The sequence below is a fragment of the Streptomyces sp. NPDC028419 genome, assembly GCF_055565515.1.
Genome location: NZ_JBVHUE010000012.1, coordinates 42,924 through 157,658, shown reverse-complemented (window position 1 = coordinate 157,658; position 114,735 = coordinate 42,924). Strand labels below are relative to the sequence as shown.

Annotated in this window: 92 protein-coding genes and 5 pseudogenes (1 of these 97 cut by a window edge); 51 read left to right on the top strand and 46 right to left on the bottom strand. The window is 72.0% G+C overall.

The features are described 5' to 3' along the window. Together ACZ4UB_RS16675 and ACZ4UB_RS16670 are read right to left on the bottom strand one after the other, a co-directional pair. Positions 1-287: pseudogene (locus ACZ4UB_RS16675) on the bottom strand (diaminopimelate decarboxylase) (its annotated part extends 1 nt beyond the left edge of the window); the annotation flags it as partial. Between the two features lie 70 nt (positions 288-357). Then, positions 358-1,029, bottom strand: coding sequence for a CBS domain-containing protein (locus ACZ4UB_RS16670; protein WP_468070766.1), 672 nt, complete (start codon positions 1,027-1,029; stop codon positions 358-360). Positions 1,030-1,275: 246 nt separating this feature from the next. Here ACZ4UB_RS16670 and ACZ4UB_RS16665 point away from each other — a divergent pair, with 246 nt between their 5' ends. Beyond that, entirely contained in the window at positions 1,276-2,364 is a 1,089-nt protein-coding gene (locus tag ACZ4UB_RS16665) for a zinc-dependent alcohol dehydrogenase family protein (RefSeq protein WP_468070764.1), read from the top strand. Between the two features lie 41 nt (positions 2,365-2,405). On the opposite strand, the gene ACZ4UB_RS16660 is transcribed toward ACZ4UB_RS16665, so the two are convergent. Further along, positions 2,406-3,029, bottom strand: a complete 624-nt coding sequence (locus ACZ4UB_RS16660; RefSeq protein WP_468070762.1) for a CBS domain-containing protein — start codon at positions 3,027-3,029, stop codon at positions 2,406-2,408. 106 nt (positions 3,030-3,135) lie between these two features. On the opposite strand from ACZ4UB_RS16660, the gene ACZ4UB_RS16655 reads away from it, so the two are divergent. The 3 genes from ACZ4UB_RS16655 (at position 3,136) to ACZ4UB_RS16645 (ending at position 6,315) form a co-directional block, all read left to right on the top strand. Beyond that, positions 3,136-3,573 carry a hypothetical protein gene (locus ACZ4UB_RS16655; protein WP_468070760.1) on the top strand — a complete coding sequence of 146 codons (438 nt, stop codon included), beginning with the start codon at positions 3,136-3,138 and terminating at the stop codon, positions 3,571-3,573. Then, complete coding sequence (locus tag ACZ4UB_RS16650) at positions 3,570-4,433, top strand: universal stress protein (protein WP_468070758.1); 864 nt, start codon at positions 3,570-3,572, stop codon at positions 4,431-4,433. Before ACZ4UB_RS16655 ends, ACZ4UB_RS16650 begins: the two co-directional genes overlap by 4 nt. 166 nt (positions 4,434-4,599) lie before the next feature. Then, entirely contained in the window at positions 4,600-6,315 is a 1,716-nt protein-coding gene (locus tag ACZ4UB_RS16645; RefSeq protein ID WP_468070756.1) for a sensor histidine kinase, read from the top strand. 9 nt (positions 6,316-6,324) lie between these two features. Here ACZ4UB_RS16645 and ACZ4UB_RS16640 read toward each other — a convergent pair whose 3' ends face one another. From ACZ4UB_RS16640 to ACZ4UB_RS16630, 3 genes are all read right to left on the bottom strand, one after another. Continuing rightward, positions 6,325-7,014 carry a response regulator gene (locus ACZ4UB_RS16640; RefSeq protein ID WP_468070754.1) on the bottom strand — a complete coding sequence of 230 codons (690 nt, stop codon included), beginning with the start codon at positions 7,012-7,014 and terminating at the stop codon, positions 6,325-6,327. A gap of 67 nt (positions 7,015-7,081) precedes the next feature. Then, complete coding sequence (locus ACZ4UB_RS16635; protein WP_468070752.1) at positions 7,082-7,567, bottom strand: Crp/Fnr family transcriptional regulator; 486 nt, start codon at positions 7,565-7,567, stop codon at positions 7,082-7,084. A 280-nt stretch (positions 7,568-7,847) separates the two neighbouring features. After that, positions 7,848-8,714, bottom strand: a complete 867-nt coding sequence (locus ACZ4UB_RS16630; RefSeq protein ID WP_468070750.1) for a slipin family protein — start codon at positions 8,712-8,714, stop codon at positions 7,848-7,850. Positions 8,715-9,146: 432 nt separating this feature from the next. Between ACZ4UB_RS16630 and ACZ4UB_RS16625 the strand changes: the two genes are divergently transcribed. From ACZ4UB_RS16625 to ACZ4UB_RS16610, 4 genes are all read left to right on the top strand, one after another. Continuing rightward, entirely contained in the window at positions 9,147-9,584 is a 438-nt protein-coding gene (locus tag ACZ4UB_RS16625) for a DUF1003 domain-containing protein (RefSeq protein ID WP_468070748.1), read from the top strand. A gap of 153 nt (positions 9,585-9,737) precedes the next feature. Then, entirely contained in the window at positions 9,738-10,418 is a 681-nt protein-coding gene (locus ACZ4UB_RS16620) for a helix-turn-helix domain-containing protein (protein WP_468070746.1), read from the top strand. 479 nt (positions 10,419-10,897) lie between these two features. Next, positions 10,898-11,419 (top strand): Rv1733c family protein, encoded by a 522-nt coding sequence (locus ACZ4UB_RS16615; protein WP_468070744.1) that lies wholly within the window; start codon positions 10,898-10,900, stop codon positions 11,417-11,419. Then, on the top strand, positions 11,412-14,102 hold the full coding sequence (locus ACZ4UB_RS16610; RefSeq protein WP_468070742.1) for a cation-translocating P-type ATPase: 2,691 nt from the start codon (positions 11,412-11,414) through the stop codon (positions 14,100-14,102). The genes ACZ4UB_RS16615 and ACZ4UB_RS16610 overlap by 8 nt, the downstream gene beginning before the upstream one ends. A gap of 21 nt (positions 14,103-14,123) precedes the next feature. Here ACZ4UB_RS16610 and ACZ4UB_RS16605 read toward each other — a convergent pair whose 3' ends face one another. After that, the gene (locus ACZ4UB_RS16605; RefSeq protein ID WP_468070859.1) at positions 14,124-15,011 is read right to left on the bottom strand and encodes a universal stress protein; all 888 of its coding nucleotides are present in this window, start codon (positions 15,009-15,011) and stop codon (positions 14,124-14,126) included. Positions 15,012-15,173: 162 nt separating this feature from the next. Next, positions 15,174-15,380, bottom strand: a pseudogene (locus tag ACZ4UB_RS16600) (CBS domain-containing protein); the annotation flags it as partial. A 95-nt stretch (positions 15,381-15,475) separates the two neighbouring features. On the opposite strand from ACZ4UB_RS16600, the gene ACZ4UB_RS16595 reads away from it, so the two are divergent. From ACZ4UB_RS16595 to ACZ4UB_RS16565, 7 genes are all read left to right on the top strand, one after another. Continuing rightward, on the top strand, positions 15,476-16,378 hold the full coding sequence (locus tag ACZ4UB_RS16595) for a universal stress protein (RefSeq protein WP_468070740.1): 903 nt from the start codon (positions 15,476-15,478) through the stop codon (positions 16,376-16,378). A gap of 8 nt (positions 16,379-16,386) precedes the next feature. Next, the gene (locus ACZ4UB_RS16590; protein ID WP_468070738.1) at positions 16,387-17,244 is read left to right on the top strand and encodes a universal stress protein; all 858 of its coding nucleotides are present in this window, start codon (positions 16,387-16,389) and stop codon (positions 17,242-17,244) included. Beyond that, complete coding sequence (locus ACZ4UB_RS16585; protein WP_468070736.1) at positions 17,244-19,841, top strand: cation-translocating P-type ATPase; 2,598 nt, start codon at positions 17,244-17,246, stop codon at positions 19,839-19,841. Before ACZ4UB_RS16590 ends, ACZ4UB_RS16585 begins: the two co-directional genes overlap by 1 nt. Before the next feature lie 145 nt (positions 19,842-19,986). Continuing rightward, complete coding sequence (locus tag ACZ4UB_RS16580) at positions 19,987-20,475, top strand: Asp23/Gls24 family envelope stress response protein (protein WP_468070734.1); 489 nt, start codon at positions 19,987-19,989, stop codon at positions 20,473-20,475. Beyond that, positions 20,472-20,729: a hypothetical protein gene (locus ACZ4UB_RS16575; RefSeq protein ID WP_468070863.1), complete on the top strand. Its 258-nt coding sequence runs from the start codon at positions 20,472-20,474 to the stop codon at positions 20,727-20,729. Before ACZ4UB_RS16580 ends, ACZ4UB_RS16575 begins: the two co-directional genes overlap by 4 nt. Positions 20,730-20,740: 11 nt before the next feature. Next, positions 20,741-21,763: a DUF6286 domain-containing Asp23/Gls24 family envelope stress response protein gene (locus ACZ4UB_RS16570; RefSeq protein WP_468070732.1), complete on the top strand. Its 1,023-nt coding sequence runs from the start codon at positions 20,741-20,743 to the stop codon at positions 21,761-21,763. A gap of 243 nt (positions 21,764-22,006) precedes the next feature. After that, entirely contained in the window at positions 22,007-22,393 is a 387-nt protein-coding gene (locus ACZ4UB_RS16565) for an Asp23/Gls24 family envelope stress response protein (RefSeq protein WP_468070730.1), read from the top strand. Between the two features lie 236 nt (positions 22,394-22,629). Here the strand turns inward: ACZ4UB_RS16565 and ACZ4UB_RS16560 are convergent, their stop codons facing one another. After that, on the bottom strand, positions 22,630-23,313 hold the full coding sequence (locus ACZ4UB_RS16560) for an Lsr2 family DNA-binding protein (RefSeq protein ID WP_468070728.1): 684 nt from the start codon (positions 23,311-23,313) through the stop codon (positions 22,630-22,632). 315 nt (positions 23,314-23,628) lie between these two features. Here ACZ4UB_RS16560 and ACZ4UB_RS16555 point away from each other — a divergent pair, with 315 nt between their 5' ends. Further along, entirely contained in the window at positions 23,629-25,962 is a 2,334-nt protein-coding gene (locus tag ACZ4UB_RS16555; protein WP_468070726.1) for an Orn/Lys/Arg family decarboxylase, read from the top strand. 524 nt (positions 25,963-26,486) lie between these two features. On the opposite strand, the gene ACZ4UB_RS16550 is transcribed toward ACZ4UB_RS16555, so the two are convergent. Both ACZ4UB_RS16550 and ACZ4UB_RS16545 read right to left on the bottom strand, forming a co-directional pair. Then, entirely contained in the window at positions 26,487-27,752 is a 1,266-nt protein-coding gene (locus tag ACZ4UB_RS16550) for a hypothetical protein (protein WP_468070724.1), read from the bottom strand. Between the two features lie 210 nt (positions 27,753-27,962). Beyond that, the gene (locus ACZ4UB_RS16545; protein ID WP_468070722.1) at positions 27,963-28,871 is read right to left on the bottom strand and encodes a LysR family transcriptional regulator; all 909 of its coding nucleotides are present in this window, start codon (positions 28,869-28,871) and stop codon (positions 27,963-27,965) included. A gap of 281 nt (positions 28,872-29,152) precedes the next feature. Here ACZ4UB_RS16545 and ACZ4UB_RS16540 point away from each other — a divergent pair, with 281 nt between their 5' ends. The 5 genes from ACZ4UB_RS16540 to aspA all read left to right on the top strand — a co-directional run bounded on the left by ACZ4UB_RS16540 (position 29,153) and on the right by aspA (position 34,718). Continuing rightward, entirely contained in the window at positions 29,153-29,947 is a 795-nt protein-coding gene (locus ACZ4UB_RS16540; RefSeq protein WP_468070720.1) for a gamma-glutamyl-gamma-aminobutyrate hydrolase family protein, read from the top strand. 31 nt (positions 29,948-29,978) lie between these two features. After that, entirely contained in the window at positions 29,979-30,710 is a 732-nt protein-coding gene (locus ACZ4UB_RS16535) for a FadR/GntR family transcriptional regulator (protein ID WP_468070718.1), read from the top strand. Further along, the gene (locus ACZ4UB_RS16530; protein WP_468070716.1) at positions 30,707-32,146 is read left to right on the top strand and encodes an amino acid permease; all 1,440 of its coding nucleotides are present in this window, start codon (positions 30,707-30,709) and stop codon (positions 32,144-32,146) included. The genes ACZ4UB_RS16535 and ACZ4UB_RS16530 overlap by 4 nt, the downstream gene beginning before the upstream one ends. 90 nt (positions 32,147-32,236) lie before the next feature. Further along, positions 32,237-33,253 carry an asparaginase gene (locus tag ACZ4UB_RS16525; RefSeq protein WP_468070714.1) on the top strand — a complete coding sequence of 339 codons (1,017 nt, stop codon included), beginning with the start codon at positions 32,237-32,239 and terminating at the stop codon, positions 33,251-33,253. 55 nt (positions 33,254-33,308) lie between these two features. Next, complete coding sequence (gene aspA, locus ACZ4UB_RS16520; protein WP_468070712.1) at positions 33,309-34,718, top strand: aspartate ammonia-lyase; 1,410 nt, start codon at positions 33,309-33,311, stop codon at positions 34,716-34,718. Between the two features lie 361 nt (positions 34,719-35,079). Here the strand turns inward: aspA and ACZ4UB_RS16515 are convergent, their stop codons facing one another. Further along, a complete protein-coding gene (locus ACZ4UB_RS16515) occupies positions 35,080-35,874 on the bottom strand; it encodes an MBL fold metallo-hydrolase (protein ID WP_468070710.1) in 795 nt (264 codons plus the stop codon). A gap of 90 nt (positions 35,875-35,964) precedes the next feature. On the opposite strand from ACZ4UB_RS16515, the gene ACZ4UB_RS16510 reads away from it, so the two are divergent. After that, positions 35,965-36,360 carry a winged helix-turn-helix transcriptional regulator gene (locus tag ACZ4UB_RS16510; RefSeq protein ID WP_468070708.1) on the top strand — a complete coding sequence of 132 codons (396 nt, stop codon included), beginning with the start codon at positions 35,965-35,967 and terminating at the stop codon, positions 36,358-36,360. 205 nt (positions 36,361-36,565) lie between these two features. Here the strand turns inward: ACZ4UB_RS16510 and ACZ4UB_RS16505 are convergent. Further along, positions 36,566-36,979: pseudogene (locus ACZ4UB_RS16505) on the bottom strand (TetR/AcrR family transcriptional regulator); the annotation flags it as partial. Between the two features lie 44 nt (positions 36,980-37,023). On the opposite strand from ACZ4UB_RS16505, the gene ACZ4UB_RS16500 reads away from it, so the two are divergent. Next, positions 37,024-37,293 (top strand): YdhR family protein, encoded by a 270-nt coding sequence (locus tag ACZ4UB_RS16500; RefSeq protein WP_468070706.1) that lies wholly within the window; start codon positions 37,024-37,026, stop codon positions 37,291-37,293. Between the two features lie 31 nt (positions 37,294-37,324). After that, on the top strand, positions 37,325-37,846 hold the full coding sequence (locus tag ACZ4UB_RS16495; RefSeq protein ID WP_468070704.1) for a VOC family protein: 522 nt from the start codon (positions 37,325-37,327) through the stop codon (positions 37,844-37,846). Positions 37,847-38,500: 654 nt separating this feature from the next. On the opposite strand, the gene ACZ4UB_RS16490 is transcribed toward ACZ4UB_RS16495, so the two are convergent. After that, a complete protein-coding gene (locus ACZ4UB_RS16490; RefSeq protein WP_468070702.1) occupies positions 38,501-39,424 on the bottom strand; it encodes a LysR family transcriptional regulator in 924 nt (307 codons plus the stop codon). An 83-nt stretch (positions 39,425-39,507) separates the two neighbouring features. Here ACZ4UB_RS16490 and ACZ4UB_RS16485 point away from each other — a divergent pair, with 83 nt between their 5' ends. Then, on the top strand, positions 39,508-40,434 hold the full coding sequence (locus ACZ4UB_RS16485) for an EamA family transporter (protein ID WP_468070700.1): 927 nt from the start codon (positions 39,508-39,510) through the stop codon (positions 40,432-40,434). A 471-nt stretch (positions 40,435-40,905) separates the two neighbouring features. On the opposite strand, the gene ACZ4UB_RS16480 is transcribed toward ACZ4UB_RS16485, so the two are convergent. Beyond that, positions 40,906-42,627 (bottom strand): hypothetical protein, encoded by a 1,722-nt coding sequence (locus tag ACZ4UB_RS16480; protein ID WP_468070698.1) that lies wholly within the window; start codon positions 42,625-42,627, stop codon positions 40,906-40,908. Positions 42,628-43,671: 1,044 nt separating this feature from the next. On the opposite strand from ACZ4UB_RS16480, the pseudogene ACZ4UB_RS16475 reads away from it, so the two are divergent. Both ACZ4UB_RS16475 and ACZ4UB_RS16470 read left to right on the top strand, forming a co-directional pair. Beyond that, positions 43,672-43,836, top strand: a pseudogene (locus tag ACZ4UB_RS16475) (pirin); the annotation flags it as partial. A gap of 392 nt (positions 43,837-44,228) precedes the next feature. Continuing rightward, the gene (locus ACZ4UB_RS16470) at positions 44,229-44,477 is read left to right on the top strand and encodes a hypothetical protein (RefSeq protein ID WP_468070696.1); all 249 of its coding nucleotides are present in this window, start codon (positions 44,229-44,231) and stop codon (positions 44,475-44,477) included. A 171-nt stretch (positions 44,478-44,648) separates the two neighbouring features. Here the strand turns inward: ACZ4UB_RS16470 and ACZ4UB_RS16465 are convergent, their stop codons facing one another. From ACZ4UB_RS16465 to ACZ4UB_RS16415, 11 genes are all read right to left on the bottom strand, one after another. Next, a complete protein-coding gene (locus ACZ4UB_RS16465; protein ID WP_468070694.1) occupies positions 44,649-44,786 on the bottom strand; it encodes a hypothetical protein in 138 nt (45 codons plus the stop codon). A gap of 98 nt (positions 44,787-44,884) precedes the next feature. Further along, on the bottom strand, positions 44,885-47,254 hold the full coding sequence (locus ACZ4UB_RS16460) for an alpha/beta hydrolase fold domain-containing protein (RefSeq protein ID WP_468070692.1): 2,370 nt from the start codon (positions 47,252-47,254) through the stop codon (positions 44,885-44,887). Positions 47,255-47,294: 40 nt separating this feature from the next. Further along, positions 47,295-48,374, bottom strand: a complete 1,080-nt coding sequence (locus ACZ4UB_RS16455) for an SDR family oxidoreductase (protein WP_468070691.1) — start codon at positions 48,372-48,374, stop codon at positions 47,295-47,297. Further along, positions 48,371-48,634: a phosphopantetheine-binding protein gene (locus ACZ4UB_RS16450; RefSeq protein WP_327360108.1), complete on the bottom strand. Its 264-nt coding sequence runs from the start codon at positions 48,632-48,634 to the stop codon at positions 48,371-48,373. The genes ACZ4UB_RS16455 and ACZ4UB_RS16450 overlap by 4 nt, the downstream gene beginning before the upstream one ends. Beyond that, entirely contained in the window at positions 48,631-49,659 is a 1,029-nt protein-coding gene (locus tag ACZ4UB_RS16445; RefSeq protein WP_468070690.1) for a 3-oxoacyl-[acyl-carrier-protein] synthase III C-terminal domain-containing protein, read from the bottom strand. Before ACZ4UB_RS16445 ends, ACZ4UB_RS16450 begins: the two co-directional genes overlap by 4 nt. Further along, complete coding sequence (locus tag ACZ4UB_RS16440) at positions 49,656-57,476, bottom strand: SDR family NAD(P)-dependent oxidoreductase (RefSeq protein WP_468070689.1); 7,821 nt, start codon at positions 57,474-57,476, stop codon at positions 49,656-49,658. The genes ACZ4UB_RS16445 and ACZ4UB_RS16440 overlap by 4 nt, the downstream gene beginning before the upstream one ends. Before the next feature lie 26 nt (positions 57,477-57,502). Next, positions 57,503-58,153, bottom strand: coding sequence for a hypothetical protein (locus ACZ4UB_RS16435; RefSeq protein WP_468070688.1), 651 nt, complete (start codon positions 58,151-58,153; stop codon positions 57,503-57,505). A gap of 526 nt (positions 58,154-58,679) precedes the next feature. Continuing rightward, on the bottom strand, positions 58,680-60,203 hold the full coding sequence (exaC, locus tag ACZ4UB_RS16430) for an acetaldehyde dehydrogenase ExaC (RefSeq protein WP_468070687.1): 1,524 nt from the start codon (positions 60,201-60,203) through the stop codon (positions 58,680-58,682). A 56-nt stretch (positions 60,204-60,259) separates the two neighbouring features. After that, positions 60,260-61,702, bottom strand: coding sequence for a GAF domain-containing protein (locus ACZ4UB_RS16425; protein ID WP_468070686.1), 1,443 nt, complete (start codon positions 61,700-61,702; stop codon positions 60,260-60,262). A 104-nt stretch (positions 61,703-61,806) separates the two neighbouring features. Further along, complete coding sequence (locus tag ACZ4UB_RS16420; RefSeq protein WP_468070685.1) at positions 61,807-63,159, bottom strand: SWF or SNF family helicase; 1,353 nt, start codon at positions 63,157-63,159, stop codon at positions 61,807-61,809. Next, complete coding sequence (locus ACZ4UB_RS16415; protein ID WP_468070684.1) at positions 63,156-66,158, bottom strand: DEAD/DEAH box helicase; 3,003 nt, start codon at positions 66,156-66,158, stop codon at positions 63,156-63,158. The genes ACZ4UB_RS16420 and ACZ4UB_RS16415 overlap by 4 nt, the downstream gene beginning before the upstream one ends. 201 nt (positions 66,159-66,359) lie before the next feature. Between ACZ4UB_RS16415 and ACZ4UB_RS16410 the strand changes: the two genes are divergently transcribed. Further along, complete coding sequence (locus ACZ4UB_RS16410; protein WP_399258623.1) at positions 66,360-66,548, top strand: hypothetical protein; 189 nt, start codon at positions 66,360-66,362, stop codon at positions 66,546-66,548. A 24-nt stretch (positions 66,549-66,572) separates the two neighbouring features. Then, positions 66,573-67,130, top strand: a complete 558-nt coding sequence (locus tag ACZ4UB_RS16405) for an MOSC domain-containing protein (RefSeq protein WP_468070683.1) — start codon at positions 66,573-66,575, stop codon at positions 67,128-67,130. Positions 67,131-67,161: 31 nt separating this feature from the next. Here ACZ4UB_RS16405 and ACZ4UB_RS16400 read toward each other — a convergent pair whose 3' ends face one another. Next, entirely contained in the window at positions 67,162-67,941 is a 780-nt protein-coding gene (locus ACZ4UB_RS16400; RefSeq protein ID WP_468070682.1) for a hypothetical protein, read from the bottom strand. 135 nt (positions 67,942-68,076) lie between these two features. Between ACZ4UB_RS16400 and ACZ4UB_RS16395 the strand changes: the two genes are divergently transcribed. Further along, positions 68,077-68,991, top strand: a complete 915-nt coding sequence (locus ACZ4UB_RS16395; RefSeq protein ID WP_468070681.1) for an oxygenase MpaB family protein — start codon at positions 68,077-68,079, stop codon at positions 68,989-68,991. A gap of 41 nt (positions 68,992-69,032) precedes the next feature. On the opposite strand, the gene ACZ4UB_RS16390 is transcribed toward ACZ4UB_RS16395, so the two are convergent. Further along, the gene (locus ACZ4UB_RS16390; protein ID WP_468070680.1) at positions 69,033-69,632 is read right to left on the bottom strand and encodes a class I SAM-dependent methyltransferase; all 600 of its coding nucleotides are present in this window, start codon (positions 69,630-69,632) and stop codon (positions 69,033-69,035) included. A gap of 160 nt (positions 69,633-69,792) precedes the next feature. Here ACZ4UB_RS16390 and ACZ4UB_RS16385 point away from each other — a divergent pair, with 160 nt between their 5' ends. The 5 genes from ACZ4UB_RS16385 (at position 69,793) to ACZ4UB_RS16365 (ending at position 75,143) form a co-directional block, all read left to right on the top strand. Then, on the top strand, positions 69,793-70,569 hold the full coding sequence (locus tag ACZ4UB_RS16385) for an MHYT domain-containing protein (RefSeq protein ID WP_468070679.1): 777 nt from the start codon (positions 69,793-69,795) through the stop codon (positions 70,567-70,569). Between the two features lie 119 nt (positions 70,570-70,688). After that, positions 70,689-73,520 carry a sensor histidine kinase gene (locus tag ACZ4UB_RS16380; RefSeq protein WP_468070678.1) on the top strand — a complete coding sequence of 944 codons (2,832 nt, stop codon included), beginning with the start codon at positions 70,689-70,691 and terminating at the stop codon, positions 73,518-73,520. After that, positions 73,520-73,963 carry a roadblock/LC7 domain-containing protein gene (locus ACZ4UB_RS16375; RefSeq protein WP_468070677.1) on the top strand — a complete coding sequence of 148 codons (444 nt, stop codon included), beginning with the start codon at positions 73,520-73,522 and terminating at the stop codon, positions 73,961-73,963. The genes ACZ4UB_RS16380 and ACZ4UB_RS16375 overlap by 1 nt, the downstream gene beginning before the upstream one ends. A gap of 17 nt (positions 73,964-73,980) precedes the next feature. Beyond that, a complete protein-coding gene (locus ACZ4UB_RS16370; RefSeq protein ID WP_468070676.1) occupies positions 73,981-74,361 on the top strand; it encodes a DUF742 domain-containing protein in 381 nt (126 codons plus the stop codon). Between the two features lie 149 nt (positions 74,362-74,510). Beyond that, a complete protein-coding gene (locus tag ACZ4UB_RS16365; protein WP_468070675.1) occupies positions 74,511-75,143 on the top strand; it encodes a GTP-binding protein in 633 nt (210 codons plus the stop codon). A gap of 24 nt (positions 75,144-75,167) precedes the next feature. Here ACZ4UB_RS16365 and ACZ4UB_RS16360 read toward each other — a convergent pair whose 3' ends face one another. Next, positions 75,168-75,596 carry a PPOX class F420-dependent oxidoreductase gene (locus tag ACZ4UB_RS16360; protein WP_468070674.1) on the bottom strand — a complete coding sequence of 143 codons (429 nt, stop codon included), beginning with the start codon at positions 75,594-75,596 and terminating at the stop codon, positions 75,168-75,170. A 106-nt stretch (positions 75,597-75,702) separates the two neighbouring features. On the opposite strand from ACZ4UB_RS16360, the gene ACZ4UB_RS16355 reads away from it, so the two are divergent. Together ACZ4UB_RS16355 and ACZ4UB_RS16350 are read left to right on the top strand one after the other, a co-directional pair. Next, positions 75,703-76,101, top strand: coding sequence for a roadblock/LC7 domain-containing protein (locus ACZ4UB_RS16355; RefSeq protein ID WP_354379350.1), 399 nt, complete (start codon positions 75,703-75,705; stop codon positions 76,099-76,101). Between the two features lie 135 nt (positions 76,102-76,236). Next, the gene (locus ACZ4UB_RS16350) at positions 76,237-77,025 is read left to right on the top strand and encodes a DUF6397 family protein (protein ID WP_468070673.1); all 789 of its coding nucleotides are present in this window, start codon (positions 76,237-76,239) and stop codon (positions 77,023-77,025) included. Here ACZ4UB_RS16350 and ACZ4UB_RS16345 read toward each other — a convergent pair. The 3 genes from ACZ4UB_RS16345 to ACZ4UB_RS16335 are packed head-to-tail and all read right to left on the bottom strand — an operon-like array spanning position 76,989 to position 80,861. After that, positions 76,989-77,390 (bottom strand): YchJ family protein, encoded by a 402-nt coding sequence (locus ACZ4UB_RS16345; RefSeq protein WP_354379352.1) that lies wholly within the window; start codon positions 77,388-77,390, stop codon positions 76,989-76,991. The two genes, ACZ4UB_RS16350 and ACZ4UB_RS16345, sit on opposite strands and share 37 nt — an antisense overlap. 8 nt (positions 77,391-77,398) lie before the next feature. Then, positions 77,399-78,313 carry an acyl-CoA thioesterase gene (locus ACZ4UB_RS16340; RefSeq protein ID WP_468070672.1) on the bottom strand — a complete coding sequence of 305 codons (915 nt, stop codon included), beginning with the start codon at positions 78,311-78,313 and terminating at the stop codon, positions 77,399-77,401. Positions 78,314-78,347: 34 nt separating this feature from the next. Then, the gene (locus ACZ4UB_RS16335; protein WP_468070671.1) at positions 78,348-80,861 is read right to left on the bottom strand and encodes a DEAD/DEAH box helicase; all 2,514 of its coding nucleotides are present in this window, start codon (positions 80,859-80,861) and stop codon (positions 78,348-78,350) included. 143 nt (positions 80,862-81,004) lie between these two features. On the opposite strand from ACZ4UB_RS16335, the gene ACZ4UB_RS16330 reads away from it, so the two are divergent. From ACZ4UB_RS16330 to ACZ4UB_RS16305, 6 genes are all read left to right on the top strand, one after another. Further along, the gene (locus ACZ4UB_RS16330; RefSeq protein ID WP_354379574.1) at positions 81,005-81,796 is read left to right on the top strand and encodes a metal-dependent hydrolase; all 792 of its coding nucleotides are present in this window, start codon (positions 81,005-81,007) and stop codon (positions 81,794-81,796) included. A gap of 271 nt (positions 81,797-82,067) precedes the next feature. Further along, positions 82,068-82,892, top strand: coding sequence for a serine/threonine protein kinase (locus ACZ4UB_RS16325; RefSeq protein WP_468070670.1), 825 nt, complete (start codon positions 82,068-82,070; stop codon positions 82,890-82,892). Positions 82,893-82,940: 48 nt separating this feature from the next. Beyond that, positions 82,941-84,521: a serine/threonine-protein kinase gene (locus tag ACZ4UB_RS16320; protein WP_468070669.1), complete on the top strand. Its 1,581-nt coding sequence runs from the start codon at positions 82,941-82,943 to the stop codon at positions 84,519-84,521. 207 nt (positions 84,522-84,728) lie between these two features. Then, positions 84,729-85,700 carry an LGFP repeat-containing protein gene (locus ACZ4UB_RS16315; RefSeq protein WP_468070857.1) on the top strand — a complete coding sequence of 324 codons (972 nt, stop codon included), beginning with the start codon at positions 84,729-84,731 and terminating at the stop codon, positions 85,698-85,700. 13 nt (positions 85,701-85,713) lie between these two features. Beyond that, entirely contained in the window at positions 85,714-86,721 is a 1,008-nt protein-coding gene (locus ACZ4UB_RS16310) for a hypothetical protein (protein WP_468070668.1), read from the top strand. 32 nt (positions 86,722-86,753) lie between these two features. After that, a complete protein-coding gene (locus ACZ4UB_RS16305) occupies positions 86,754-87,746 on the top strand; it encodes an alpha/beta hydrolase (RefSeq protein WP_354379357.1) in 993 nt (330 codons plus the stop codon). A gap of 72 nt (positions 87,747-87,818) precedes the next feature. Here ACZ4UB_RS16305 and ACZ4UB_RS16300 read toward each other — a convergent pair whose 3' ends face one another. The 4 genes from ACZ4UB_RS16300 to ACZ4UB_RS16285 form a co-directional block, all read right to left on the bottom strand. Continuing rightward, positions 87,819-89,600, bottom strand: coding sequence for an ABC transporter ATP-binding protein (locus ACZ4UB_RS16300; RefSeq protein WP_467959969.1), 1,782 nt, complete (start codon positions 89,598-89,600; stop codon positions 87,819-87,821). Then, positions 89,597-91,507, bottom strand: coding sequence for an ABC transporter transmembrane domain-containing protein (locus ACZ4UB_RS16295; protein ID WP_468070667.1), 1,911 nt, complete (start codon positions 91,505-91,507; stop codon positions 89,597-89,599). Before ACZ4UB_RS16295 ends, ACZ4UB_RS16300 begins: the two co-directional genes overlap by 4 nt. 181 nt (positions 91,508-91,688) lie before the next feature. Next, a complete protein-coding gene (locus ACZ4UB_RS16290) occupies positions 91,689-94,652 on the bottom strand; it encodes an FAD-binding and (Fe-S)-binding domain-containing protein (RefSeq protein ID WP_468070666.1) in 2,964 nt (987 codons plus the stop codon). Positions 94,653-94,680: 28 nt separating this feature from the next. Continuing rightward, entirely contained in the window at positions 94,681-95,178 is a 498-nt protein-coding gene (locus tag ACZ4UB_RS16285; RefSeq protein ID WP_468070665.1) for a MarR family winged helix-turn-helix transcriptional regulator, read from the bottom strand. Positions 95,179-95,286: 108 nt separating this feature from the next. On the opposite strand from ACZ4UB_RS16285, the gene ACZ4UB_RS16280 reads away from it, so the two are divergent. Next, the gene (locus ACZ4UB_RS16280) at positions 95,287-97,152 is read left to right on the top strand and encodes an ABC transporter ATP-binding protein (protein ID WP_468070664.1); all 1,866 of its coding nucleotides are present in this window, start codon (positions 95,287-95,289) and stop codon (positions 97,150-97,152) included. Between the two features lie 63 nt (positions 97,153-97,215). Continuing rightward, positions 97,216-98,061, top strand: coding sequence for an endolytic transglycosylase MltG (mltG, locus tag ACZ4UB_RS16275; protein ID WP_468070663.1), 846 nt, complete (start codon positions 97,216-97,218; stop codon positions 98,059-98,061). A gap of 6 nt (positions 98,062-98,067) precedes the next feature. On the opposite strand, the gene ACZ4UB_RS16270 is transcribed toward mltG, so the two are convergent. The 8 genes from ACZ4UB_RS16270 to ACZ4UB_RS16235 form a co-directional block, all read right to left on the bottom strand. Further along, a complete protein-coding gene (locus tag ACZ4UB_RS16270; protein WP_468070662.1) occupies positions 98,068-99,144 on the bottom strand; it encodes an NAD(P)-binding domain-containing protein in 1,077 nt (358 codons plus the stop codon). Between the two features lie 53 nt (positions 99,145-99,197). Continuing rightward, positions 99,198-100,559, bottom strand: coding sequence for a cytochrome P450 (locus ACZ4UB_RS16265; RefSeq protein ID WP_468070661.1), 1,362 nt, complete (start codon positions 100,557-100,559; stop codon positions 99,198-99,200). 53 nt (positions 100,560-100,612) lie between these two features. Continuing rightward, positions 100,613-101,290 carry an HAD family hydrolase gene (locus tag ACZ4UB_RS16260; protein ID WP_468070660.1) on the bottom strand — a complete coding sequence of 226 codons (678 nt, stop codon included), beginning with the start codon at positions 101,288-101,290 and terminating at the stop codon, positions 100,613-100,615. A gap of 46 nt (positions 101,291-101,336) precedes the next feature. Next, the gene (locus tag ACZ4UB_RS16255) at positions 101,337-101,816 is read right to left on the bottom strand and encodes an Lrp/AsnC family transcriptional regulator (protein WP_354379367.1); all 480 of its coding nucleotides are present in this window, start codon (positions 101,814-101,816) and stop codon (positions 101,337-101,339) included. 137 nt (positions 101,817-101,953) lie between these two features. Further along, positions 101,954-102,763: a DUF1295 domain-containing protein gene (locus ACZ4UB_RS16250; RefSeq protein ID WP_468070659.1), complete on the bottom strand. Its 810-nt coding sequence runs from the start codon at positions 102,761-102,763 to the stop codon at positions 101,954-101,956. Next, a complete protein-coding gene (locus tag ACZ4UB_RS16245; RefSeq protein ID WP_468070658.1) occupies positions 102,763-104,064 on the bottom strand; it encodes a class I SAM-dependent methyltransferase in 1,302 nt (433 codons plus the stop codon). The genes ACZ4UB_RS16250 and ACZ4UB_RS16245 overlap by 1 nt, the downstream gene beginning before the upstream one ends. Then, a complete protein-coding gene (locus tag ACZ4UB_RS16240; protein WP_468070657.1) occupies positions 104,061-104,843 on the bottom strand; it encodes a DUF1365 domain-containing protein in 783 nt (260 codons plus the stop codon). The genes ACZ4UB_RS16245 and ACZ4UB_RS16240 overlap by 4 nt, the downstream gene beginning before the upstream one ends. Next, the gene (locus ACZ4UB_RS16235; RefSeq protein WP_468070656.1) at positions 104,840-106,123 is read right to left on the bottom strand and encodes an NAD(P)/FAD-dependent oxidoreductase; all 1,284 of its coding nucleotides are present in this window, start codon (positions 106,121-106,123) and stop codon (positions 104,840-104,842) included. The genes ACZ4UB_RS16240 and ACZ4UB_RS16235 overlap by 4 nt, the downstream gene beginning before the upstream one ends. A gap of 213 nt (positions 106,124-106,336) precedes the next feature. Between ACZ4UB_RS16235 and ACZ4UB_RS16230 the strand changes: the two genes are divergently transcribed. From ACZ4UB_RS16230 to ACZ4UB_RS16220, 3 genes are read left to right on the top strand one after another with little or no spacing between them, the layout of a single operon-like run. After that, positions 106,337-107,935, top strand: a complete 1,599-nt coding sequence (locus tag ACZ4UB_RS16230) for an SDR family oxidoreductase (RefSeq protein ID WP_468070655.1) — start codon at positions 106,337-106,339, stop codon at positions 107,933-107,935. 14 nt (positions 107,936-107,949) lie between these two features. Next, positions 107,950-109,323, top strand: a complete 1,374-nt coding sequence (locus tag ACZ4UB_RS16225; RefSeq protein WP_468070654.1) for a cryptochrome/photolyase family protein — start codon at positions 107,950-107,952, stop codon at positions 109,321-109,323. Between the two features lie 50 nt (positions 109,324-109,373). Further along, the gene (locus ACZ4UB_RS16220) at positions 109,374-110,441 is read left to right on the top strand and encodes a MerR family transcriptional regulator (RefSeq protein WP_468070653.1); all 1,068 of its coding nucleotides are present in this window, start codon (positions 109,374-109,376) and stop codon (positions 110,439-110,441) included. Here ACZ4UB_RS16220 and ACZ4UB_RS16215 read toward each other — a convergent pair. Continuing rightward, positions 110,365-110,991, bottom strand: a complete 627-nt coding sequence (locus tag ACZ4UB_RS16215; RefSeq protein ID WP_468070652.1) for an RNA polymerase sigma factor — start codon at positions 110,989-110,991, stop codon at positions 110,365-110,367. The genes ACZ4UB_RS16220 and ACZ4UB_RS16215 overlap by 77 nt on opposite strands. A gap of 354 nt (positions 110,992-111,345) precedes the next feature. Between ACZ4UB_RS16215 and ACZ4UB_RS16210 the strand changes: the two genes are divergently transcribed. Further along, complete coding sequence (locus ACZ4UB_RS16210; protein ID WP_468070651.1) at positions 111,346-112,542, top strand: sensor histidine kinase; 1,197 nt, start codon at positions 111,346-111,348, stop codon at positions 112,540-112,542. A gap of 95 nt (positions 112,543-112,637) precedes the next feature. Next, entirely contained in the window at positions 112,638-113,306 is a 669-nt protein-coding gene (locus tag ACZ4UB_RS16205) for a response regulator (RefSeq protein WP_468070650.1), read from the top strand. On the opposite strand, the pseudogene ACZ4UB_RS16200 reads toward ACZ4UB_RS16205, so the two are convergent. After that, positions 113,271-114,029 (bottom strand): annotated as a pseudogene (locus tag ACZ4UB_RS16200) (phosphatase PAP2 family protein); the annotation flags it as partial. The gene ACZ4UB_RS16205 and the pseudogene ACZ4UB_RS16200 overlap by 36 nt on opposite strands. Before the next feature lie 145 nt (positions 114,030-114,174). On the opposite strand from ACZ4UB_RS16200, the gene ACZ4UB_RS16195 reads away from it, so the two are divergent. After that, positions 114,175-114,714 carry a TetR/AcrR family transcriptional regulator gene (locus ACZ4UB_RS16195; protein WP_468070649.1) on the top strand — a complete coding sequence of 180 codons (540 nt, stop codon included), beginning with the start codon at positions 114,175-114,177 and terminating at the stop codon, positions 114,712-114,714. The last annotated feature ends 21 nt before the right edge of the window (positions 114,715-114,735 follow it).

Genomic DNA, 114,735 nt, shown 5'->3' with positions numbered 1-114,735 from the left:
CAGACGCCGATGTCCCGGCTCCGGTAGTCCTCCAGGGTCTCGCGCCGGACGAGGAGCCGCGCCGTGCCTTCGTGGACGGCTACGACGGCGGGGCGGCCGACCAGGTTGTAGCCGCAGGACACGGACAGTTGGTAGGCGCCGGCCACAGGTACGGCGAGCAGGTCGCCGGGGTGGAGGTCGCCCGGCAGCGGGACATCGGAGGCGAGGACGTCGCCCGCCTCGCAGTGCCGCCCGACGACCGCGGCCGTACGGAGCCCCGCAGTCGAGCGGCGGCCGACGAGCCGGGGCACGGGCAGTCCCGCGGCGGCGCAGCCGTCGACGGGGGTTCTGACCAGCGATTTCTGCTGAGGCGGAGGTTCATGCTCCGGCCGTCTGCGCGGCTGACGTGGTCAGGGCGCAGTTGACGTCCACCACGCCTTCCACGGCGCGCGCGAGACGCGCCGCCACCGGAATGAGCGACGCGTCGAGGACGCCGCCGGAGAGGGTGACCACGCCGTGGCGGACGTCGACCCGCACCCGGTGCTGCGCGAGCGGGAACAGTCGGGCGACCACCTCGCGCCGTATCTCGTCGGCGAGTTCCCTGTCCGGGCGCAGGAACACCTTGAGCAGATCGGCGCGGCTGAGGATGCCCTTGAGGGTCCCTGCGGAGTCGACGACCGGCAGTCGCCTGTAGCGCTGCTCCGCCATGAGCCGGGCGGCCTGGGCCAGGGTGGCGTCGGGTCGAATGGTGACGGCGGGCGCCGTCATCAGATCCTTGGCCAGGGTCGAGCCGGCCTTCAAGGTGTCGCCCAGCCGCCGCATCTGCTCGATGAGTCCGGGGTCGTGATCGCGGAACTCCTCCTTCGGGAGCAGGTCGGCTTCCGAGACCACACCGATGACCCGGCCCGCGCCCTCGCCTTCGATGACCGGTACCGCGCCGACCCGCCACTGCTTCAGGACGGCGACGATCTCCTTGAACTCGGCGAGGGGCGTGACGCTGACGACGATTCTCGTCATCACGTCGCTGACGAGATGTGGACTGGAGGTCATGGCGTGCGGTCCTCAATGAGAAGGCGAAAAGATCCCTGGCTGTCCCGGAGACCCGCGGCCGTCCCCGGTGAAGGAGACCCCGCCATCCACCATCACACGTCCACGGCACGGGGCGGACGGGCCTCTCGGGCCCCGGTGCGGGACCGTCCGGCCCTGTCCGGGAACCGGGCGGCGGGCACAGCATGAGCTGACCTTTGCCGGAGTACGCGACGCAAGAGAAACAAGAGAAACAAGAGAGGTGGCGTCATGAAGGCACTCGTCTTCCAGGGGCCGGAGCGCACCGCGTGGCAGGACGTGCCGGACCCGGCGATCAAGGACCCCGCCGACGTGATCGTGCGCGTCGACGCCGCGACCATATGCGGTACGGACCTGCACATCGTCAAGGGGGACCTGCCGGAAGTGGTCCCCGGCCGGGTGCTCGGGCACGAGGCCGTGGGCACGGTGGTGGAGTGCGGCGGTGACGTCCGCTCTGTGCGACCCGGCGACCGGGTACTGGTCTCGTGCATCTCCTCGTGCGGCCGGTGCCGGTTCTGCCGCGAGAGACGCTACGGCCAGTGCCGCGGGGGCGGCGGCTGGGTGCTCGGACACACCATCGACGGTACGCAGGCGGAATACGTCCGGGTACCGTTCGCCGACCTCTCCGTGTACCCGCTGCCGAGCACGGTCGACAGCGCCGAAGCCGTCCTGCTGGCCGACATCTTCCCCACCTCCTACGAAGTGGGAGTGCTGAACGGCGAGGTGCGGCCCGGGGACACCGTCGTCGTGGTCGGCGCCGGACCCGTCGGACTCGCGGCCATCGCCACGGCCCGGCTCTACTCCCCGGCCCGTGTCATCGCCGTCGACCTGGCGTCGTCCCGGCTGGAGAAGGCCCGCGAGCTGGGCGCGGACGCGATCGTGAACGCGGCCGAGGATCCGGAGCGGCTCGTGGACGACCTGACCGACGGCCTCGGCGCCGACGTCGTCATGGAGGCCGTCGGCACGCCCGGGACCTTCGAGATGTGCACCCGGATGGTCCGCCCGGGCGGCCGGGTCGCGAACATCGGCGTCCACGGCAGACCCGCGACCCTGCACCTCGAAGACCTGTGGATCAAGGACATCACCATCACCACCGGACTCGTGGACACCCGCTCCACACCGATGTTGCTGCGCATGCTCGCGGCCGGACGGCTGCCGACCTCGTCGCTGATCACCCATCGGTTCGAGCTGGGACAGATGGAAGAGGCGTACGAGGTGTTCTCGCACGCCGGTGAGACGGGTGCGCTGAAGATCGTGCTGGGCGGGCCCCGCCATGACGACCTGGCCGTATCGAACCCGTCGCGCGTCCAGAGGGCGTGACTCCCCGTGCGCCAGTGGGTCAGCGGGGAAGGCCTTCTGGATCAGCGGGGAAGGTCTTCGGCGCTGCCTTCCAGCGGATTGGCGCGGGTGTCGTTGAAGCGGGCCGTGAGCCGGTCGATGACCGCGACCACACCGTCCAACTGGCCGGCGAGCAGGAGCGCGACGGGAATCTGACTGCTCTGGGGCAGTCGCCCGTCCAAGGTGACGACCCCGTCCACGACGCGCACGCTCACGGCACCGGCACTGATGCCCATCGTGTCCGCCAGCACGTCCTCGACCAGCACCCGGCGTATCTCGTGGTCCGGGCGCAGGAAGACGCGCAGCAGGTCCCGGCGCGTGACGATGCCGACCAGACGGTCCTCGTCGTCCACGACGGGCAGCCGCGCCACGCCGTACCGGGCCATGAGGCGTGCGGCCTCGGTGACCGTCTGTTCGCCGTGGACCGTGATGGCGGGTGCGGACATCAGGTGCTGGGCGGTGGGGCGGCCGTGGGCGAGCAGGTCGGTCCGCGAGACGATCCCGAGGACGCGCTCGTCCGCGTCCACGACCGGCACTCCGCTGAAGTCGTGTGCGACGAGCAGCGAGGCCACGGCGGCGAACGGAGTCGCCTCCAGGACCGAGACGACGTCGTCGGTCATCAGGAAGCCGACCTTGGCGTGCTTCATGCGGGGCCCTCCTGTTCGGCGTCGGCTCGCGGACCCGCCTCGCGGCGAACCCTCACCCGTCACCATCCGCCGGTACGGGCCCAGGCGGCGAGGGCCGAACGGGCCCGTGCCGGGACTGACCGGTCCCGCCCACCGCCCGGACCTCGGCTCCGTCGTCGTGGGCGTCGACGGATCGAGCACCGCGCCGGCCTCGGCGTTCTGGGCCGCGGCCGAGGCAGCCCGACGCGACAGCACGGCCGCTGCGGTCTGCGAGCGGTTCCCGACGCTTCACGTCACCACGGAGCACAGCCGTCGGGACCCCGTCTACGGGCTGCACCGCGTGGCGGCGCAGTACGGCACCGCCGTGGTCGGTCACCGCGGGACGGGTGGCTTCGAGGCACTGCGGCTGCTGACCGCGTGGAACATGCTCCAGTACGCCGGAGGCGCCGTCGGGGGGACGGCGATCACCCGGGTACTTCGGGCCCACCTTGGGGCACACCACGCGCACTGCCCCGCGGAGCGCATCGCGCGGCACGACGAGGAGCAGGGGAGCGACGCGTCATGACGGACATCGCCGAAGGACGGGACATCGCGGTGGGTATCGATCCGGTCGGGGGGTGGCTCCTGCCCCTGGCCTGGGCAGCCGACGAGGCACACCGTCGCCGGGTCCGCCTCCGTCTCGTCCTGGCCGTGCCCTCGCCGCACGACACCGAGCAGGTCGTCGACGACACCGCGCTGCACAACGCCGTACGCCAGGCCAGCTCGGAAGCCCTCGAGGAAGCCGCGGTCTGGGCACGAGAACGCCACCCCGGGACAGAGCTGGCGACCATCCTGCGCGACGGTTACCCGGCACCGGTGCTCTGCGCGACGTCCCGGCACACCCGCATGGTCGTCCTCGGCTCCCGGCACCTGACCCGGCCCGGGGAGATCTTCAGCGGCTGCTCCGTCGTGTTGCCCGTCGCGGCGCAGGCACACTGCCCGGTCGTCGTGGTAGCAGGCTCCGAGGGGACTGCCGAAGGCCCGGCCCATCTCGTCGTCGGCGTCGACGGCAGCGAGCCGTCGAAGACGGCCATGGGCCTGGCCTTCCAGGAGGCCGCGCTCCGGGGCTGCGAGCTGCACGCGATCTCGGTGTGGCAGCCACCGGTCTTCTCCTTCCGGAACGAGACGGCGGCCGTGGGGGCCCGGCGCCGCATGCTGGCCGAGACGGCGGCGGGCTGGGCCCATGAGTACTCCGACGTGAAGTTCACCCACGAGGTGCTGACCGGACACCCGGTGGAGCGCCTCGCCGAGGCGGCGGAGCACGCCCTGGCCCTGGTCGTGGGCCGACGGGGGAGGGGCGGCTACACGGGCATCCGGATCGGATCGGTCGCCCACGGGCTGCTGCACCGTGCGCACTGCCCCGTCATCACCGTCCCTGGCGGGTGAACGGACACCACACCCGTGCATCGGGGCATCAGCCGGACCGGAGTCGCTCCGGTCCGGCCCCTCGGGCCCGTGGCCCATGGCTGGGACCGTGACCGGCCGACGGGCGGGGGACTACGCTGAAGGCCGGGCGAGTGCGCAGCGCCCCTTGACGCCGCTGGAGGTGTCCATGGTCGGGGACGACCGCGATGCGGCGGCGAACCGGATTCCGCAACCGAGGCTGGACGCGCTCGAGGCGCAGATCACGGACGCGCGGGACACCCGGGACCGGCTGACGGGCCTGCTGGAGGCGGTCATGTCGCTGGGGCAGGAGCTGGACCTGGCCCAAGTGCTGCGGGGGATCGTGGAGGCCGCGGTGGTCCTCGTGGACGCGGAGTACGGCGCGCTGGGCGTGGTGGGGGAGGACGAGCGGCTCGCCGAGTTCCTCCCGGTGGGCTTCAGCGACCGGCTGCGGGCGCGGATCGGGGCCCTGCCCACCGGGCACGGGCTGCTGGGCGAGCTGATCCGGCATCCGCGGCCGCTGCGTCTGGGAGACCTCTCGCAGCACCCGGCCTCCGCCGGTTTTCCCGAGCACCATCCGCCGATGCACTCCTTCCTCGGCGTACCGATCCGGGTCCGGGACGAGGTGTTCGGCAACCTCTACCTGACGGAGAAGCGGGGCGGGAGGCCCTTCGACGCCGAGGACGAAGGGGTCCTGTCCACCCTCGCGGTGGCCGCCGGGGTCGCCGTGGACAACGCCCGTCTCTACGAGGAGGTGCGGCTGCGGGAGCGCTGGTCGGCGGCGAGCTCGGAGTTCACGAGCGCGCTGCTGTCGGGCTCCTCCGAGATCGAGGTGCTGGAGGGGATGCTGGAGCGGGCCCGGGACATCATCTCCGCCGAGATGTGCGTCTTCTACCAGGTGGGGCCCAGAGGCGAGCTGCGCGGCTCGCTGGCCCTGGGCATCGGTGCCGAAGCACACCGCGGGATCGTGCTGCCCGGCAGCGAGGGGATCCTGGCCGCGCTGGTCCAGGCGCAGAACGGGCTCATCACCTCGGCCGATGTCGCCACCGATGCCCGGGTCGCGGCGCAGCCGGACACCTGGACCGGCTTCGGGCCGGCCGTGGCGGTCACCGTGGGCACGAAGGCGAAGCTGCGGGGCGTGCTGATGCTGGCGCGGCGCACCGGGCGGCCGCCGTTCGTCGCGGCCGAGGTCGCGCCCCTGCCCGGCTTCGCCGGTCAAGCGGCCCTGGCGCTGGAGCTGGCCGACCGGCGGCGGGACGGCGAGCAGGTGAGTCTGCTCGAGGACCGGGACCGGATCGCCCGTGACCTGCACGATCTCGCGATCCAGCGGCTCTTCGCGACGGGGATGACCCTGCAGAGCGCCCAGCGCTTCGTGGAGCACCCCGAGGCGTCCGAGCGGCTGAGCCGGTCGATCGACGACCTGGACGAGACGATCAAGATCATCCGTACGACCATCTTCGGACTCCGTGACCACGAGACGGCGGGGAGTGCCCCGAGGCTCCGGGTCCGCGCGGTGAGCGCCGTGGGCGCGGCGGCGGCGGTACTGGGCTTCGCGCCCGCCCTGCGGATGGAGGGACTGATCGACACGGATGTGCCGGTCCCGGTGGCCGACGACGTGGTGGCCGTGCTGGGGGAGGCCCTGACCAACGTGGCCCGGCACGCGCGGGCGGTGCGGGCGGAGGTCGGGATCGTCCTGGCGGACGGCGTGCTGATCGTGACGGTGAGTGACGACGGCGTGGGCTTCGCGGAGGGTGGCCGCCGCAGTGGTCTGGGCAACCTGGCGGAGCGCGCCGAGGTCCGCGGGGGAGGACTGTCCCTCTCGCGGCGTCCGGATGGCGGCGGAACCCGGCTGGAGTGGCGGATCCCGATCGAACCCATTCCGTGAGTGCGGGCCTCAGCGGCCGGTTTCGTCGTGCTCGCGCACTTCGGCGGCGATGACGGCGGCCTGGACGCGGCGCTCGACGCCCAGCTTGGCGAGCAGCCGTGAGATGTGGTTCTTGACCGTCTTCTCGGAGAGGAAGAGCCGTTTGCCGATCTGCCGGTTGGTGAGCCCCTCGCCGATGAGCTCCAGAACGGCGCGCTCACGCTCGGAGAGCACCGTCAGCCGCTGGTCCCCGGGCGGCTTCCCGGCGGTCGGGTCCCGCAGCGAACTCATCAGCCGCGCGGTCGTCGCCGGGTCGAGCATCGACTGTCCCGTCGCCACCGTCCGGATGGCGGCGATCAGGTCGGAGCCTTTGATCTGCTTCAGGACGTACCCGGCGGCCCCAGCCATGATCGCGTCGAGCAGGGCGTCCTCGTCGTCGAAGGACGTCAGCATCAGGCAGGCGAGGTCCGGCATGCGCGAGCGCAGTTCCCGGCAGACGGTGATGCCGTCGCTGTCGGGCAGCCGTACGTCGAGCACGGCCACGTCCGGCCTGAGCGCCGGGCCCCGTGCCAGGGCCTGGGCGGCCGTGGCCGCCTCGCCCACCACCTCGATGTCGGGCTCGGAGTCCAGCAGGTCGTGCAGACCGCGGCGGACCACCTCGTGATCATCGAGGAGGAACACCCTGATGGGCATCGGGGCGGCAGCTGGTGCATCGGACATCCACGCCACACCCTCGGGTCGGGACACGTCGGAATACGTCGGGTCGGGCTGCTCGGGGACAATTGTCTCAGATGCCGCTTCCGCTGCCGTAGGGCGCGTACAGGTCGAGCAGCCGGACCTGGGCGGAGACGAGCCGGTGCGCGAGGACCTGCCCCACCCACTGCCACATCGCGGAGGTGAGCGCGGGATCCGCGTCCATCAGCGCCCGCACGGCGGCGGCGTCGAACTCGTCGGTACGCACCGGTGTCATGGCCTCGGCACCGAAGTGCCAGGTGTAGGGACGGAACAGCCAGGACCAGCCGACGAGCTCGCCGGGGCCGACCGTCTCGACCACCGCGGCCTGCCTGCCGGGCACGTGGACGTCCATGCCGACCCGGCCCGACCGGACCACCCAGAACCGGTCGGTGTGCCCGCCCTGGTTGAACAGGCGTGCTCCGGCGGGGAAGTTCACCTCGTGGGCCAGGGCCAGCAGGCTGTCGCGGTGCGCCGGGGACAGTGCGCGGGTGAAGCGGTCGGGGGAGGAGGTGAGCCGTTGGAAGGAACCTGTGCTCATGGCGTTCTCCTTTCGGGTCCGCCCCCACCTTGCGCCGCGGGCGGCCGGCCGGAAAGGGCCGTTCGGTACCCTTTCCCGACCCGGACGGCCGTCGGGCCCCGCACGGCCCTCGCAGCGGCCCTCTCGACCCCTTATCCGTCGTCTCTCCGTCGTCTTCACCGTGCGAAGACTGGTCGCCCTCAGCGGCCCCGAGATCGACGCCCTGGACGACGTACAGCTGCCACGGTGGGACCGGTCACCGCACGTGCCGGGAGCCGAGCGGCTGGCTGGCATGCGGCTCTCACACCATTTCGGGCTTCCCGTTCACGGAACCCGCGGTGATGCCGGCGACCGCTGAGGGCAGGGCCGCGGGACTGGCGGGGGCCGTGGCTCCCGCTGCCGTCGTTTCCCGGGCGAGGAAGGCGCCGAGTTCGCCGATCGTGCTCATCAGGGGGGCGGGGAAGACGACGGTGGTGTTCTTGTCCACGCCGATCTCGACGAGGCTCTGCAGGTTGCGCAGTTGCAGGGCGAGGGGGTGGGCCATCATCGTGTCCGACGCATCGCCCAGGGCCGCGGCGGCCATGGACTCGCCCTCGGCGTTGATGATCTTCGCCCTCTTCTCCCGCTCCGCCTCGGCCTGGCGGGCCATCGCCCGCTTCATGCTGTCCGGGAGCTGGATGTCCTTCAGTTCGACGAGCGTCACCTCGACGCCCCAGTCGGCGGTGGTGATGTCGAGGATCTCGCGGATGTCGATGTTGATCCGGTCGGTTTCCGAGAGGGTCTCGTCGAGGGTGTGCTGGCCGACGACCTTGCGCAGGGTGGTCTGGGCGATCTGGTTGATGGCCGCGCCCACGTTCTCAATGGCGATGACCGACTTCGTCGCGTCCACGATCCGGAAGTAGGCGACCGCGGAGACGTCGACGCTGACGTTGTCCCGGGTGATGATGCCCTGGGACTGGATGGGCATGGTGACGATCCGCAGCGACACCCGGTGCAGGACGTCCACGAACGGCACGATCAGCCGCAGGCCCGGCTCCCGGGTTCCCGTCAGCCGACCGAACCGGAACAGCACGCCCTTCTCGTACTGCCTGACGATCTTGAGCGCCATCGCCAGCCCCATCAGGGCGAAAGCGGCGAGGACGATCAGAACGAAGATCAAAGCGCCCATGGTGCTCCTCCTCAGGATCGAGGACCACGTCACGCCCGCGCGAGGTCCCTCGAAGAGAGCGAAGCGGAGAACCTTCTCCTGCTTCACCCAGAGGGCTGCGCGGGTCCGGCTGAAAGCGACGAGCTCCTCTAGCTCCAGCATCACGTAGGCCATCGGGACCCGGCAGGGACCGAGTGGGCCACACCTCGCTCGGCCGGGCGGTCCGGGCCCGCTGCGCACCGGCCGCAGGGGTGTGCCACGCCCCTGGATGGGGGCCGGTCGGCCCCTTCTGCGTCGACGGCGGGGGGGTGGAGCGTGGGCGACCCGGTCGCTGCCGGGTCGTGCCGCCCCGGCTGACGGCGGGCTCTCGCGGTATGCCGGCAACGGTGGATGGTTTGAGACGATGCGGGACGCAGGCCCGTGTCAAGGTGTTCGTCCCGAGGAGGCAGGCAGGTGGAGGGAACCGAGACCGAGGCCGAGACCGAGGCCGGGGCGCGGCATCATCCGGTGGTCATCGCACACCGTACGAGCCGTGCGGCCGACGTCCAGCTGCGCGTGGCCGACGCGATCACGAAGTTCGCCGGCTCCATGCCGTTCGTCTATCTCCACGCGATCGCCTTCACGCTCTGGATGCTGTTCGTGGAGGCCGATCCCTGGCCGATGCTGACGCTCGTCGTCTCCCTGGAGGCGATCTTCCTGTCGACGTTCGTGATGATCGGCCAGAACCGGCAGGCGGAGTTCCAACAGGCGAAGGCCGACCACGATTTCGTGGAGCAGGAGCTGGAACTCAAGACCAATACCGAACTGACCCGCGCCATCCACACGATGACCACGGAACTGCACCGACGATTGATGTCCGGCACGGAAGAGGACAGTGGGCCCTCCCGGTGAAGCCGCTCTCGGTGACGCCACTCCCGGGAAGGGGCCGCAGGGGCCCGGCAGGACCCGGTCGGGGCCCGTTCGGCCCTGTGCACGCGCCCGCGGCAGGTCCAGTCTGAGCTCGACGGCCACCATTGGGCCACTGACCGCAAGGGTGTGACGATCATGGGAAAGACCCCCACGAATACGTCCCCGATCAAGGTTCCCGCTGCCCGCGGCGACCTCGGGCGACGCGTGAGCGCGCGTCGCGAAGAGCTGGGACTCACGCGCGAGGAGCTCGCGGAGCGCTGCGGGGCGGCCGCGTCGTACATCGCCTACCTGGAGGAGCGGGCGGCCGCACCCGGCATGGGCATGCTCGTGTGTCTCGCGGACGGGCTGGGGACCACCGTCGCCGAGCTGACCGGGAGAACGACCGAGAGTCCCCCCGGCATGGGGACCGCGATGCGCGATTCCGAGCTGACGGGGCTGGGCGAGGCCGAGTGCCACCGCCTGCTCTCCACCCACGGCGTCGGCCGGGTCGGGTTCTCCGATCTGGAAGGACTTGCCGTCTTTCCCGTCAACTACGTCGTCGTGGGAGGCGAGATCGCGTTCCGCACGGCGGCCCACTCGCGGCTCGCCGAGGCGGCCGGGACCGAGGTCGCCTTCGAAGTGGACCACATCGACGACGCGATGCGAGAGGGCTGGAGCGTCATGGCCGTGGGCGACGTGTCCGGCGTCTCGGACGCGGCGCGAGTCAGCCACCTGCACGCGGTCGCCCGCTCCCTCCCCTGGGCCGGCGGACCCCGCACGCACTGGATGACCATGACACCCACCCGGATCACCGGCCGCCGTGTGCACTCCGGGTGACGCGCCGCATCCCGTCGGGTTCGACGCGGACCGTGAGTACCGCCAGTGGGTCGACGGCGAGCCCCGCCTCGACGGGGCGAGATCCTTCCTGAACTCCCGTGGCTGAAGCCCTGTCCCGTCTGGCTGTTCGGCAGCGGGCCCGTTGACCCCTGCGCCGAGCGGCACGACGTCCCGCCGGTCCGGGCGGTCGCCCGGCAGACGCGCCGGATCGGCGCCCGCGACCACCTCACCTTCGGCGGCGGCATCACGGCCGCAACACCCGGCCTGCTCGCCCGCACCCTCGTACGCGAAGGGAAGGGCGCAGACTTCCGCGACCCGGAGCGCGTCCAGGCCGGGCGCACCACATCGGCGCCGCACTCGCCGCCGCCGGCTCACCCGCTCGATGAGAAGACTTCCGGTGCCGGAGGCCCGCCATGCCGCATGGAACGTCGCCCAATCCGCTGCGCCGGAGCGCTGACCGGACACGCACCCGGTGGCGCGTGGCCTTCGCACTGGCGACTCTCGTCGGCGCTCTCTGCGCAGTGGCCGTCGGGCTGGCCGTGTGGAGCGTCGACAGCCGCACCGCGCGGGAACAGGCCGAGCACGTGCACCGGATCACCGCCACGACGGTCGGGGCCGCCGAACGGGCCCCCGACGCTCGGAGCGGAGGTGTCGCCGAGTCCGTCGCACAGGCCACCTGGCAATTCCCGTCGGCCACCCCGCATACGGGCCTCGTAGAGGTCCGGCCCCAGACCCCCGCGGGCCGTCCCGTCGCGATCTGGGTGGACGACACGGGCCGTACGGTCCAGCCACCACCGTCAGCGGGCGAGCGGGCCTTCGCCGCGATGACCGTCGGCGCCACCGCCGCCGCCTTGATCGCGCTGACAGCCGCAGGCGTCGTCCACCTGAGGCTTCGGACCGTCGAGGCGCGCAGCCTGTCCGCGTGGGGGCGGGACTGGAAACGAGTGGAACCCGGCTGGTCCGGCCGGCTGCCCACCGAATCAGGAGTCGACGATGACTGAAGCACGCACCGGCCGCCTCCCCGCCCAGGGAGGAGCGCCGCCCGCACCGCGGGATCCGAGCGAACCGCTGCCGTTGCTGCGCCGGGAGCTCGACACCGGAGCGGAAGGGCTGTCGACGCGGGAGGCCGAGCGGCGGCTCGCCGTGTACGGGCCCAACGAGGTCCGGCGCAAGGGCCACACCTCCCTGGGGCGGGAGCTGGTACGTCAATTGGTGCATCCACTCGCTCTGTTGCTGTGGGCCGCGGCGGCCATGGCGTTCGTCGCCGACATCCGCGTGCTCGGGATCGCGATCGTCGCCATCGTCCTCGTCAACGCCGCCTTCGCCTTGCTCCAGGAGCGGCAGGCCGAGCAGGCGGTGGAAACCCTCGCCAGATACCTCCCCGAACACGCGATGGTCATCCGCGACGGGGAGTCCCGGCAGGCGGAAGCGCGCACCCTGGTGCCGGGCGACGTCATCGTCCTCGACGAGGGCGACAAAGTGCCCGCGGACGTCCGGCTCGTCGACGGTGGCCTCGAAGTCGACCTGTCCATGCTGACGGGGGAGTCCACCCCGGCCCAGCGCATCGCCGGGCCGGGGACCCCGGGCTCCACGCCGCTACAGGAGCCCAACCTCGTCTTCAGCGGCACGACCTGCACCGCGGGCCAGGCCCGGGCGATGGTCTTCGCCACCGGCGACCACACCGAACTCGGCCGCATCGCCGCCCTCAGCCAGCGCACGCGGCGGGACCCGAGCCCACTGGAACAGCAGGTCAAGAAGGTCGCCTGGCTGATCGCCGCCGTCGCGGTCGCGATGGGCGCGCTGTTCCTGGTCCTGGGCGTCGCCGTGGGGCTGCCGCTGACCGACGCGCTGATGTTCGCCATCGGACTGCTCGTCGCCAACGTGCCCGAAGGACTGCTGCCGACCATCACGCTCGCCCTCGCCGTCGGCGTGCGCCTCCTGGCACGGCAAGGCGCGGTCATCAAGCGACTCAGCGCCGTGGAGACCCTGGGATCCACCAACGTCATCTGCACCGACAAGACCGGCACCCTCACCCAGAACAGGATGCGGCTCCAGAGCACGTGGACGCCCGTCGACGGCGCGGACCCCGGCCCCGGGGCCGTCCGATTGACGGACGCCGCTGCCCTGTGCACCACCGTCACCAAGGACGCCGACGGCGAACTCCACGGCGATCCCACCGAGATCGCGCTGGTGACCGGCGCCGCCGACCGCGGCGCCCCGCTCGACATCGGCGCGCGCGACACGGGCCGTCACGCCGTCTTCCGCTTCGACCCCCGGCTGCGCCTGATGTCCGTCGTCCAGCGTGATCCGGCGGGCGGCGGCCTGCGGCTGATCGTCAAAGGGGCCCCGGAGTCGGTCCTGGCCCGCACCCCGGACGCCGCCCAGGACGCCACGGCGCGTGCCGCGGCGGAAGAGCTCTCCGGCCGGGGCATGCGCGTACTCGCCGTCGCCACCCGCGCACTGGGCGGCGACGCGCCGGTGACCCGCCGCGAGGACGCGGAGACGCAGCTGACCCTGCTGGGTCTCGTCGGTCTCTACGATCCCCCGCGGCCCGAAGTCGCCGCCGCGGTACGGCGTTGCCATGAAGCGGGGCTCCTCGTGCACATCGTGACCGGGGACAACGGAGCGACCGCCGCCGCCGTGGCCCGTGAGGTCGGTATCGGGGCGCCGCGTCTGGTCGTGGTCGCGGAGTCCGAGTCGATCGGCGACGACGAACTCGACCGGCTCCTCGCGGACGGCGACGCCGAGGTCGTCTTCGCCCGCTCCTCACCGGAGACGAAACTGAAGGTGGCCGACGCCCTGCGCGCGCACGGGCAGATCGTCGCGATGACCGGCGACGGCGTCAACGACGCCCCCGCACTCCACCGCGCCCACATCGGCGTGGCGATGGGACTCTCCGGCACCGACGTCGCCCGTGAGGCGTCGACCATGGTGCTGACCGACGACAACTTCGCCACCATCGTCACCGCGATCGAATCCGGCCGCCAAGTCTATGACAACGTACGGAAGTTCATCGTCTACATCTTCGCCCACCTCACCCCCGAGGTGGTCCCCTTCCTGATCTTCGCCCTGTCGGCCGGCTCGATCCCCCTTCCCCTCACCGTCCTGCAGATCCTCGCCATCGACCTCGGAACCGAGACCCTTCCGGCGCTCGCCCTGGGACGGGAACGCGCGGAGCCGGGCAGCATGAGCCGCCCACCCAGGCCGAGCTCCCAGGGCGTCATCTCCAAGGACATGCTCATCCGCAGCTGGGGCTACCTCGGTACCGTCTCCGCGGTCCTGGTCATGACCGCGTTCTTCTACGTGCTGTGGCGGGCCGGCTGGCACCCCGGGGACCCCACCGGCCCGGGAACCCCGCTGCACCACGCCTACGTCACCGCGACGACGGCGACCTTCGCGGGTATCGTCACCTGCCAGGTCGGCACGGCGATCGCCGCCCGCACCGACCACGCGTCACTGCGCGCCATCGGGTTCTTCACCAACCCGCTGCTCCTGGCCGGCATCGCCTTCGAACTCGCCTTCACGGCGGCCCTCGTCTACGTGCCGCTCCTGCAAGGAGTCTTCGGCACCGCCGCCCTGCCCCTCGACGTGGTCGTCCTCATCGTGGTCTTCCCCGTCCTGGTCTGGGGCACCGACGAACTGCGCCGCCTGAGGCGCCGTACCCGCAAGCCCGCGCGGGCCTGACGCGCCCCGGTCCAGGGGGATTCACTCGTGGGCGATGACGGCGACGGGCGCGGAGCTGTGGTGCAGGACCGCGTGCGCGACCGAGCCGATGTGGGTGCCGTAGGCGGAGTGCCGGATCCGGCGTCCGACCACGACGAGTGCGGCGCCCTTGGAGGCGTCCACGAGCTGGACCGCGGACTGGCCGATGCGCACCTCGGGGTCGACGGTCACCGCGGGGTACTTCTCGGACCAGGGGCGGATCATCTCGTCCACCGCGGTGGCGATGCTTCGACCGATCTCCTGTTGGGCGGAGGGGTCGAGATCGTAACCGTAGCCATATCCGTAGCCGAGGACCGGCGGCGGTGTCCAGCTGTGGAGCACCCGCAGGACGCAGCCGCGCCGTGATGCCTCGTCGAAGGCGAAGGAGAGGAGCGCGTCACAGGGGCGATCCGTGTCCACGCCCGCCACGATCGCGGCGTCGGAACGCCAGACCCCCGGGTCCGTGTCCGGGCCGTGCGGGCCCCTGACGAGGACGACCGGCTGATCGGCCGCGGCGATGGTGCCGGCGCCGACGGATCCTAGGACGAATCCCGCGATGCTGCCGAGTCCCCGGGAACCCAGGACCAGCATGTCCGAGGAGGAGGCCGCATCGGCCAGGACCGTGGCGGGAACTCCCGTCAGCCGGCGGGAGGAGACCTCCAGGCGCGGATAGAGGCGGTTGGCCTCTTCGAGGGCCTCGCGCAGCAGCGCATTCGCCCAGTGTTCCTGAACCTCGCCGCTCGCGACGCCGTGGAGGGGCCGCTCAAGGCGTTCCTCCACGTGGACGAGGAGCAGTGGCACACCCCGGAGGTCCGCCTCGCGGGCCGCCCATCGGGCGGCTTCGGCGCTTTCCGCCGAGCCGTCGAGGCCGACGGTCACAAGGTTGGCCATGGCGTCCATCTCCTTCGGTTGACGTGTGAGTTCCAGACTCCGCGCAGGGCACGGGTTCCGGGAGGGGCCGAGGGGCCCGCTGTGGAGCCGACCGGCCCCTACCGGGCGACGTCCGCTCACGTGCCGCCGTGGCTCGGCATCGGGGCGCAGGAAGACGCGCAGGAGGTCACGCCGGGTGACGACGCCGACCACCCGGTCGTCCTCGTCCACGACGGGCAGTCCGGTGATGTCGTGGTCGGGCCACCCTCCGTACCGGCCACCATCGCGCCCGGCCGACCTCCGGATCGAGTGCCGACCGGGCCCGCGAGAGGGCCGACCGGGTCCGACGACGCGGGCTCGCGCCGGTCCGGTGAACCGGGGAGGGGCCATTCGGCCCTTGTACTGGCCTCTACGGCCCTCCCGCCCGTCCACCCGCGATGTCAGCGTGAGGGGGAGAGCACGATGACCCTCGATCAGGAGACACCATGGAAGGCACCACTGCCGGTCCGGAACTCGGGACGGTCATCGTCGGCATCGACGGGTCGGAGCCCGCACGCGAGGCGGCCCTGTGGGCCGCGGACGAAGCCGCACGGCGGGGGAGGACCCTGCACATCGTCCACGCCGCCGACACGGACACGAGAGCCGCTTACGCATCGGTGGAAACCATCGAACGGGCCCGCGCGGCGGGCCGTGAACTGCTCCGGGACACGGCCGCGGCAGTGAACGCGCTCCATCCCGATCTGCACGTGACCACGGAGTTCAGCCGCGGCGCGCCGGTACCCAGTCTCCACAGCGCGGCGGACGTCCACGCCACCGTCGTCGTCGGCAGCCGCGGCCTGGGCGGGTTCGCCGCGCTGATGCTCGGCTCCGTCGGGCTCACGGCCGCCGCGAGCGCCACCACCGCCTTCGTCGTGGTGCGGGGTAGCGACCCCGAGGCCGAGAGGGGCAGCGTGCTGGTCGGAGTCCGCGACGAACACGACCTCGACTGCGTCCGGTACGCCGCGTGCGAAGCCGAGCTGCGCAAGGCGTCGCTGCGGCTGTTGCACGTATGGAACCTGCTGCAGTCCGTGGGCAACGTCGTGAGCATGCTCGACGACGTCGAGGAGATCAGCGGGCAGCACGCCCACCGCCTGTCGGTCACGGCCGACCTGATCCGTGAGGAGTTCCCGGATCTGACCGTGCACGTGGACGTGGAGAAGAGCTACTCGGTGGCCGGTGTGCTGGCCGAGGCCTCGCAGCACGCGGACCTGCTGGTCGTCGGCGGGCGTCGCTCGCCGGGCCACATCGGTCGCACGCTGGGACGCGTCTCCCACAGCCTGCTGCACCATGCGCGGTGTCCCGTACTGCTGGTGCCGCGGCACGGCAACGACCACGGGAGCGAGTTGTGAGGGAGAACATGACAGGGCGTGAGATCGTCGTCGGCATCGACCCGGTCAGGGACTGGCACATGGCCCTGTCCTGGGCCGTGGACGAGGCGGACCGCCGGGCGCTCGGACTGGCTCTCGTACTGGCGGTGCCACCGCGACACGACACCCGGCACGTCGACGGGACCGCGGACCACATGGGCCTGCGCCGGTCCGGATCAAAAGCCCTCGAAGCGGCCGCCGCGTGGGCGCGCTCGCGTCGGCCGGGACTCGAACCGTCCACCCACCTGCTCGACGGGCTCCCCGCGCCGGTCCTCGGCGGGCTGTCGTCGAAGGCCCCCATGCTGGTGCTCGGTTCGCGACACCTCAGCCGCACCGAGGAGTTCCTCAGTGCCGGGTCCCTCGTCGTGCCCGTCGTGGCGCAGGCGCACTGTCCGGTGGTGGTCGTCGGCGACGCGGAGCACGTCAGCCAAGAGCCGCCGTACGTGGTCGTGGCCGTCGACGGCAGCGAGTCGTCGAAGGCGGCCCTGGCCGTGGCCTTCGAGGAGGCGAGCACACGCGGATCCACCCTGCGGGCGATCTCGGTGTGGCACCAGCCCCTGCTCTCGTTCCAGGACGAGAACGCTGGTCTCCAGGCACAGCGGCGCCTGCTGTCCGAGACCGTCGCCGGCTGGTCGCAGAAGTACCCGGACGTCGCGCTCACCCACGAGGTGCTGGCAGGCCACCCGGTCGAGGAGCTGGCGGAGGCGGCCGAACACGCCCTGGCCCTGGTCCTGGGCCGCCGCGGGAACGGAGGCTACAGCGGCATGCGGCTCGGCTCCGTCGTCCACGGTCTGCTGCACCGGGCACACTGCCCGGTCATCACGGTCCCCGTCGCGCAAGGGACCTGATGTCCGCGCCCGCGGCCCGCCGAGCATCCGCGGCCCCGCAGGAGCCCAGCGGACTCACCGAACGGGAAGCCGCGCGCCGCCTCGTCGCACACGGACGCAACGAAGTGACCGCCCAGTCGACGACACCCCTGTACGCGAGGGTTCTGGCGCAGCTCCGGGACCCCCTGGTCATGGTCCTGATCGGCGCCGTCCTGCTCACGATCGCCATCGGCGACCACGCCGACTCCGTCGTCATCGGCCTGGTGATCCTCTTCAACACCACCGTCGGCGTGGCCCAGGAGATCCGCGCCGACAACGCGGTGGCCGCTCTCTCGGCCATGTCGGCACCAGGCGCACGCGTACGGAGGGAGGGCACGCCGCGCGAAGTCCCGGCCGGTGACGTCGTACCCGGTGACGTGCTCCTGCTCGGCGAGGGCGACATCGTCGCCGCCGACGCCGAACTCACCGAGGCATCCGCCCTCCTCGTCGACGAGTCCATGCTCACCGGCGAGTCCGTCGCGGTGGACAAGGACCCGGGTACGACCCTGAGCGCCGGAACGGTCGTCGTACGGGGGAGGGGCGTGGCCACCGTGGCGGCGACCGGCGCGGCCAGCGCACTCGGTCGGATCGCCGCCCTCCTCGACCGCGGGCGGGAGCCGACCCCGCTGCAGCACCGCCTCGCCTCCCTCGGGCGGATCCTGGCCGCCGCCACCCTCGGCCTCTGCCTGGTCGTCTTCGCACTGGGCCTCCTGCGCGGTGTGCCCGTCGGGATCATGGCTGTGACCGCCATCAGCCTCGCGGTCGCCGCGGTACCGGAATCCCTGCCCGCCGTCGTCACCCTCGCCCTCGCCCTCGGGGCCCGGCGCATGGCCACCCGGCACGCGCTCGTACGCCGACTTCCCGCCGTGGAGACGCTCGGTTCCGTATCGGTCCTCGCCACGGACAAGACCGGCACCCTCACCGAAGGACGCATGGTGGTCCAGCAGGTCTGGATGCCCCACGCCACGGCCGACCTCTCCGGTGTCGGTTACGAGCCGGAAGGCGACGTCCTGATCGCCGGCCGACGCCCGACGTCGGCGGAAATGGACCCTCTACGCGAACTGCTGACCGCGGCGGCGCTCTGCAACGACGCCTCGATCCGCCCGCCGACGGGACCCGCTCCGCCCGATGACCGCTGGACCCCCATGGGCGATCCCACCGAGGCGGCGCTCCTGACGGCCGCGGCCAAGGCGGGCTGCGCCGGTCAGAGCGACCTCCACGAAAGCCACCCGCGAGCGGACGAGGCCCCCTTCGACAGCCTGCGCAAACGCATGACCACCCTGCACACCACCCCGGAGGACCGGGTGCTCGTGTGCCTGAAGGGCGCGCCCGAAGCGATCCTCGACCCCGCCGTGCTGGCCGACCCCACGGAGCTTCTGCGCACAGCGGAACAGCGGGCCGCGCTGCTGGCCGCCCGAGGCTTCCGGGTCCTCGCCGTCGCCTCAGGTACACGAGAGGACCTCCCGGACCACCCCGCCGACGCCGAGTCCGGCCTCCACCTGCTCGGCCTGGTCGCCATCAGCGACCCGCCCAAAACAGAGGCCGCGGCCACGATCGCCGCCTGCCGGGCCGCGGGCATCACCCCCGTTCTCATCACCGGCGACCACCCCGCCACCGCACGCGCCGTGGCCACCCGGGTCGGACTGCTCACCGGCGGCGCCGCTCAGCAGGACGTGGTCACCGGCGCGGACATCGCCGCCGGCCGGGTCGAGGACCTCACCACCGTCCGCGTATTCGCACGGACGACCCCGCAGCAGAAGCTGGACATCGTCGAAGCCTGGCGCTCCCACGGCGCCGTCACCGCGATGACCGGCGACGGCGTCAACGACGGACCCGCCCTGCGCCAGGCCGACATCGGCGTCGCCATGGGCGCGCGCGGCACGGAGGTCGCACGGCAGGCCGCCGACCTCGTGCTCACCAACGACGAACTGTCGACCGTCGTCGCGGCGGTCGAGGAAGGCCGTCGCGTCTACGACAACATCCGGCGCTTCCTCGTCTACGGTCTGGCCGGCGGAACGGCCGAGATCCTCGTCATGCTCACCGGCCCCCTCATCGGCCTCCCCCTGCCCCTGCGGGCCGGACAGATCCTCTGGATCAACCTTCTCACCCACGGCCTGACCGGCGTCGCCATGGGCGCGGAACCCGTCTCACCGGGTGCCATGAACAGGCCTCCCCGTCCGCCCGGACAGCACATCCTGGGCGCCGGTGCCTGGCAGCGGCTCCTCCTGCTCGCCACGGTCGTCACCGCCTCCTGCCTCGCGGCCGCCCTCACCGCACGCGCCTGGGACCTGCCCTGGCAGAGCGTGCTCTTCCTCGCCCTGCTCGCCGGCCAGCTCGGAGTGGTCCTGGGTCTTCGGGCCCGCCTGCTGACCAAGGAGAACCTCTTCCTCCCCCTGGCCGTGCTCGCCTCCGCACTCCTGGCGGCAGCCGCGCTCTATCTCCCCGCACTCCGCTCGATCCTGGAGACCGAACCGCTCAACGCGACCGGCATCGCACCGGCGGCAGCCACGGCCCTGATCGGATTCATCGCAGCCCGCGTCGTACGGTCCGCGTTCCACGCGCAGCCACGGACGACGTAGAGCTGCCGGAGCAGACCCAAGTGGCCCAGCGTGCAGGGCCGTTCGGCCCTTCGGCTGTCGGCGTATCGGCGAGCACACTGTCGGTGGAAGCAGGCGGATGCGGTGCCCTTCCGGGCACCCGAGGCGCCTGCTTCGAGGAGAGACCATGACCGACACCATTACCCGGGCCCTTCCCGCCGAGAGCGTGCCCAGCGGCACGGGCAAGGACCTGCGCCATCGGACCACTGCCGCACTGCCCGCCCCGGAGTCCCGGGGCCGGACGACGATCGCGGACGGCGTGGTGGCTCGGATCGCCGGTATGGCCGCCCGTGAAGTCCCCGGCATCCACAGCATGGGCGCCGGGATGAGCCGGGCCTTCGGCGCGATGCGCGACCACGTCCCCGGCGGGGGCTCGAACCCCTCCCGCGGGGTCAAGGTCGAGGTCGGCGAGCGCCAAGCAGCCGTGGATCTGGACGTGGTGGTCGAGTACGGCGTTGCGATCCTCGACATCACCGCCGTCACCCGCGCGCACGTGATCTCCGAGGTGGAGCGGACGACCGGGCTGGAGATCGTGGAGGTCAACATCTCGGTCGTCGACGTCCACCTGCCCCAGGAGGAGGACGAGTCCGCACCCAGCGAGAGCCGGGTGCAATGACCCGTCCCCCGCTGGAGCGCACCACCTGGCGCGAGCACGCGTCGGAGCCGGAATCGGGGCGCTGCCCCGGCGGACACATCGCCGGCATCGGTCTGCTGGCCGGGATGGCCCTGGGGTTCGCCGGCTACTTCGGCGGATTCTTCGCCTTCCTGCTGGTGGCCGTCACGGGAACGGCGGGGTTGGCGACGGGGCTTGTCCTGGAAGGGCGCCTGAACCTGGGCGCCCTTCTGGGGGCACGCGGCGATCGACGATGAGCATCGCCCCGGTGCCGCGAGAGCCTCACCAGCCGCAGGCCGTGGCGGCTCCGGGTCGCGGGACGACACACATCGAGGGCAGGGTGGTGGCCCGCATCGCCGCCCGCCTGGCGGGCGACGCGCTCGATGCGGACGTCGGTCCCGGACGGCGCGGACAGGCCCCGCACGCCCGGACCACCACCGCCGGGGGTGCGGTGCGGGTCGCGTTGGAGGTCCACCTGCCCTACCCGGCCGACCTCTCAGGAGTCTGCACCCGACTGCAGGACCACGTCGCCGTGCACCTGGCCGAAATGGCGGGCCTCCATGTCGCCGAAGTGCGCGTCGGGATCCAGCACTTCATCATCGACCCCGGCGGCACACCACGGGGCCCGGCGGTGGACCTCACCAAGCCGCCGGCACGACCTGGGTCCTGCGGTCCGGCCCTCGCCGAGATCGACGGCGCGGCCGCGAACCACGCGGCGCGGGTGCCGTACCGGTGGTGGGCGGCACGCCGGATCCCCGCCGCGCTGACGGCCGTGCTGGTGATGGCCGGGTCCGGGCTGCTCCTCTACGACATCGTGGCAGCGGGACGGGGCCATCCTTCCGACGGGGCCCAGGGCCCGTTGGTACGCCAGTTGACCGATCGCTCGCTGGGCAGCGGCTGGACGCTCTTCGCAGCGGGCTTGTGCGCCGTGCTGGGCCTGTGGCTCGTCGTCCTGGCACTGACACCTGGCCGGCGCCGTCTGCTGCCCTTGCGCCCGCAGGCCCCGGGCCAGGTGTTGCGGGCCGCCCTGGACCGCGCCAGCGCCGCCGTCGCGATGCGCGATGCGGCGCTGAGCGTGCCGGGCGTCACCGGAGCGCGGGTACGCCTACGTCGCCGGATCACGGTGCGAGCCGTCAGCGGCTTCGGTGATCCACAGCAGATCGACACAGATCTGAACCAAGCCATGGACCATGCGCTGGACGGGCTCTGCCTGGCCCACCCGCCCGCCCTGACGCTCCGCATCCGGCGGCGCACGTCCTGGCCTGCGGAGCCCTCGCCCACCGCCACCTGACCACCCCCTTCGTCGCTGGGACCCGTCATGCGAGCGCAACCCGCCGTCAACCGCGTTCTTTTGGCCTTGATCGGGGCGACCCTGCTCGGCGCCGGATCCCTGGCTCTGGCCGGCGGACTTGACCTGTACCGCCGTTGGGACCTGCCCCGGCCACCCCGGTGGGTCCCCACCGGCCCGCACGAGGCCCTGCGATCCACAGCACGCGATGGCATCGCCACATGGCCGTGGGCCTGGTCGGTGACCGTGAGCGTGCTGACCCTGCTCGTCCTGTTCGGGCTGGCCTGGCTGCTGCGGCAACTTCCCGGAACCATGCCCCGCAATGCCCCCGTGGGCGGACCCGCACCACGGGGACCCATCACCGTACGCGGCTCCGCCCTGACGCAGGCCGTCCGGGACCAGGCCCTGGCCGTCCCCGGAGTTCAGCATGCCCACGTACGCCTGACCGGCTCGGGCACCACTCCTCGACTCGCCCTCAGGGTGGTCATGACCCCGACAGGCAACCTGCGCGAGGTCCTGAACACCCTGCAGACAGTGCCGATCCAGCACGCCCGGACTTCGACAGGCCGGCCACACCTGCCCATCGAGATCCGGTTGGCCATCACCCCTCACAAGGCGCGTCGCACCCGCTGAGCGCTACGCGCCGATACGGCGGCGATCGGGCAGCCCGAACGGGACCTCGTCACGGTCGAAGTCCACTCGCGCCGATTCGGTTACGGCGCCACTCACGATGAACAGTGCGCCAAGACCTACGGGTTCGACGTGACGACGTTCTCGGGATACGAGACGCTCCGTGATCTCGGGGAACTCCCATCAGGCCGTAGCCGTGGACCGAGGTCGGGGATCTTGGCACTGGGTCGGGCCGCTGCTCAAGGGAGGTTGGCAGCTTCCCAGGCTTTGATGATCTCGAGGGGAATGCGTCCGCGGTCCGGCAGGTCGTGACCGTTGGCGCGGGCCCAGGTGCGGACGGTCTGGGAGGCGACGGGGCCGCGGGACGGGGGCTGGGCGGTGGGGGCGGGGCGCGTCGACGCGGGGGTGAACGTGGGGCTGGTGGTGAGGAGGTCGGTGGGGAAGATCGGGACCTGTGTGGTGCCGGTGATGAACGCGAGGAGGAACTCGGTAAGGGTGCCGGGGTAGGTGAACCAGGGGGCGCGCAGGGCTTCGTTGACGGCGATGGCCCATGAGTCGGGTGCGTCGTCCGGCTGGGTGACCCAGAAGAGGTAGTCACCGTTGGCGGTGCTCCCCATGGCGAAGAGGTGCTGTGGGTCGTGGGGCAGTGGCCAGGGGGTGCGTGCGTTCCGGCGGACTTCTTCGATCTGTTCGCGCAGCCGTGCGGGCATGGGGCCGGTGAGGTCGGCCCATTCTCCGGCACCGTGCGGCTGGTAGAGGGAGATGAAGCCGCAGAACTGGCCTGGCCCGTATCGGTCGACCAGGTCCTTGTAGTCCTGAGGCAGCTCCGTGCCCAGTTCCCGTTCGATCTGGTTCCAGTCGGTGGCCGGGGGGACCGTCTCGGGCGGCGGGCAGAGTGCGGTGAGGGCGGTGAGGGCTGCCATGGTGACTCCTGGAACGGCTACGGACGGCGATGGGGCCGGGGGTGCGGTTGGGTCTGGGGTTGGGCCTGGGGCCGGGGTTCGTCATGGGCCGGGTTGGTGCGTAGGTCCCCTTCATCGAACAGGAGGTTTCCGTCGGCATCCTTCCGGTGCCCGAAGGCCTCGAGCTGGATGCTCCGGGGCGGCGCCGGAACCCCCGGGGCGCCCTGTCGTGCGCCCCCGCCGAACGGGTGAGGGCCGCCTGGTTTCGACCCGGTCCGTGGTGCTTGAACTCGATGCTTGGCAGGTCGGGTTGGGCTGACGCACGTGGAGAGTGTCATGGCGAACGGTAGTGTCCTGCTGGCTTTGCGCGAGGACCCCTTGGGTCGGGGTATCGACGGTGACCAACTTCGAAGGATCGCGAAGGAGTTGGAGAACCGCGGCCTGGAGGTGCGGTGGGCGCGGACCGTCGAGGCGGCCTGCGCCGCCCTGCGTACGGAGGCGGGCCTGTCGGCCGCGGTCGTCGCCTGGGACCTGCCGTCCGAGACCGGCGAGGACAGCGGCGGCCGGGGAGCGGCCGTCCTGCGCCAGATCACCCGCCGGTTCACGGCCCTGCCCGTCTTCGTCGTCATGAGCGAGGAATCGGACCACGGCCTGGACCGCCTCCCCCTGTGGGTGGCCGAGACCGCCGTCGGATACATCTGGCCCCTGGAGGACACGCCATCCTTCATCGCGGGCCGGGTCTTCAACGCCGCCCGGAAGTACGGCGACTCCGTCCTGCCGCCGTTCTTCAAAGCACTGCGACGTTTCGACGACGCCCACGAGTACTCCTGGCACACCCCGGCGCACTCGGGCGGCGTGGCCTTCTTGAAGTCGCCCGTCGGCCGAGCCTTCTTCGACTACTACGGTGAGCGGCTCTTCCGCACCGACCTGTCGATCTCGGTGGAAGAACTGGGTTCCCTCTTCGAGCACAGCGGCCCCATCGGGGAAGCCGAGCGCAACGCCGCCCGCGTCTTCGGCGCCGACCGGACGTACTTCGTGCTCCACGGCGACTCCACCGCGGACCGCATGGTCGGCCACTACTGCGTCACCGCCGACGAGATCGCCCTCGTGGACCGCAACTGCCACAAGTCGGTGCTGCACGGGCTGGTCATCTCCGGCGCGCGCCCCGTCTACCTCGTCCCGACCCGCAACGGATACGGGCTGGCCGGACCGCTCCCGGCGCGCGAGACGGCGCGCGCCGCGGTCGCCGCCAGGATCGCCGCCCACCCCCTGACTCCGGGAGCGGTGTCGCCCGAGGCCCAGTACGCGGTGATCACGAACTCGACGTACGACGGCCTGTGCTACGACACCGTGCAGACGGCGCGCACGCTGGCACCCAGTACTCCCCGTCTGCACTTCGACGAGGCCTGGTTCGCCTACGCGCGCTTCCATCCCCTGTACGCCGGCCGGTACGGCATGGCCGTGGGTCCGGACACCTTCGAGGGCGACGAACGGCCCACGGTCTTCGCGACCCAGTCGACGCACAAGCTGCTGGCCGCCCTGTCGCAGAGCGCCATGGTCCACGTGAAGTCCTCACCCCGAGCGCCGGTCGAGCACCACCGGTTCAACGAGACGTTCATGATGCACGGCACCACCTCGGCGCTGTACCCGGTGATCGCCTCGCTGGACGTGGCCGCCGCGATGATGGACGGACCGCAGGGCGAGTGGCTGGTGAACGAGGCGGTGACCGAGGCCGTGCGGTTCCGGCAGGCCCTCGTCCGCACCGGACGGCGGATCGCGGAGGCCGGGGACCGGCCGCCGTGGTTCTTCGGCGTCTGGCAGCCCGACACCGTCACCGACCCGGCCGACGGAACCACCGTCGCCTTCGCCGACGCCTCCCCGGCGCTCCTGGCCTCCGATCCCCGCTGCTGGGAACTCGTCCCGGAGGCGGACTGGCACGGCTTCGAGGGACTGAGCGAGGGCCAGTGCCTGCTGGACCCCATCAAGGTGACGCTGACCTGCCCCGGCGTCAATGCGCGCGGCGAGGCGGACTCCTGGGGCATCCCCGCCCGCATCCTCACCGCGTACCTGGCCAGCCGCGGCATCGTCGTGGAGAAGACCGACACCTACACCACCCTCGTCCTGTTCTCCATGGGCATCACCAAGGGCAAGTGGGGCACCCTGATGGACGCCCTCATGGACTTCAAGGCCCTCCACGACGCCGACACGCCGCTGCGCCACGTACTGCCGGACCTCGTCGAGCGCTACCCGCAGCGCTACAGCGGCACGACCCTGCGCGGTCTGTGCCAGGACATGCACGAACACCTCACCCGGGCGGAACTGATCGACGCCCTGGACACCGCCTTCCAGCAGCTGCCGCAACCCGTCGCCCCGCCCCAGGCGTGCTACCGGCAGCTGATCCGGGGCGGCACGGAACGGATCCCCCTCGCCCAGGCCGCCGGCAGGGTGGCCGCCGCCATGGTGACCGTGACTCCCCCGGGGATCCCCGTCCTGATGCCCGGAGAAGCACTCGGCGCGCCGGACGGCCCGGTCCTGCGCTACCTGTCAGCGCTGGAGGCGTTCGACCGGGCCTTCCCCGGATTCCACAGCGAGGCCCACGGTGTCACCATCGATGCCGACACCGGGGACTACCTCATCGAATGCGTACGCCTGGACATCCAGACGACGTAAGCCCCACCTCGCGTCGCCCGGAGCTGCCAGTAGGGCAGGGTGTCGGGGGTGAGGCGGCGGCGGTGAACCGCCATTGCGCCCGCCCCCGCCCACCCTTCCGCAACAACCCTGAGTACTGCGACGGTCCTTGATCCGATGCTTGGGCCACGGCGCTCTGCGCACGGCCGCGTCCGATCGGTCAGGCCGCGGATGAGTTCGGCATCCTCTTCGACTGGTTCGACCAGGGCAAGGACGGCCACGTGAGCATGGCCGGCCGACTGGGCGTCTCCCCGGTCAACTCCGCGGCGGGCTTCCAGAAGCTCGACCGGAACGGCGATGAGCGGCTTGGAGGCGCCGGGCCGGGTGCCGGGGAGCGTGCGCCCACCGCACCCGCGCCGCTGCCCTGCGCAAGGGTTCACGATGTCCGGTCGTAACAGCGGCCGGGTCCGGCTCCGCCTACCCCGCGCAGCGGTACTCGCAGCGGGCCGGCGGCACCAGCTCAAGGCCTCGGGCCGTCGCCTCGGTCTACGGACGGCCGTGGTGCTTCAGGTTGCGGGTGTGGCCGTCGTCTGTTCGTCGGTCAGGCGGGCCCGCCAGTCGCTGACGTAGTCGTCGGGCATGGACGCCAGGCGGGCGATTTCCCCGTCGCTGCGCCCATCGGACCAGGCCAGGATCCGTGTCACGGTGCGGTTCCGTGCCGCGCGGAAGTCCTTGACCATGTTCTTGAGGCGTTCGACTTCCCCGGCTTCGCGGACGAGCTGCTGGTCGACGGCGGAGCGTTCCTCGGCGCGCAACCGGCGCAGATGGGCGTCCAGGCCCGTCAGGACCAGACCCTCCTCGTGCGCGGAGTTCTGGAACCCTTCGGCCAAGGCCGCCAGCACGCAGTCGGGGACGTCGGCGAGGGTGGCCCCGGGGGGCTTGGCCGCCTCCCAGGTGCCCCGACCCGCCTCTGTCGTCTCCAGCCAGACGCGGGCGTCCGTCGGAACGCGGTCGCCGCACGCCTGCGCGCGGTAGGCGTACAGGGCGGCACGGTGGCCGTAGAAAGTGAAACCGTCCTCGATCTGCCGGTCGGCGGCGCGGCACATCCGCCCCGGTACACCGCCATAGCCGCTCTCGGGACTGTAGTCGGCGTAGGCATCGAGTTCCGCGTCCGCGGCCAGGCCCCAGGAGGGATCGCACAGACCGGGGTTCATGGCGAGGAACGCGCCGACCTCGACACGCCAGGCAGGGATCGGCGTCGTGCGCAGCCCGGGCCAGCGGAGATCGCCGGAGGGGTCGAAGGTGTGGGTCGCGGCCTGCTCGATGTCGTCCCAGGCGGTGGCGGCCTCGGCCGACCACTCCAGTTCGTCGTCCGGTCCGATGCGGTGGATGGAGTCCACGAGCCGCTGCACGGCGGGGAGTATGCGCAGGGCGAGCGCGTGCAGTTCCTCAGCGGTGAAGAAGCGCCAGGAGCAGCCGCGCTGTTCGTCATGGGTCAGGTGGCCGAGCAGCTGCACCATGCTTCCGGAGGCCGGGACGGCCCCGTCGCCGAGTGCCCTGCGGGGGAGGCCGGGGAGCTGGCTGCCGAGGTCTTCGGACGGTGCCCGCCAGTCGACGTCGCCGAACCATACGGCGCCGTCGCGAGCGTCCACTGCCAGCCACTGGTGGTAGCCCGCACCCGGGCCGTAGCGCTGCTCCTGCTGCTCGGCGTGCTCGTCGTGCCATACGTACTCGCCCGGAGGCGGGTCCAGCTCCACGGCCATGAAGCCGTCCTCGGGGCGGTAGCCGGTGAGGACGCGGGCCGTTCGCGGCGCACTGTCGGCGGCGGTCATGAGGGGTGTCCTCTCGCTGGAACGTCAACCGCCGCAAACGTAGGGCGCCCGCCACGCAGTAGTTTAACTTTCAGCCACTGCGTCCGGTAGTCGGACAGGCCGGGAGACCTGGCGCCCTCACCCGGTCTACGCGCGTGCGGCCGCCGTCAACTTGGCGCAATTCGCTTGGGTTCACGCGCCGTTCACCTCCCGTGGCCGCCCGCCGCGGCCTCATGCGAGCGCGGCCAGCGCTTGCGCGGCGAGCATCTGCTCCAGGTCCAGGACGGCGCGCGGGGCGTGCCGGGTGTCGATGCGGACGGCGTAGATGAAGCGCGTCAACTGCGGCTCGGCCAGGGGGCGGGCCACGACCCGGGTGTTGGCGCGGGGCAGGGCTAGTTGCGGCATGACGGCCACGCACAGGCCGGCGGCCACGAAGCCGAGCACGGTGTTGAAATCGTCCCCCTCGTACTGCAGGCGGGCCTGGAAACCGGGCGTCTTGGCCATCTGGGAAAGCAGCTCCAGGCGCAGTGCGGCCTCCGGAGCCGCGATCCAGGTCTCGGACGCGAGGCTGGCCAGGTCGATGACCTCCCTGTCGGCCAGGCGGTGGTGTGCCGGGACCACGGCCACCACCGGATCCCGTGCGACCAGCGTCCGGCGCAGCATCCGGGGTGGCGGGACGGGGATGAAGTCGTAGTCGTAGCTGAGGGCCAGGTCCATGTCCCCCCGCTTGAGCCGGTTGTGGCAGGCCTCGGGCTCCAGTTGGCCGAGACTGACCTGCACGTGGGGGTAGGCCGCGTGGAGTTGGGCCAGCGCTTGCGGAACGATGCTGGTGGCGGCCGAGGCGAAGGCGCCGAGGCGGATCCGTCCCGCCGTACCCGCGCGCATGGCGTCGAGTTCCACCGATGCCGTGGCCAACGCGTTGCGGACGCCCTCCTCGGCGTCGAGAAGGACTTCGCCCGCCGGTGTGGCGCGCACGGGCCGGCGCTCCAGCACTCTCAGGCCCGCGCGGCGTTCGAGTTCGGCGATCTGCTGGGAGACCGCGGGCGCGCTGTAGCCGAGCTCGCGTGCGGCGGCGTTGAAGGAGCCGTGCCGCACGACGGCTTCGAGGGTGGCGAGCAGGCGGGGGTCGAGTCCGTGCACGGAGTTAAGGCTCACTTATCTGTCGCGAAGATGTGTTTTCTTGTGATTGCGGATGAACGCCAGCAGGATTCTTGCTCCCGGCAAGAAAAACGCAAGCCCGCGCTCCCGGATCGTGACCGCCCCTCCACCTTGTCGCCGGGGCGCCCTCCGCCAGTGCCCCGTCCGCCCCGTCCGCCCTGTCCGCCTTTTCTGCCGCAGCCCGCCGTGGCCGGGGACGTCCGGCGGGGCGGGTGTGCACCCGGCCGTCGACGATCGCCCCGCACGCCCTGAAAGGAAGTGGTATGACCCAGCCACCACTCATCGGACTCACCACCTACCTGGCCGACGCCCGGTGGGGCGAGTGGGACCTGCCCGCCGCAGTGCTGCCCGCGGCCTACGCCGGCTGTCTCCAGGCCGCGGGCGGCCGGGCCGTCCTGCTGCCGCCGGACGCCCCGTCGGCAGCGGCCGATGTGGTCGCACGTCTGGACGCGATCGTCCTGACGGGAGGCGAGGACGTGGATCCCGCCCTGTACGGCGCCCGGCCCCACCCGCGCACGGGGCCGCCGGTCCGCGAGCGCGACCGGTGGGAGCAGGCTGTACTGGCCGCCGGTCTCGCCCGCGACCTACCCGTGCTCGGAGTGTGCCGGGGCATGCAGCTGATGAACGTACACGCCGGAGGCACCCTCATCCAGCACCTGCCCGACAGGGTGGGCCATCACGGCCACAACCCCGACCGGGGCCACTTCTGTGCCCACACCGTCACCACCACGCCGGGGACCCGGATCGGCGCCCTCCTGCCGGGGACCCGCGAGGTCGCCACGCACCATCATCAGGCCGTGGATCGCCTTGGCTCCGGCTTCATCGTGTCGGCCCGTGCGGCGGACGGCACCGTCGAGGCGATCGAGAGCACCCGGCACCGCTTCGCCGTGGGCGTCCAGTGGCATCCGGAGATGGGTGTCGACACGCCGGTGGTGCACGCCCTGGTGGATGCCGCCGGATTCGCCGCGGACACCTATCGGCCGGCTTCGGTGGCAGGACGGAACGTGCGCACGGTACGAAGCCCGCCGGGCCGGACTTTCCCGACACAGGTGTCTTGACACGCTCCGGCGCACCCATCAGGATCACACCGTGAACCTGTCAGACAGCCAGACAAGTGGCCAGGCCCCGCGGCGCGTCAGCGCGATGGAAGCGGTCTTCGGCCACCTGCGCAGAGCCATCGAGCGCGGCGAGTACGTCGTGGGCGACAAGCTCCCCTCCGAAGCCGAGTTGTGCCGGACCCTGGAGGTCAGCCGGCCCGTGCTGCGGGAGGCGCTCCGAGCCCTCCAAGCCATCGGCCTGACCGCCTCCAAGAGCGGCAAGGGCACGTTCGTCCTGGCGAACACGGTCGAGGACCCCACCTTCGGCGACTACGTCGCCAGCGACCTGCTGGAGGTGCGCCGGCACGTCGAGATCCCGGTCGCCGGGTACGCCGCGCTGCGCCGCACCCCGGAGGACCTGGACCATCTGGGCCATCTGCTCGACCGGATGGAGCAGGAGACCGACACCACCGCGTGGGTGGCGATGGACACCGTCTTCCACCTGGCGGTGGCCGAGGCATCCCGCAACCCCGTCTTCCGCCGCGTCATCGAGGAGATCCGCGACGCACTGGCGCGTCAGTCGACCTTCCTCAACGAACTGGGCGGCCGGCGCGAGCAGTCCAACTGCGAGCACCGGGCGATCCTCGAGGCGCTGGCCGACGGTTGCGAGCACGACGCGGTGGAGGCCATGTCCCACCACCTCCTGCGGGTCGAGAAGACCCTCACAGAAATCGTGCGCCCCCAGCGCGCGGCCACCTCCACGGAAGGCAGACCCGAGGCGTGAGCGAGCAGTTCCTCAAAGACGAGAAGCGCCCCACGACCCGTCACGTGGACGCCGGGGACACCGGCTACAGCAAGTCCTTGACACCCCGGCACGTCAACATGATCGCCATCGGGGGTGCGATCGGCACCGGGCTCTTCCTCGGCGCGGGCGGACGCCTCGCCGAGGCCGGTCCCTCCCTGTTCGTCGCCTACGCCGTCTGCGGGATCTTCGCGTTCCTCGTCGTGCGGGCGCTCGGCGAGCTCGTCATGTACCGGCCGTCCTCCGGCGCCTTCGTCTCGTACGCCCGGGAGTTCCTCGGGGAGAAGGGCGCGTACACCGCGGGCTGGATGTACTTCCTCAACTGGGCGACCACCGGCATCGCCGACATCACCGCCGTCGCCACCTACACCCATTACTGGCGCCTGTTCTCCGACGTCCCGCAGTGGGTGATCGCGCTCATAGCCCTGGCCGTGGTCCTCACCGTGAACCTCATCTCGGTGCGGATCTTCGGCGAACTGGAGTTCTGGTTCGCCATCGTCAAGGTCGGCGCGCTGGTCGTCTTCATGGCCATCGGGATCTTCTTCCTCGTGACCCGGCACCCCATCGACGCCGCCGTGCCCGGCCCGTCCCTGATCACCGACAACGGCGGGATCTTCCCCAACGGCCTGCTGCCCATGCTGCTGATCATCCAGGGCGTCGTCTTCGCCTACGCCTCCGTCGAGCTGGTCGGAGTCGCGGCCGGTGAGACCGAGAACCCCGAGGAGATCATGCCGAAGGCGATCAACTCGATCATGTGGCGCGTCGGCCTCTTCTACGTCGGCTCGGTCGTCCTGCTGTCGATGCTGATGCCGTGGAACAGCTACAGCGCCGGCCAGAGCCCGTTCGTGACCGTGCTCTCCCACATCGGCATCCCGGCGGCCGGCGACGTGATGAATCTGGTCGTTCTCACTGCGGCCATGTCCTCGCTCAACTCCGGCCTCTACTCCACGGGCCGCATCCTGCGCTCGATGGCCGTCAACGGCTCCGCCCCGAGCTTCACCGCCCGGCTGAGCCGCACCCAGGTGCCCTACGGCGGCATCCTGCTCACCAGCGGCATGTGCGTCCTCGGCGTCGGGCTCAACTTCGTCGTTCCGGCGGACGCGTTCGAGATCGTGCTCAACCTGGCCGCCATCGGCATCCTCGCCACCTGGGGCATGATCATGCTCTGCCACCTCCTCTTCTGGCGGAAGACCCGTGACGGCGAACTCACCCGCCCCTCCTACCGCCTGCCCGGCTCCCCGTGGACCGAACTCGTGACGCTGGCCTTCCTCGCCTCCGTCCTGGTCCTCATGTACGCCGACGGAGGAGCGGCGCGCACCACCGTGCTGTGCGTGCCACTGATCGCCGCGGCGCTGGTCGCCGGCTGGTACGCCGTCCGCGGCCGCGTGGCGCGCGCCGCCGCGAAGAGCGAGGGCTGAGCCGGGCGGCGGGCGCGGCCCGTCCTCCCCGGGCCGGGCCCGCCGCCGGCCACCCCGGTCAGCAGCAACCCACCACCGAACGAGGCAGTGATGCGCAGCAGTCTCCTCGCGGACGCGCCCGCGATGCGCGAGCCCCAGCACGCACCCGTCGCCCACGTCACCCGGGGCGGCGTGATCGAGGGAGTCCACTACGGATCCGTCGTCGTCCTCGGCGGTAACGGCGACGTCCGGTTGAGCATCGGAGACATCGAGGCCGCCTGCTACCCGCGCTCAGCCCTCAAGCCGGTCCAGGCCCTCGCCATGGTGCGGGCCGGGCTGCCGCTCGACGGCGCCCTGCTCTCCCTCTCGATGGGCAGCCACTCCGGCGAGGAGCACCACCTCGCAGGTACCCGGCTGATCCTCGAACTGGCCGGCCTCACCGAGGACGACCTGCGCAACGTCCCCGACGTGCCGTACGCCCCGGCGGTCCGGGATGCCTGGGTGCGCGAGGGCCGCGGGCCTTCCCGGCTCGCCCAGAACTGCTCCGGCAAGCACGCGGCGATGCTGTACCTGTGCAGGCTGGCCGGCTGGCCCCTGGAGAGCTACCTCGACCCGGGCCACCCGCTTCAGAGGGCGATCGCCGAGGTCGTCGAGGAACTCACCGGCCAGCACATCGCGAACGTCACCGTCGACGGCTGCGGAGCCCCGCTGTTCGCGGTGTCCCTGCACGGCCTGGCCCGCGCCGCCGCCCGCATCGCCACGGCCGGTCCGGACACCGCCGGGCGCCGGGTGGCGGACGCGCTGCGCGTCCACCCGGAGATGGCCTCCGGCACAGGGCGAGACACGGCCCGGCTGATGCGCGCGGTGCCCGGGCTGCTGGCCAAGGACGGCTTCGAGGGCGTCCAGGTGGCCGCGCTGCCCGACGGCCGGGCCGTCGCGGTGAAGATCGCCGACGGGGCGGACCGGGCGCGCATCCCGGTGACGGCCGCGGCCCTCGCCCGTGCGGGAGTCGACCCGCGGCTGCTCGCCGGGTTCGAGGGCGAGCCGATGACCGGCGGCGGCCGGCCCGTCGGCGGCATCCGGCCGGTGGCGGCGCTGAACCCGCCCAGCATCCCCGCCACCGCCTGACTCCATCCCCTTTCACCACGTTGACCACCCACCTCAGGAAGAGGGCCGCACACCCATGACCGCCGCCACCCGCAGCGAACACGACCTGCTCGGAGACCGCGAAGTCCCCGCCGACGCCTACTGGGGCGTCCACACCCTGCGCGCCACCGAGAACTTCCCCATCACCGGGACGCCCATCTCCGCCTACCCGCACCTGATCGACGCCCTCGCCGCCGTCAAGGAGGCCGCGGCCCTCGCCAACGAGGAACTCGGCCTGCTGGAGCCCGCCAAGGCAGCCGTGATCGTCGCCGCCTGCCGGGAGATACGCGGCGGCAAGCTCCACGACCAGTTCGTCGTCGATGTCATCCAGGGCGGCGCCGGCACCTCGACCAACATGAACGCCAACGAGGTCATCGCCAACCGGGCGCTGGAGCTGCTGGGCCACGCCAGGGGCGAGTACCGGCACCTGCACCCCAACGAGGACGTCAACCTCGGCCAGTCCACCAACGACGTCTACCCGACCGCCGTTCGGATCGCGACCGCCTCGGCGGTGCGCGGCCTGCTCGAAGCCATGGCCGTCCTGCAGGCCGCCTTCGCCCGCAAGGCCGCCGAGTTCCACGACGTGCTGAAGATGGGCCGCACCCAGCTGCAGGACGCCGTACCGATGACCCTCGGGCAGGAGTTCTCCGCCTTCGCCGTCATGCTCGACGAGGACCGCAGCCGGCTCGCGGAGGCCCTCGGGCTCATCCACGAGATCAACCTCGGCGCCACCGCCATCGGCACCGGCCTCAACGCCCCTGCCGGGTACGCCGAGTCGGCCCGCCGCCACCTCGCCGACATCACCGGGCTTCCCCTGGTCACCGCGGCCGACCTGGTCGAAGCCACCCAGGACTGCGGCGCCTTCGTCCAGATGTCCGGCGTCCTCAAGCGCATCGCCGTCAAGCTGTCCAAGACCTGCAACGATCTGCGCCTGCTGTCCTCCGGGCCGCGCGCCGGACTCGGCGAGCTCAACCTGCCGCCCGTGCAGGCGGGTTCGAGCATCATGCCCGGCAAGGTCAACCCGGTGATCCCGGAGGTCGTCAACCAGGTCGCCTTCGAGGTGATCGGCAACGACATCACCATCACCATGGCCGCCGAAGCCGGACAGCTCCAGCTCAACGCCTTCGAGCCGGTCATCCTGCACTCGCTGTCGAAGTCCGTGATCCACCTGCGCGCGGCCTGCCTCACCCTCGCCGAGCGCTGCGTGGCCGGCATCACCGCCAACACCGAGAAGCTGCGGGCCACCGTTGAGAACTCCATCGGCCTGGTGACCGCCCTGAACCCGCACATCGGATACACCGCCGCCACCGACATCGCCAAAGAGGCCCTTGCCACCGGCCGGGGCGTGGCCGAGCTCGTCCTGGAGCGAGGTCTGCTGCCGGCCGAGCGGCTCACCGCCCTGCTGCGGCCCGAGGTGATCGCGGGAACCAGAGCGGCCGGGGCCTGACGCGGGGCCGCGCCGCGGCTCACCGGCCGCGCACCTGGACCGTCCCGCGCCGCGGACGGCACGCTGTTGCACCGTTCGCCCTGCCGAGCGCTCACCTGTGGCGAGCTATTGGCCCCGGTCGTTCAAATCGGTGAACGTAGTCCCGGTAACGGGCGATGGTGGTCGGCTCGAGTGCGAGGGCCTTGGCGGCGAGCCAGGCGGTCAGGTAGTCGGCGACGGCTCTGGTTCTGGTCGGCGTTGAACCCGCCGGCCTCGCCCTCCAGGAACCTCCGGTTGAATCCGATTTCGGGGACACGTCGCAACCGGAACCGCCGACGGCGACCGCGGCACCGCCGAGTGCGTTCGATCGGACGGGCTGCGGTCAATGGGTGTGGCCGTGTGCGCCTGCGGCCGGCGTCCTCCAGTCGATGCCGTGTCGACGGGCCGCCGCGAGAGCTGTGGGCACGCCTTCCGCGTAGGGCTCGCCGTGGCCGGGGAGCAGCGTCGTGGCTGTGATTCCGGCCAGAGCGGTCAGGCTGTCCAATGCCTGTCCGGGGTCGTCGTTGAGGGTACCGGGCATGATTCCCAGGCCACGTCGGCCGGTGACGACGTCGAGGGTCACCAGGGCGTCTCCCGTAATCAGGACGCCTCGGTCGGCGAGCAGCAGGCAACTGCTCCCTGGACTGTGGCCGGGAGTGTGGATCGCCCGAGGCGATCCCGGTACGTCGAGGCGCTGCCCATCGGTGTAGCACTCGGCGTGCAGGATCGGCGGGACGGTAAACAGGCCCGCGCGTGCCCAGTTCAGGTTGAGTGCAAAGACGTGAGGCTTCCACAGGTTTCGCCGAATACGGCGGGGTGGGGTGTGGAGTCGGGCGCCTTTGGCCAGCGCCTCGTCGTCCGGGTGTATGTACACCGGCCGGCCGGTGGCGTCGGAGAGCCGGCGGACGATGCCCAGGTGATCGGCGTGTCCGTGGGTGAGCACGATGGCTCGAACGGAGTCCAGACCTTGCCCCCGCTTCGTCAGCCAGTCCATCAGCGCGGGCCAGTGGCTGGGCATGCCGCCGTCCACGACGGTCAGGGCGCCCTCCTGCTCGATGACGTACCAGTTGACGTGGCCGTCTCCGAAACGGAACACCCCACGGGCAACCTCGATACCGGCCTGACGAAGTCTCTGCATCCGGAAGCACCTTTCCCCAGTGGCTTCCATGATGGAAGTGACGGGAGGCTAGCAGTTCACTTCCAACATGGAAGCCGCTAGGCTGAGGACATGCGCTCGACCCTCGCCCTCGACAACTGTCCCGCCGCCCGAGCGCTGGACGTGGTCGGCGAACGATGGGCGCTCCTGGTGGTGCGTGAAGCCCTCGCCGGAGCCCGTCGGTTCGACGAATTCCGCGATCGGTTGCGCATGAGTGAGAACACGCTCGCCCGGCGACTGACGGAGCTGACTGCCTCCGGCGTCCTCAGGCGCACGCAGTACAGCCTCAAACCCGCCCGCTTCGAGTATCTTCTCACTGAACAGGGATGCGCCTTGGTACCGGTGCTCGCAGCCTTGGCCGCCTGGGGAAACGAGTGGACCGATCCCGATCCGGATCTGCCGAAGCCGCCCGCGCGACCGAGCTGGCTCGCCGAAGACGCCGCAGGCACCGCCGAGCGGAGGGTGTGATCGCCTCGCAAGCGTCCGACGACATCAGGTGTGACGGCCGCGACCCGGCCGTAACCCACTCGTCACCCTGCGTCCGAAGTGGCAGTGCGTGCCGACGTCGCCGGCAGGATGCACGACAACGGCGAAGCCGATGAGTTGACACGAAGGAGACGGTCGCCCCTGAGTCGGCCGTTCCTGCCCGAGACCTGCGCGCCCGGGTAGCCTGGGATGAGCTCATTCCGGCCTGGGTGAGTTTTCCTGTGAGCTCGCCGACCCAGCCGGCGAACGCTTCGGCGGCGACAGTGCGCAGGCTGTTCTGGTCGGCAATGGCTGCACCGCCGTCGACGGTGACCGCCGCGATCGCGCAGCCGCCGCCTCCGGCGGACGCCTGCACCACGGGGCGGACGTTGCCGAGGAACGCCTCCACAACTTCGCGGGGCGTGCGGGCCGGCAGTGCGTGCAGGTGGCCGCGGACGTCCTCCGCGTTGTGGCGAGCGGCTTCAAGCGCGAGTTGGTGTTTGCCGCCCGGGAAGTGGTGATAGATCGCCCCGCGCGCGGCTCCGCTCTCGGTCAGGACGTCGGTGAACGACATCGCGGCGAGGCCGCGGCGTTGCAGCGGTCCGATCGCTGCGCTGATCATGCGGGACTTCGTGTCTGCGTCTCTACACCGAGATCCAGGCGGCAGTGCCGTTCGAGCAGTTCGACTGGCGCCAGGTCAACGAGGCCCTGAAGACCGCGCCGGGCCTGATTCGCAAGACGTGGCTGTCCGGTATCGGAACCCACACCGTCGGTGGTTTCTACGAGTTCGACAGCGCCGAGAGTGCCCTGGCCTTCGCTCAAGGCCCCTTCGCCGAAGAAGCCCGCCGGGCCGGCGCCCCGGCAACGACGCGACTGTTCGACGGTGACATCGTCAAAGACGCCAGCATCGATCTGAACTCGCCCTACTACACCTGACACCAACAGGTCGCCGCTGAGTCAGCTCTGGATGCCGCCTCGCTCCGCTGTCGGGGCGGGGCGGCCTCAACGGAAAGTCATCTCGATCAACGTCACGCGGCATCGCGAGAACAGCGCGAGCTGGATCGACCTCGGCACCCCCGACACGGAGAGGACGGCGGCGTTCTACGCCGCGCTGTTCGGTTGGACCGTCGCCCGATCGGACCCCAACGGCTCCAGGCTCTGCACGCTGCGCGGACACCTCGTCGCCGCCCTGGGGCCGGCCGAGGACGTCGGCGCCCCCTACTGGACGGTCAACGTCACCGTGTCGGACATCCAATCCACCGTCACCCGCTTCGCGGACCTAGGCGCCCAGATCGTCGTGCCACCCACACGGGTCGGGATGGTCGGTCGGCCATGTCGCCGTCACCCTCGACCCCGTCGGCGCACCAGGCAGCGGGGCGCTGTGGGCGGCCTGGGCGCCGGCTGGAGGTTCGATGACCTGCACCGCACGCGACCCGCCGACAACGAGGGCCGGGATGACTTGCCCGAATCGTCACGGCTTCGCCTGTGACTCCGACGACTATCGCGTCACGGCTGTCAAGGGCAGCACAGCGCTCCGCACCTCGTCCTGGGACGTCAGGGGAGCCCTGCCCGCCATCCGCGCCGAGTGCGACGCCAGTGGCCTTGAGTATCGCCACCTGGGGCAGCGTCATCAGAGGAAGGGCGCAGTCATGAACCCCGCCCAGCACGGAGCGGCCTTCGCAGCCGAGACCGCCGCATGCGTCGCCACGGTCACGGGAGCCGACCCTCCACCCCGCGGGTTCAGTGAGCTGCTTCGCCGGCGCATCCAGCGGCCGCCGACCAGGTTCGCCCACTCGGCGCGTACGGCTGCCGTTTGATTACCTTCTGCGCTTGGAGGCATTGTTGCCTGGAGAGGCAATGCCCGCTCCAGGCAACGGATTTCTGTTCTCCAGAAGAATCCGAGCTTCTTGGGGAGTAACTGCCCGTCCCCAGGCTCCTGGTCAGTGGCGCGGTCCGGGAGCGGCTCGGATCTTGGTTCTCGGGAAGGTGCTCCGCGCCCGCCGACGGCGTTCGCCCCCGGACCGGGCCCTGCGGCACAGGGCTCTCCTCGAGTGGTTCGCCATGGGGACATGCGGTCAGCGAGGTCTACGCCCAGCTCAAGAAGCGACTCTACTGACCCGCAGCCCGGCCGCCTCGTCGGGGCTCACGCCGTGTGCTCGGTGATGAGGGAGGTCACGGCTGCGACGGGAGGCCAGGACCATTGGCCGGCGCGCACCAGGAGCGAGGTGCGGCGGGTGCCGGCCAGGGGGTCGAGAGGCCGGAAGGCGACATCGGTGCGGTCCCGTTCGATTCCCGACTCGGCGAGCAGGGCCACTCCGAGGCCCGCCCCGACGAAGCTGTTCACCAGGTGCAGGCTGTCCATGCGATGCGCGATGCGCGGCGCGAAACCGGCGATCGCGCACACCCGCTGGACGAGTTCGTCGTCATCGGTGCCGCGCGAATTGGCGATCCATCCCGCTCCGGCGAAGTCCCGCAGTTCGGTCAGCGCGACGGGCCGTCCGGTGTCCGCGTGATGGGCGGGGACCGCGAGGAAGAGCGGCTGCTCCTCGACCTGCCGGACGCTGAGTTCCGGCGGGACCGTACGCGGCACCAGGCTGTAGTGGTAGACCAAACCGAGGTCGATGCTGCCCGAGCGCACGAGATCGATGGTGTGATCCGGCTCGTGCTCGTAGGTCTCGACCTCGATCCGCGGATACACCGTCCCCAGCCGCGCGAGCATGGGCAGCACCACCGGCTCGACCGCGGTGAAGAAGCTCGCGAGCCGCACGCGCCCCGCTGGCTCGGCCCCGCCGCTCAGCTCGGCCCGCGCCTCCTCCACCGCGGCGAGGATGGCGACCGCGTGCTCCGCCAGGCGTTCGCCCGCAGGCGTCAGCCGGACCCGCCGCCCCACCGGCCTCAGCAGCTGTGCACCGACCTCCGTCTCCAGCACGGCCAGGTGCTTGGAGACGGCCGAGGTCCCGTATCCGGTGGCCGTCGCGACCGCGGCCATGGTGCCCAGGCGGCCCAGCTCTACGAGCAGCCGAAGTCGGCCGAGATCCGGAAGCGGGCGCATGTCCTGGGGTGCCATACGGGAATCATCCACTAATGGTGGTCATTGACGCCACTATTAGCCCGTGGACAGCAGGGAACAGTGCCCGCTCCAATGGCGGGATGAACGCCTCTGCCGCCCCCGTCGTGGCACCCCACCAGGTTGCCGCCACCCCCCACGGCCCGATGCGGCCCGTCGACCGGCCGCGCGGTCTGCCCGGGGCGGTGCTCCTCCTCGTCGCCATGGCGGTGCTGCACACCGGCGGTGCCCTGGCGACCGAGCTGTTCGACTCCCTCGGTCCGGCCGGCACGACCTGGCTGCGCCTCTCCTTCGCTGCCGTGTTCCTGCTCGCCTTCACCGGCCGGTCCCTGTGGCGAGTGGTACGTGCGGCCTCCCGGGCCGATCTGCTCGTCACCGTGGCCCTGGGAGCAGTCAGCGCCGGCATGATGCTGCTGTTCTCGGAGTCCGCCGCCCGGCTGCCGCTGGGTACGGCGACGGCGCTGGAGTTCCTCGGACCGATGGCCGTGGCCGTCGCCGGGTCCCGGCGCCCCAGGGAACTGGCGTGGCTGGCGCTGGCCGCGGCAGGCGTCCTGCTCCTCACCTCGCCCTGGACCGGCGTCACCGACTTCGCAGGAGTCCTCTTCGGGCTGGGGTCGGCCGTCTGCTGGGCGTTGTACGTCATCGGCACCGCGCACGTCGGCAGCAGGTTCTCGGCGCAGCACGGTCTGGCCCTCTCCCTCGCGGTGGCCGCAGTCGTCGCCGCGCCGTTCGGGGCGCCGGAGGCGGTCGTGAACCTCGACTGGAAGGTGGCCGCCGCGGCGGCGGGCATCGCCGTACTGATGCCGCTGGTCCCCTTCCTGCTGGAGATGAAAGCGCTCCAGCGCATGACCAAGACCACCTACGGCACCCTGGCCGGCCTCGAGCCCGCCGTAAGCCTGCTGGCCGGCGTGCTCCTCATCGCCCAGACCCCGACCGTCGTGCAGGCGGCGGGCACCGTACTCGTCGTCATGGCAGGGATCGGAGCGGCACGCCGGGAAACGGGCCGTTGACGGGCTCTGCCTGCTGCACCCGCTGATCGCGGAACATGCAAGCTCGACGCCCGGAGGCTCAACTGGTCTCTGAAACACTGCTGTTGGGAGAAAAGGCAGGCGTTCCATTGGGGGGCAAGGGTCGATCCCCCCTCGAGGGGTGGGAACCCTCTAATTAGAAGTACGCCGGTCGCGGGGGCGCGTGGCCGAGGCGGGGTGTGGGTGCGGGCGGCTGCCGGCGATCAGCTGGTGGCGCGGGTTCGGGCCATACTGACCAGCAAGAACGTCGGCATCGGATGCCTCTTGGACGGGGTCACGACCAGCGGCGGCTTTCTGCGTCGCCACACCTCCTGACCAGGCGCAGTGCTGCGGTGGATCCCCGGTCACCGCAACCAAGGCCACCGCGGACCGGTAGGCGCGTGATGCCGCCCCGTGGTCAATCTCCGGTGTCAACCGGTGACTTGCGCGCGTCCACGGACAGAACTGCGCACTTCAGTCACGCGACTTGGCCGTAGGCCGCACCAGTAGGCCGGTTGGGTGTTGCGGGCTCGCTGCGGGTATGCGCAGAGGGTCGGTCGGACCTGAGACTGTGGGAAGGTCTCGGAACGCCTTGGACAAGATTGCCGCCTCTCGCAGTCTCCTGTTGAAGCGGTCGGTCAGGTTCGCATAGCCGCCGAAAACATCGTTGACGCGCTGATACTCCTCACGTGCTGCCTTTGCTAGGCCGGCGTCGCGAGTCGCTATGGCGTAGAGAAGCTTGATGTCCTGGGCGGTGAGCATTCGGTTCACCGACGGGCGCCCGTTGGCCAACTTACTGAACTGCGCAAAATGATTCTCCACAAAGGATTCAGCGCGGCGCGTCAGGGGCGCCAGAGTCAAGCTTTCGCTCCGAACCCCGAAGCTTATGGCGACCTCCAGGATCCGCCTTGCCCTTGTGAACTGAACCTCGATCACATCGCTTTGTTGATCAGCGAGCTGATTCACATGCCGGAGCGCATTCATGGCATGAGATTGGTTCCCCCTCCGTAATGCCTCCGTATACGCGATCTGTGCGTATGCATCGTGCAAGTCTTCCAGTTGGCCATGATCGACAGGCGGAAAGTAGACGGCATGGCGGACGGATTGGTGATAGCAGTGCAGAGCTGCGTCATAGTGGCCGAACATTTGCAGGACGTGTCCTCGGCCAGCGATTCCCTTGCGAACTCGCGGATCTGCGACTCCTGCCGGACTGAATCGAGCTGCGTTTGCTTGGAGTGCGCGAGCGTACCGCAAGGCAGTGATGTGTTCGGACTCCATGGCCACATGGAACCGCAGCTGAAGATAGTCGAGCCACGCGTCGACGCCAGCGGTGTCCACATCGGAAACCAGGCTCCCAGCATGGGCAATGAGTAGAGGCAGGACCTCGCGCTGCTTGGTCGCGATAGCGTTCCTGACCTGCTGCAACGCCGCCTGTGGGTCAGTCGATAATTCGACGTCTCGGCACGCTGCCAGGGTTGCCCTATCGGAAGGGGTGGTTGATGGCACCGGCGGGTTATGGGCGACAGTGTGGATCCACGCTGATACTCGTTTGGCGTCCCTATACCGATCGTCTTTATTCCCGGCCAGGTATGTCGGCCTGCCTTTGAGGGTATTGGTTGTTCGTTGATTGCGTGCGTACATTCGTACAGCGTCGAGAGCCCGCCTCGTGTCCGGTATGGAGAAACACTCCGCGTACACGGCTGCGAGCATCTCGGCATCGTCGATTTGGCATTGTGGCCCCTTGGGGCGACGCGCCCTGCTGTAAAAGCTGCCCGGTGGTAGGTCGCTCAGTAAGCCGGCCACCACGCAGTCGACTTGGCGAATGCGCCGGTGCGCCTGTCGGGCTGAGATCTGTAGGTCGCGAGCCATGTCAGTGACACTGATCCGAACGCCCCGTAGGCCCGACGTCTCGATCCACAACAGCACGTCTCCTGAGGAAAGCCCCGCATCCGCTCTGCCGTCCACGACTGTCCAGGCGAGCGCGGTCCGGGCCTCGGCCGGGCTGAGAGATCCGATGATCTCCGTCATTGAGGGCGAGCCGATGGAAGCCGGCGCGGTCGGGTCTTGGTGTTTCTGACGTAGATCATCGAGGAGCCAGATGCGGAGCAGGTAGACATCGGCCGCTGTGACCACGGCGATCGTTCGGGACTCCTTGGAGGTGCTCTCGGAGGGCTGACGCTCATGTCCGGATGTCACTCTCCGAGTGTGCTCCTGCTGCGTGGGGCGAACAAGTGAACTTCTCGACGTGATGGCGCACTTTCGCGAAGTTGATGGCGCCAGGTGTCCCACCGGCTGCCGGCCCTGGTGACGTGGAGCCCAACGAACAACGTTGGTTCGAGCGCGACGTCGCAGGACGTCGACTCGGCCAGGATGTGAGGGGGCGTTCCCAATGCCGGTGTGGGTTGTCGTGTCAACAGTCTCGTCCGCGAGTGCGATCATCAGCCTGTGGTTGATCTTGCGCTTCCTCTGGAGGATCTACGAGCGTGGCGGGATCAGCGACCTGCGAGACGCAGCACGCGCTGTGCAGGTTGTCCGACCTTCGTGGCGGCACGTGGGCTCGGAGGTCCGTCGCCGACGCGGCAAGATCACGCGATGAGGTCTACGGCAACACCGTTGCGTTCGGGTTCTGAGCTGTCCGTCGATCCCACCCGGTGAGCCCGGTTTGGTCCGTGACTGGTCCGGAACAGTCGGTCTGGAGTGGGAGACGGGCGGGAGGAACTAGGAGGAACAGGGAAAACCGATGTCCGCGTGGAGCGGGTCGAGCCAACGGCGCCTGACGGGCAAAAGCCCAGGCCAGGCGCCGTCTCCCGTGCTCCTAGAAGAAGCCGAGCTTCTTCGGCGAGTACGACACGAGGAGATTCTTCGTCTGCTGGTGGTACACACGCCACACCCCTCCTGAACAGGCAAAATGCAGCCACGGGGCTTCGGTGGGCCGGTGCTGGCCCGCAACTGGCCCGGATCCTGGCCGTGGGGGAGCGAGGGGGGATTATTTCGTGGGATAGCTGTCGGCGGAGGCGCGCGTACCTATGGCAACACCACTCGCGCGGTCCTGCACCTGGCTCTCGGCGGTGGACCCCAGGGGGTGGGCCACTGTGGCGTCCATGGCTCAGTCGGCGTGGGGATGCAGGATGATGGCGACCGGCAGGTCGAGGACCGCCGCGGCTACAGATCTTCCCTGATCCGGGTCCGATCTCGGGGTCCAGGCCAGCGCTGTGTTCGACCTAGCCGGCGGCCTGCGGGTTGTTCTGGAACTGGATCGACCGGAACAACGAGGAGATCGTACAGGCGCGCTAGGAGTGGATGGAAAGCACCCGCTACGGCGAAGTGAAGGGCTACGACGGCGCTCCGATCCCTGCTCCCGGGCTCCCGCCGGTGCCGCTGAAAGCACGCGGACGGGTGCGCTGACCTGTGTGTTTGTGGAGAAGGTCGATCCGTCGAGCTCAGCCGCAGCGCGGCTGGCCTTCGCGCGAACTCCGTTCGGGAGGAGCGAGCGGCAGGGGCTCCTGGATCCTCTCGCGGGGCTTCCGACGGTTCCCATCCATGACCAGCTGGGGTCAGCTTTGCCAGGACCAATGCTGACCCAATGCTGACCTATGTGATGGACCGTCAAGTCACCTGGTGACTTCCGGGGGGCGAAGGAGTACGCGTTGGGGTCCTCGGGCTGGGCGCGACAAGTTGTGCGGAGCGTGGTCGTCCGAGCGGCTGCCCTCCCACTTCATCGACGGCGTTGCCGTAACGGAGTCCGATACCCGCATGACCTCGCAGAGTTGTGGGCGAAACTCGGCTCCATCCACGGAATGCCGTTCCTGCCCTTCGGGACCGGCGACCCGATCCTGTGGCTCGCGGGGCAGGACATGCTGCTGGTCCTCACCGGCAGCGACCACCTCTCCGCCGACGCCGCGAACTGGCTCCAGCGGCTCCTGGTGGCGGCGCCGGGAGAGCGACTGCTCACGGCGGCCGTCCCCCGAGAGGCGTCGAGGATACGAATGGGGGCCTTCCGAGTCCCAACGTGGACACGGAACTCGCAGCGTACGGATGACACCTGAGACCCGGGACTGCGATGGCTTGCCTCTACCTCTACCTCTGCCTCGCTCCGTCACCGCTCGGCAGACCGTGACATGCGCCAAAATGCGGCAGGTCCACTTCAAGGCATCGCCAGGGACGGCCGTACGCCTCCGGCGCTGATCACGATCAGCCAGTTTCGGGCGGCCGGACGTTCAACAGGAGCCGGTGGGCGGGCTGATGAGGGCATCAGTGAGGTGGGCGTAGACGACGACGTCGGCCGGGTAGCTGGTCTTCTTCGTGTACGTGCCCCCGTAGACCTGTTGGTCGGGGAAGCCCTCGCGGACGTACACCTCGATTGCGTCGGCCGGGGCAGTCGAGGCATTGGGTCTCGTTGGTGGTGGGGGTGCAGGTCGGTGCGGAGGGAGGGGGCCGACGGTGGGGCTTGGGGTCAGGGTCCCTTGTCCGAGTCGGGGTGGTTCATCCTCAGCACGAAGTCGCCGCGGGCGGGTTCATGCAGCATCTTTCGATGTTTGCTCGGCGGCCATGGCCAGAGTTCGGGCAGGTCGTTCGTGTCGAGGTAGTAGCTGTGGCATCCACTGGTCCACACCGTGTTGCCGGAGTTCAGGGCGTTCCGCAGATCGTGGTTGAACCCCGCGGTGGCCGCCTCGGTCGGAGCGAGACTCGCTACGCGCTCTTCCTGGAGGATCTCGATCCAGCGGACGATGTAGGCGGCTTGGGTCTCGGCGATGCGTGGCACGACCTGGCTGCCGATCGGGCTGTGCGGCCCGCAGAGCATGAAGAAGTTCGGGAAGCCGGGCAGAGCGATGGTGCGGTAGGCATACGGTCCCTGCGACCATGCCCGGTCGAGTGTGCGGCCGCCTTCCCCCGTGAGCTTCATGGGACGCATGTAGGTGTGTGCATCGAAGCCCGTGGCCAACACGATCACGTCCGCCTCGTGGAGGGTCCCGTCGCTCGTGACGATCCCACGAGGCTCCACGTGGTCGATTCCGGAGCTGACCAGAGACACGTCCTCGCGTCCGAGCGCTTGGTAGAACGTGCTGGAGGTGACCAGTCGTTTGCACATGGGGGCGTCGTCAGGAGTGAGCTGCCGACGGAGCTCAGGGTCCTTGACCGCGAACCGCAGGTGCAGCCGACAGATCTCGGTGATCGTCCGGCGTTGCCATCCCGGCCGGACCAGAGCGGCCGCGAAGAACCTCTCCATGATCGCTCCGTAGAACCGGAACGGGATCTTCTGGAGCTTCGGCCAGCGCCGGTACATGCTCTTGGTCCACCTGCGGTAGGGGAGGTCGGGCATGGGCAAGAGCCATTGCGGGGTGCGCTGGAACACCAGGAGGCGCCCCGCCACACCGGCCAGTGCGGAGGTGATCTGCACTCCGCTCGCACCGGTTCCCACGACTGCGACCCGCCGGCCCTCGACCGGCACGGTGTGGTCCCACTCGGAGGAGTGAAACGTGGCACCACCGAATGTCTCCAGCCCGGCGATGGTGGGGGCGGACGGCTGGCGCAGGTATCCGCTCGCCGCGATGAGTACGTCCGCATGGTGCTCGATCGGGTCGCCGGCGGCCCGGAGGCACCACTGGCGACCATCCCAGACCGTCTCGGTGATCTCGGTGTTGAACCGGATGTGCGGGCGCAGGCCCGCATCACCAGCCACTCGCCTGAGGTATTCGAGGATCTCCTCCTGCGGTGAATAGAGCTTGCTCCAGGAGGGATTGGGGGCGAAGGAGTAGCAGTAGACGCGGGACTGGATGTCGCACCGCAAGCCGGGATAGGTGTTGTCCCGCCACACTCCCCCCAGGTCGGCTGCCTTCTCGTACACCGTGAAGGTGTCGATTCCCGCCCGTCGCAGCGTCGCGGCCATGCACAGGCCCGAGATCCCGGCACCCACGATCGCGATTTGGGGCTGCGGGAGGAGGGCGGCTCGTAGTCGTGTCCCCAGCTCGTCCACGGCCCGGGCTGCCTCGCGCATCACGGGGGCGAAGACGTGGAAGGCGTGCCACAGTCCCGGGTGGCGGATGTGGTCCAGGCGCGCGCCCTGCTCGCGGGCCGCCTGTTCAAGGCGGTCGGCGTCGGCGGCCAGCGGATCGTCACCGGCCGAGTGCAGGATGATCTGTGGCAAGTCACCGAGGCGGCCGTACAGCGGTGAGGCAGCGGGGTCATCGGCATGGCCCCGCGCGTAGAGGGCTGCCCAGTGTTCCAGCTTCGCCGGACTGATGAGCGGTTCCGCGGGGGAGGGCGGGCGGTGCGCCGGGCCGTCGGCCGTCAGGTCGAGCCAGGGGCACACCATCGCGATGACGGCCGGCAGCGGCTCCGCACCGTCTCTGAGCCGTGATGCCAGGGCCAGGGCCAGGGCCGCGCCGGCCGAATCGCCGACCACGGCGATCCGGTCGGCGGCGACTCCCTGTGCCAGCAGACCTCGGTAAGCGGCGACCGCGTCGTTCACGGCCGCGGGGAACGGATGCTCGGGAGCCCGCCGGTAGTGGGGAACGAAGGCGCGGACCTTCGCACTCCGGGCGAGGTGACCGACCAGGCCCCGATACGCACGGGGCGAGCCGAGGACGTACCCGCCGCCGTGCAGATAGAGAATCGTCGCGGAACCGGTTCCCGCCGTCGTGGGTTTGACCCATTCGCCCGGGACTCCGCCGATGGCTTCGGGCCTGACTGTGATGCCGCGCGGTGGTCGCAGCAGATATCCGGCCAGTTCGGCAGACAGCCGCTGGATCCGCAGCGGTGTCCTGGGGTCGAGCGGACCCCGGCCGAGCACCCGCGCGGCGCCGCGGATCAGCTTGGTGGGCAAGGAGACGCTCCTGGTCAATTCGGCACTCCTTGGGTCGTGTTCAGACTGCTTGGAGGGTCGCCTTGTAGCAGTCGAGGTAGGCCAGCAGATCGGCGGCCGCCAGGGGGGCCGCCATGGCACTGGATCCGGTCACGCGTCGGGTGTGGTCCAGGTCCAGTTGGTTCACCCCGAAGAAGGGCAGGTACCGCTGTAGCGCGCCGGCCGGACCGGGAAGCCGCGCTTCCCCCAGGGGGACGAACTCGGGACGTGGCAGATCGGTCCAGGCGAAGAGTGCTTCGAGGACGCTGCGGGACGTCGGGGGCTCGGCGTTGGCGAGGTGGTAGACCGTTCCGGTCTCTCCGAGCGTGCCGACCGCGACCGCGGCGCGGGCGACGGTGTCGACGGGAACGAGGTTGATGGTGGCGTCCGGCGGTACGGGGAGGATCGCCCGGGCGTCTTCGGGAACGAGGTGCCGGCGGGCTGCGATGGTCAGGCGGCGGGCCATGGCGTAGTAGCCGGCGTGATGCGTTGCGGCGTGAGTGCGGGCGTGACCGACGACGAACGAGGGCCGCAGGATCCGCCAGACGATCTCGCTTTCCACCACCGCTCGTTCGGCGCGGATCTTGGCGTGGTGGTACGGGGTTGCCGGCGCCGCGGTCTGGTCGACGGCGGGCTGCTCCACGAGCACACCGTCGTCGCGGCTGGGTGCGATGTAGGCGGTGCTCATGTGGTTGAGCTGGGCGCCGAGCCTGCGGGCCAGGTCGATCGCATGGCGGGTCCCGTGGTGGTTGACGGAGTCGATCCGTTCGGCGCGGTGCAGCTCGTAGTGCAGGGTGGCCGCGCAGTGCCAGATGTAGCGGACGCCTCCTGGCAGTGCTCTGGGGAGATCGAGGCCCCACAGAGCGGCCTCGACATCGCCGTGCACCGGGTGGACGCGGTGTTCACCGCTCTTCCACAGGGGGGTTGCGTCGTAGGCCGTGGCGGCCGCGGTCAGTGCGTTGTACAGGCGGCGCCGGGCGTGTGCCGGATCCTGGCCCCGCACGAGCACGTACACCTCGCTCTCCGGATCTCGAAGGAGTTCCAGAACCACCGCGCCGCCTATGAACCCTGTGGCGCCCGACAGCAGATGGATGACTGTCATGATCGGGCTCCCCTTTCCCGGAGCCATTCGGCGAGCTGCCCGAGCGTCATGCCTCGCTCCGGAATCTCGTCGGTCGTGATGCCGAAGACATCCGGCATGATGAACAGGAGCTCTTCGACTGCGAGAGAGTCGAGCCCCAGGTCGGCGAAGGTGGCGTCGGGGGTGAGCTGCGCCGTCTCCAGGTGGTACCGCCGGCCGAGTAGCCGGATCAGCCGGCCGTAGAGACCGTCGGCGTTGTGGCTGGACTGCTGGTCCGTCATGGCAGGCTCCGTTCGATGCGCACGACAGAGCAGGTCGTCGACGTGGGGCCGGAGAATCCGAGGAGCAGCACATGGTCGCCCGGGTGCACCTGATCCGTCACCAAGAGGTGTTCCAGCCCGATGACTTGTTCGTTGACCGTCAGGTGCCCGACGCTCCTTCCGTAGTCGAGCACGCCCTGCCGGACGGAGAGACCGATGGGGGCGAGCACGGACTTGAGGTAGCGCTCGTGGCCGATGAAGTTGTGGGCGACCCGGGAGATGTCACCGGGGGCAAGATTGGCCTCGGCCAGGGTGCGCAGCACCGTCTCCGTACGGATCTCGCTGAACTGGAGTGCCAGGGAAGACGATTCGCCCGCTGTGCGGTGCTGATCCAGTCGTCGGCGCAAGCCGGAGGCGGGCTCCGTGTCGACGGTCGGCGGGAAGATCGGCGCATCGCCACGGGCTACTCGCTCTGCTTCCGGCAGCGAAGCCGACCCCACGGCGAGGAGGCGGGCCAGACCCGGGCCGCGGGACAGCACGACGGCGCTGCCGGAGTCACCTACCGGGCCGTACTGGAAGCCGAGCGACCAGCGGTTGATGCCTGGGACTCCGACGTTGTCGGATCCTGTGAGGAGTGCTGCGGCACGTGCCGGTGCGGTCGCCAGGTAGGCGGCGGCGAGTTCGAGTCCAGCCAGCAGGCCAGTGCAGCCCTGGCTTATCCGGATCGAAGGCGCCGCGCAGTCACCGAGGGCGTTGAGTACGTAGTGCTGGCTGGACCAGGCGGACGGCCCCTGGGTGAATGCGCCGGCGTGCAGGTGCATCACCACATCCGCCAGGTGCCCGCCCGGCCAGCGCTCCAGGGCCTGCCGAGCCGCGGCGATCGCCAGATCGGGTGCCGGGGTGTCGCCGGCGACCGCCGCGCCCGTCCACCCGTGCCAGTCATGCGATTCCGGATCGTACAGTCCTTCGTCCACGGCCTGTCGAGTGCTCATGGAGGGCGGCACTTGTGTGCCGATGGACGCGATCCAGATGTCCTCGGTCTTCACCGGTGCCCACCTTTCCCTTCCCCGTCGGTACGGCTTTCGGACGTGGCAGTGGCGCGGACGGTGTCTGCGAGTGATCGCAGCGTGGCGCCGCGGAGGATGTCCACGACCCGTATGGAGGCCGAGAACTCGAGCTCGATCAGGGTTCGGAGCTCCACTGCCATGAGTGAATCGATACCCAAGTCCGTCAGCGGCCGGTCGCGCTTGACCCGACTGGCGCGCGTGCCGAGCACACGGGCAACCTGTTGGGCCAGCACCTCCTCCACGGCGTCGGCAGGGGCACCGTCCCGTTGGGCGACCGGGCCCGCCGCGCTTGAAGGAGCAGGCTTCGCCGTGGAGGGGGTCGAGTGTGCCGGGGTGTGTTCCGCCGCCGGCTCCGGGCGGGCCGCCGCGTGCGTGGGAAGGGCCGCGGGGGGCGCGAGATCAGGAGCGGGTCGGGCTTCCGCGGCGTCCGGGTGCCGCGGACTCCGCGGCGAACGCCCCGTATCGCTGTCCGTTGGTTCAGCGCTTCCCGGCGCGGCCACGCCGTTGACCAGGTCTCGTAGGAGCGGAACACCGGCCGCCGCCTGGTACGTCGCGGACCACAGGGGCCAGTCGACCCGGAGGACGACCGCTTCCGGGACGTCTCGCTCGAGCAGCGTGTCGAGCAGGGCGAGGCCTTCCTCAGGGGTGAAGAAGGACATGCCGCGAGGACGCAGGTCCCGGCCCGTATCCCGCTCCCGGGCCACCATGCCCACGTCGCCCCAGTACCCCCAGTTGACCAAGGTGGCCGGCCACCCGCGGGCGCGCCGATGACGAGCCAGTGCGTCCAGGAAGGCATTGCCGGCCGCGTAGGCACCCCCCATGGGTGAGCTGAGGACGGATGACCCGGACGAGAAGAGAACGAACCGCTCGACGGGTTCGCCCGCCAGCGCCTGGTGCAGCGCGAGCGCGCCGTTCACCTTGGGGCGCAGCACCTCGCCGAGCCGGTGTGGCGTCAGGTCGGTGACGGCACCGTGCTCGAAGACCCCGGCCAGGTGGTACACCGCACGGACGGGTGGTGAGCCCGCACGGCGCCGGGCGGCGAGGAGGGTGGTGAGGGCAGAGGTGTCGGCCACGTCCAGGGCGTGGTACTCGGCCTTGACGCCTCGGGCGTGCAGGTCACGCAGGAGTTGCCGGCCCGGCGCGGCAGGGTTCTCGGGCAGGGGAGTGCGGCCCAGGAGGAGCAGGTGGCTGGGTCCGCGGCCGGCCAGATGTTCGACCAGGCGGCTTCCGATGCCTCCGAGCCCGCCGGTCACCAGGCAGGTGGCTTGCGCACCGTCCACGGAGGGCACGGGCCGGGTTGTCTTCGTGGGCACTGTCTTGGGCAGTTCGATGACGACTTTGCCGATGTGGCGGGCGCGCGCCACGTGGCGGAAGGCGTCGACGACCTGGTCGGCGGCGAAGACCTTGCACGGCAGGGGCTTGAAGATTCCTTGTTCGTACAGGTCGAAGGTCTGCCGCAGCGCTTCGACGAGCGCGGGGTGGTGATCCCGGATGAGGGGGATGAGGTCCACGCCGTGGATGCTTCGGTTCTCGGCGAGGGCGGACATGGCTATCGGGGTGCCGTCGGTGATGTCTCGTTTGGCGAGTTCGACGTACCGTCCGCCAGGAGCCAGCAGGCTGAGGTTGGCCTGTACGGCTTCGCCGGTGAGGGTGTTGAGGATGACGTCGAAGCCTTGTCCGCCCGTCGCCTCGCGGAACTGTTCGACGTAGCTCAGCGATCGGGAGTCACCGATCTCCTCGGGCCGGAGGCCGAGGCCGGCGAGTGCGTCGCGTTTGGCCTCGCTGCACGTGCCGTAGACGTGGGCGCCCAGCCGGCGGGCCACCTGGAGCGCGGCCATTCCGGTGCCGCCGGATGCCGTGTGCACCAGTACGCGATCGCCCGCGGAGACCCCGCAAAGGGTGTGCAGGGCGTGGTACGCGGTGGCGAAGACCAGCGGTATGGCCGCCGCCTCGGCCGGGGTGAGCCCGGAGGGCCGTTTCACGACCAGCTGCGCCGCGGCCAGCACATGGGTGGCCAAGGAGCTTTCCGCGATGGCCACGACCTCGTCCCCCACCTTGACGTGGTGGACGTCCGGGCCGACCGCGGCCACCGTTCCCGAGCACTCTCCGCCCAGGGCATGGGCACGGCTCTCCATGCCGGGGTACGCGTTGGTCGCCAGCAGGACGTCCCGGAAGGCCAGACCGGCGTGGGTGGCATGGACCAGGACCTGCCCGGGTCCCGGGGAGGTCGGCGGTTCCGCGGGCCCGAAGGTGAGATGGTCCAGGACTCCCGCTCGTTCCTGGCTGAGCCGCTGGGGCCCGGAGACCGTCGGCGATGTCATGGCCGGGGGTGCTGCCTCGGGCAGTTCGATGACGACTTTGCCGATGTGGCGGGCGCGCGCCACGTGGCGGAAGGCGTCGACGACCTGGTCGGCGGCGAAGACCTTGCACGGCAGGGGCTTGAAGATTCCTTGTTCGTACAGGTCGAAGGTCTGCCGCAGCGCTTCGACGAGCGCGGGGTGATGATCACGACCGAGAGGGACCAGGTCCACGCCGTGGATGCTTCGGTTCTCGGCGAGGGCGGACATGGCTATCGGGGTGCCGTCGGTGATGTCTCGTTTGGCCAGTTCGACGTACCGTCCGCCAGGAGCCAGCAGGCTGAGGTTGGCCTGTACGGCTTCGCCGGTGAGGGTGTTGAGGATGACGTCGAAACCCTGCCCGCCCGTCGCCTCGCGGAACTGTCCGACGAAGCTCAGCGATCGGGAGTCCCCGATCTCCTCGGGCAGAAGACCGAGCTTGCCGAGCGCGTCGCGCTTCTCGCCGCTGCACGTGCCGTACACGTGGGCGCCCAGCCAGCGCGCCACCTGGAGCGCGGCCGTCCCGGTGCCGCCGGATGCCGTGTGGACCAGTACGCGATCGCCCGCGGTCACCCCGCAAAGGGTGTGCAGGGCGTGGTACGCGGTGGCGAAGGAAACCGGCATGGCCGCCGCCTCGGCCGGGGTGAGCCCGGAGGGCCGTTTCACGACCAGCTGCGCCGCGGCCAGCACATGGGTGGCCAGCGCTCCCTCCGCGAAGGCCACGACATCGTCCCCCACCTTGACGTGGTGGACGTCCGGGCCGACCGCGGCCACTGTTCCCGAGCACTCTCCGCCCAACGCGCCCGCCCGTCGGTCGGTGCCGGCGTAGGCATTGGTCGCCAGCAGGACCTCCCGGAAGGTCACGCCGGCGTGCGTGGCACGAATGAGAACCTGGCCCGGCCCCGGCGCCGGCGCCGTCGTGGGGATGAACGCCAGCTCGTCCAGGACTCCCGCTCGCTTCTGGCTGAGCCGCAAGGCCTCACGGACCGTGGGAGGCGGCAGCTCCAACGGTCGCAGCCTGGCTGCGTAGCGGGCGCCGGCGCGTAGGGCGATGCGGTCCTCGTCATCGGAACCGAGGAGTTCACGGGCGAGTTCGACTCCGCCGAAGTCGAACTCGCCGAGATCGATCGCGGTGGTGCGAAGCCGCGGGGATTCGCCGGCAAGGGCAGGGCCCAAGCCCCACAGGGGGGCCTGTGAGAAGGCGCGCACGGTATCGGTCGCAACCGCCTGCTGTGCACCGCGGGTGACGAGCCACAGCCGGGGCGGCTCGGTTGTCCGTACTTTCTCCAGGCCAGTCACCAGGTTCGCGACGCTCGTGCAGCAGAGGTTCGCCGCGCGCTCCAGCTCCTTGTCGGTGGGAGTGTCGGTTCGTGTGGCGTCCAGGCTCCACAGATGCACGATGCCGTGCAGCCGGCTGCCCTTCTGGCACACATCGGACACGACCGTGGCCAGGTCCTGCGCGCTCGTCGGATCGACCTGGAAGTGCTGCTGATCGCTCTTCTGGTACGCAGCCGCGACCGTGACCACGGCCACCTCATCGCCGTGCCGTCGCAGCTCCGCAATCAGGCCACGGCCGACAGACCCACTGTCCCGAAGGATCAGCCATCGGCGGGCGGTGTGCTCGGTCGGGCGGGGAGCGGGGGTGGGTGTGCTGCGGACCCAGTCGACGGTGTACAGCCAGCTTTCGGCATCGGGTTCGAGCGCACCGGCGGGAGGCCGATCGATGGACACGGCGGTCTCCTTCTCCGCGAAGGCGGTACGGGGGCTGCTGTGCGGCTGGGGGGTGACGGAACCTGGAGCGACATCCTCTTGCCCGGCCGGCCCTTCGATGCCTGCGGGGCTCGAGCTGGTCCGGGGGAGCGCGAAGGGAGCCGGTGCCCGCCCCATGAGATAGCGCAGCCTCAGCCCGTCGAGCTCGGCGACCAGGCCGTCGGAGTCGTAGATGCGGACACTGCCCGATCCTGAATCGTCCAGTTGCTCGGAGAGTAGCCGGGCATGGCTCCAGAGAGTGCCTTTGGGCTGCCTGTAGAGCCGGTACGCACCGATGCTGCTGAGCACGAACGCCCCGTCCTGGCTCTCCTCGGTGTCCGGCAGCAGGGCGACGATGGTCTGCGCGCAGGCGTCGAGCAACGCGGGATGAAATCGGTGCGCCGACTGGGATGCGCGCACGGGCTCGGGCAGCCGCGACCGGCCGACCGCCTCTCCTGCACCGCGCCACACCTCCTCCATGGCCTTGAAGGCCCCGAGCCACTGGTTGCCGCGCGCCGCACGGTAGGTGTAGAACTCCTCGCCGGCCATCCGGTCCGGGCACCGGGACAGGGCCTGGTCCACCGCGTGTTGTTCCCTCTCGTCCGGGCCCGCGATCCCCCGGACGCGCGCCTCGGCGTGGAACGTCCACGAGACGGTGGGCGCGGTACGGCCGTGAACTTCGAAGCGCAGCGCGTCACCGTCGGGTTGGGCGCTCACCCGCACGTCGACCACGTCGGCCACGTCCGAGAGGAACAGTGCCCTGTGCACGCGGAGGGAGTCGATCTCGACCGGCGTGGCGGGCCCGAGGATTCGGCCCGCTGCGACGGCCATCAGTTCCAGATAGGCGGTCCCGGGCACGATCGCGGCACCTTGCACCTGATGGTCAATCAGATAGGCGTTGGCGGTCAGGTCCAGTCGCCCTTCCCACCGCCGCAGGCCGGCCTGGGGACGGGACACCTCGTTTCCCAGGAGCGGATGGCGAGGCGCGGGAATCTGGTCCGGCTCGGTTTGATCGGCCGGCGGTAGCCAGAAGTTCTCGTGCTGCCACGGGTAGTGCGGCAGCGGAGTGTAGGTACCGCCGTCGGTGACCGCGTCCCAGTCGGCGTCCACACCGGCGACATACAGTGCGCCGAGGGTCTCCAGCAGCGCAGCACGCGCGTCCCCGTGCCGCCGTAGCGAACCGTAGGCCTGGGCGCCGCCGTGTTCACGGATGGCCGTGGTCAGCACCGGGTGGGCGCTGATCTCGACAAAGATCGTGTGGGCGCTGGCCAGTTGGTCGCGGACCGCTCCGCTGAACTCGACCGGTTCTCGGATGTTGCGGGCCCAGTAGGCGGCGTCCATCCGAGTGCCGTCGATGACCTCGCCCAGCAGAGTCGAGCGGATGGGAACGGCGGCGGCGCGCGGGGAGATGCCTTCGATGGCCTTCAGCAGGTCACCGGTGATCTCGTCGATCTGCGGGCAGTGGGAGGCGTAGGCCACGTTGACCGGGCGGGCAGCCACGCCGCGTTCCTCCAGCGAGGCCACGATGGTCCTGATGGCCTGCGTCTCGCCGGACAACAGGGTCGAGCGCGGACCGTTGGAGGCGGCGACGGCCACGGACCCGTTGAACGGGGCGATCTCCTGCCGCGCGACGTCGACCGCCAGTTCCGTCCAGGCCATACTGCCGTGCCCGCCCAGCCGGGTCGCCAGTCGGCTGCGGCGGCAGATCACAGCCGCCGCGTCCGCCGTGCTCAGCGCGCCCGCCACGCAGGCGGCGGCGATTTCTCCCATGCTGTGGCCGATCACCACGTCGGGCTCGACACCCCAGGCCCGCCACAGCGCGGAAAGCGCTACCTGGACGGCCCAGAGAGCCGGCTGCACGATCTCGGTCCGCGACAGCCAACTCTCATCGTCTTCCTCGATCAATGAGCGCAGGGATACGCCGCTCTCGGCCTGAACCGCCCGGTCGCAGGTGTCGAATGCCTCGGCGAAGGCGGACTCGGTAGCGAGGAGATCTCGCCCCATGCCCGCCCACTGGGAGCCGTGCCCGGGGAAGACGAACGCCACCTGTGGCACGTCCCTGGCCTCCCCACGCATGAGGGAGGTGGCCGGACCGTCCTCGGCAAGATGCTCCCGGAGCGCCGCGGCGGCTTCCTCTCCCGATTCGGCAACCAGCGCGAGCCGGTAGGGGTGAGTGGTACGCCGACGGGCGGCGCTATGGCAGATGTCGATGAAACGCGGCGGACGCGAGGGGCGGTCTTCGCCTGCCCCCGGGTGATCGGCGGGTCCGAGGAAGGCGGCCCAGGTCTTGGCCAGGTCGGGCAGCGCCTCTTCCACGGCGGCGGAAAGGGTGAGCAGTTGTGCGCGGGCGGGCGGCCCGGGGCGAGCCGTGGGCTGAGGGGCACCGGCCAGGACGACGTGCACGTTGGTGCCGGAGATGCCGAAACTGCTGACTCCGCCGAGCGAGGGCCCGAGCCGGTGCGGCAGGGAGGTGGCGGTCCGCGGGATCCTCAACGGTAATTCGTCCCAAGGGATCGCCGGATTGGGATCGTTGAGGTGGAGGCTCCCGGGAACGATGTTGTGCTCGAGGCACAGCACCGTCTTGATGAGACCGACGAGTCCTGCCGCCGCCTCGCTGTGGCCGAGGTTGGTCTTGGCCGAGGTCACCAGGAGGCGCCGTTCCTGCGTACGCCCCGGTCCCAGAACGGCAGCGAGCGCCTCCAGCTCGACCGGATCGCCGATTTGCGTACCGGTTCCGTGGGCCTCCACGAAGTCGACTTCGCTGGGCGAGATGTCCGCGTCCTGGTAAGCCCGCTCCAGTACCCGGCTCTGCCCGCTGACCGTCGGCCTCACCAGCAGCCCGCCGTCGTGCCCGTCGGAGCCGATCGCGGAGCCCCGGATCACCGCCCTGATCCGGTCCCCGTCGGCGAGAGCGTCCGAGAGGGGCTTGAGGACGACGACGCCCACGGCGTCGCTGCGGACGAAACCATCGGCACTGGCGTCACCGAACTTGCACCGGCCCTCCCGGGAGAGCATCTTTCCGCCCGAATAGATGATGCTGGGATCCGGAAGGAGACAGAGGTTGACGCCGGCGGCCAGTGCCAGGCTCCCCCCTGAGCGCACGTGCCGGACGGCCGCGTCGACGGCGGCGAGCGCTGACGAACAGGCCGTGTCGATGGTGAGACTGGGACCTCTGAGGTCGAAGGCGTGTGACAGTCGCCCCGACAGCACCGAGAGTGCCCACGAGCCGGTCATGCCGTAGTAGCTGAACCGGCGTTCGTCCTGGCTCTGCAGCGCCCAGTAGTCACTCGCACAGGCACCCACGTACACGCCCGAGTTACTGCCCGCCACTCGTCGCAGCGGCAGCCCCGCATCCTCCAGTGCCTCGTAGCCGACTTCGAGCAGCAACCGCTGCTGCGGGTCCAGCCACACCGCCTCACGCGGCGCGATGCCGAAGAACTCGGCGTCGAAACCGGCGACGTCGTCAACGAAACCTCCCCAGCGGCTCACCGTCCGCCCCGTGACCCCCGGTTCGGGGTCGAAGACCGCGTCCATGTCCCACCGGCCGGCCGGAACCTCGCTCACGAGGTCCTTGCCCAAGAGGCAGGCACTCCAGAACTCCGCAGGTGACGAGATGCCGCCGGGAAGCCGGCACGCCATGCCGACGACGGCGACGTCCCGCTCCCCGGCCTCATCTCCGCCGCGCATGGCCGTCTGACCGATCGATGACATCGCTGCCCGCCCCACTTTTCGGTGACCTACTGGGCCGTTGATTCCGCATCCGTGCAGTAATCGGCTGGGACCGTACTGGCGTGGGTCATGGCGACCGCGGCGCAGACGTTGAACAGGACATGTACCTGGTGGCCGATGAGCCAACGAGCACTCCACACACTCTCCGACGACGCCCCCGCACCAGGCTCGGGGACGGCCACCGGCGGTACGTCGTCAGGGCCGGCGACCGCCGCTGCGCCGATGAGGTCGAGCACTGACTGCCGCATCCCGGCCACTTCCAGGGCGAGGTCGGGACCCGACAGGGGAGCGTCACACAGGTCTTCCAATCCGCGGTGGATGACCAGGGCACCGTGCAGGGCGGCCTGTTGATCTGACAGTTCCCCCTCGAGGACCCGGAAGTAGGACTGACTGGTCGACTCCGCCGGGAGTTCCTCACCGGCCACGGCCGGAGCCAGATCCGACAACGCGGCCACCAACTCGTCGGCAACCGCAGTGGCCTGCCGCAGCGCGAGGGTCTGCTCGACAGGTCCGGTATGGGTCGCCACCCCGGCCAGCACGCGCGCGGTGCGCTTCGCCTCGGCGTCGACCCGGGGGCCCAGGACCGGGACGGGCCGCCCGCCTCGGGGCTCACGGAAAACGGCGACAGCAGGATGACCGGCAACCGGTGACAAGCCCATGGTTGAAGTTCTTCGCCAAGAACACTCGATCCGAAACCCTGATCCGCGACAATCGCGGGTTCAGATCTGTCCTGCCGACTCCACTCCTCGCAGGTTGGAGGCGGCAGGCATTCCACGCCCTCGGGGAGCGGGCCGGCTCCCAGCAGCGGACGTACCGCGAAGGTGATGAGGTGCGGATGTCGCCAGGAGGTGCGTCATGGGCGCGGCCGAGGGGTTCGTGCCGTTCCGGGGATTCCGCACTTGGTACCGGGCCGTGGGCGAGCTCCCCGGGCCCGCCGGGAAGCTGCCTCTGCTGGTGATCAACGGCGGACTGGGCTGCCCCATTGGCTTGGATAAGGCTATGCGTCTGCTGGTATGCACGGTTGACCGGCGATCACGCTGGCCCGTGCACGGCCCGGATCTTCTCTATGAAGTGGGATATCGGAGGCAAATAAACTCTGGAATCACGCGACTTCGTGGCTGTCCCGCGGCCAGGGCACGGTGCCTGACGGGGCCTTTGCGCAGTTCAGGCACCGTCCTCAAGTTCTTAGAAGAAGCCCACCTTCTTCGCCGAGTACGACACGAGCAAGTTCTTCGTCTGCTGGTAGTGGTCCAGCATCATCTTGTGGGTCTCGCGGCCCACGCCGGACTGCTTGTAGCCGCCGAAGGCCGCGTGGGCGGGGTACGCGTGGTAGGAGTTCTGCCAGACGCGGCCCGCCTGGATCGCCCGGCCCGCGCGGTAGGCGGTGTTCACGTCGCGCGTCCACACGCCGGCGCCCAGGCCGTAAGGGGTGTCGTTGGCGATCCGGATCGCGTCCTCGAAGTCCTGGAAGGAGGTCACCGACACCACCGGGCCGAAGATCTCCTCCTGGAAGACCCGCATGCGGTTGTCGCCCTCGAAGATCGTCGGCTGTACGTAGTAGCCGCCGGCCAACTCTCCTCCCGGTTCAATGCGCTGACCACCCGTCAGGATCTTGGCACCCTCCTGCTGCCCGATCTCCAGGTAGGCCAGGACCTTCTTGAGCTGTTCCTCCGAGGCTTGGGCGCCGATCATCGTGTCGGTGTCCAACGGGTGCCCGGGGACGATCAGTTCGGTGCGGGCGATGGCCGCGTCCAGGAAGTCCCCGTAGCGGCCGCGCTCGATGAGGGCGCGCGACGGGCAGGTGCACACCTCGCCCTGGTTGAGGGCGAACATCGCGAAGCCCTCCAGCGCCTTGTCGCGCAGCTCGTCGTCGACGCTCCAGATGTCGTCGAAGAAGATGTTCGGGCTCTTGCCGCCCAGCTCCAGCGAGACCGGCTTCAGGTTCTCGGCCGCGTACCGCATGATCAGACGGCCCGTGGAGGTCTCGCCGGTGAAGGCGATCTTCGCCACGCGCGGACTGGAGGCGAGCGGTTTGCCGGCCTCCTCGCCGAAGCCGTTCACGATGTTGACCACGCCCGGCGGCAGCAGGTCCGCGACCAGACTCAGCCAGTAGTGCACCGAAGCCGGGGTCTGCTCAGCGGGCTTGAGGACCACCGTGTTGCCCGCGGCCAGAGCCGGCGCCAGCTTCCACACCGCCATCAGGATCGGGAAGTTCCACGGGATGATCTGGGCGACCACGCCGAGCGGCTCGTGGAAGTGGTAGGCCACCGTGTCGTCGTCGAGCTCGCTGAGCGTGCCCTCCTGGGCCCGTACCGCACCCGCGAAGTACCGGAAGTGGTCGATGGCCAGCGGAATGTCCGCCGCCAGGGTCTCGCGCACCGGCTTGCCGTTCTCCCAGGTCTCCGCGACCGCCAGCGCCTGGAGGTTCTGCTCCATCCGGTCCGCGATGCGCAGCAGGACCAGGGAGCGGTCGGCGGGGGACGTGCGGCCCCAGGCGGGCGCCGCCGCGTGCGCCGCGTCCAGTGCCCGCTCCACGTCGGCCGCCGTACCGCGCGCGACCTCGGTGAAGGGCTGCCCGTTGACCGGGGACGGGTTGGCGAAGTACTGGCCGAGCGCCGGCCCGACGTACTCGCCGCCGATGAAGTGGTCGTAGCGGGACGCGTACGACATGAGCGCCCCCTCGGTACCGGGCGCAGCGTAGCGAGCCATGGACGTCCTCCCCTTTGCCGGGCGCCGTGCCGGGCCGGACGGCGCTCGGGAGGAGGCTAGGAGCGCGCAGGTTGCGGATACGTTGCGCCCGCCCCGGTGCCGGTGCCGGTGCCGGTGCGGGACGGCCGGCCGACCAGGCGTACGTCGCCCAACTCGGCGTCGAGCGCGCGCAGTCGGGCCAGCGCCACCGGGCGCCCCTCCCGCGGCAGCGCGGCCGCCAGCGCCCGCCACACCGCCGGATCGTCCTCGCCCCACGGGCTGCACACCCAGTCGGCCAGCAGTCCCGCATCCGCGCGGGCGATCACCGCCGCCCGCGCCTGGTCCTCGATCCGGCGCCGCAGCCGCACGATGCCGGGCGCCCGTGAGCCGGGCAGCAGGGGTCCCGGGTAGCTGCCGAGCGCGGCGGAAACGGCTCCCGCGGCCAGCAGCCGGATCGCGGTGGTGAAGTCCGCCTCCACCGGCGCGGCCGTGCGGTACGGGCGTGAGAGCAGGGCGCGCGGACCCAAGAGGGAGCGCAGCCGCGACATTTCGGCGCGCAGGGTCACCGGCGCGACCCGCTCGTCCTCGTACAGGGCGATCGACAGCTCCTCGCCCGACAGTCCCTCGGGGTGATGGGCCAGCAGCGCCACGATCTCGCTGTGCCGGTGGCCCAGCCGCACCGTGCGCCCGCCGGTGACCAGCAGCGCCTCGTCCCGCCCCAGCGCGGCCAACGAGTCCGCGGCGCCGGTCCCGTACGCCGGTGCCAGGGGGGTCGCGGGGTACGCCGTGTCCGCCGCGAGGGGCACCGCACCTGCCCCACCCACCGCGCCCGTCGGATCCCCCGCATTCCCCGCATCCCCCGGATCGAGCAGCGCGAGCTGTGCCTCGGCGGCCCGGGCCACCGCCTGTACGAACGCCAGCGAGTGCGGGTGCGCGAGCCCGTCGCCGCCCGTGATGTCCACCGCGCCCAACAGCCGCCCGGTCCGCGGATGCCGCACCGGCGCCGCCGCGCACGTCCAAGGGTGCACGTGCCTGCTGAAGTGCTCCGCCCCGAAGACCTGCACCGGCTCGCCCACGGCCACCGCCGTCCCCGGGGCGTTCGTCCCCATCGCCGACTCCGACCAGCGCGCACCGGGTACGAACCCCAGCCCGCGCGCCCGGTCCAAGGTCGCGCTCTCGCCCTCGACCCACAGCAGCGTCCCCCGGGCGTCGCACACCGCCAACAGGTGCGCCCCGTGCGCCGCGAACGCCCCCACCAGCTCGCGGAACACCGGCATCACCCGCGCCAGTGGGTGCACCTCCCGGTACGCGCGCAGCTCCGGCTCCGCCAGCTCGACCCGGGCCGTGCACTCCGGGCTGACGCGGGCCCGCGCGCAGCGCCGCCAGGACTTCGCGATCACCGCCCGCACCGGCGCCTCGACCCGTCCGTCCACCGTGAACGCCTCGTGCGCGCGCCGCAGTTCGCGACCCCGCTCGACCGGATCGGCCCCGCCCGGCAACGCGACCGAAGGATCGCCCATGTGTCAGCCTCCCGGGATGCGGCGGTACCTGGCGCCCCATCGTCGTACCGGCCCCCACCCCCGGCAAGCCGTACGTCGGCCAGTCCACGCGGGCCTCGGCCGGTTCAGGAATCCGCAGCGGCGTCCCCGGGGTCGGGTACGGCCAGCGCGGACGCGGGGTCGCGGGCCGGGGGCCCCGCCGGCAGCCAGCGGCCGGCCTCCTTGCGGTAAGGCCACCACAACCCCTCGCGTCCCAAGCGCAATTGGCGATCCGGATCCGCGGTCGGGGTCCAGCGTGCCCGGACCCGCCGGAGCACCGGCGCCTCCTCGTCCGGCCAGGCCGCGGCCAGCGCGGCCCTGGCCCGCCCCAGGGTCGCCCGGTCCGGGGCCCAGTCCTCCTCCAGCACCGCGAGCGCCGGAGCCCCGCCGAAGCCCCAGGCCCGCACCGCGAGGTCCAGGCCCGCCCGGTCGCGCCCCGAAACCGCCGCCAGGCGGGCCCGCACCCGTACCGGCGCCCCCTCGGCCGCCGCCAGGCGCACCGCGTCCTGGTCGAGCGTGAGCGCCGCGGATGCGGGAGCGGTCCCGGGGGACAGGGCCCGGGCCAGCATCCGGTGGGCCTCGACGGCTGTCGCCTGGGCGAGGAACTCCACCGCGTCCAGGTCGAGTTCGGGCTCTTCCTCGCCCTCCGACTGGGGCGGATGGCCGGGTGTCGCGGGCAGTCGCGGAAGCGGTGGCAGCGGCGCGACGGCGCCCCGCGCGGCGAACACCTGCGCCGCGGGTACGCCCGTGACCGCGCACCCGCCCTGCGCACCCGGGCCGGCGGCCGCCCCCGCGCTGCGGCGTTCCAGGGCGTCCAGCACGGCGCGCTCGCCCCGCCCGCGCAGCAGCAGGAGCACGAAGGGGTCCTGGTCGAGCAGCCGCGCCACCTGGTAGGCGAGCGCCGCGGTGTGCGCGCAGTGGTCCCACTCGCCGCAGTCGCAGTCGGGGTCCAGGTCGCCGATCCCCGGCAGCAGTTCGACCCCGGCGGCCGCGGCGTCCTCGGCCAGGTCGGGCGGCACCTCCCGCTCCAGCAGCGCCGCGATGTGCCCCGACTCGGCGGCCGCCAGGTCCAGTACGCGGCCCCAGTCCGCCTCCCCGAACTCCTGGAGCAGTACGTCCGTGCGGTGCGCCGTGCCGTCGCGGTCCCGGACCACCGCGGTCAGCCGCCCCGGGCGCACCGACACCGCGCCGACCGCTCCGGACCTGGCCAACCGGCGCCCCTGGCGCAGCTGTTCGACGTCGAGCGCGCTGTCCTCCAGGGCGCGCAGCCAGGCCCGGCCCCACCAGGTCCCGGCGAAGCCGCGCCCCGTCCCCGCGGGCGGCAGGGCGGGGAACGTCCGCTCGTACCCGTACGCGGAGTGCTCGTCGTGCGCGGGGTCCCTGTCGTAGGCGTCGTGCTGGGCGTGCTCGTCGCGCTCGTCGTACTCGTGGGTGCTCACGCGCCCCCCTTCCGGTCGGTGGCGGCGCCGTCGTCCGGGCCGCGTCGCAGCGCGACGAGGGTCGCCAGCTCGGCATCGCTCAGCTCGGTGAAGGCCGCTTCGCCCGCTCCCAGTACGGCATCCGCCAAAGCCTGCTTGCGGGCCAGGAGTTGACCGATGCGGTCCTCGACGGTGCCTTCGGCGATGATCCGGTGGACCTGGACGGGCTGGGTCTGGCCGATGCGGTAGGCGCGGTCGGTGGCCTGTTCCTCGACGGCGGGGTTCCACCAGCGGTCGTAGTGGACGACGTGTCCGGCGCGGGTGAGGTTGAGGCCGGTGCCGGCGGCCTTGAGGGACAGCAGGAACACCGGGACCTCGCCGTCCTGGAAGCGGTCCACGAGCTCCTCGCGGCGGGCCACCGGGGTGCCGCCGTGCAGCAGTTGGGCCGGGATCCCGCGGGCCGCCAGGTGCCGCTCCAGGATCCGGGCCATCGTCACGTACTGGGTGAAGACCAGAACGGAACCGCCCTCGGACACGATCGTGTCCAACAACTCGTCCAGCAGCTCCAACTTCCCGGACCGACCGCCGCCCTCCTTGAGGTACTGGGCGGGATGGTTGCAGATCTGCTTGAGCGAGGTGAGCAGCTTGACCACCAGCCCGCGCCGCTCCATCGCGTCCGCCGCCGCGATCGCGGCGAGGGTCTCGCGCACGACCGCCTCGTAGAGACCCGCCTGTTCGGCGCTCAGCGCGACCGCGTGGTCGGTCTCCGTCTTGGGCGGCAGCTCCGGGGCGATCCCGGGATCCGATTTCCTGCGCCGCAGCAGGAACGGCCGTACCAGGCGGGCCAGTCGGTCGGCGGCCAGCGGATCGCGGCCCGATTCGACGTCCTCGCCGAAGCGTGCGCGGAAGGTGCCGAGCCGCCCCAGCAGGCCGGGTGTGGTCCAGTCGAGCACGGCCCACAGATCGGTGAGGTCGTTCTCCACCGGTGTTCCGGTGAGCGCCACCCGGGCCGGAGCCCCGATCGTGCGCAGCGCCTTCGCCGTCGCCGAGTGCGGGTTCTTGACGTGCTGCGCCTCGTCGGCCACCACCAACCCCCAGCGCGCGGCGGCGAGTTCGGGAGCGGCGGCCCGCATGGTGGCGTAGGTGGTGAGGACGAAGGCGCTGTCGGCGGGGGCGTCCAGACTGCGCCGGGCGCCGTGGAAACGGCGTACGGGCGTCCCCGGGGCGAAGCGTTCGATCTCGCGCTGCCAGTTGCCCAGGAGCGAGGCCGGGCAGACGACCAGGGTCGCCCCGGCCGTCCCCGGATCCCGCTGCCGGTGCAGGTGCAGGGCGATGAGGGTGACGGTCTTGCCGAGGCCCATGTCGTCGGCCAGGCAGCCGCCGAGGCCCAGCTCGGTCATTCGGGCCAGCCACCGCAGCCCGCGCAGTTGGTAGTCGCGCAGGGTCGCCCGCAGCTCCGGCGGCGCTTCGAGGGGGTGGGCGTCGGGCGCGCCCGGGTGTTCCGGATCGGCGCAGAGCAGCGCGCGCAGCCGCTCCAGCGAGCCGGTCGCGCTGACGTCGACCCGCCGCCCGTCCAGTTCCGTCGATCCGGTGAGTACGGCGACCAGCGCGTCCAGCGGCGCGACGGCGCGCTCCTGCCGGGCGCGGGCCCGGGCCCGGCGCGCCTCGGCCGGGTCGATCAGGACCCATTGGTCCCGCAGCCGGACCAGCGGCCGCTTCGCTTCGGCGAGCCGGTCCAGCTCCTCGGCGGTGAGGTCGCCGTGGCCGCCGAGCGAGTGCCGCCATGACAGGGAGAGCGGGGCGGTCGCGGAGAGCGGCCCGGTGAGCGCGGCGCCGGAGCCCGAGGCGATGACCGCGCGCGGGTCGAGGGTCCGGGAGAGTCCGCGCGGCCAGTGCACCTGGACCCCGTCGGCCGCCAGCGCGGTGGCCGCGGGACCGAGCAGCTCGGCGACCTCCTCGTCGGCGAGCGCCACGGCATCCGGCACGGCCGCGGTGAGCAGCGGGGCCAGCGGGGGCCAGGTCCTGGCCGCGCGGCGCAGCGCCCGGAGCGCGTCCCGCCGGGCGCGGGGAGGGAACCCGGCGGCCGCCGGGCCGGCCCCCGACCAGACGTCGGCGGCGTCGGCCACGAGCGCGGCGCCACCGAGCCCGTGCATCTGGAGGACGGCCCGGCAGCCGGGCCCGGCACCGGGATCGGCGTCCGGACCGCCGGCGGGACGGGGCGGGCGGTCCGGTGCAGCGGTCAGCTCGACGCGGAGGGAGATCCGCACCGCCGCGTCGTGCGCTGCGGCGAGCTCGTCGGCCCAGGGGCGCAGCTCGGGGTGCCGCTCCGCGGCGGGTGCGGCGTAGACCGGGCCGGCCGTCGCGGCCGCGGCGGCGGGGGACCGGGGGAGGGTGTCGGCGACCGCGTCGAGGAAGGCGCGCAGCAGCGGGTCGGGCGCGGGCAGCAGCAACGGCCCGGTGACGGTCAGGGGTACGCAGCGGGCCTCGGGCGGCATCGCGGCGGCCAACTCCCGTACGCGGTCGTGGTCGCCCTGGTCGAGCGGGCCGATCCGCCAGGCGTCGTACCCGGCGGTGGTCAGTCCGGGCAGGAGCAGCCCGTCGGCCAGGAAGCGCAGGGCGAGCAGCCCGGCGGCGCCCCAGAAGGCGGCCGACGCGGAGGTGGTTGTACCGGAGGCAGCCGTACCGGCCGAAGTCGTTCCGGAGGCGGCGACGCCGAGACGGGCCCGGACGAGGAGGGGCAGGGCGTCGGCCACCGGCAGTACGAGCGCGGTGACCGTGACCGTGGCCGGTTGCGACCCGTCGTCGTCGGCGACGACGACGCTGAGGGCTTCGAGGGACCCGAGGGACCCGAGGGACCCGGGGGGCCAGGGGGACCCGGGCGATCCGATTGGCCGGATGGCGTCGGTCAGCTCTCCGTCCCGGCTCCAGAAGGCGATCCTGCCGTGGCGGGCGGGACCGGCGGGACCGGCGGGAAGGAAGACGGCTGCACAGCGGATGAGGACGGAAATGTCGGGCTGCACGCGTTCCTCAAACTTGACTACCGGGTTCAAGGTCGCCGAGAGTACCCCAGCCGTCACGCGGAGAACCCGCTGTCCGGTCGTGACCCGGATCACGTCACCCGGTGTGTGCGGTGGCCGGGAACGAACGGTCGGGAACGCGTGGTCGGGCGGTCGCGTTACAGAGGGAGAAGCAGTCCGAGCACGCGAGGAGAGGGGTCCCCGATGTCGACGAGTGGAAAGGTCGCCGCGGCCGGAGTGGCGGCAGCGATCATCTTGTTCTTCACGGTCGGATTCTGGGTGGGCCTGCTGGTCCTGATCGGGGTGCCGGCCGCCGCCTACCTGATGCTCGATCCCTCCCAGCGGCGTCGACTGCGGGGCGTGTCGAAGAACAGAAGGCAAATAGGGCGCTGACGGCGTCCGAGGGGGGAGTTCCTGATGGGTACCGGCCTGGTCACGGCGGTCAACAGCAATGACGTGTACTCGTTCACCAAGCCCACGCGGGAGAGCATCACGCTCCTGGTGGGTCTCGGTGTCGAAGGGGACGTGCACGCGGGGGTCACCGTCAAGCACCGTTCCCGGGTCGCCCAGGACCCGACGCAGCCCAACCTCCGGCAGGTCCACCTGATCCACCGCGAGCTCTTCGACGAGGTCGCGCAGGAGGGCTTCGAGGTCGCACCGGGCCAGCTCGGGGAGAACGTGACCACCGAGGGCATAGACCTGCTCGGCCTGCCGACCGGCGCGCTGCTGCGCTTCGGCGAGGGTGAGGGCGAGGGCGCGGTCGTCGAGGTCACGGGTCTGCGCAACCCGTGCCTCCAGATCGACGCCTTCCAGCAGGGCCTGCTCAAGCGGGTGGTGGGCCGGGACGAGACGGGCCGGGTGGTGCGCAAGGCGGGCGTCATGGGCGTGGTCCGCGAGGGCGGCACGATCCGCCCGGGCGACGCCATCAGCGTCACCCTCCCCCCGCAGCCGCACGTCGCGCTAGAACGGGTCTGACGCACGGGTCGCGGAGAGCGCGCCCCTCGACTCACACCGGCCGGACCGCGACCCCGTCCAGAGCCGCCAGCAGTCCCGGCAGGTCCGCGTCGCCGTCCCGGGGCACCGGGATGACCTCGCTCGGCCCCTCGTCCAGCAGGACGAAGGCGATGTCGTCGGTGCGGGCCACCAGCGACCACCCGGGCCCGTCCACCCGCAGGGTCCTGGCACCCTCGCCGGCGAAGGCGGACCGCACCCGCCCCGGCGGCGGCGGTGCGGTGGTGTAGGCCCGTGCCTCCTCCAGCACCCGGGCCAGCCCCGGATGCTCGACGGGCCGACCGCCGCCGTCGGAGTCGAACCGCTCGCGCCACTCGGCCCACTGGCGGGCGATCTGGTCCGCGCCCATCCGCCGCTGGACCGGCCCCCAGCTCTCGGCCGAGGGCGGAGCCAGCGGCACCCGCCCCGTGCCGTCCGCGCCCTGCTCGGGATCGTGCGGCTCGGGGATGTCGGGCGCGGCGACGGACAGGGCCAGGGGCCAGCCCGCCAGGGAGACCACGATGCTGCGCTCGTCCGGCGAGAGGTCGTACTCCATCCCGCAGTCCCAGGAAGCGATGGCCGTCGCCACGAGGGCGACGTCGTCCACGACCACCGTCCAGCGGGCGCCGTCCTCGTCCTGGCCGAGCACCAGCCCGTACCCGTCCCCGGCGGCGGGCACGCCGAGCAACGAGCAGGCCTCCGGGTAGTCGTCTCCCAGGATGCTCGGGAACTGGGCCGGGGTCAGCAGTACGGCGGACAGCACGTACAGCGAACCGTCGCCCTCCTCGTCGGACACGTACCCTCCTGGTGGCTCATCTGTCGGCGCACCCTAACCAGCGAGTAACCCCCTAGTCGAGAGCGGGAGTGCACCGATTTCCAAGGCGGCTGCCCACACGTAGAGTTGGGAGCCCGCCACAGAAAGGGACGCCCGGTGCAGCGTTACGACCGGCTGAAGGAGATCCTCAGGCTCGATCCGGAGCGGGATTTCCTGGCCATCTACCGACTCACCGCCACCTACGAGTTCCCCTGGGACTTCGCCAGAGCGCTGGAACTGGCCCTCCACCGGACGTACGCCGTCCCCAGCATCGGCGGGCTGCTCGCCCGGACCGGCGAGTTCACCGGCCGCCCCCAGAAGCGCTACGACGACACCGCCCTGCTCCTCGACGCGGTGCTGGAGCACGGTTTCGACAGCGACACCGGGCGCGCCGCGATCCGGCGCGTGAACCAGATGCACAGCGGCTACACCATCTCCAACGAGGACATGCGTTACGTCTTGTCCACCTTCGTGGTGATTCCGAAGCGCTGGCTGGACGTCTACGGCTGGCGCTCGCTGACCCACCACGAGCAGCGGGCGTGCGCGCGGTACTACACCACCCTCGGGCAGCACCTGGGTATCACGGACGTCCCGGACTCCTTCGAGGAGTTCGAAGCCACGCTGAACGCCTACGAGGCAGCCCGCTTCGGCTGGCACGAGGGCGGTCGCGCGGTCGCCGACGCCACCCTCGACCTGATGGCCTCCTGGTACCCGGCCCCGCTCGCCCCGCTGGTGCGCGGCGCCGGCCGGGCCCTCCTCGACGAGCCCCTGCTGCGCGCGTTCCGGTACGAGCCGCCGCACCCCCGCGTGCGTGGGCTGGTCCAGGGCGCGCTGCGGCTGCGCGGGCGCGCGGTCCGCCTGTTGCCGCCCCGCGCGCAGCCGCACTACGCCCGGCAGAACCGCGAGATCAAGGGGTACCCCGGCGGCTACGACGTGGGGGAGCTGGGCACCTTCCCGACGTCCGGCGCCGGCGGCTGCCCGGTTCCGCACCCCCGCCGCCCCCAGGGCGCGGACGCGCCGCCCTCCGCCTGAGGGGTGACCGCCCGAGGTGGTGCCCGGGGAGGAGGGCGACCTCAGGGGCGGCGGACCGCCACGGCCAGGAAGCGGGCGTCCTCATCGGCGTACGAGACGAGGTCCCATCCGGAACCGGCGAGCAGCGGGCCGAGGTTGTGCTCGGCCCGCATGTCCTCGGGGGTGAGCTGCCGGCCCTGTCGGGTGGCCAGGGCCAACCGGCCGATCGGGTGGAACAGGGCGAGGCGCCCGCCGGGGCGCACCACGCGCGCGAGTTCGCGCAGGTTGGCCTCGGGGTCGGGCAGGTGGGCGATCAGCCCGGACGCGAACACCGCGTCGAGTCCGCCGTCGCGCAGCGGTAGCCGGCCCACGTCCGCGAGCAAGAGCGCCCCCGCCGCCGCCCGCCCCGCCCGCACCGCCGCGGCGAGCATCTGCGGGGTGAGGTCGGCGCCGAGCACCGTCCCCGAGGGGCCGACCGCGGAGCGCAGTTCGGTCAGCGCCCGCCCCGTCCCGCAGCCCGCGTCGAGCACCCGATCCCCGGGTCGCAGGTCGAATTCGGCCACGGCGGCGGCGAAGGCGGGGCCGTCCTCGGGGAACTTCCGGTCCCAGTCGGCCGCTCGCGCCCCGAAGAACTCCTGTACGTGCGTGTGGTCTTCGCTCATGCCCCAATGATCCCCCACCTGCCCGTGCGTGCGGACAGTGCGCAGGATGACACCCGGTGTGATCGAAGATGAACGCCTGTCTGTCATATTCCAGCAGTTCCAGCGTCTTTCGAAATGCTCCCCCTGTTCGTGGGCTCACCCGGACTAGCGTCCCGTGGCCATGGGACACCTCGACCACGCGGCCTACGGTTGGCTGACACCCGTACTGTCGTATGTGATGGCATGCATCGGCTCGGCCCTCGGGCTGCGCTGCACCGTCCAGGCGCTCGCCGCCACCGGACGCTCCCGCCGCAACTGGCTCCTCACCGCGGCGTCGGCGATCGCCACCGGCATCTGGACGATGCACTTCGTCGCGATGCTCGGCTTCGGCGTCACGGGCACCGAGATCCACTTCAACGTGCCGCTGACCCTGCTCAGCCTGGTCGGCGCCCTCCTGGTCGTCGGGGCCGGGGTGTTCGCCGTCGGTTACGGCCGGGACCGCGGCCGCTCGCTCGTGCTCGGCGGCCTCACCACGGGCCTGGGCGTCGCGAGCATGCACTACCTCGGCATGGCGGCGCTGCGCATGCACGGACGCGTCTCGTACGACCCCCTGGTCGTCGGCCTCTCCGTCGCGATCGCGGTCGTCGCGGCCACCGCGGCGCTCTGGGCGGCGGTCAACATCAAGTCCCCGGTGGCCGTGGCCGTCGCCTCGCTGGTGATGGGGGCCGCCGTCAGCAGCATGCACTACACGGGGATGCTCGCCGTCTCCGTTCAGGTCACCCCCTCGGACGCGCCCCTGCCCGGGGCCCCGCTGATGCAGTTCGTCTTCCCCCTCGCCGTCGGCCTCGGCTCGTACCTGTTCATCACCTCGGCGTTCGTCGCCCTCTCCCCGACCGCCGACGAGCGCGCGGCATCAGCCTCCGCGCAGAGCCTGGGCGCCCACGTCGCCGCCCCCTGATCCCCGCCGATCCCGACCGCACGTAGCGCACGTAGCCCACGTAACGCACGTAACCCACGCACCGCCCGTAACGCACGCACCGCACGCACCGCACGCACCGCATCGGAACGAGGACCCCCATGCGCACACCCCGCAGGAACCCGGACGCAGCGGCGCAGCGGCACCCCGCGCCCCCGGCGCGCGGCCGCCGGGCGCACGCCGGGCCTCCGGCCGACGAGCCCCACCCCGGCCCCCCGGACGCACCGCCCCCGCCCCGGGGTCGGTCGAGCGCCCCGGGGCGGGCATACGCCCCCGGCGCCCGTTCACCCCTGGCGAGACCCGGGGACGCGCCCGCGCCGCGCCCCGGGGGCGCACCCGGGCCGTCCGCCGCGCCCGGCACCTTCGCCGCGGGCCCCGCCTCCCCGCCCGCGGCCGCGGCCTCGGCGGCTGCGAGCGGCGGCGCCCGCCGCGGGCCGCGGTCCGTGCGCTCCTCCGGCACGGTCCGCGCGAAGGTCGTCTCCCTCCTGATGGTCCCGGTGGTCTCGCTGCTGGCCCTGTGGGCCTTCGCGACGGTCAGCACCGCCCAGGACGTCGCCCGCATCGGTCGTGCCCAGCAGGTCGACGACCGGATACGCACCCCCGTCGACCGCGCGGTCGCGGCGCTCCAGGCCGAGCGGGTCACCGCGGTCCGCTACCTCGCGGACCCGGCCGCTGTCGCCGAGCAGGGGGCGGCCCTGCTGGAACAGGGCCGCCGCACCGGTGCCGCCATCGACGGACTCCGGCTCGGTGACGCGCACACCGTCGCCGACTCGGGCGGCTACCCGGCCGAACTGGCGGGCCGGATGCGCACCTTCGTGGCCGCCGCCGATGCGCTCGCGACCACCCGCCGCGAGGTCACGGACCGCAAGGCCACGCCCGACGCGGCCTACGCGGCCTACACCCGGGTCGTCGACTCCGCCCTCGCCGTCGGGGGCGCGCTCAGCGGCGGTCAGGACGCGGAGCTCGGTGTCGACGCCCGCGTCCTGCTGGAGCTCGCGCGGGCCGCCGAGCTGCTCGCGCGGGAGGACGCGCTGTTCGCCGTACCGGGGCCGCGCAGTGCGGAAACGCTTCGGCAGCTGACGGGCGCGATCGAGACCCGCCGGATCCTCACCGACAGCGCTGCCCAGGACCTGCCCGCGGCCCAGCGGACCGCTTGGCGGGCGGTGGCCAAGAGTGCCGTCTACGCCGACCTCACCGCGGCCGAGGACCGGGCACTGGCCGCCGGGACGGGGCGCGACGCGCACGACGCGCCCGCCGGTTGGGCACCCGCGTACGCCGGCGTGACCGGCTCGATGCGCGCCGTCGCGAGCGCCGCGCACGACGCCTCCACCGACCGGACCGCGCCCCTGGCCCAGGGCCTGCTGAGCCCCTCCGGCGCGGCCGTCCTGCTCGGCCTGGCCGCCGTGGCCGTCTCCCTCGTCATCTCCGTACGCATCGGGCGCGGACTCGTCGTCGAGCTCGTGTCGCTGCGCAACGGCGCACTGGAGATCGCCCACCGCAAACTCCCGCACGCCATGGACCGGTTGCGCGCCGGACAGGACATCGACGTCCTCGCGGAAGCCCCGCCGGGACACCCCGCCGAGGACGAGATCGCACAGGTCGGGGAGGCCCTGTCCACCGTCCACCGGGCCGCGCTGAGCGCCGCCGTGGAGCGGGCCGAACTCGCGAGCGGCGTCTCCGGCGTGTTCGTGAACCTGGCCCGGCGCAGTCAGGTCCTGGTCCACAAGCAACTCACGCTGCTCGACTCGATGGAGCGGCGCACCGACGATCCGGGCGAGCTGGGCGACCTCTTCCGGCTCGACCACCTGACGACCCGGATGCGGCGGCACGCGGAGAGCCTGATCATCCTGTCGGGGGCCGCCCCGGGGCGCGCCTGGCGGATGCCGGTACCGCTGACCAACGTGGTGCGGGCCGCCGTCTCCGAGATCGAGGACTATCCGCGGATCGAGGTCCGCGGGCTCGCGGAGGCGGGCGTCGTCGGCGGCGCCGTCGCCGACCTCACGCACCTGCTGGCCGAACTGATCGAGAACGCCGCCCAGTTCTCCCCTCCGCACACCAAGGTCCGGGTCAGTGGGGAGCCCGTGGGCGCCGGGTACGTGCTGGAGATCGAGGACCGCGGGCTCGGCATGGGCCGCGAGTCCCTCGCCGACGCCAACCGGCGCATCGAACAGTCCGAAGCGCTCGACCTCTTCGACAGCGACCGCCTCGGTCTCTTCGTGGTCAGCCGCCTCTCGGCGCGCCACGGGGTCAGGGTCCAGCTGAGGACCTCCCCCTACGGCGGCACCACCGCCGTGGTCCTGCTGCCCAACGCGCTGCTCCAGGGCGCCCTCACCGCGGGCGACGACGAGAGGGGCCACGACGAGAGGGGGGACGGCGAGCGGGGGGACGGCGCGGCGGACGACGCCGCGGCAGCACCGGCCGCGGCGGCGACGGACCGGCCGGCCGTCGAATCGGCCCCGGTGTCGGCCGGCCCGGGCGCATCGGGTGCATCGGGTGCATCGGGCGCGGCGGAGGCTGTGGACCGGTCGGACCTTCCGGCGCCGTTCTCGGCCCCCTCCGCTCCCCAGGCGGCGCCCCCGAAGGCCCCGGCCCCCGTGGAGCGGGACCCCCGCCCCGCGCCGGTGTCCACCCTGCGGCTCCGCGGCTCCGCGGGCCCGGCGCCGCACCTCGCGGCGGCGCCGCCCCGGCGCGAGCCGGAGCCCGAGCCGGTACTGGCCGGGGTGACCGAACTGCCCCGCCGGGTCCGCCAGGCCAGCCTTGTCCCCCAGCTGCGCGAAGCGCCCGACCGGACGGCGGCGCCCGCTCCCCGGACCCCGCAGGACCCGCCGGGACGAAGCCCCGAGGAGGCCCGCGACCGCATGGCGGCCTACCGCGACGGGTGGGCCCGTGGCACCCGAGCCGTCACCCCCACCGACAACGAAGGAGCAGAGTGATGATCGAACACCAGCGGATCGACATCGAGGGCGTCCGCCGGTCCGGCGAGCTGGACTGGTTGCTGGACGACCTCGTGGTCAGAGTCCGGGAGGTCCGGCACGTGGTCGTCCTGTCCAACGACGGCCTGGCGGTGGGTGCTTCCAGTGCGCTGGGCCGGGAGGACGCCGAGCACCTGGCGGCCGTGGCCTCCGGCTTCCACAGTCTCGCCAAGGGCGCGGGGCGGCACTTCCAGGCCGGGGGCGTGCGCCAGACGATGGTGGAGATGGACGAGGGGTTCCTCTTCGTCGCGGCGGCCGGGGACGGCTCCTGCCTGGCCGTGCTCAGCGGTGCGGGCGCCGACATCGGACTGATCGCCTACGAGATGGCCCGGCTGGTGAAACGCGTCGGCGAACACCTCTACACCCCGTCCCGGTTCGCGGCGCGCCCCCCGGCCGCGGGTTGAGGGCGGCGGCCGAAACGGTGAACGGTCAGTGGTACGACGCCGACGCGGGCCCGCTGGTCCGCCCGTACGCCCTGACGGGTGGGCGCACCAAGCCCGGTCCGCACGGGGTGCGCTTCGACTTGATCGCGCTGGTGGTCGTCGAACCGGGAGCCGTGGACGCGGCGCAGGAGTCGCTGCTCGGCCCTGAACACCGCGCCCTGCTCGGACTCTGCCGTTCGGAGACCCAGTCGGTCGCGGAGCTCGCCGCCGACGCGGACCTGCCGGTCGGCGTGGTCCGGGTGTTGCTCGGGGACCTGCTGGAGGCGGGCCACGTCCGGGTGAGCAGGCCCGTACCGCCCGCCCGGCTGCCGGACGAGCGGATCCTGCGCGAGGTCATCGCAGGCCTGCGGGCGCTGTGACGGGCGGTGCGGGACGGGCTGCGGCGGGACGGGCGGGACGGGCGGGACGGGCGGGACCGCGACGCACGCTTCGATGCGCGCGGTGCGAGGCGCGCGGTTTGAGACGGACGGTTCGAGACGGACGGTACGAGACGGATGGGACGACAGTGATGGGACAACACGTCCAGGGGCCGGAAGCGGCAGCGGAGGAGGAACTGGCTCCGCTCGCCCTGAAGATACTCGTGGCCGGCGGATTCGGGGTGGGCAAGACCACGCTGGTGGGCGCCGTCAGCGAGATCCGTCCGCTTCGGACCGAGGAACTGCTGAGCGAGGCGGGCGAGTTGGTCGACGACACGGACGGGGTGGACCAGAAGACCACGACCACGGTGGCCATGGACTTCGGCCGGATCACCATCCGGGAGGGCCTGTCGCTGTACCTGTTCGGGACGCCCGGGCAGGACCGCTTCTGGTTCCTGTGGGACGAGTTGTCGCAGGGCGCGCTGGGGGCGGTGGTGCTCGCCGACACCCGGCGGCTACAGGACTGCTTCCCGGCGGTCGACTACTTCGAGCACCGGAGCATCCCCTTCGTGGTGGCCGTCAACTGTTTCTCGGGCGCCCGGGGTTACGGCGCGCACGAGGTCTCGCGGGCGCTCGACCTGGAGCCGGGCACTCCCGTGGTGCTGTGCGACGCGCGGGACAAGGACTCGGGGAAGGAAGTGTTGATCAGGCTGGTCGAGTACGCCGGGCGGATGCACACCGCCCGGCTCCTCGACGCGGTCGAGCCGCAGGCGGATTCCGTGTGAGGGGCCGGGCCTGCGCGGTGGGCCTCAGTCGGTGATGCCCACCGCCGAGATCACCTTGTCGATCCGGACCCGGACGAGGAGTTCGCCCGGGACGGCGTTGCGGCGGCCGAAGGCGGCGGCCCGCTCCTCGCCCATGTAGCGCCCGCCGATCCGGGTGGCCCACTGGAGCATGTCGTCCATGTCCTCGGTGATCGTGGCCCGCCCTTGCAGGACGACGTAGGAGAACGGCGGCCGGTCGTCGTCCACGCAGAGGGCGACGCGGCCGTCGCGGGCCAGATTGCGCCCCTTGACGGTGTCCTTACCGGTGTTGAAAACGAAGGAATCGCCGTCGAGTACGAACCAAATGGGAGCGATGTGGGGGCTTCCGTCCTCCCGAACGGTCGACAGCTTTCCGGTGCGGGTGGAGTGCGAGACGAACCCGCGCCATTCCTCTTGAGTCATCTTCTGTGCCATGGAGACATCCTCCTTGCCGGAAAGCCGCTGGTGGGCAAGGCTTGCGGGACGACTATGCGGGGGTGGGCGCGGCCGGGCCGGCCGGGTCGACGGGGAGGGGCGGAAAATGGCACTGGACAAGCAGCTCGACTGGCTGCTGGACGACCTGACGCGCAGGGTCCAGCAGGTCCGGCACGCGGTGGTGCTCTCCAACGACGGCCTGGTGACGAGCGCGAGCGCGGGCCTGGCACGGGAGGACGCGGAGCACCTGGCGGCGGTCGCGGCCGGACTGCAGAGCCTCGCGAAGGGCTCCGGGCGGCACTTCCGGGCCGGTGAGGTGCGCCAGACGGTGATCGAGTACGACGAGGGCGTGCTGTTGGTGATGGCGGCGGGAGCCGGTAGTTCGCTGTGCGTGCTGACCGCGACCGAGGCGGACTACGTGCAGGTCGCGTACGAGATGACGCTGCTGGTCAACCGGGTGGGCGAGCACCTGGGCGTCACCGAACGACGGATCACCGGGGGGTAGGGCGGCAGGGCTGGTCGGGCTGGTCGGGGAGTTATCCACAGGGTTCGCGGGTTTCCGTCGCTCTGCGTTACGGTCTTCACACAGGGTAATCGAGCTGTGTGGGGGAGGACCGTGATGGAGGTCAGGAGCAGGGACGTGACGGCGGGGTCGGGGCCCGCCGGGGTGGCAGAGGTGGTCGGTGGCGCCCGGGCCGCCGAGGAGTTGGGGCTGCGGCGGGGCGAGCTCGCCCGCGCCGTGCAGCTGGGGATGGTGCGGGCCGGGCCGTGCGCGTCGAGCGGGGCCGCGCGGTTCGCGCGCGGCGAGCTGGACCGGGTCAGGAGGGCCGCCGGTTTCCCGGACGCCCTGCGCGAGCGGGTGCGGACGGTGGGCGCTGCGGAGGCGGCCGGGTCGATGGGGATCAGCCCGGGTCGGTTCACCCGGCTCGCGCGCTGCGGGCGGCTCACACCGGTCGGCTATCGGATCAACCGCTACCGGGCCGTCGTCTGGCTCTACCTCGCCGCCGAGCTGGCCGAGTTCACCGTGAGGGAGCCGGCGCTGTTGCGCGGGAGCGCGCCTCCGGAGGACAGGGCGCTGGTCGAGGCCCGAGCGGATCTGCGGCCCCGGCGGTGGCGCGGCCGGCATGTGGGGCTGCTGCTGAGACGCACCGCGGATCCCTGGGAGCGGGCGGCGGTCCTGGCTTCCGTGCTGCCGGAGGCGGAGCTGGAGCAGGCGGTGCCCGACCGGGCCGAGCGGATCCTGCTCACGGGGCTCGCCCCGCCCGCGCCCTACGGTCACCCGCAGGTCCCGGCCGCGGCGGCCGTCGCGACCGCCCTGCTGCGGGCGGAGCCCCCGGACGAGCTGCGCTGGTACCGGACCAGCCTGGAGTTCGCGCTCGCCGGAGCCAGGGATCAGTCGAAGACGACGGGGGAGAGGGGGCCGACGTAGACCCAGGCGCCGCCCTCGCGGGAGAAGGTGCTGTGTTCGAGCAGCGAGCCCGCGTGCCCGCCCTCGCGGTAGTGCGCCCGGAACTCCACCGTGCCCTCCGTCTCGAACATCCCGCCGCGCTCGGTACCCAGGATCTCCAGGCGCTCCCAGCGCTGGCCGGGATCCAGATCGAGCCGCCCCGGGCGGGTCGAGGGGTGCCAGGAGCGGAGCAGGTAGGCGGTGTCCCCGACGGCGAAGGCGCTGAAGCGGGAGCGCATCAGCAGCTCCGCGGTCGGCGCCTGCCGCTCGCCGGAGTGGAAGCGTCCGCAGCAGTCCGGGTAGGCGGCGGGCAGCCCGCAGGGGCAGGGGAGGACCGGGGTCGGCATGGGCGCGCTCAGCTCTTCGGCGACAGGTCGGAAGGGGCGGAAGGGGTGGGCCGGGCGGGGTACGGGCGGAACAGGCCCTCCTGGACGACGGAGACCAGCAGCCTGCCCTCCACGTCGTAGATCCGGCCGCGGGCCAGCCCCCGGCCCCCGTGGGCGATGGGGGACTCCTGGTCGTAGAGGAACCACTCGTCCGCCCGGAAGGGACGGTGGAACCACATGGCGTGGTCCAGGCTCGCCATGTCGAAACCGCGCATCCCCCAGAGCGGCTCCACCGGGATGCGCACGGCGTCGAGGAGGGTCATGTCACTGGCGTAGGTCAGGGCGCAGGTGTGGACGAGCGGGTCGTCGCCCAGCGGGCCGACCGCGCGCATCCACACGGCGCTGCGCGGATCGGCGTCCTTGAGGTCCTCGGGGGTCCAGCGGAGCCGGTCCACGTACCGGATGTCGAAGGGCTGACGACGGGCCATCCGCTCCAGCGCCTCGGGCAGCGCCCCCAGGTGTTCGCGGATCTCGTCCGCGACCTTCGGCAGCGTGTCGGGGTGCGGGAAGTCCAGACGAGGAGGCAGCTGGTGCTCGATGCTGCCGTCCTCCGGCCGATGGAAGGAGGCGGTGAGGTTGAAGATGGTCTTGCCCTGTTGGACCGCGGTGACGCGCCGGGTGGTGAAGGAGCGCCCGTCACGCACCCGCTCCACCTGGTACACGATCGGCACCCCGGGGATCCCGGGGCGCAGGAAGTACGCGTGCAGCGAGTGGACCGGGCGGCCGCCCTCGGTGGTGCGGCCCGCCGCCACCAACGCCTGGCCGGCCACCTGGCCGCCGAAGACCCGCTGGAGGGACTCCTCGGGACTGCGGCCGCGGAAGATGTTGACCTCGATCTGCTCCAGGTCGAGCAGATCGACCAGTCTCTCGGCGGGGTTCGTCATCAGGGGTTCTCCACTGAGGTCGGGGGCGGGACGGTCAGAGCTCGCCGACGGCGGTGACCCGGACGATCGCCCGGCCCTCCTCGTCGGAGGCCGCGAGGTCGACCTCGGCGCTGATGCCCCATCCATGGTCACCGTTGGGGTCGGCGAAGGCCTGGCGGACGCGCCACAGGCCGTGCTCCGCGTCCTCCTCGATCATGAGCAGCTTGGGGCCGCGCGCGTCCGGTCCGGTGCCGAGGTCGTCGTACTCGTCCCAGTAGGCGTCCATCGCATCGCCCCAGGCGTCGGCGTTCCAGCCGGACTCGGAGTCCAGCTCGCCCAGCTCGTGGAGGTTGTCCAGGGCGGCCAGCTCCACCCGGCGGAACATGGCGTTGCGGACGAGGACCCGGAAGGCGCGGGCGTTCGCCGTGACCGGCTTGACCTGGTCGGCCTTCTCCTGGGCCTGCTCCGCCGTCTCCACCTCGGGGTTCGCCAGCTGCTCCCACTCGTCGAGCAGGCTGGAGTCGACCTGGCGGACCAGCTCGCCGAGCCAGGCGATGAGGTCCTGGAGGTCTTCGGACTTGAGGTCGTCCGGGATGGTGTGGTCGAGCGCCTTGTAGGCACCCGCCAGGTAGCGCAGCACGATGCCCTCGGTGCGCGCCAGCTCGTAGTAGGAGGTGAACTCGGTGAAGGTCATCGCGCGCTCGTACATGTCGCGGATGATCGACTTCGGGGAGACCGGGTGGTCGCGGACCCACGGGTGGCTCTTGCTGTACACGTCGTAGGCGTGCAGGAGCAGCTCTTCGAGCGGCTTGGGATAGGTGACGTCCTGGAGGCGCTCCATCCGCTCCTCGTACTCGATCCCGTCGGCCTTCATCGCGCCCACGGCGATGCCGCGCTCCTTGTTCTGCTGCGCGGCGAGGATCTGGCGCGGGTCGTCCAGCGTGGACTCCACGACCGAGACCATGTCCAGCGCGTAGGAGGGGGACTCCGGGTCCAGCAGGTCGAAGGAGGCCAGCGCGAAGGTGGACAGCGGCTGGTTCAGCGCGAAGTCCTGCTGGAGGTCGACGGTGAGCCGGATGGTGCGGCCCTCCGCGTCGGGGGCGTCGAGCTTCTCGACCACGCCGCCGTCCAACAGGGAGCGGTAGATCGCGATGGCCCGGCGGATGTGGCGCAGCTGGTTCTTGCGCGGCTCGTGGTTGTCCTCCAGGAGGTGGCGCATGGCCTGGAAGGCGTCGCCGGGGCGGGCGATGACCGACAGCAGCATGATGTTGGTGACCTTGAAGCGCGAGGTCAGCGGCTCCGGGTCGGCGCCGATCAGCTTCTCGAAGGTGGTGTCGGACCAGGCGACGAAGCCTTCCGGGGCCTTCTTGCGGACCACCTTGCGGCGCTTCTTCGGGTCGTCGCCGGCCTTCGCCAGCGCCTTCTCGTTCTCGATCACGTGCTCGGGTGCCTGGGCGACCACGTACCCCGCGGTGTCGAAGCCCGCCCGCCCGGCCCGACCGGCGATCTGGTGGAACTCGCGCGCCCGCAGCGTGCGCACCCGGTTGCCGTCGTACTTGGTGAGGGCGGTGAAGAGCACGGTGCGGATCGGGACGTTCACGCCGACGCCGAGGGTGTCGGTGCCGCAGATGACCTTGAGCAGACCCGCCTGGGCCAGCTTCTCGACCAGTCGCCGGTACTTAGGCAGCATGCCGGCGTGGTGCACGCCGATGCCGTGGCGGACGTAGCGCGAGAGGTTCTGGCCGAACTTGGTGGTGAAGCGGAAGTGGCCGATCAGCTCGGCGATCTTGTCCTTCTCCTCACGCGTGCACATGTTGATGCTCATCAGCGACTGCGCTCGCTCGACCGCCTGGGCCTGGGTGAAGTGCACGATGTACACGGGTGCCTGCCGGGTCTCCAGCAGCTCGGTGATGGTGTCGGTGATCGGCGTGGTGACGTACTCGTACGACAGCGGGACGGGCCGGGTCGCGGAGCGGACCACCGAGGTCGGGCGCCCGGTGCGCCGGGTCAGGTCCTCCTCGAACCGCTTCATGTCACCGAGGGTGGCCGACATCAGGATGAACTGTGCCTGCGGGAGCTCCAGCAGCGGGATCTGCCAGGCCCAGCCGCGGTCCGGTTCGGCGTAGAAGTGGAACTCGTCCATCACGACCTGGCCGATGTCGGCGTTCTTGCCGTCGCGCAGCGCGATGGAGGCCAGCACCTCGGCGGTGCAGCAGATCACCGGGGCGTCCGAATTGACCGAGGCGTCGCCGGTCAGCATGCCGACGTTCTCGGTGCCGAAGAGCTTGCACAGGTCGAAGAACTTCTCCGACACCAGGGCCTTGATCGGCGCGGTGTAGAAGGTGACCTTGTCCTGGGCCAGTGCGGTGAAGTGCGCTCCGGCGGCCACCAGGCTCTTCCCGGAGCCGGTCGGCGTGGAGAGGATCACGTTCGCGCCGGAGACGACCTCGATCAGGGCCTCCTCCTGCGCCGGGTACAGGGAGATGCCCTGGTCCTCCGCCCACGAGGAGAAAGCCTCGAAGAGGGCGTCGGGGTCGGCGTTCGGCGGGAGCTGATCAATGAGGGTCACACCCCCCATCTTGCCTGGCTTCCCCCCGGATGAGGGAACCGGCGGCGGGAAAGAAGATCATCGACGGTACGCTGTGCCGTCGACCGGGTCCGAACGAAACCGTCAACGGGGCCCGACCTCCACACCACTGGGGCGAGAACGACATGATGGGTCCGGCGCACTCACTCTCCGGGGCAGCGGCCTGGCTGGGGGTGGGCGCGGCGACCGCGGCCGCCGGCTACCCCATGCCCTGGCCGGTCCTCGTCGTCGGGGCGCTCATCTGCGCGGGCGCTGCCCTGGCCCCCGACCTCGACCACAAGTCGGCGACGATCTCGCGCGCCTTCGGGCCGCTGTCCCGCGGCCTGTGCGAGGTGGTCGACAAGATCTCCTACGCCGTCTACAAGGCCACCCGCGCCCCGCGCGACGCCCGCCGGACCGGCGGCCACCGCACCCTCACCCACACCTGGCTGTGGGCCGTCCTGATCGGGGCCGGCGCCTCGGCCCTGGCGGTCACCACGGACCGCTGGGGCGTCCTGGTCCTGCTCTTCGTCCACCTCGTACTCGCCGTCGAGGGCCTCCTGTGGCGGGCCGCCCGGATGTCCAGCGACGTCCTCGTCTGGCTCCTCGGCGCCACCAGCGCCTGGATACTGGCCGGGGTGCTGGACCAGCCGGGCAACGGCGCGAACTGGCTGTTCACCGGTCCCGGCGAGGAGTACCTGTGGCTCGGCCTGCCGATCGTGCTCGGCGCCCTGGTCCACGACATCGGGGACGCCCTGACCGTCTCGGGCTGCCCCGTCCTGTGGCCCATCCCGATCGCGGGCAAGCGCTGGTACCCGATCGGCCCGCCGAAGATGATGCGCTTCCGCGCGGGCAGCTGGGTCGAGCTGAAGGTCCTCATGCCGGTGTTCATGCTCCTCGGCGGGGTAGGCGGCGCAGCCGCGCTCGGCTTCATCTAGCCCGGCCCGCCCCGCGAGCGGGCGGGCGGGGGCGCCTCCTCCCGATTTCCGCCAAACGTCCCCTTGAGGTGTGGCGCACACGGACGCGCTCCCACCCCGACCGGGGTCGGGCGTGACGGCTCCTGTGTGCCCGGCCGGACATGCCGACGGGTCGGACAGTCTCACGGTGAGTCCCAGCCAATGCGGCCGCATCCCGGCGTCGAACGCCGTTACGGGTGGGTAACGTCGGTTGGGGCGAAGCCCGCTGGCGCGGGTCGAGAACGGGGGAACCGTGAGCGGGATAGTGGTCTACCTGCCGCAAGGGAACGACGGCGTGGGCGAGGAGCCGTTCGGCGACGCGGTGACATTACGGCTCGGGCCGGGCGAGATGGCCCGGTTCGGGCGGGGTTCCACGACGACGCCCGTGGAACTCCGGCTCGTCGACCCGGCGATCTCCCGGTTGGCGGGAGAGATCCGGGTGACCGACGACCACTGGCAGCTCAGCAACCACAGCGCCCACCAGAGCTATCTGGTGGAGAACCCCGAAGGGGCCGGGGAGTACCTCCGGGTGCCACCGCGCCGGGCCGGGGCGCCCATTCCCTTCGAGTTCTCGCGGGTGGTGCTGCCCACGCGCGGCAACTCCACCGTCTCCTTCCAGGTGTTCGCGCCCGACCACGTCTACCTGGACCCGGACGTCATGAGGGCCGCGGCGGGTCACGGTGGTCACGGGGGGAGTCGTACCGTCACCGCCTACTCCCTGGACGAGACGGCCACCTACTTCCTCGTCCTGGTCGCGCTCTGCGAACCGCGGCTGCGGGACGAGTCGCCGGTCGCGGTGCCGACCACCCCCGAGATCGTCGATCGACTCAAAGGACACGCCGCCTGCGCACTGTTGACGGCGCGTGCGGTCAGCTCCCACATCGACTACCTCGCCGAGGAGAAGATGCGGATCACCAGTCCGGCGGAGTGCGATCCCCGGCGCAGCACGCGGCGCAACGGCAAGCGGGAGACGCTCGTCGGACTCGCCCTGCGGTTCGGGCTGGTCCGGGAGGAGCACCTCGCGCTGTTGCCGCCCCGCTTCCCGGCCGGCACGCGCAAGCGGGAGACGGTGCGATGACCCCGGCAGGGCGTCCCGCGGCGGGCGCGGGCGCGGGAGCGGACCGAGATGGCCGGCGGGCCGGAGGAGCAGACGGTGCACGGCACGGCCGACACAGCGGGAAGTGAGTGCGCGCAGCCCCTTCCGCGCGGATACCGCGTCGGCGCCTGGGAGGTCGTCGAGCCGATCGCGGCGGGCGGCTGGGCCACGGTCTACGCGGGACGACCCGTCGAGCGCGCGCGGACGTCCGCCGGCGGTCCGGTTACCGACGAGGAGGTACGGGGCACCGGCCCGGGTCCCGGCACCGCCCCGCGCGGCGACGTGGATCCCGCTCCCGCCGACGTCGCGCTCAAGGTCCTGCCGACCGCCGGGCTCTCCCCGCGCCAGGCCCGGTCGGTCGCGGAGGCCGCCCGCCGCGAGGTCGAGCTGTGCGGCCGTTCCCGCCACCCGCGCCTGATCAGGCTCCTGGACTCCGTCGTGCTCAGCGACCCCGAGCAGCCGTTCCTGGACGGCGCGATCGTCCTGGTCATGGAACGGGCCAGGTGCAGCCTGCGCGACCTGTTGGCCGAGCCGGTGAGCGAGGCGGAGGGGGCCAGACTGATCGAGGAGGTCTGCGAGGGCCTCGCCCACCTGCACCGCACCGGGTGGGTGCACGGCGACCTCAAACCGGACAACGTCCTGATCATGGCCGACGGTTCGGCCAAGCTCGCGGACTTCGGCATCGCCACGGAACTGACCGGCATCGAAGGCACCCACGGGTACGCGCCCCCGATGGGCACCTTCGACTACCTCCCGCCCGAACGGTGGAAGGCCCCGCTCGGCGAGCGCGGTGTGGAGGTCCGCCCGAGCGCCGACATCTGGGCGCTGGGCATCGTGATCCACGAGGTGTTCGCCGCCGGAGCCTCGCCCTTCCCCGGCGCCACCCCGATGGCGCGCGGCGCCGTGGCGCAGGAGTACGCCGACGGACGGGCACCGTTGCGGCTGGACACCGCGGTGCCGCCGTTCTGGCGCGCGCTCGTGACCGACTGCCTGGCTCCGAACCACGCCTCGCGCGCCCCCCACACCGCCAGCAGCCTGCACACCCGCATCACGGCCCGCACGGCGTCCGACCGCACGGCCTCCGACAGCACCAGGGCCGCGCGCCCCGCCGCGCGGCGGCGCGGCCGGGCCCTCGCCGCCCTCGCGGCCGTCGCCGTGTGCGGGGCCCTCGCCGCGGGCTGGGCGTACGCCGTGCGGGGCGGCGACGGGTCCGCGGCGCCCGGGGCGAGCGGGACCCCGGCGAGCGGCCGGACGACCGAAGCCTCGTACCGGGTCGTCGTGTTCAACGCCGAGCACAGCTGCCTGGCCCGGACGGACCGGGACGCACAGTGCAGCCTCGGCCTGGCGATCGACCCCCGGCGTCCCTACACCACTGACAACGTCGTGGCGACCCGGGTGTGGCACGGCGACGTCCTCGACGCCGACTGCCAACTCCCCGACGGGATACCCATCATCGACGAGTCGGGCACGCGATCGACCCAGTGGTACCACGTCCGCCTCCCTCCCGGCTCGGCCCGCCCCGACGCCTGGCTGCCCGCCGTACGCACCGAGGGGCGCCCCGTGCTGCCCACGTGTCCGGCGCCACCGACCGGCACCGGGAACCAGAGGTAGCGGACACCACCGCGCGCTGTCACTCCGGAGCGTTCCGGATGCGGTCCCGCCCTGCCCCGCCCGTACGTTGTGGCCCGTCGGTCCGCGGACCGAACCCCCACACGGAGGCCGACGCAAGGCGAACCGCAGCGAAGGAGCAGGCTGGTGCGTGGCGAGGCGGTACGACGTACGAGATCGAGAACAGTGGTCCTGCTGGTCCTGCTGGTCATGGCGGCGGTGTCCGCCCTGTGCGCCCCGGCCTGGGCACAGGGAGTCCCGCGGGTGCCCGGCCCCCTCGGCCACACCGCGACCGCCGATATGTTCTGCGACATCCCGGCGCAGCGGGACATCGCGGTGACGCGCAAGGTGTACGAGGTCGGTCAGCGCATGAACGTCTCCGACAAGGTGATGCTCGCAGGTTTCGAGACCGGCTGGGTCGAGTCCCGCATGAACAACCTCGATTGCGGGGACCGGGACTCGCTCGGCGTCTTCCAGCAGCGGCCCTCGCAGGGGTGGGGCTCGCGGGAGCAGATCCTCGACGTCGACTACGCGGCGGGCAAGTTCTTCGAGGTGGCCCTCCAGATGGAGCCCGGCATGGAGGGCAGCACCCCCGGCCAACTCGCGCAGGCCGTCCAGCGTTCCGCCTATCCGGACCGGTACGACGCGGTGGAGGGCGCCGCCCGGGCGCAGCGGGACGAGGCCTTCCAGCCGTACGGGGCGATAGGAGCGAAGTACGAGGGCCTGGGCGGCCACGGCGGCCCCCTCGGATGGCCGGTCCGCGCCGAGGAGGCGGCCCTGTTCGGCGGCCGCTTCCAGGGCTTCCAGAACGGGATCATCCTCTGGCACCCGGACGAGGCGCACGCGATCTACGGGGACATCCTGACCAAGTTCTGGGCGACGGACGCGGAGCGGCGTTGGGGCTTCCCGACGATGGACGAGGCGGACGCCGCGCAGGCACCGAACGGCACGCGGGGCCGTTACCAGTTCTTCGAGCGCGGGTTGTTCATGTGGTCGGCCCAGACGGGAGCGCACGTGGTGCACGGTGCGATCTACGACGCCTTCCACGCGGGCGGCCACGAGGCGGCGCTCGGCTACCCCACGGGTGACGAGGTGGACGAGGCGGGCGGCAAGGCCCAGCGCTTCCAGAAGGTCACCATCCACTGGAACCCCGCCCGGGGCACCTGGACCACCACCAACTGACCAGGAGACAGCCATGAGAGCGCTGATCCTTCGGCGTGCGGTCGGAGCGCTGACACTGATGATGGCGGCCACCGCGGTGACGTTCGTCGCGGCGCCCGCCGCGAGCGCTTCGGACCGGGGCGGGCCGATCGGGCGCGGTGAGGCGATGGACCGCGCGTGGTCGTGGATCGCCGAGCGGGTGCCCTACTCCCAGAGCGGTTGCCACGAGAACCAGTTCGGCTGCTACCGGCCCGACTGCTCGGGCTTCGTGTCGATGGCCTGGAACCTGGAATCGTCCCTGACCACCTGGTCCTTGTGGAACGTGACCTTCGACGTGCCGGCGGGCGACCTGCAGCCCGGCGACATCCTGCTCAAGGACGCGGGCGGCACCGACCACGTGGCGCTGTTCGTCCGCTGGGCCGACCCGGGGCACACGCAGCCGGTGGTCCGGGAGGAGTACGACTTCGGGCAGGTGGCCGAGGAACGCACGTGGGGCGACGGGCTGCGCGGCTTCACGCCCCGCCGGTACAACCTGCTGGACGACCTCATGCCCTACGGCGCGATCGGGGCGAAGTACGACGGCATGGGCGGGCCGGGCGGCGCGCTCGGCCGACCGACCGCGGGGGAGCGGGACTCCATGATGGGCGGCCGCTTCCAGGCCTTCCAGAACGGGATCATCCTCTGGCACCCGGACGAGGCGCACGCGATCTACGGGGACATCCGCGACAAGTTCTGGGCGACGGACGCGGAGCGGCGCTGGGGCTTCCCGACGATGGACGAGGCGGACGCCGCACCGGCGCCGGACGGCACGCGGGGCCGTTACCAGTTCTTCGAGCGCGGGTTGTTCATGTGGTCGGCCCAGACGGGAGCGCACGTGGTGCACGGTGCGATCTACGACGCCTTCCACGCGGGCGGCCACGAGGCGGCGCTCGGCTACCCCACGGGTGACGAGGTGGACGAGGCGGGCGGCAAGGCCCAGCGCTTCCAGAAGGTCACCATCCACTGGAACCCCGCCCGGGGCACCTGGACCACCACCAACTGACGACCATCCATTCGCTTTGTGATCAGGAGATCATGGTGAACGAGCAGCACCGTCCCACCCGCAGGAACCTCCTCAAGACCGTCGGCGGGCTCTCCGCCGCGATGGCCCTGGGCGCCGGGGGCGTCCTCGCCTCCGCCACGACGGCCGCGGCCGTCGGCGACGCGGGCGGCCTGCACATCGTGGACCGCGGCGAGGGCGACCCCCGCATGTGGTACTACCGCTTCCAGACGGACGCCATCGGCTGGCAGCCCGCCGTCAACGTCCTGCTCCCGGACGACTACCACTGGAGCGGGCGCACCTACCCCGTCCTCTACCTGTTCCACGGCGGCGGCACCGACCAGGACTTCATCACCTTCGACCGGCTGCGCATCCGCGAGTTGACCCAGGGCAAGCCGATCATCGTCGTGATGCCCGACGGCGGGCACGCGGGCTGGTACTCCAACGCCGTCACCTCCAACGTCGGCCCCCGCAACTGGGAGACCTTCCACATCGGGCAGCTGATCCCCTGGGTCGAGGCCAACTTCCGGACCTTCGCCGAATACGACGGCCGCGCCGTCTCCGGCTTCTCGATGGGAGGCTTCGGCGCCCTGAAGTACGCGGCCAAGTACTGGGGCCACTTCGCCTCGGTGAGCTCCCACTCCGGCCCCGCCAGCCTGCGCCGCGACAACGGCGCCGTGGTGCACTGGGCCAACCTGTCCTCCGGGGCCCTCGACCTCGGCGGCGGCACGGTGTACGGCGTTCCGTGGGACCAGGCCAGGGTCACCGCCGACAACCCGATGGAACGCATCGAGAGCTACCGCAACAAGCGGGTCTTCCTCGTCGCGGGCACCAGCCCCGACCGGACGAACGCCTTCGACACCTTCAACGAGACCCAGGTGCTCGCCGGACAACGGGAGTTCCGCGGCGCCCTCGACCGGGTCGGGATCCCGCACGAGTGGCACGAGGAGCCCGGCGGCCACTTCGTCCGCGACTACATGCTGACCCGGGACCTCGACGGCATCATCGACCGGCTCCGCAAGGCGTGAAACGACCGTGCCCCGTACCGTCCCCTCGCAGGGACGGTACGGGGCACGCGCCCACCGGTCGGATCCTCCCGCTCAGCCGTGCCAGGAGCGCCACAGCGCCGCGTACGCGCCGTCCGCCGCGACCAGCTCGTCGTGGGACCCCAGCTCGCTGATCCGGCCCGCCTCGACCACCGCGATCACGTCCGCGTCGTGCGCCGTGTGCAGCCGGTGGGCGATGGCCACGACCGTACGACCCTCCAACACCCGGGCCAGCGAGCGCTCCAGGTGCCGGGCCGCCCGCGGATCCAGCAGCGAGGTCGCCTCGTCCAGGACCAGCGTGTGCGGATCGGCCAGCACCAGCCGGGCCAGCGCGATCTGCTGCGCCTGCGCCGGGGTGAGCGCCGCGGCGCCGGAGCCGACCTCGGTGTCCAGCCCGTCCTCCAGCGCCCTGGCCCACTCGTCCGCGTCCACCGCGCCCAGCGCCGCCCACAACTCGGCGTCCTCGGCGCCCGACCGGGCGAGCCGCAGGTTGTCGCGCAGGCTTCCCACGAACACGTGGTGCTCCTGGTTGACCAGCGCCACGTGCGCGCGCACCCGCTCCGCGGGCATCCGCGACAGCTCGGCCCCGCCGAGCGTGACCTCGCCCGAGCGCGGCGCGTAGATGCCCGCCAGCAGCCTGCCCAGTGTGGACTTGCCCGCTCCCGAGGGCCCGACCAGCGCCATCCGGGTCCCCGGCGGCACCGACAGGGACACCTGGTGCAGTACGTCCACCCCCTCGCGGTAGCCGAAGCGGACCGAGTCGGCCCGTACGTCGCGCCCGTCCGGCGCCACCTGCTCGTCGCCCGCGTCGGGCTCGATCTCGTGCACCCCGACCAGCCGGGCCAGGGAGACCTGCGCGATCTGGAGTTCGTCGTACCAGCGCAGGATCAGCCCGATCGGGTCGACCATCATCTGGGCCAGCAGCGCGCCGGTGGTCATCTGCCCCACCGACATCCACCCCTGGAGGACGCAGTAGCCGCCGATCAGCAGCACCGAGCCGAGGATCGTCACGTAGGTGACGTTGATGACCGGGAAGAGGACCGACCGGAGGAAGAGCGTGTAGCGCTCCCAGGCCGTCCACTCCTTGATGCGCTGCTCGGACAGGGCGATCCGGCGCCCGCCCAGGCGGTGCGCCTCGACCGTGCGGCCCGCGTCCACCGTCTCGGTGAGCGCCGCGGCGACCGCCGCGTAGCCCGCCGACTCCGAGCGGTACGCGGAGGGCGCCCGCTTGAAGTACCACCGGCAGCCGAACACCAGGACCGGCAGGGCCACCAGGGCGGCCAGCGCCAGCGGCGGCGCGGTCACGGCGAGCGCCCCGAAGAGCAGCCCCGCCCACACCACGCCGATGGCCAGCTGGGGCACCGCCTCGCGCATCGCGTTGGCGAGCCGGTCGATGTCCGTGGTGATCCGTGACAGCAGGTCACCGGTGCCCGCGCGCTCCAGCACGCCCGGCGGCAGGCCCACCGAACGGACCAGGAAGTCCTCGCGCAGATCCGCCAGCATCTCCTCGCCGAGCACGGCCCCGCGCAGCCGGACCATCCGGACGAAGAGCGTCTGGACGAGCAGGGCCAGCGCGAACAGCAGCGCCACGCGCCCCAGGTGCAGTTCGCGCGCCCCCGCCGCGAGGTCGTCCACCACCTGACCGAGCAGGTAGGGGCCGATCATGGACGCGATCACCGCGACCGCGTTGACCGTGACCAGGAGGACGAACGCCCGTCGGTGCCGCCGCAGCAGCCCGCGCACATAGCCCCGAACCGTCGCCGACGTGCCCACCGGAAGGGTGGCGACGGTCTCGGGAGCGGCCGGATCGTACTCCGGCGCCACCACGCCGATCATGCCGATTCCTCGATCTCTGTGAGTTCCCGCAGCTTGTCGAGCCCCTCGACCGCGTCGAGCAGCTGTTCCTCGTCCGTCTCGCGCGTGACGATCGCGCGGTAGCGCGGTTCGTCCCGCAGCAGTTCACGGTGCGTACCGACCGCCGAGACCGTGCCGCCGTCGACCAGGACGACCCGGTCGGCGCGGTCCAGCAGCAGTGGTGACGAGGCCAGGACCACCGTGGTGCGCCCCGCGCGCAGCGCCGCGACGCCGCCCGCGATCCGGGCCTCGGTGTGGGAGTCGACCGCGGAGGTCGGCTCGTCCAGCACCAGCACCTCCGGGTCGGTGACCAGCGAGCGCGCGAGCGCGAGCCGCTGGCGCTGGCCGCCCGACAGCGAGCGCCCGCGCTCGGTGATCCGCGCGTCCATCGGATCGTCCACGCCGTCCGGCGCGGACTGCGACAGCGCGTCCAGTACGTCCGCGCACTGGGCGGCCGCCAGGGCCTCCGCGGCCCCGACCGCGCCGGAGGCCGGTACGTCGAGCAGTTCGCGCAGCGTGCCGGAGAGCAGCACCGGGTCCTTGTCCTGGACGAGCACCAGCGTGCGCGCCGTGTCCAGCTCCAGGTCGTCGAGCGCGACCCCGCCCAGCAGCACGGAGGGGTTGCCGACGGCGTCGGCGGGATGCCCGCCGAGGCGCTCCGCCAGCCGCCCCGCCAGGTCCGGGTCCCCGCAGACCACCGCGGTGAACAGGCCGGCGGGGGCCAACAGCCCGGTCTCCGGGTCGTAGAGGTCCCCTCCGGGAGCCGGCGTGGCGGGCGGCCGCGCGACCGTCGCCGTGGTCGCCGCCGTCGGCTCCGCCGGCGTGTCCGCACGGGTGCCCGGCTCCGCGTCGGAAGCGGTCGCGGTTTCGGCCGCGGTTTCGGTGTCGGGGTCCGTCCGGGTCAGCGACAGCACCCGGGCGGCCCGCTTGGCCGACGGCCGTGAGAAGGAGTACGCCATGGCGATCTCCTCGAAGTGCCGCAGCGGGTAGAGCATCAGCGCCACCGCGCTGAACACGGCGACGAGTTCGCCCACCGTGATCCGCCCGTCGAGGACGAGCTCGGCGCCGTACCAGACCACCGTGATGAGCAGCAGACCGGGCAGCAGGACCTGGATCGCCGAGATCAGGGCCCACATCCGGGCGCTGCGCACGGCGGCCTTGCGGACCTCCTGCGACGCTTCGCGGTAGCGGCCGAGGAAGAGTTCCTCGCCGCCGATGCCGCGCAGCACGCGCAGCCCGGCCACCGTGTCGGAGGCCAGTTCGGTGGCCCTGCCCGCCTTCTCGCGCTGGACGTCAGCGCGTTGGGTGGCGTGCGGCAGCAACGGCAGCACGGCCACGGCCAGTACGGGAACCCCGATCGCCACGACCACGCCGAGCGCCGGCGCGTAGAGGACGAGGCCCACGCAGATCACGACGACGGCGAAGGCGGCGGCGAGGAAGCGGGAGACCGCCTCGACGAACCAGCCGATCTTCTCGACGTCGCCCGTGGACACCGCCACCACCTCTCCCGCCGCGACGCGTCGGCTGAGGGCGGCGCCCAACTCGGCGGTCTTGCGGGCGAGGAGCTGCTGGACGCGGGCGGCGGCGGTGATCCAGTTGGTCACGGCCGTCCGGTGCAGCATCGTGTCACCGAGCGAGATGGCGATCCCGAGCAGCAGGATGAGCCCGCCGACCAGGATCAGCCGGGTTCCGTCGCGGTCCACGACCGCCTCGACTCCGAGCCCGACGGCGAAGGGCAGGCCCGCGATCCCGCAGTGGTGCATCAGCCCCCAGCACAGGCTCTTGAACTGCCCGCCCAGCTGATTGCGCCCCAGCCACAGCAGGAACCGGGGCCCGGATCGCGCGTCGGGTACCCCTGGGTCCGGATACGGAAGATCGCTGATCTGCATGACGCCCCATGACTCGGTAGTGGTTCAAACCGTGCAAGGTTCGCCTTTGAACAGCATGCGGGGCAATCGGTTTTCCGTTGTTCCGACGAGAACCGGCCATGGTCGTCCGGGGATCGGTGACCGCTTCGGCGACCGTGCGGGGGCGGTCCTAGGGGGCGCTCCAGGGGCGCTCCGGGGGCGTTCAGGGGCGGGTGGCCCGCTCCAGTTCGAGGAGCGCCGAGTAGTAGGAGTGCCCGGTGGCCCGGTCCATCCCCACCTCGCACATGCGGTTCGCGGACAGGTGGACGTCGTAGGACCGCGCCGCGACCTCCGCCGCCTCGCGCGCCGTCGCGGCGTCCGTCAGCTCGGGGTGCAGCATGCCGCGGTCCCCGGCGAAGGCGCAGCACCCCGCGTCGTCCGGCACGACCACCTCCCGGGCGCAGGCCTCGGCCACCGCCCGCAGGTGGGCCTCGTCACCCAGATGGCGCATCGAGCAGGTCGGATGCAGCACCGCCGAACCGACCGTGCGCAGCACCTCCAGACGCGGCAGCAGTTCCTCGGCCGCCCAGACGACGGAGTCGACGACGGTGAGTTCGGCGTGGAGCTCGCGGTTGTCCGCGCTCAGGTACGGGACCACCTCGTGCGCGATGCCCAGGGTGCAGGAGGAGGCGTCGACGACGAGCGGCAGCCGCCCGCCCGCGGTCCAGCCCCAGGCGGCCTCCACGATGCGGTTGGCCATCAGCCGGTTCCCGGCGTCGTAGCCCTTGGAATGCCAGATGGTCGCGCAGCAGGTCCCGGTGACGTCCCCGGGGATCCACACGGGCCTGCCCGCCCGCTCGGACAGGGCGACCACCGCCTCGGGCAGCGACGGGCCGCCCGCGGCGTCCCCCGCTTGGTGACCGTGGTCGGCGCGCGGGCTCCCGAAGATCCGGTTGACGCAGGCCGGGTAGTAGACGGCCGAGGCGCCGACCCGCCGGGTGACGGGCAGGGTGCGGGCGGCGGCGCCCGGGATCTGGGGCAGCCACCGCGGGACCAGGTCCGGCCGTACGGCCTTGCGCGCGACCCCCGTGACCAGCCGCAACGGACCGTCCCCGACCCGGTCGGTGATCCGGTCGGCGGCGGCGACCGCGAGCCGGGCCGCCGTCTCCACGGCCCCGAACCGCTTCGCGACGAGCGCCGCCGTCCGTTCCTCGCGCGGGCTGTGCCTGCGGTGGCGGAAGTCCTTCATCAGGGCGCCGGTGTCGATGCCCACCGGACAGGCGAGTTTGCAGGTGGAATCGCCCGCACAGGTGTCCACCGCGTCGTAACCGTAGGAGGCGAGCAGCCCGTCCAGGACGGGGGAGCCGGGCTGCTGGCGCATCATCTCGCGGCGCAGCACGATCCGCTGCCGCGGCGTGGTCGTCAGGTCCTTGCTGGGGCAGGTCGGCTCGCAGAACCCGCACTCGATGCAGGGATCGGCGACGGCCTCCACCCGCGGGATGGTCTTGAGCCCGCGCAGGTGGGCCCGCGGATCGCGGTCGAGCAGGATCCGCGGCGCGAGCACGGCGTCGGGGTCGACGACCTGCTTCGTGCGCCACATCAGCTCGGTGGCCGCCGCGCCCCATTCCAGTTCGAGGAAGGGGGCCATGTTGCGTCCCGTGGAGTGCTCGGCCTTGAGCGAGCCGTCGAAGCGCTCGACGGTCAGTCGGCAGAAGGCGTCCATGAAGGCCCCGTACCGCTCGACGTCGGCGGGCAGCGCGGCGTCGAAGGCCAGCAGGAAGTGCAGGTTGCCGTGGGCCGCGTGACCGGCGACGGCGGCGTCGAAACCGTGCTCCGCCTGGAGTTCCAGCAGCGCCGCGCAGGCCTCGGCGAGGCGGGAGGGCGGGACGGCGAAGTCCTCGGTGATCAGGGTGGTGCCCGCGGCGCGGGCCCCGCCGACGGCGGTGACGAAGGCCTTGCGGGCCTTCCAGTAGCCGGCGATGGTCGCGGCGTCGGTGGTGAAGGCGTTGGTCACCGAGGCCACCGGCGCGACCAGCTCCAGCCCCGCGACCACGTCGGCCGCCCGCCGCTCGTAGACCTCCCGGCCCGCGGCGTCCGGCGCCCGGAACTCCACGAGCAGGGCGGTCGTGTCCTTGGGCAGCGCGGCCCAGTCGGCGGGTACGCCTGCCACGCTGACCGAGGCGCGCAGCGTGTTGCCGTCCATCAGCTCGACGGCGATCGCGCCCGCCGCGTTGAAGAGCGGCACGGCGGCCGCGGCGGCGGGCAGCGAGGGGAAGAAGAGCAGCCCGCTGTAGAGCTCGCGGTCCAGCGGCAGGGTGTCGAAGACCAGCTCGGAGAGGAAACCGAGGGTGCCTTCGGATCCGACCATCAGCCCGCGCAGGATCTCCACCGGGGTGGTGCCGTCGAGGTAGGCGTCCAGCCGGTAGCCGGTGGTGTTCTTGATCTCGTACTTGGCGCGGATCCGGGCGGTCAGCCGGTGATCGGCCTCGATCTCCCGCTTGATCTCCATCAGGGCGCGGCACAGCGCGGGCTCGGCGCGCGCCAGCTCCTCGTCGGCCAGCGGGTCCGCGGTGTCCACCACGGTGCCGCCCGGCAGCACGAAGGTGAGCGAGGACAGGGTGCGGTACGAGTTCCGCGTGGTCCCCGCGGTCATGCCCGAGGCGTTGTTCGCGACCACCCCGCCGAGCGTGCAGGCGATCGCGCTGGCCGGGTCGGGGCCGAGCACCCGGCCGTGCCGGGCGAGCGCGGCGTTGGCGCGCAGCACGGTGGTCCCGGGGCGGATCCGGGCGCGCAGCCCGTCCTCCAGCACCTCGACGCCCGCCCAGTGGCGGCGCACGTCGACCAGGATGTCCTCGCCCTGGGACTGGCCGTTGAGCGAGGTCCCGGCGGCCCGGAAGACCACCTCGCGCTGCTTGCCGTGGGCGTAGGACAGCACGGTCGAGACGTCGTCGATGTCCTCGGCGATCACGACGACCTGCGGCACGAAGCGGTAGGGGGAGGCGTCCGAGGCGTAGCGGACCAGGTCGGAGACCTGCCACAGCACCTTGTCGGCGCCCAGCAGTGCGATGAGCTCGGAGCGCAGCGGCTCGGGCGTGCCGGCCGCCAGACGCTCGGGCACCCGGTCGGGGGCCGGACCGCTGACGGTGCGCGGGCGCAGGGCTCCCGGCTTCGGCTCCAGCAGCGGCATGGGTGCCCCCTGGGCTAGGCGCTCCGCCTCAGCAGCCGCGCTGCTCCGCCCGCCCGTCGGCCGGTGCGTCGGCCCGTCCGTCGGCCAGGGCGTTGAGCAGGCCGCCGAGCAGTTCGCGCTGATCGGTGGTCAATGGAGCCAGGATCTCCTCTGCGGCGCCCGTTCGCGCGTTGCGCAGCCTGCGCAGCGTGGCGCGGCCGGTCTCGGTCAGCTCGATCCGGATCACCCGGCGATTGGCGATGTCCGGCACCCGGCGCACGCACTCCGCCGCCTCCAGACCGTCGACGAGGGTGGTCACCGCGCGGGGCACGACCTCCAGGCGGGCGGCCAGATCCGCCATTCGGGGGGGCTCCGCTTCGGAGTAATGGGCGACCGTGCGCAGCAGGCGGGACTGGGCGGGGGTGATCCCGAGGGGCTCCAGATGGCGCTTCTGGATGCGGTGCAGCCGACGGGTCAGGCGCAGCAGCTGCTCGGCGAGGACGCCGTCCGAACTGTCTGGGCTGTCGGTCTCGGAAGCGGTGCTCATACTGGGAAGGGTATCAGGACCAGATTCATTGTGAGTATAGGTAACAATGAGCTATGCTCAGTGGAGTCTCGTCAGGACTGTCCTGTCGGGAGCCGTCAAAGGAGGCCCATGCGCCCCGAAGGAAAAGAACCGAAATGGACGCCATCGAAGGAAGCCCTCGACCCCAGTCGTCCCGCCCCCGCCGACCAGCCGCGTGAGCTGCGTCGGATCGCCCGCCTGTTCCGCCCCTACCGGGGTCGGCTCGGCGTCGTGGGCCTGCTGGTCGGCGCCTCGTCGCTGGTCGGCGTCGCCTCGCCGTTCCTGCTGAAGGAGATCCTGGACGTCGCGATCCCCCAGGGGCGCACGGGACTGCTCAGCCTGCTCGCGCTCGGCATGATCCTCACCGCGGTCGTGACCAGCGTCTTCGGCGTGCTCCAGACCCTGATCTCCACCACGGTCGGCCAGCGCGTCATGCATGACCTGCGCACCGCCGTCTACGCCCAACTCCAGCGGATGCCGCTGGCGTTCTTCACCCGGACCCGCACCGGTGAGGTGCAGTCCCGCATAGCCAACGACATCGGCGGCATGCAGGCCACCGTCACCTCGACGGCGACCTCCCTCGTCTCCAACCTGACGGCCGTGGTCGCCTCGGTCGTCGCGATGCTCGCCCTCGACTGGCGGCTCACCCTCGTCTCGCTGCTCCTGCTGCCGGTGTTCGTGTGGATCAGCCGTCGGGTCGGTCGCGAGCGCAAGCGGATCACCACCCAGCGGCAGAAGCAGATGGCGGCCATGGCCGCCACGGTCACCGAATCGCTCTCGGTCAGCGGCATCCTGCTGGGCCGCACCATGGGCCGGGCCGACTCGCTGACGCGGTCGTTCGCCGAGGAGTCGGAGAAGCTCGTCGGGCTGGAAGTCCGCTCCAGCATGGCCGGGCGCTGGCGGATGTCGACCATCGGCATCGTGATGGCAGCGATGCCCGCGATGATCTACTGGGCGGCGGGCATCGCCCTCCAGTCCGGGGCCCCTTCGCTCTCCGTCGGCACCCTCGTCGCCTTCGTCACCCTTCAGCAGGGCCTGTTCCGGCCCGCCGTGAGCCTGCTGTCGACCGGGGTGCAGATCCAGACCTCGCTGGCCCTCTTCGCCCGCGTCTTCGAGTACCTCGACCTGCCGGTGGACATCACCGAGCGCGAGGACGCCGTCCGCCTGGAGCGGGCCAAGGGCGAGATCAGGCTGGAGAGCGTCGACTTCGCCTACGACGCCAAGCACGGCCCCACCCTGACCGGCATCGACATCACGGTCCCGGCGGGCGGCTCCCTCGCCGTGGTCGGCCCGACCGGTTCGGGCAAGAGCACGCTGAGCTACCTGGTGCCCAGGCTGTACGACGTGACGGGAGGCCGGGTCGCCCTCGACGGCATCGACGTCCGCGACCTGGACTTCGACTCCCTGGCCCGCTCGATCGGCGTGGTCAGCCAGGAGACGTACCTCTTCCACGCCTCGGTGGCCGACAACCTCCGCTTCGCCAAGCCGGACGCCACGGACGAGGAGATAGCCCAGGCGGCCAAGGCGGCTCAGATCCACGACCACATCGAGTCCCTGCCCGACGGGTACGACACCCTGGTCGGCGAGCGCGGCTACCGGTTCTCCGGCGGCGAGAAGCAGCGCCTCGCCATTGCCCGCACGATCCTGCGCGACCCGCCGGTACTGATCCTCGACGAGGCCACCAGCGCCCTCGACACGCGCACCGAACACGCCGTGCAGAAGGCCATCGACGCCCTCTCCGAAGGCCGCACCACCATCACCATCGCGCACCGGTTGTCCACCGTTCGCGATGCCGACCAGATCGTGGTCCTCGACGGCGGGACGATCGCCGAACGGGGCACGCACGAGGAGCTGTTGGAAGCCGACGGGCGGTATGCGGCCCTGGTGCGCAGGGACAGCGAGTTGGTTCCGGCCGAGGTGGCGGTGAGGGCGCCGACCGTCTCCGTGGCCGTGTGATCGTATGACCGCAACACGGTCGGGATGCCCGAATTGCGGCAGTCCGCGGGTTAGCGTTTCTGCATGCGTCAAGAGCACCGGCCGCCGAAGCGGCCCGGGACCCGCGTCACTCGCCGGGGCCGACTGGCGATCTTCATCGGTCTGCTGGTGGCGACCGGAGCGGTGGTCATGGTCCCCCTCCTGCCGGACGGGGGCGCGGAGAAGCCCCCACAGCTGTGCCGACTCGTGATCCCCGAAGGGTGGCGGGCCGCGCAGGTGTACGCGGCGGTCGACCGCGAGCTGAAGCTCCCCGCGGGCTCGGCCAAGACGGCGATCGCCCGAGCGGGACTGGAGCTGCCCGCCGAGGCCAAGGGCAATCCGGAGGGCTTCCTCTTCCCGGCGACGTACCCGCTCTCCCGGGACACCACCCCGGCCGGGCTCCTCGCGTACATGGTGCAGACGGCCAATCGGAAGCTGGCCGCCAAGCCGGTCGCCGCCGGAGCCAGGGCCCAGGGGATGACCCCCTACCAGACGGCCACGCTGGCCAGCATCATCCAGGCGGAAGCCGACACCCCGGCCGACATGGGCAAGGTCGCGCGGGTCGTCTACAACCGGCTCGCCAAATCGATGCCGCTACAGATGGACTCGACGATCAACTACGCCTTGAACCGTTCCACCGTGGACACCGCACTGCGCGACACCCGGATCGACAGCCCCTTCAACACCTACGAGCGCCAGGGCCTGCCACCGACCCCGATCGACAGCCCGGGCGCGACCGCCATGGCGGCCGCGGTCGCCCCGACACCGGGCGACTGGCTGTTCTTCGTCACCGTGAAGCCGGGCGACACCCGCTTCTCCGCGACCTACGAAGAACACAAGCGCCACGTGGCGGAGTTCAACAAACACCGCGCGGCCGCCCGCAAGGCGTAGCGCGCCCTAGGTGGTCGCGCCCGCCGGGAGGGGTGGGGCGAGGAGGCGGCGCAGGGCGCGGGCGGCGGCGCCGCCCGCGCGGTTGGCGCCGATGGTGCTGGCCGAGGGGCCGTAGCCGACCAGATGCACCCGGGGGTCCCGGACCGCCCTGGTTCCGTCCACGCGGATGCCGCCGCCCGGCTCGCGCAGGTGCAAAGGGGCCAGGTGGTCGATCGCGGCCCGGAAGCCGGTGGCCCACAGGATCACGTCGGCGTCCACGCGCCGGCCGTCGTCCCAGGCCACGCCCGAGGGGGTGATCCGGTCGAACATCGGCAGGCGGTCCAGAACGCCCGAGGCCAGCCCGGCGCGCACCGCTTCGTTCAGCGGCAGCCCCGTCACGCTGACCACGCTCTGCGGGGGCAGTCCCCGGCGGACCCGCTCGTCCACCAGCGCCACCGCGGCCCGTCCCTCGGCCTCGCCGAAGGAGCCGTCCCGGAACACCGGGGGCCGCCGGGTCACCCAGGTGGTCTCGGCGGCGACCCCGGCGATCTCCAGCAGGTGTTGCACCCCGGACGTGCCACCGCCGACGACGATCACCCGGGCGCCGGCGAACTCCTCGGGGCCCGGGTAGTTCGCGGTGTGCAGCTGACGCCCGCGGAAGGTCTCCTGTCCCGGGTAGCGCGGCCAGAACGGCCGGTCCCAGGTCCCCGTGGCGTTGATCAGCGCCCGCGCCGACCAGGTCCCGGCGGTGGACTCCACCAGCAGTCGCCCGGCCTCCCCCTCGCGCACCGCCGTCACGTCCACGGGGCGCAGTACGCGCAGCCCGAAGCGCTCCTCGTACGCGGCGAAGTACTCCCCGATCACCTCGGAGGACGGGCGCCCCGGATCGGCGCCGACCAGCTCCATCCCCGGCAACGCGTACATGCCGTGGACCTTCCCGTAGGTCAGCGAGGGCCAACGGAACTGCCAGGCGCCGCCCGGTCGGGGCGCGTGGTCCAGCACCACGTGCTCCAGTCCCGCCCGCCCCAGGTGGTACGCGCCGGACAGCCCCGCCTGTCCGGCGCCGATGACCACCACGTCCACATCGCTCACGAAATCGTTCACGGTTGTACCAACTGGGTGCGGCCCCGAGATCTTCCCGCCCGGGGGCCCGACCGTCAGCCCCCGTGCGCCCGCAGGACGGCCGGTACCGGCCCGGTCGGCTGGAGGGTGAGGCCGGGGAAGACCCCGGCCCGCCGGCCCCCGGTGTCCAGATGGAACCGCCGGCCCAGCACCGCCAGCACCAACGCCGCCTCGACCAGCGCGAAGCGGGCCCCGAGGCACGCCCGCGGGCCGCCGCCGAAGGGGAACCAGGCCTGTTCCGCCACCGCCGGCACGGTGCCCGCGTCCCACCGCTCCGGACGGAAGGCCGTCGGCTCCGGGAACCAGCGCGGATCCCGGTGCACGGACCACGGGCTCGTCCACACCAGCGTCCCCGCGGGCACCTCGCGCCCGCCGATGGTCGCGCCGTTCGTGGCCACCGCGGAGATCAGCCAGATCGGCGGATAGATCCGCAGGGCCTCCTTCACGATCTGCTGCGTCCACACCAGCCGCGGGTAGTCGTCGTAGGTCGGCAGCCGCCCGCCGAGGACCCGGTCCAGCTCCTCGGTGAGCCGGGCGCGCGCCTGCGGCGCCTCGGCCAGCAGCTGCCAGGCCCAGGTCAAGGTGGTCGAGGTGGTCTCGTGCCCGCCGATGTACAGGGTGATCGACTCGTCCCGCAGCTCCGTGCGCGACAGCGGCCCGCCGTGCTCGTCGCGCGCCGCGAGCAGCCGGCCGAGCAGGTCGTCCCGCTCCTCGCCCGCCGCCGAGGCCGCCTCGTGCTCCCGTACGACGTGCTCGATCTCCCGGTCGAGCACGCGCACCGCCGCCCGCATCCGGCGCCGCCCCGGGGTACGGACCCAGGGCGGCAGGAACAGCGTCAACCCGCGGAACTCCGCGCCCAGTTCCCGCTGGGCCGTGGCCATGGCCGCGCTGATGGGAGCCTCGCGGCCCGCGGCGTCCCCACCGAACAGGGTCCGCACCGCGATCCGTTGGGTCAGCCCCGCCATCTCCCGGTGCACGTCGATCCGCTGGCCCTCCCGCCAGCCGCCGGCCAGCGCGTCCGCGCACTCCACCATCGTGGCGGCGTACGAACGGACCTGGCGCGGTCGGACGGCGGGCTGCACCAGCGCACGCTTGCGCCGCCAGTCCTCACCGGTGGCCACCACCACGCCGTTGCCCAGCAACTGGCGGAAGGCCCAGCCCAGTTCCGAGGGCTTGAAGCTGCCCTCGACGGCTCCCAGCAGTTCGGCGGCGTGCTCGGGTCGGGAGACCAGGACGTTGCGCTGCGGCCCCAGCGCCCAGGGCACCCAGTCGCCGTACTCGTCGCGCAAGGACTCGAAGAAGGCCAGCGGATCGCGGGCGAACGCGGGAAGGTTCCCGAGCAGGGGCCACCGGCGCGGTCCGCGCTCGGTTCCCACGGGCGGCAGGGTGGCGGTCACGCAGGCATGGTGACAGCGCCCCCGCCAAGGCACCAGAGCCGCACCGCCCCGGCTCAGGCGGCGCGGCGGGCGCTCAACCAGTCGTGCGCCGCGTCCGCGGAGAACTGCGCCTGCCCGGCCCGGAAGAGCAGCCCCGCCGTCGCGAAGGCCGGGTCATCGGCGCTCTCCGCCACGTACGGGATCGCCACGCAGGCCATCCCGGCGGCGTGCGCGGCCGCGGCTCCCGGGGCGGCGTCCTCCATCACCACGCAGTCGGCCGGCCGTGCCCCCAGCCGCCGCGCCGCTTCCAGGAAGACGTCCGGCGCGGGCTTGCCGTGCGGGACCTCCTCGGCGGAGACCACGGTGGTCAGCAGGGCGTCCAGCCCGGTCCCGGCGAGCACGGCGTCGATCGCCTCGCGCGAGGACCCGGAGGCCACCGCCATCGGGACCCCCTCGCCGTGCAGTCGCTCCACGAACTTCCGCATCTGCGGGAAGGCCTCGGTCCGGGCCCGGGCCAGCTCCAGGTAGCTCGCGTTCTGCTCGGCGAGCAGCTGCTCGACGGGGGCCCGCAGGGCGTACCGCTCGCGCAGGATCTCCAGCGTCTCCAGGGTGCCGATGCCGATGAAGCGCGCGTGGTCCTCCCACGTGAAATCGGCGACGCCGTGCCGCTCCAGGGTGCGGCGGCCGGACTCGTAGTAGTTCGGCTCGCTGTCCACGAGGGTGCCGTCGAGATCGAATATGACGGAAATCATCCGTTGTGCCCGTCCTGCCGGTTGCGTACGTGTCCCGTCCATCCTGTCAGGGTTTGCGAGCGGACCGGCCCACGGACTCGACGAGGGGGAGCAGCCGGTGCGCGACCCGCTCGCGCAGCGCCACCTCGGTGCGGGTGCGGACCACGCCCGGCAGCCGGATCAGCCCCTGGATCACGTCCTCCAGGTGGGCGTTGTCCCGGGCCGCCACCCGGGTCAGCAGGTCGCCGCCACCGGTGATCGAGAAGGCCTCGATGATCTCCGGCACGGCGGCCAGCGCTTCGCCGACCTCGTCCAGGTGCCCCTGCGTGACCTCGATGTGCACGAACGCCAGAACCGGGTGCCCGAGCGCCGCGGGGGACAGCACCGGACCCGTGCCCGTGATCACCCCGGTCCGCTCCAGCCGGTCGAGGCGAGCCTGGAGGGTGCCGCGTGCCACGCCCAGGCGGCGCGCGTACTCGCGCAGGCTGGTGCGCGGCTCCTCGATCAGCAGCCGCAGGATCCGGGTGTCCAGCTCGTCCACGGCCATGGGTCCGGGGGCCTTCCGTCGGGCGTCGCGATGGCTCCCGGACTGTACCAATGGCACGGGCGACGACCGCCCAGGTCGCCGACGGCCCGCCGGAGCCTGCCCCCGTCCGCCCCGCCGGCCCGTCCCGCCCGTACCCCTCAGTGCCGCCCGCGCGGTGGCCGGGGGAAGAACCCGCTGGTCCGCTCCAGGTACTCCGCGTACCCGGGACGCCCCGCCATGTGCCGCTCCAGCAGTGCCTTGCCGCTGCCGGCCGTGAGCAGGTACGACATGACCAGCGGCGCCACGACCGTCGCCGCGGCCGCGCCGGGGGAGTCGCAGATGATCAGGAAGAGGCCCCACCAGACGCAGAAGTCCCCGAAGTAGTTCGGGTGCCGGGTCCAGGACCACAGGCCCCGGTCCATGATCCGGCCCCGGTTCGCCGGGTCCGCCTTGAACCGGGCCAACTGGTGGTCGCCGACCGCCTCGAAGGTGATCCCGAGCAGCCACAGCGCGCTCCCGACCACCGCGAGCGGCCCCGTCGGGCCCGTCACGTACTGCCCCGCCTGCACCGGCAGCGACACCAGCCACACCAGGGCCGCCTGGAGCAGGTAGACCATGCGCAGCGCGTACAGGTTCCGCCCGCGCGAGCCCGCCGCCCCCGCGCGGGCCAGCATCCGCTCGTACCGCGCGTCCTCGCCGTGGCCGCGCCCGCGCGCGGCGATGTGCCCGGCCAGCCGCAGCCCCCACACCACGGTGAGCAGGGTCAACAGCAGCCTGCGCCCGCCGTCCCCGTGCCCGGCGGAAGCGGCGTACGACGCCAGCGCGACCGCGGCGAAGGCCGCGCCCCACGCCACGTCCACCCCGCGGTGCCGCCCGAGGCGCACCCCCAGCGCGAAGGCGACCAGCATCACGGCGAGGGCCGTGCCCGCCGTCACCGGCAGGCCGGACGCGAAGGCGGCCCATTCCATCAGCGGCCTCCGTCCCGCTCGGCCAGCACGATCTGGTGCACGTCCAGGTAACCGGAGGCGAACCCGGCCTCCGAATAGGCGAGGTAGAAGGTCCACATCCGGCGGAAGGCCGCGTCGAAGCCCAGCGCGCCGACCCGCTCGGAGCGCTCGCCGAAGCGCTCCCGCCACAACCGGAGCGTCTGCGCGTAGTGCGCGCCGTAGCCCTCGCACCGCTCCACCCGCAGCCGCGTGTGCGCCCGCGCGAGGTCCTCCACCGCCCGCACCGACGGCAGCATCCCGCCGGGGAAGATGTACTTCTGGATCCAGGTGTAGGTGGTGCGGGTGGCCAGCATCCGGTCGTGCGGCATGGTGATCGCCTGGAGCGCCACCCGCCCGCCCGGCGCGAGCAGCCGGTCCAGCGCGGCGAAGTACGTCGGCCAGTACTCGGCGCCCACGGCTTCGATCATCTCGACGCTCACGATCGCGTCGTAGCTCCCCCGCGCCTCGCGGTAGTCGCACAGCCGCACCTCGGCCCGCGCGGTCAGGCCCGCGGCCGCGATGCGCCGCTCGGCGAGCGCCCGCTGCTCCCGGGAGAGGGTGAGCGAGACGACCTGGGCGCCGCGCTCGGCGGCCCGGATCGCCAGTTCCCCCCAACCGGTGCCGATCTCCAGCAACCGGGTGCCCGGGCCGACCCCGGCCCGGTCGAGGAGCATGTCGATCTTCCGGTGCTGGGCCGCGGCCAGCCCCGACCAGTCGGCGGGCAGTGCGCCGAACACGGCGGAGGAGTAGGTCATGGTGGGGTCCAGGAACTCGGCGAACAGCTCGTTGGACAGGTCGTAGTGGCGCCGGATGTTGCTGCGCGCGCCGCCCGGGGTGTTGCGGTCGGCGTCGGGGTGACGGGCGGCCCACAGACCCCGCAACCGCTGCAAGGACGGCGGGATCAGCGACGCGACGTTCCCCGCGAGGACGGTCAGCACCGCCACCGGGTCCGGCGCGTCCCACTCACCGGCCTGGTACGACTCGCCGAAGCCGATCAGGCCGCCCGTGGCGATCCGGCGTACGAACGCCCGCGGATCCCGCACCGAGAGCTCCGGGCCGCCCCGCCCCAAGGTCGCCGCGGCGGCACCCTCCGGGGCCAGCCGGACGGTCAGCGGCAGCCGGTCCAGGGCCCGCCGGATCAGCAGCCCGCCGACGGCGGCCCGCACGCGCGAGCACCGGGGCACCGGCGGGGCGGCGGGGACGACCGGAGCACCGTCGGCGGCGGGCGGGGCCCCGGGCGCGGTCGGGCTCGGGACCGTGGTGGACGTCGTGCGCGTGCTCACTTCACACCCTCCTGGGGGACGTGCGGGGGACGGGGCTGTACGGGCACACCGCGCAACCACAGCCGGATGCCGTGGAAGCGGATGCCGAGCGAGACGGCGGCGGTGGGCCAGGGGCGGCGCAGTGCCGCGCGCAGCACCCCGGCCGGGTCGGCGGGCCGGCGCGCGCCGCGGACGGTCGCGGTCAGCCCGGTGCCGGCCCCGGTGTCGAGGCGGACGGTCAGGACGAGCCGCTCACCCGGCACCGGCAGCCGCATCCGGTAGTCCCCGGAGACCGGCAGGAAGGGCGAGACGTAGAACTCCTTGCGGGCGTGCCCGGCGCCGGTGGCCGCTTCGGGTCCCAACAGGTAGCAGTGCCGCCCGCCGTAGGTGTTGTGCACCTCGGCGACCACGTGGCGCAGCTCGCCGTCCGGGCCGTGGCACCAGAAGACGGACAGCGGATTGAAGACGTGCCCGAAGACCCGGGGGTGCGCGAGCATCAGCACCCGTCCGCCCGCGGTCGGCGCGCCCCGCGCGGCGAGGAACCGGTCCAACCCCGCCCGGATCGAGGGCAGGTCCCCGCCGAAGTGGTCCCGCGCGTCGAACCGGGCCAGCGCGCGCAGCGCCCGGGGCAGCCGCGGCAGCCGGTCGAGGTCCACCAGCCACAGCGAGGTGCGCTGGTGCAGCGCGTAGGGGCGGGGCCCGGAACGCACGTGGGTGATCACCGACGGGTACAGCGCGGGCGCGACGCCGTCCCCGGCGGGCGCGGGCACGGGGTCGGCCGCACGGATCGGGGCCCTCACCACTCCACCCCCAGCGCGGCGGCCGCCGCGGCCCCCGAACGGCAGCCGTCCTCGTGGAACCCCCAGCCGTGGTAGGCCCCGGCGAAGGCCGTCACCGGCCCCGACAGCCCGGGCAGGCGTTGCTGCGCGGCCACCGATTCCGGCGTGTAGACGGGGTGCGCGTAGTCCATCTCGGCCAGGACCAGATCCGGCCGCACCCGCCCGTCGGCGTTCAGCGTGACGACGTAGGACTCGGGCCCGTCCAGCCCCTGCAGCCGGTTCATGTCGTAGCTCACCCGGACCCGCGCGTCGCCCGGCCGGCAGCCCGAGAGCCGGAAGTTCCAACAGGCCCGGGCGCGCGGGCCGCTCGGCAGCACGGACGCGTCGGTGTGCAGCACGGTTCGGTTGCGGGAGTACGCGAACGCCCCGAGCGTCGCGCGTTCGGCCGGCGTGGGATCGGCCAGCAGGGCGAGGGCGCGGTCCGCGTGCACGGCGACCACCACCGAGTCGTACGTCGCCCACGTGCCGTCGTCGCCGGTGACCCGCACCCCCTGAGCGCCACGGGCCAGCGCCCGCACCGGAGTCGAGGTCCGCACCGCCGCCGTGCCCAGCGCGTCGCGCACCAGGCGCACGTACCGGGCCGAACCACCGCTCACGGTGCGCCAGTTCGGCGAGCCGCCGACCGACAGCATGCCGTGGTGGTCCAGGAAGCGGAACAGGTACCGGGCCGGGTAGCGCAGCGCGGTGTCCTCCGGACAGGACCACACGCAGGACACCAGCGGAATGGCGAAGTGGGCGCTGAAATAGGCGCCGAAGCGGTGCCGGCGCAGGAACTCGCCGAGCGTCGGGTCGTCGCCCGGCGGGGCCGCCAACAGCTGGCGCGCGCGCCGGTGGAACACCGGAACCCGCGCCAACATCCCCAGGTACGCCGGGTCCGCGGCATTGCGCGGTCGGGCGAACAGACCGCGGGGACCGCGGGCCCCCGCGTACTCCAGCCCGCACCCCTCGCAGTGCACGGACATGCTCATGCTGGTGCTCCGGGTGGCCACCCCCAGCTCGCCGAAGAGCCTCAGCAACTGCGGGTAGGTGCGGTCGTTGTGCACGATGAAGCCCGAGTCCACGGACCGGACCACCCCGTCGGACCCCGTGACCTCGTGGGTGTGCGCGTGCCCGCCGAGCCGGTCGTCGGCCTCGTAGAGGGTCACGTCGTGGGCGCGCGCGAGCACGTACGCCGCGGTCAGCCCGGACACGCCCCCGCCGATCACCGCCGTGCGCGGCCGCCCCTGTCCTCGCTGCGTCATCGTGTTCCCTCGCCGTCGGTGGTCGCGGCCCCGGTGGTCGGCCGACGCGGGCCGGACGCCCCCGTACCCGTACTTCGGAGCCGGAGCCGTTTCGGATGCCCCGGCATTCGGCCCAATGTGGGACCGCGCCGCATCCGTCCTCCCCGCCCGCCGCGAAGCACCATGGGAAGGTCCGGCCGACAGGGGGATCGGCAGTGCCGAAGGGAGAGAGCGATGGTCGACCACGCGACCACCACCGGCGGGCTGTCCTGCCTGGTCACCGGTGCCACCGGATACATCGGCGGCCGGCTGGTGCCCGAGCTCCTGGACGCGGGCCACCGGGTCCGCTGCATGGCCCGCTCGCCCGAACGGCTGCGCGACCATCCCTGGGCCGGCCGCGCCGAGGTGGTGCGCGGCGACGTCTCCGACGCGGACTCGGTGGCCGACGCCCTGCGCGGGATCGACGTCGCCTACTACCTCGTGCACGCCCTCGGCACCGGCCCCGGCTTCGAGGAGCGGGACCGCCGCGCCGCCCGGATCTTCGCCGCCCGGGCCCGCGCGGCCGGAGTCCGCCGGATCGTCTACCTCGGCGGCCTGACCCCGGCCGGGGTCCCGCCGCGCGAGCTCTCCCCGCACCTGCGCTCACGGGCCGAGGTCGGCGAGATCCTCCTCGGCTCGGGCGTCCCCACCACCGTGCTGCGCGCCGCGGTCATCATCGGCTCCGGTTCGGCCTCCTTCGAGATGCTGCGCTACCTCACCGAGCGGCTCCCGGTGATGGTCACCCCGAGCTGGGTCGGCACCCGCATCCAACCGATCGCCGTCCGCGACGTGCTGCGCTACCTCGTCGGCTCCGCCACCATGCCCGCCGACGTCAGCCGCGCCTTCGACATCGGCGGGCCGGACGTGGTCACCTACGAGCAGATGATGCGGCGCTACGCCGTCGTCGCCGGTCTGCCGCACCGGCTGATCCTGCGCGTCCCGATGCTCACCCCGCGCCTGTCCAGCCACTGGATCGGCCTGGTCACGCCCGTGCCGCGGGCGCTGGCCCGGCCGCTGGCCGAGTCCCTGCGCCACGAGGTGGTCTGCGACGAGCACGACATCGCGCGGTACGTCCCCGATCCGCCCGGCACCCCGATCGGCTTCGACCAGGCCCTGACACTGGCCCTGCGCCGGGTGCGCGAGGCGGACGTCAGCACCCGCTGGTCCTCGGCCTCGCTCCCCGGCGCCCCGAGCGATCCGCTGCCCACCGACCCGGACTGGGCCGGCGGCAGCCTCTACACCGACTGCCGGGAGCGCGAGGTGGACGCCTCGCCGCAGGCGCTGTGGCGGGTGGTGGAGGGGATCGGCGGGGAGAACGGCTGGTACTCCTTCCCGCTGGCCTGGGCGGTACGGGGCTGGCTCGACCGGCTCGTCGGCGGGGCCGGGATCCGGCGCGGCCGGCGCGACGCGGCCCGGCTGCGGGTGGGGGACTCCCTCGACTTCTGGCGGGTCGAGGAGATCGAACCGGGGCGGCTGCTGCGGCTGCGCGCCGAGATGCGGCTGCCGGGGCTCGCCTGGCTGGAGCTGTACGTCGACGAGGACGGCCGGGGCCCGGCCCCGGCGGGCGGGCACCCCGGTGCCCGGTTCCGCCAGCGCGCCCTGTTCCACCCGCGCGGGCTCCTCGGGCACCTCTACTGGTGGAGCGTGTCCCCCTTCCACGCGGTGGTCTTCGGCGGCATGGCCCGCAACATCGCCCGCGCGGCGGCCGCCCTCCCCGCGCCCCCGGTCCCCCCGGCCGCATCCGAAGGGACCGGCGGGGCCGAAGTACCGCACGACAGTCGCCCCCCATCCTGACGCGGAGCCCGTCCATGAACGTCGCGGTCGTCCTCTACACCTCCGACCTGCGCCTGCATGACCATCCGCCGATGCGGGCCGCGCTCTCCTCCTCCGCCGAGGTGGTGCCGCTGTTCGTCCGGGACCGGGGCGTCGAGGCGACCGGATTCACCGCGCCCAACCGGCTCGCCTTCCTCGCCGACTGCCTGGTCGCCCTCGACGCCGGACTGCGCGAGCGCGGCGGTCGCCTCGTCGTGCGCTCCGGGGACGTGGTCGACCAGGTGTGCGCGGTGGTCCGCGAGGCCGATGCGGACGAGGTCCACATGGCGGCCGGGGTCAGCGCCTACGCCCACGGCCGGGAGGAGAAGCTGCGCGCCGCGCTGGAGCGCGAGGGGCGGCGGCTCTACGTGCACGACGCGGTGGTGACGGCGCTCGCCCCCGGCGCCGTGACGCCGGCGGGCTCGGACCACTTCGCGGTCTTCACCCCCTACTTCCGCCGCTGGTCCGACCGGCCCCCGCAGCCCGTCGCGCGCGCCCCGCGCGCGATCCGGGTGCCCGAGGGGGTGGGCTCGGAGCCGCTGCCCGAACGGTCCGCCGTGCGCGGCACCTCGCCGGGCCTGGCCCGCGGCGGCGAGGACGAGGCCCGGTCCCGGTTCGCCGCCTGGCTGCGCGACGGCGTGGCGCGCTACGAGGACGTGCACGACGACATGGCCGGCGACGCCACCTCCCGGCTCTCCCCCCACCTGCACTTCGGCACCCTCTCGCCCGCGGAGTGCGTCCACCGGGCGCGGGCGGTGGGCGGCCCCGGCGCGGAGGCCTTCGTGCGGCAGCTGTGCTGGCGGGACTTCCACCACCAGGTGCTCGCGGCCCGCCCGGCCGTCGCGCACGTGGACTACCGGGTCCGCCACGACCACTGGCGCACCGGCGCGGCGGCCGCCGAGGAGGTCGAGGCCTGGAAGGAGGGCCGCACCGGCTACCCGGTCGTCGACGCGGCCATGCGCCAGCTGCGGCACGAGGGCTGGATGCACAACCGGGGCCGGCTGCTCGCCGCGAGCTTCCTCGCCAAGACGCTGTACGTCGACTGGCGCACCGGCGCCCGGCACTTCCTGGACCTGCTCGTCGACGGGGACCTCGCGAACAACCAGCTCAACTGGCAGTGGGTGGCTGGGACCGGCACCGACACCCGGCCCAACCGGGTCCTCAACCCCGTCCGACAGGCCCGGCGCTACGACCCGCACGGCCACTACGTCCACCGCTGGGTGCCGGAGCTGGCGGACCTGCCCGCGCCCGAGGTCTTCGAGCCCTGGCGGCTGACCGGGCTGGAGCGCGCCCGGTACGACTATCCGGACCCGGTGGTGAACCTCGCCGACGCGCTGGGCCGCTTCAAGCAGGCCCGCGCCGCATCGTGACGGACGGTTCCGTGGCCGACCGCGGGGCGCAGGGCCGTATCGTGACGGGAGTGGACCGTGCGCACCCCACCCCGGAGCCGCCGCCCGTGCCGTGGCCGCTGAGCACCGGCGCCGTCGCCCGGCGCCTGGGCGTCTCGCCCACCACCCTGCGCTCCTGGGAGCGGCGTTACTCGATCGGCCCCGCCCGCCGGGAGGACGGCAGGCACCGCCGCTGGACCCCGGACGACATCGCCCGCCTGGAACTGATGTGCCACCTGACCTCCCAGGGGGTGCCGCCCGCCGAAGCCGCCCGCGCCGCCCTCGCCGGCCCCGCCGCAGCGGCTCCGGCGGCCGCCCCGGCCTCCGCCCCGCCGCCACCCGCGCCCTCCGCGCCGCTCGCGCGGCCCGTTGCCAAGGCGCCGGGCGGGCGCAACGCGCTGCCGCTGGGGGAGGTCCGCCCCGAGTGCCGCGGGCTCGCGCGGGCCGCCGTACGACTGGACGCGCCCGCGGTGGCGGGGCTGCTGGAGGCGGCCCTGGCCGCGCACGGGCCCGTCACCGCCTGGGAGGAGATCATCGCCCCCACCCTGCACGCGGTCGGCCGCAAGTGGGCCTCCTCGGGGGAGCGTTACGTGGAGGTGGAGCACCTGCTGTCCTGGCACGTCTCCGGTGCGCTGGGCCGGGTGCGGCCCGCCGCCGAAGGCCCGGGTCGGGCTCCGGTGCTCCTCGCCTGCGCGCCGGGGGAGTCGCACAGCCTCCCGCTGGAGGCGCTCTGCGCGGCGCTCGGCGAACGGGGCCTGCCGGTGCGGATGTTCGGTCCCGCGCTGCCCGCCGACGCGCTGCTCGAAGCGGTCCGCCGGACCGGGCCCTGCGCCGTCGTGCTCTGGTCCCAGGTCCGCACGACGGCGGACCGCTCGCTGGTGCGGTCGGTCTCCGCCGTCGAATGGGGACTGCGCGGCGCGCGCGCCCACCCGCGACTGCTCCTCGCGGGCCCGGGCTGGGGCGCGGGCGGCCCGCCGATGCCGGGCGCGGACCGGCTCCACGCGCTGCGCTCGGCCGTCGAGGTCATCGAGGCGCTGGCAGCGGCTGCGCCTGCAGGGCGCTCCGCAGGCACTGCAGCGCGCGCCGCGTGTGACTCTTGACCGTCCCCAGCGGCATCCCGGTGCGGGCCGCGATCTGGGTCTGGGTCAGGTCCCCGTAGTACGCCAGCCGCAGGATCCGCTGCTGGGCGGAGGGCAGCCGGGCCAGCTCGCCCAGGACGAACACCCGGTCCAGGGCCTGCTCCGGACCCGCCGCGCCCGCGGACGGCGCCGCGCCCGCGCACAGGGTCCCGGCCGCGGCCACCGCCCGGGCCCGCCGGGTGCGCGCGGCCAGTGCGTCCGCCACCTTGTGGCGGGTGATGCCGACCAGCCAGCCGCCCAGATCGCCGCTGCCCGGCCGATAGCCGCCGCGGCCGCGCCAGGCGGCGAGGAACACCTGCTGGGTCACGTCCTCGGCCTCCCGTTCGTCCCCCAGCCAGCGGCGGGCGAGGGAGTGCACGAGCGGGCGCCAGCGGAGGTAGACGGCCGTCATGCCGTCCTCGTCGCCGGCGAGGAAGAGCGCCGCGAGCCGGGCGTCCTCGGCGTCGTCGCCGGCGTCGTCCGCGCCGGCGCGGTGGGCTCGTCCGAGGTCCCGGTGCTCCTTGAGGTCCATGGACCCAGCCTCGTGAGCACCACCGGCCCCTTCAACTCGCATCGTTTCTGCATCGGATTCCGCCTCGCCTGCCTGAGGGGCGCCACCCCTTCCGTGCGGCCGTGCCCGCCCCCGAACGGGCACGGCCGTACGGAGTCCCCGGGAGCAGGGTCTGCTGCGGGCGGGGCGCCCGCGGAACCGGTGCGGTCGTGGTCGACGTGTCGATGCGGAGAACGTACGTGTGCCGAGGGGGCGTGCTCGCCCATCCGCGGGTTGAAACGCGCCTACCCCCCTGGGTGTAGACCCTGTACAACGATGAGTGGTCCTGAGGGGGGTGACGTGCGGGGTTCTTCGCGCGGGAGATCGTCGGCGCCGGTGTCGGCACATCCGGTGGTCGTCCGGATCCGGGCGGCGCTGCCGATCGCCGGGGACGTCGTCTACGCGCTCGGGGTGCTGTGGATCTCCACCACGATGCTCGGCAACTGGCCCGACCCGAACGGCTACTGGCGCGACAGCGACCTCCTCGCCTACGTACTGCTGGGCGCGATCCTCCTGCCGCAGGTGCTGCGGCGCCGCTTCCCGGCGGCCGTGCTCGTCAACACGGCGCTGTGGACGGCCTGCTACTTCACCCTCGGCTACTACCACGTACCCGCCGTCGGCTGCCTGTTGCTCCCCCTCTACACGGTCGCCGCGCGCCGGGAGCGGCGGGTTTCGGTCAGCTGCGCCGTCCTGGTGTTCGGCGTCGAGCTGTGGGGCTCGCGGCTGGCCGAACCGGGGATCGGCGCCCTCAGCGCCGGCTTCGTCGCGACCGCCACGATCGTCGGCTGGAAGGCGGGCGACGGGGCCCGGCGCCTGCGCGAGCTGACCCTGCGGCTGCGCCGGGAGCAGGAGGAGAAGGCGCGCCGGGCCGTGATGGAGGAACGCATCCAGATCGCCCGCGAACTGCACGACGTGATCGCGCACCACGTCTCGGTGATCGCCGTCCAGACCGGTGTGGCGGGGTACGTGGTCACCACCGACCCGGCGACGGCGCGCTCCGCCCTCGACGTCATCGCGGCCAGTGCCCGCGAGGCACTGGCCGAGATGCGCCGGATGCTCGTGGTCCTGCGCGCGGCCGACCGGGTCCCGGCCGCCCCGGGCGCGGCGGCGGAACCGGCGCCCGAGGTGCCGGGGCTGGGGCGTCTCGGAGAGCTCGCGGCGCGCGTCTCGGCGGCCGGGGTCCCGGTGCGGGTGCGGGTCACCGGGAGCGCCTACGCGCTCCCGCCCGGGATCGACCTCTGCGCGTACCGCGTGGTCCAGGAGGCGCTGACCAACGTCATGAAGCACGCTCCGGCCGCCCGCACCACCGTCCACGTCCACTACGCGAAGGACTCCGTGTCGGTCCTGGTCAGGGACGAGGGAGCGGCCCAGCGGGTTTCGGCCACCAGGTCCCCGTCCTGCGGCCAGGGCTTGATCGGCATGCGCGAGCGGGCGACGATCTACCACGGCACGGTGGTGACCCGGTTCGTCCCGGAAGGCGGCTTCGAGGTCAGCCTGACCGTCCCGGTGCCCCGTCCGGTCGCCGCTCGGTGAGGAGCGCCGGGCGACGGAACCGGCTCGTCCGGACCCATCGGTCAGCACGGTCAGCACGGTAAGCACCGTAAGCACGGGAAAGCGGGGGAGCGCGCATGCCGTCTGTACTCGTCGTCGACGATCAGTTCCTGATCCGGACGGGGCTGACCGCGTTGCTCCGGGCCGCACCCGGCTTCGATCCCGTCGGCGAGGCGGCGGACGGCGAGGAGGCGGTGCGCCTCGCGGCCGAGACCCGCCCCGACGTCGTCCTCATGGACATCCGGATGCCGGGCGCCGACGGGATCGCCACCACCGAGCGCATCCTGGCGGCCGCCGCCGCGGACCCGGCCGCCGGTCCGGGCCCGCGGGTGCTCGTACTGACCACCTTCGGCACCGACGAGTACGTCTACCGGGCGCTACGCGCCGGTGCGGGTGGGTTCCTGGTCAAGGACACCCCGCCGGAGCGGCTGCTCGCCGCCATCGAGACCGTCCACGCCGGCGAGATGCTCTTCAGCCCCGGGGCGCTGACCGGTCTGATCGAGAGCTGCGCCCCGGTGCTCCGCACCCCGTGGGCCGGGCTGGACGTGCTCACGCCGCGGGAGCGGGAAGTGTTCGGCCTGGTCGGGGCCGGGCTGTCCAACGCCGACATCGCGCGCCGGCTGGTCCTGAGCCCGGCCACCGTCAAGACCCACGTGCACCACTGCATGAGCAAGCTCGCGCTGTCCAGCCGCGCGCAGGCGGTCGTCCTCGCCCACGAGCACGGCCTCGTCGCCCGGAGCGCCTGAACCGCGCTCCGGCGCCCGCCGCGTCACGGGCCCGGGGATCACCAGCAGGGCGATGCCGAGCAGCGCGGTCGCGACGGCGGCGTCCAGCCAGTAGTGGTTGGCCGTGCCGACTATCACGGTCAGGGTCAGCAGCGGGTGCAGCAGCCACAGGTACCGCCACCGCCCCCGGGTGACCGCGATCATGCCGATCGCCAGCATCAGCGCCCAGCCGAAGTGCAGCGAGGGCATCGCCGCGAACTGGTTGGCCATGGTGTCCTGGGCGGGAGCGGCGCCGTAGACGGTCGGCCCGTAGACCTGGCCGGTGTCGATCAGGTGCGCCGACTCCAGCAGCCGCGGTGGGGCCAGCGGAAAGCCGAGGTGCACGACCAGCCCGACGGCGGTGAGCGCCGCGAGCACGCGGCGGGCCCACAGGTAGTGGCCGGGCCGGCGCAGGTACAGCCAGATCAAGAAGGCCGCGGTGGCCGGGAAGTGGACGGCCGCGTAGTAGGTGTTCGCGAGGTGGACGACGCCTTCGCTGTGCAGCAGCAGGTCCTGCACCCGGCCCTCGCCCGGCAGTCCCAGGGCGCGCTCGGCGTCCCAGACGCGGCCCGCGTTGCGGAAGGCGTCGTCGGTGTGGCCCGCCGTCAGCATCCGGCCGCCCTTGTACACCGCGAAGAGGACCGCGACGAGCAACAGCTCGGGTATCGCGCGGGGCCGCCCGACGGCCGTGGTGCGCTGGGTCATGCCCCGGTCTCTTTCCTCTGCGACTATCGATACGACAATGTATCGATACGAGAGTGTACCGATACGGCCGCGTTCCGGTACGCTTCCGTATCGAAGGGCACCGCACCCGCCACCCGCCCCGCCGTCCGTCGAAGGAGAGCCGCTCATGACGTCGTCGCCCCTGCCGACGGCCGCCGCGCGCCGCTCCAAGATCACCCCGGAGCGGGAGCAGGAATTCTTCGACGCGGTCCTCGAACAGCTCCGCGAGCACGGCTACGAGGCCCTGACCATGGAGGGCGTCGCGGCCCGCGCCAATTGTGGCAAGTCCACCCTCTACCGACAGTGGAGGACCAAGCCGCGCCTGGTCGCAGCGGCCCTGCGCTCGGCCCGGAGCGACCACAGCCTCGTCGCCGTGGACACCGGAACCCTCGCCGGGGACCTCCGCGCGGTCGCCCGCATCGCGGCCGGCACCTCGGGGCGTGACACCCGCCTCACCCAGGCCCTCGGCCACGCGGTCATGAACGACGAGGAGCTCCAAGGGGCCCTGCGCGAGGCGCTGGTCGAACCCGAGCTCGCCGCCTTCGACGTGATGGTGGCCCGCGGCGTCGGGGGGGGGGGGGGGGGGGGGGGGGGAACCGGGAGGGGGGGGGGTGGGGGGGAAAAGAGGGGGGGGGCGTGGGGGCTCTCCGTGTTTGGGGGGGGCTAGAGGAACGGCAACAACCCACTC

Bases quoted from the DNA above. Each gene is read 5' to 3' on its own strand.
- ACZ4UB_RS16670 (WP_468070766.1), bottom strand. From the start codon at position 1,029: ATGACCTCCAGTCCACATCTCGTCAGCGACGTGATGACGAGAATCGTC.
- ACZ4UB_RS16665 (WP_468070764.1), top strand. From the start codon at position 1,276: ATGAAGGCACTCGTCTTCCAGGGGCCGGAGCGCACCGCGTGGCAGGAC.
- ACZ4UB_RS16660 (WP_468070762.1), bottom strand. From the start codon at position 3,029: ATGAAGCACGCCAAGGTCGGCTTCCTGATGACCGACGACGTCGTCTCG.
- ACZ4UB_RS16650 (WP_468070758.1), top strand. From the start codon at position 3,570: ATGACGGACATCGCCGAAGGACGGGACATCGCGGTGGGTATCGATCCG.
- ACZ4UB_RS16645 (WP_468070756.1), top strand. From the start codon at position 4,600: ATGGTCGGGGACGACCGCGATGCGGCGGCGAACCGGATTCCGCAACCG.
- ACZ4UB_RS16640 (WP_468070754.1), bottom strand. From the start codon at position 7,014: ATGTCCGATGCACCAGCTGCCGCCCCGATGCCCATCAGGGTGTTCCTC.
- ACZ4UB_RS16635 (WP_468070752.1), bottom strand. From the start codon at position 7,567: ATGAGCACAGGTTCCTTCCAACGGCTCACCTCCTCCCCCGACCGCTTC.
- ACZ4UB_RS16630 (WP_468070750.1), bottom strand. From the start codon at position 8,714: ATGGGCGCTTTGATCTTCGTTCTGATCGTCCTCGCCGCTTTCGCCCTG.
- ACZ4UB_RS16620 (WP_468070746.1), top strand. From the start codon at position 9,738: ATGGGAAAGACCCCCACGAATACGTCCCCGATCAAGGTTCCCGCTGCC.
- ACZ4UB_RS16610 (WP_468070742.1), top strand. From the start codon at position 11,412: ATGACTGAAGCACGCACCGGCCGCCTCCCCGCCCAGGGAGGAGCGCCG.
- ACZ4UB_RS16605 (WP_468070859.1), bottom strand. From the start codon at position 15,011: ATGGCCAACCTTGTGACCGTCGGCCTCGACGGCTCGGCGGAAAGCGCC.
- ACZ4UB_RS16595 (WP_468070740.1), top strand. From the start codon at position 15,476: ATGGAAGGCACCACTGCCGGTCCGGAACTCGGGACGGTCATCGTCGGC.
- ACZ4UB_RS16590 (WP_468070738.1), top strand. From the start codon at position 16,387: ATGACAGGGCGTGAGATCGTCGTCGGCATCGACCCGGTCAGGGACTGG.
- ACZ4UB_RS16585 (WP_468070736.1), top strand. From the start codon at position 17,244: ATGTCCGCGCCCGCGGCCCGCCGAGCATCCGCGGCCCCGCAGGAGCCC.
- ACZ4UB_RS16580 (WP_468070734.1), top strand. From the start codon at position 19,987: ATGACCGACACCATTACCCGGGCCCTTCCCGCCGAGAGCGTGCCCAGC.
- ACZ4UB_RS16575 (WP_468070863.1), top strand. From the start codon at position 20,472: ATGACCCGTCCCCCGCTGGAGCGCACCACCTGGCGCGAGCACGCGTCG.
- ACZ4UB_RS16560 (WP_468070728.1), bottom strand. From the start codon at position 23,313: ATGGCAGCCCTCACCGCCCTCACCGCACTCTGCCCGCCGCCCGAGACG.
- ACZ4UB_RS16555 (WP_468070726.1), top strand. From the start codon at position 23,629: ATGGCGAACGGTAGTGTCCTGCTGGCTTTGCGCGAGGACCCCTTGGGT.
- ACZ4UB_RS16550 (WP_468070724.1), bottom strand. From the start codon at position 27,752: ATGACCGCCGCCGACAGTGCGCCGCGAACGGCCCGCGTCCTCACCGGC.
- ACZ4UB_RS16540 (WP_468070720.1), top strand. From the start codon at position 29,153: ATGACCCAGCCACCACTCATCGGACTCACCACCTACCTGGCCGACGCC.
- ACZ4UB_RS16525 (WP_468070714.1), top strand. From the start codon at position 32,237: ATGCGCAGCAGTCTCCTCGCGGACGCGCCCGCGATGCGCGAGCCCCAG.
- aspA (WP_468070712.1), top strand. From the start codon at position 33,309: ATGACCGCCGCCACCCGCAGCGAACACGACCTGCTCGGAGACCGCGAA.
- ACZ4UB_RS16515 (WP_468070710.1), bottom strand. From the start codon at position 35,874: ATGCAGAGACTTCGTCAGGCCGGTATCGAGGTTGCCCGTGGGGTGTTC.
- ACZ4UB_RS16510 (WP_468070708.1), top strand. From the start codon at position 35,965: ATGCGCTCGACCCTCGCCCTCGACAACTGTCCCGCCGCCCGAGCGCTG.
- ACZ4UB_RS16495 (WP_468070704.1), top strand. From the start codon at position 37,325: ATGCCGCCTCGCTCCGCTGTCGGGGCGGGGCGGCCTCAACGGAAAGTC.
- ACZ4UB_RS16490 (WP_468070702.1), bottom strand. From the start codon at position 39,424: ATGGCACCCCAGGACATGCGCCCGCTTCCGGATCTCGGCCGACTTCGG.
- ACZ4UB_RS16485 (WP_468070700.1), top strand. From the start codon at position 39,508: ATGAACGCCTCTGCCGCCCCCGTCGTGGCACCCCACCAGGTTGCCGCC.
- ACZ4UB_RS16470 (WP_468070696.1), top strand. From the start codon at position 44,229: ATGCCGTTCCTGCCCTTCGGGACCGGCGACCCGATCCTGTGGCTCGCG.
- ACZ4UB_RS16455 (WP_468070691.1), bottom strand. From the start codon at position 48,374: ATGACAGTCATCCATCTGCTGTCGGGCGCCACAGGGTTCATAGGCGGC.
- ACZ4UB_RS16450 (WP_327360108.1), bottom strand. From the start codon at position 48,634: ATGACGGACCAGCAGTCCAGCCACAACGCCGACGGTCTCTACGGCCGG.
- ACZ4UB_RS16440 (WP_468070689.1), bottom strand. From the start codon at position 57,476: ATGTCATCGATCGGTCAGACGGCCATGCGCGGCGGAGATGAGGCCGGG.
- ACZ4UB_RS16435 (WP_468070688.1), bottom strand. From the start codon at position 58,153: ATGGGCTTGTCACCGGTTGCCGGTCATCCTGCTGTCGCCGTTTTCCGT.
- exaC (WP_468070687.1), bottom strand. From the start codon at position 60,203: ATGGCTCGCTACGCTGCGCCCGGTACCGAGGGGGCGCTCATGTCGTAC.
- ACZ4UB_RS16425 (WP_468070686.1), bottom strand. From the start codon at position 61,702: ATGGGCGATCCTTCGGTCGCGTTGCCGGGCGGGGCCGATCCGGTCGAG.
- ACZ4UB_RS16410 (WP_399258623.1), top strand. From the start codon at position 66,360: ATGTCGACGAGTGGAAAGGTCGCCGCGGCCGGAGTGGCGGCAGCGATC.
- ACZ4UB_RS16405 (WP_468070683.1), top strand. From the start codon at position 66,573: ATGGGTACCGGCCTGGTCACGGCGGTCAACAGCAATGACGTGTACTCG.
- ACZ4UB_RS16390 (WP_468070680.1), bottom strand. From the start codon at position 69,632: ATGAGCGAAGACCACACGCACGTACAGGAGTTCTTCGGGGCGCGAGCG.
- ACZ4UB_RS16385 (WP_468070679.1), top strand. From the start codon at position 69,793: ATGGGACACCTCGACCACGCGGCCTACGGTTGGCTGACACCCGTACTG.
- ACZ4UB_RS16380 (WP_468070678.1), top strand. From the start codon at position 70,689: ATGCGCACACCCCGCAGGAACCCGGACGCAGCGGCGCAGCGGCACCCC.
- ACZ4UB_RS16375 (WP_468070677.1), top strand. From the start codon at position 73,520: ATGATCGAACACCAGCGGATCGACATCGAGGGCGTCCGCCGGTCCGGC.
- ACZ4UB_RS16365 (WP_468070675.1), top strand. From the start codon at position 74,511: ATGGGACAACACGTCCAGGGGCCGGAAGCGGCAGCGGAGGAGGAACTG.
- ACZ4UB_RS16360 (WP_468070674.1), bottom strand. From the start codon at position 75,596: ATGGCACAGAAGATGACTCAAGAGGAATGGCGCGGGTTCGTCTCGCAC.
- ACZ4UB_RS16355 (WP_354379350.1), top strand. From the start codon at position 75,703: ATGGCACTGGACAAGCAGCTCGACTGGCTGCTGGACGACCTGACGCGC.
- ACZ4UB_RS16345 (WP_354379352.1), bottom strand. From the start codon at position 77,390: ATGCCGACCCCGGTCCTCCCCTGCCCCTGCGGGCTGCCCGCCGCCTAC.
- ACZ4UB_RS16340 (WP_468070672.1), bottom strand. From the start codon at position 78,313: ATGACGAACCCCGCCGAGAGACTGGTCGATCTGCTCGACCTGGAGCAG.
- ACZ4UB_RS16330 (WP_354379574.1), top strand. From the start codon at position 81,005: ATGATGGGTCCGGCGCACTCACTCTCCGGGGCAGCGGCCTGGCTGGGG.
- ACZ4UB_RS16320 (WP_468070669.1), top strand. From the start codon at position 82,941: ATGGCCGGCGGGCCGGAGGAGCAGACGGTGCACGGCACGGCCGACACA.
- ACZ4UB_RS16315 (WP_468070857.1), top strand. From the start codon at position 84,729: ATGGCGGCGGTGTCCGCCCTGTGCGCCCCGGCCTGGGCACAGGGAGTC.
- ACZ4UB_RS16310 (WP_468070668.1), top strand. From the start codon at position 85,714: ATGAGAGCGCTGATCCTTCGGCGTGCGGTCGGAGCGCTGACACTGATG.
- ACZ4UB_RS16305 (WP_354379357.1), top strand. From the start codon at position 86,754: ATGGTGAACGAGCAGCACCGTCCCACCCGCAGGAACCTCCTCAAGACC.
- ACZ4UB_RS16300 (WP_467959969.1), bottom strand. From the start codon at position 89,600: ATGATCGGCGTGGTGGCGCCGGAGTACGATCCGGCCGCTCCCGAGACC.
- ACZ4UB_RS16295 (WP_468070667.1), bottom strand. From the start codon at position 91,507: ATGCAGATCAGCGATCTTCCGTATCCGGACCCAGGGGTACCCGACGCG.
- ACZ4UB_RS16290 (WP_468070666.1), bottom strand. From the start codon at position 94,652: ATGCCGCTGCTGGAGCCGAAGCCGGGAGCCCTGCGCCCGCGCACCGTC.
- ACZ4UB_RS16285 (WP_468070665.1), bottom strand. From the start codon at position 95,178: ATGAGCACCGCTTCCGAGACCGACAGCCCAGACAGTTCGGACGGCGTC.
- ACZ4UB_RS16280 (WP_468070664.1), top strand. From the start codon at position 95,287: ATGCGCCCCGAAGGAAAAGAACCGAAATGGACGCCATCGAAGGAAGCC.
- mltG (WP_468070663.1), top strand. From the start codon at position 97,216: ATGCGTCAAGAGCACCGGCCGCCGAAGCGGCCCGGGACCCGCGTCACT.
- ACZ4UB_RS16260 (WP_468070660.1), bottom strand. From the start codon at position 101,290: ATGATTTCCGTCATATTCGATCTCGACGGCACCCTCGTGGACAGCGAG.
- ACZ4UB_RS16255 (WP_354379367.1), bottom strand. From the start codon at position 101,816: ATGGCCGTGGACGAGCTGGACACCCGGATCCTGCGGCTGCTGATCGAG.
- ACZ4UB_RS16250 (WP_468070659.1), bottom strand. From the start codon at position 102,763: ATGGAATGGGCCGCCTTCGCGTCCGGCCTGCCGGTGACGGCGGGCACG.
- ACZ4UB_RS16235 (WP_468070656.1), bottom strand. From the start codon at position 106,123: ATGACGCAGCGAGGACAGGGGCGGCCGCGCACGGCGGTGATCGGCGGG.
- ACZ4UB_RS16230 (WP_468070655.1), top strand. From the start codon at position 106,337: ATGGTCGACCACGCGACCACCACCGGCGGGCTGTCCTGCCTGGTCACC.
- ACZ4UB_RS16225 (WP_468070654.1), top strand. From the start codon at position 107,950: ATGAACGTCGCGGTCGTCCTCTACACCTCCGACCTGCGCCTGCATGAC.
- ACZ4UB_RS16215 (WP_468070652.1), bottom strand. From the start codon at position 110,991: ATGGACCTCAAGGAGCACCGGGACCTCGGACGAGCCCACCGCGCCGGC.
- ACZ4UB_RS16205 (WP_468070650.1), top strand. From the start codon at position 112,638: ATGCCGTCTGTACTCGTCGTCGACGATCAGTTCCTGATCCGGACGGGG.
- ACZ4UB_RS16195 (WP_468070649.1), top strand. From the start codon at position 114,175: ATGACGTCGTCGCCCCTGCCGACGGCCGCCGCGCGCCGCTCCAAGATC.